This window comes from Candidatus Tectomicrobia bacterium (assembly GCA_016192135.1).
Classification (GTDB): domain Bacteria; phylum UBA8248; class UBA8248; order UBA8248; family UBA8248; genus 2-12-FULL-69-37.
Map to the genome: position 1 here is coordinate 114,174 of JACPUR010000038.1, position 83,983 is coordinate 198,156.

Consider the following 83,983-nt stretch of genomic DNA (forward strand, 5'->3'; position numbering starts at 1 on the left):
AGATCGACGCCGCCGGCCGCTATCTCATGCCTGGGATGGTGGACGAGCACGTCCACATGATGGACCCCGGCTTCACCGACCGGGAGGACTGGACCCAGGGCACCAAGTCCGCAGCCCGGGGGGGCATCACCACCGTCATCGACCACCACCGCAGCGAGCCCCTCGTCTACACCCGGAAGATCCTCGAGGAGAAGACCGAGTACATCCGCTCCCGCGCCGTGGTGGACTACGGCCAGCTCGGCGGCATCGACCTCGACAACCTCGAGCACCTGCGGCCCATGTGGGAGGGTGGCGCGCTCGGCTTCAAGGGCTTCATCTGCGAGCTCCACGGCGTGCCCGACCTCTCGGAGGGCGTGCTCCTCGACGTGATGCGCGAGGTCAAGAGCTTCGGCGGCGTGGTCATGCTCCATTGCGAGAGCGACTCCATCCTGAAGAAGGCCAAGGCCCGGATCGACGCCGAGGGCCGCACCGACTACATGTGCATCACCGAGTGGCGCAACCCCGAGGCGGAGACCGTGGCCACCCTGGACGCCATCTCCCTGGCCGAGCTGACGGGCTGCACGGTGCTCGTGGCCCATGTGAGCCAGCCCAAGCTGCTCCAGGCCATCCGGGACGCCCGGCGCCGGGGCGCGAACATCTACGCCGAGAGCTGCCCGCAGTACTTCTATCTCTCGACCGAGCACCTCAAGAAGTCGGGGCCCTTCGTGAAGTTCACCCCCGTCATCCGGGAGCCCGAGGTGGTGGAGGGCATGCGCGGCGCCCTCGGCCGGGGCATGGTGGACACCATCGGCACCGACCACTGCCCCTTCCCCCGCGCCAAGAAGGAGGCGGGCGTCAAGGACATCCACAAGGCCCCATTCGGCATCCCGGGCTGCGACACCACGGTACGGCTCATGCTGAACGCGGTGAGCGATGGCGTCCTGACCTTGAACCAACTCGTGCGCGTCTGCTGCGAGCAGCCCGCCCGGCTCTTCCGCCTGTATCCCCGCAAGGGCAGCATCCAGATCGGAGCGGACGCCGATCTCCTCCTCGTGGACATGGAGAAGGAGGAGGTCCTCCGCGACGAGGACATCGTCTCCAAGTGCAGATGGACGCCCTTCAACGGCTGGAAGGTGAAGGGCGCGCCCGTGATGACGCTGGTCCGCGGCCAGGTGGTAATGGAGGGCGGGAAGGTCATCGGCGAGGCCGGGTCAGGCCGCCCGGTCGAGCGCGTGGAAGCCTGAGACGGAGAACGGCAAACCCGCCGCCAATTGTGGCCGGGCGCGATGGAGAAGTTCAAGGAAATCCACGAGCGCTGGATCGACATCTGGAACGGGGACCTGGGGCTGATTGTGGAGGTGGTTTCGCCCCGCTTCGTGGGTCGCTGGCCGCCGGTGAGGCCCGATGTCCCCTACGACGTCGTCGGCCCGGCCCGCATGAGGCAGATGGTGGAGATGTCCCGGACGCTCATCCCGGACCTGCGGGTCTCGGTGGAGGCCGGGCCCATCGCCGAGGGCGCCGTCCTGGCGGCCCGCTGGGTGGGCCGGGGCCGCTACGCCGGGGGCATCCGGGGGGCGACGGCCCCGCCCGGCACCGAGGTGGCCTTCTGCGGGTGCGATTTCCTGCGCATCGAGTCGGACCGGATCGTGGAATACTGGGTCAGCTCGGACGGGCTTTCCCTTCTGGCCCAGGTGGGCGCCCTGCCCGGCCAGGAATAAAAATTCCCTCGAATTTTCCCTAAAGTCTCCCCCTCCGGCTGCCGATATAACGCATGGGTATCCTTGGCCCGACGCTGATCTTTTGCCTGATAACGATGAGGATTTCGCGATAGATTCCAGCCGCTTGAACGCCCCCTGGGGATATTTTACGTGAAGATCGCCCCCTATCTTGCGACGAGCATCCAGCGCAGCTACCTGCGTCAGCAGCGCATCGGGGAGCGCATCGCCGAGCTCAAGGGGGCGGACGAAGCGGCCGCTACGCCCCCCGCAGCCCAAGTCGACATCCCGGAGGCGCTCCTCAAGACCTCCCGGACGGGCCGCAAGGACCTCCAGCACGCCAGGGAGGAGCAGCTCGAGGAGCTGACCGGCCGCTTCGTGCAGCGCTTCCTGGAGACTTTCTCCCAGAAGCCCGGCGAGGCCCGGGGCGGGGAGGAGGGTCCGGGGCGCCCCTCCTTCGGGAGGATCCTGGAGAACCTGGATATCCACGTGTACGAGGAGACGGACGGCAAGGGCGGCCTCGTCGTCCAGCGGGAGAGCGGCCAAGTTCTCCTCCACCTGCCCCCCGAGACCCGGGAGGTGGCCACGGAGGAGCTCAAGAAGCTGGCCCGCGACATTCTGCAGGAGTTGATCTAAGCTGCACCGAGCCTGGACGCGCGCAGGGAGAGAAGCCGTGACGGACCTGGACCCCATCCGAAGGAAAATCAGCGGCGAGGCCTACACCGAGTCGCTCCGCAAGAAGGAAAAGGCCGAGCAGGCCCGGGGCGGGGGCCAGAAGGCCAGCGCCGGCGGGGCCGCCCAGGAGGGCGAGCGCGTCGAGGTCAGCGACAAGGCCCTGATGCTGAGCCGCATCCAGCGCGCCCTGGCCGAGATCGCCGACGTGCGCGCGGACCTCGTGGCCGAGATCCGGGCCCGCATCGAGCGCGACGAGTACCACGTCCAGGGCGAGGTCATCGCCGACAAGGTCATCCGCGACGCTCTCAAGGAGATGAAGTCCATCCGCCGGGGGTGATTGGAGAAACGTCCACTTTGACGGATGGGGTCATTTCTCCCTCTCCCGGAGGGAGAGGGGGGTCATGGCGTACGAGCTTTGCCCAATCTTTTACATTTCCCCGCCCTTTTGCTGAAGCGAACTCTTTCACCCTCCCTCGAAATCCGAGCGCCGCACCACGGCCGGCATGGGCCGCTCGTTGACGTGAAGCTGGAACACGTCCGGGCGCGCGTAGTGGCCCACCACGTCGAAGTCGTACTTCCCCCGCGGGATCTCGGCCAGATCGATCTCGGCCGTCAGGATGGCCGGCCCCTCGAAGTGGGGCCCCGCCAGCACCCGGCCGAGGGGCGACACGACGCAGCTCCCGCCCCGCATCAGCACGGTTTCGGGCGCGCAATCGGCGGGGTAGTCCGCCGGGCAGTCGGCGCGGGTGAGGTACTGGCAGGCCGAGAGGACGAAGCAGCGGCCCTCCAGGGCCACGTGGCGCATGGTGGAGAGCCAGGTGTCGCGGTCGTCGGCCGTGGGGGCGCAGTAGATTTGGACCCCCTTCGAATACATGGCCATGCGCAGGAGCGGCATGTAGTTCTCCCAGCAGATGACCGCCCCCAGGCGCCCGAGGGGGGTGTCCAGGGCGGCCAGGGTGGAGCCGTCCCCGAAGCCCCAGATGAGGCGCTCCATCGCCGTGGGCATGAGCTTACGGTGCTTGCCGAGGAGCGTCCCATCCGGCCCGTAGAAGAGGACCGTGCAGTAGAGGGTGCCCCCGTCGCGCTCCATGACCCCCACCACGAGATGCACCTTGTTCTCGCGGGCCGCCCGGCCGATGGCCGCCTCGTCCGGGCCGCCGAGCTCCAGGGCGCTCTCGAAGTAGCGCCGGAAGTCCTCCCTCCCCTCCGGGGTGCGCCGCCCGACCCGGGCTCCGAAGTCCAGCTCCTTGGGATAGCCCGAGACGAAGGCCTCCGGGAAGAGGACCAGGGAGGCTCCCTTGATGGCCGCCTCGGCGGTCAGCCGGCGGAGCTTCTCGATGGTGCGGGCGCGGTCGAAGACGGCCGCCCCGGCCTGGACCACGGCGGCGAGGAAGGTCTGGGCCATGCGGAGTTCTCCCCTTGGGAAGGATGGCCGGTGAGCCGGCAGCAGCTTATGGCGCATTGTAGGGCGCGGGGAGAGGCCCTCCAAGTGCGGGCGCGAAAAAAGCCGGCCTCCTGGGGGAGGCCGGCTTCTGCTTCCGCGAAAACGGGCGGGCGGCTCAGGTCACCGGGGCGTAGTACTGCTTGAACTCCTCCGGGATCTCCTCCTCGCGCACGTCCTTCATCGAGAGCCGGATGCGCCCGTTGCCCTCCACGTCGAGGCACTTGACCAGGACGCGATCGCCCTCCTTGAGGACTTCCGAAACCTGGCCGATGCGCCGCTTGGCGATGTTGCTGATGTGCACCAGGCCGTCCGTGCCCGGGAATATCTCCACGAAGGCGCCGAAGTCCATGAGCTTGCGGACCGTGCCGTAGTAGTACTTGCCCGGCTCGGCCTCCTGGGTGAGCTCGCGGATGATCTCGATGGCGCGGCGGGCGCTGGCCTCGTCGGCCGAGGCGACGAAGATGGTGCCGTCGTCCTCGATGTCGATCTGGGCGCCCGTCTCCTCGACGATCCCCCGGATGACCTTCCCGCCGGGTCCGATGACGTCCCGCACCTTGTCCTTGTTGATGTTGATGGTGAAGATGCGCGGCGCGTAGGGGGAGATCTCCGGCTTGGGGGCCGAGATGACGGCGTCCATCTGGTCCAGGATGAACAGCCGGGCCTCCTTCGCCTGCTGCAGGGCGTCGCGCACCAGGCTGAACTTGAGGCCCCTGATCTTGATGTCCATCTGGAGGGCGGTGATGCCCTCGCGGGTGCCGCCCACCTTGAAGTCCATGTCACCGAGATGATCCTCGATCCCCAGGATGTCGGTCAGGATGGCGGTGCGGCCCGTGCCCTCCTCGCTGATGAGGCCCATCGCCACGCCGGCCACGGCCGACTGGGTGGGCACGCCCGCCGCCATGAGGGAGAGGCTCGACCCGCAGATGGTGGCCATGGAGGAGCTGCCGTTGCTCTCGGTGATCTCCGAGACGATGCGGATGGTGTAGGGGAAGCTCTCGTGGTCGGGCAGGACGGCCTGCACCGCCCGCGCGGCCAGCGCCCCGTGGCCGACCTCGCGGCGGCCGGGGCCCCGGTTGGGTTTGGCCTCGCCCACGCTGTAGCCGGGGAAGTTGTAGTGGAGCAGGAAGTAGCGGTCGGACTTCCCGTCCAAGGTGTCGATGAGCTGGGCGTCGCTCCCGGTGCCCAGGGTGACGGTCACCAGCGCCTGCGTCTCGCCCCGGGTGAAGAGGACGCTCCCGTGGGGCCGGGCCAGGGGATTCATCCGGATGGTGATGGGCCGCACCGTCTTGAGGTCCCGCCCGTCCGCCCGCACGCCCTTGTCGAGGATGATGCCCCGGAAGACCTCCTTCTCGATCTTGGAGGCAATCTCGCCGACCGTCTTCTTATCCGGAGCCCCATCGCCCGTGCAAAGCGCCTCGACGGCGGCCTTCTTGGCCTCGCCGATGGCCTGGTACTGGGCCAGCTTCTCGTGGATCTGGGCCGCCTGCTGGAAGCGGGGGACGGCGATCTCGCGCACCCGGCGGACGAGGTCCTCATCGGTCTTGGGCTCTTCGATCGCGCGCTTGGGCTTGCCGACCTCCCGCCGGAGCTCCTCCTGGAGGGCGCAGAGCTGACGGATGACGGCGTGGCCCTTCTCGAACGCCTCCATGTAGGCGTCCTCGGAGACCTCGAAGCTCCCCGCCTCGACCATGACCAGGGCGTCGGCCGTGCCGGCCATGACGCAGTTCAGGTCGCTCTCCACCTGCTGGGGAATGGTCGGGTTGACGATGATCTCCCCGTTCACCCGCCCCACCCGCACGGCGCCGATGGGGCCGCCGAAGGGGATGTCCGAGATGTGGAGGGCGGCGGAGGTGCCGTTGATGGCCAGGATGTCCGCGTCGCAGGTGCGGTCGTAGGACATCACGAGGTCCTGGATCATCGTCTCGCAGCGGTAGCCCTTGGGGAAGAGCGGGCGGATGGGCCGGTCGATGAGCCGGCAGGTCAGGACCTCCCGCTCGCCGGGGCGGCCCTCCCGCCGGAAAAAGTTCCCCGGGATGATCCCGGCGGCGTAGAAGGCCTCGCGGTAGTCCACCGTGAGCGGGAAAAAGTCGATTCCCTCGCGGGGGCTGTCGGAGCCGCAGGCGGTGCAGATAACGGAGGTGTCCCCGTAGTGCATCATCACCGCGCCGCCGGCCTGCTTGGCGATCTCGCCCGTCTCGAAGGCGAGCGTATATCCGTTGATGGAGATCTCTTTTCTTATGGGTGGCATCAGGACTTCCCTCTGGAGGCGGGCGCGCCAGCTAGCGGCGGATGCCGAGGCGCTCGATGATGGCGCGGTAGCGGTTGATGTCCTTCTCCCGGAGGTAATCCAGGAGGCGCCGCCGCTGGCCCACGATCTTGAGGAGCCCCCTTCGGGAATGGTGGTCCTTCGTGTGGGTCTTGAAATGCTCGGTGAGGTAGGTGATTCGCTCGGTCAGGATGGCCACTTGGACCTCGGCCGAGCCGGTGTCTTTCTCGTGCGCTCTGTGCTGCCCGATGACTTCGGTCTTCCGCTCCTTGGCTAGAGGCATTTCCTTCGGTTCCTCCCACTTCTCTCTGTGGCTTGGGCCCTCCCAAGCCGTTCGCGAGCACCCGCTCAGGTTGGGCAAATCTTAGCCGAGATTGATCCCATTGTAAACAGGGGGGGTCCGGGGCGGGCGGAGCGAGAGGCAAACGCGATTCCGCCGTCTATTCGGCGAAAACCCGGTCGGGCGCCACCCAGCCCCGGGCCCGCTCCCGGGGCGGAAGCATCCGGCCCACGGCGAGGAGCTCCCCTCCCGGAGCCAGGAGACGCACCCGGCCTTCGGCCGGCGGGACCTCCCCCTCGGCCCAGTCGCGGGGCTTGAGCGCCGCCCCGTGGCGCACCCGCTCCCCGGCCTCGGGCCGCACCGTCAGGGCGGGCAGATGGCCGAGCGCCTGGGCGGGGCTCATGAGGGCCTCGGCCAGCTTCCCCTCCCCGGCCAGGCCGCGAATCTCCTCCAGGGTCCGGGCGGCCTCCAGCCGGAAAGGCCCGAGCGCCGTCCGGGTGAGGGCCGCGAGGCACCCTCCCGATCCTTGGCGGGCCCCCACGTCGTGGCACAGCACCCGGATGTAGGTGCCCCGGCTGCAGGTCACCTCGAAAGTGAGGAGCGGCCCTTCGGCCTCCAGGGCGCGGACGGCGTAGACGTGGATGGGGCGGCCCTTGCGCTCCACCTCGACTCCGGCCCGGGCCAGCTCGTGCAGCCGGGTGCCGCCCACCTTCAGGGCCGAGAACATGGGGGGCACCTGCTCCGACTCCCCGAGGAACGTGTCGAGGATGCGCTGGACGCCCTCCACCGCGATCTCCCCCGGATTCTTTTCGGCGAGGGTGCGGCCCGTCACGTCCAGGGTGTCCGTCACCCGGCCGAAGCGCATCACGGCGCGGTAGGTCTTCCGGCAGTCGAGGAGATAGGGGAAAAGCTTGGTCGCCGCGCCCAGGCAGATGGGGAGCACGCCCTCGGCCATGGGGTCAAGAGTGCCGGCGTGGCCCACCTTGGTGCGGGGCGGGACGAGGCGGCGCACCGCGTCCACCAGATCGTGCGAGGTGGGGCCGGCCGGCTTGCGGAGGTTGAGGGCGCCGCAGAGCTTCATTCCCGGCGCTCGCGCTTGCGGACCTCGGCCAGGAGGCGTTCGATCCGGTCGCTGTAGGCCACGCCGCGGTCGACCACGAAGCGCAGGTTGGGCACCACCCGGAGCTCCAGCCGCTCGCCCAGCTTGGCCCGCAGGAAGCCGACGGCCCGCTCCAGCCCCGCCTGGCCCTCGGCGATCTCCTCGTCGCTCCCCTTCCCCTCGCCGTAGCGGCTGAAGTGGGCCGTCGCCAAGCGCAGGTCCGGCGACACCTCGACGCGCGTGATGACGACGTTGCGCACGCGCGGGTCCTTCACCTCCTTGAGCAGGAGGACGGAGAGCTCGGCATGGACCAGTTCGGCCACCCGGGCGGTGCGGGGGTATTGCATCGGGGAGCTCCGATCGGAAACCTGCGCATCCGGGAGAGGCCTATATCAAGGCCCTGCCCCCTCCCTCCGGGAGGGGGTTGGGGGAGGGAAAGCCTTCCGGCCAAGGCGGGCTCCCCCCACCCTGCTCTCCTCCCGGAGGAGGGAGGAAGAAGCGTTATCATGGCTCGGGGGCGCCGCCCGCCCTTCCCTCACCCCGGCGCGCTATCTCTGGCGTATTGCAATACGCCCCTGCGGCACAATGCCTGCCGGCGAGGAAACCCGCCCTTCCGCCAGCTACACGATCTCGATGGTGAAGTCCGTGACGACGGCCAGCCCCATCCCCTCGATTGCGTCGAGGGCCTTGCGGAGCTGGCTGTCGAGGAACCTCCCGTCGTTGGCGACCGCGCCGACCCCGATGCGGCAGATCTGCCACTTGTCCTGGAAGTCCAGTTCGGCCACCGAGACGTTGAAGCGCTGGCGCAGGCGCGTGACGATGGACTGGACGATTTTCCGCTTGGCCTTGAGGGAGGCGCTTTCGTATATCTGCAGGTCCACGGTCAGGAGGCCCATGGTAGCCATGCTTGTCCGGCCTCCGGCGCCGGGCGGGCGGCGCTATAGGGTGCGGGCGACCTCCTCCGTCACGAACGGCTCGATGATGTCGCCTTCCTTGAGGTCGTTGAAGCGCTCGAGCCCGATGCCGCACTCGTAGCCCTGCTGCACCTCGGCGACGTCCTCCTTGAAGCGCCGCAGGGAGGAGAGGCGGCCGGTGTAGATGACCACGTTGTCGCGGATGAGGCGGACCTCCGAGTTCCGCCGGACGGTGCCGTCGGTCACGTACGAGCCGCCGATGGTCCCCGCGCCGGGGACGTGGAAGATCTTGCGCACCTCGGCGTGGCCGCGGATGACCTCGCGCTTGCCGGGCTCGAGGATGCCCTCCAGGGCGGACTTCACCTCCTCGATGGCGTCGTAGATGACCGAGTAGAGGCGGATGTCCACCTTCTCGCGCTTCGCCGTCTCGCCGGCGCCCGGCGTGGGCCGCACGTTGAAGCCCACGATGATGGCGGAGGAGGCGGCGGCGAGCATGACGTCGGTCTCGGTGATGCCGCCCGCCGAGCTGTGGAGGATGCGCACCCCCACCTCCTGGTTGCCGAGCTTCTGGAGGCTCTCGCGCAAGGCCTCGATGCTGCCCTGGACGTCGGCCTTGAGGATGATGTTGAGCTCCTTGAGCCGGCCTTCCTTCACGCTGTCGAGGAAGCTCTCGAGGCTCACCCGCGCGTTCGTGACCAGCGCGGCCAGGCGCTCGCGCTGCTGGCGCCTGGAGCTGATCTCGCGGGCGACGCGCTCGTCCTGCACGGCGAGGAAGGTGTCGCCCGCCTCGGGCACGCCCGCGAAGCCGAGCACTTCGACCGGAGTCGCCGGCCCCGCCAATTTCAGCTTGCGTCCCTGGTCGTCCAGGAGCGCGCGCGCCTTGCCGTGCCATTTCCCGGCCACGAAGGTGTCGCCCACCTTCAGGGTGCCCCGCTGGACGAGGACGGTGGCTACCGGGCCCCGGCCCTTGTCGAGCTTGGCCTCGACCACCACGCCCTCGGCGGCGCGATCGGGGTTGGCCTTGAGTTCCATCAGCTCGGCCTGGAGGATGGCCAGGTCGAGCAGATCGTCGATGCCGATCCCCTGGCGGGCCGAGACGGGGGCGTAGACGGTGTCGCCGCCCCAGTCCTCGGGGATGAGGCCCAGCTCCGAGAGCTGCTGCTTCACCCGGTCGGGATTGGCGTCCGGGAGGTCCATCTTGTTGACGGCCACCATGATGGGGACGCTCGCCGCCTTCGCGTGGGCGACGGCCTCCCGCGTCTGGGGCATGACGCCCTCGTTCGCCGCCACGACGAGGATGACGAGGTCCGTCACTTTGGCGCCGCGGGCGCGCATGGCCGTGAAGGCCTCGTGGCCCGGGGTATCGAGGAAGACGGCCGTGCCCTTCTCCGTCTTCACCCGGTAGGCGCCGATGTGCTGGGTGATGCCGCCGGCCTCATGCTCCATCACGTTGGCCTTGCGGATGGCGTCGAGGAGGCGCGTCTTGCCGTGGTCCACGTGGCCCATGATGGTGATGACCGGGGCGCGCGGCTTGAGGCTCTCCGGGGCGTCCGCCTCCTGATGCACGAGGACGTCCTCGATGTTCTCCTTGCTGATCTCGACCTCGTAGCCGAACTTCTCGCTCAGGCCGACGGCCGTGCTGTTGTCGATCATCTGGTTGATCGTGGTCATCTGGCCCATCTTCATGAGCTCTTTGATGATTTCGGCCGCCTTGATGCTGAGCTTGTCGGCGAGGTCCTTGACGGTGATGGCTTCGGGGATGCGCACCCGGCCGCGCCGCTGGCGGACCACCTCCGCCGGCTTGGGCGGAGCGGGGGCCTCGGGGGTCGGAGGCGCGGCCGTGCGGGCGGCGGGAGCGGGGGGCGCCGGTCTCGGAGCGGGAGGAGCGGCCTTGGGGGCCGCCGCCCGGGGAGGCGCGGGAGCCCTTTGGGGCGGAGCGGCCGGGGGCGCCGCCTCTTTTTTCGGGGCGGGCGCGGGGGCTTTCGCGGCCGGGGGGGCCGATTCTTTTCCCTTGGGCTTGGCGGCCTCGGGAGCGGGTGCCTTCTCAGCCGGCGGGGCCGCGGGGGCGGCCTTGGCCTTTTCGCCCCGGGAGCCGAACAGCGTGCGGACGAGATCAGCCGTCTCCTCGTCCACCGTGCTCATGTAGCTCTTGACCTGGATGCCTTCCCGGTGGAGTTCTTCGACAAACGCCTTGTTGTCGAAGCCCAGCTCCTTGGCCAGCTCATAGACCCGAATCTTCGCCATCCATCCTCCTCCGACCCCCGATGCTCCCCTCCAGCCGAAGGGATATATAATCCGTTAAATATAGATAATTAAGGCTGAGGCCTCAACCCTCGGCCAAGCTCTTGAGCTGGGCCAGCCGCAGGGCGACCGCCTCCTCCAGGGAGACATCCCGGAGGGCGAGAACCCCGGCCGGGGACCGGCCGAGCAGCCGGCCGATCTCCTCCATCCGGAGCGGCAGCTCTAGCGGAGGCCGGGCTTCTTTCGGAATCTCGCTCCGGCTGCCCGCCGAGAGGTCCCGGGCGAGAAGAAGCCGCCCTCCCTCCGCGAGCTCCCGGAAGGCCGCGTCCCGCCCCGGGGTGAGAACTCCCTTGCGCCAGGCGGCGGCCAGGAGCCCCTCCAGGCGCCGCCGGAGAAGCTCCTCCACCCGCTCCGCCAGCTCCCCCGGCCCGGGCGCCTGGATGCCCTCCCGCAGGGCCCGCGCCAGGTTCTTCGGCTTCAGCGCGGCCTGGATGCAGGAGGCCCGGAAGCAGCAGTGGGCGCCCCGCCCCGGGAGCCGGCTGTCGAGCTCCGCCGCCACTCCGCCCCCGGGATCGGCCACCATGCGGAAAAACGCGTCCGCCTCGCCCTTCGTCCGGCAACCGATGCAGGTCCGCACGGGCATCGCTCTCGTCCCGGGCGCGGCGGAAGCGGGCTATTCCCCCGGCGCCACGCTTTCGCCCGGCGTCCCCGTGAGGTATGCGTTGGCCGAGTCGATGAGGAGCTGGGCGCGCTTGGGGCCGATGCCGGGCACCTCGCACAGCGCCTCGGGGGTGCTCTGGGCCACCGACTCCACGGTGGGAAAGCCGTGCTCCGCGAGGAGGAGGGCCGTCTTCTCCCCCACCACCTCGAGGTTGACCAGGTCCACGCCCGGCTGGGCGGCTGGGGCCGCCGCCGGCTCGGCCTGGGGGGCGGCCTTCACCTCCACCGTCTCGCTATGGAACGCCTTCTCGGCGATCATGCGCCGGTACTCGCTCTCGCCCTTCAGATCGATCTTCCATCCCAGGAGCTTGGCCGCCAGGCGCACGTTCTGCCCGCCCTTGCCGATGGCGAGGGAGAGCTGGTCGTCGGGGACCAGCACCTCCATCCGCCCCTCCTGCTCGTGAAGGGTGATGTGCTGGATCTTGGCCGGGCTCAGGGCGTTGCCCGCGTAGGTGCGGATGTCGTCGTTCCAGGCGATGATGTCGATCTTCTCGCCGCGCAACTCCTGGACGATGGACTGCACGCGGCTCCCCCGCGTGCCCACGCAGGCGCCCACCGGGTCGATGTCGCGGTCGTGGCTGACGACCGCCACCTTGGAGCGCCCGCTCGGCTCGCGGACGCAGCCCTTGATCTCGACCACGCCGTCGTAGATCTCCGGCACCTCCATCTCGAAGAGGCGGATGAGCAGGCCCGGATGGGTGCGGCTCAGCACGACCTGCGGCCCCTTGGAGGCCTCCCGCACCTCCAGGATATAGGAGCGGATGCGGTCGCCCCGCTTGTAGACCTCGCGGAATATCTGCTCGCGGCGGGGCAGGATGGCCTCTCCGCGGCCGATGTCCACGAAGATGTTGCCCCGCTCCACCTGGGTGACGACCCCGGTGATCAGCTCCCCCTCGCGGCCCTTGAACTCGGAATAGATGTTGGCGCGCTCGGCCTCGCGCACCCGCTGGAGGATGACCTGCTTGGCCACCTGGGCGGCGATGCGCCCGAGCCCCTCGGTCTCGAGATCGAAGGTGACCTTGTCGCCCACCTGGATGGCGGTGTTCCGCGCGCGGGCCTCTTCGAGGGAAACCTCCGCCTCGGGGTTCTGGACGACGCGCACCACCTCCTTCGACGCCCTGAGCCCGATCTCGCCCGTGCCCGAATCGAGCGTGACCTCGACATTGTCCCCGAGGCCGAACTGCTTGCGGGCGGCCGAGGCGAGCGCCACCTTCAGGGAGTCGAGAAGGATGTCCTTCGACACCCCGCGCTCCCGCTCCAATTGAGTGAGCACCGCCAAAAGCTCCTGGCTCACTTGCCGTTTCCTCCCTTACGGGCCGGCCCCGGGCGATCCGCCTTCCGGAACTCGGCCTCCCAGTCCACTTCCAGGCGCGCCTTCGATATCTCGCCGAGGGAGACGCGCTGGGGCGCCCCCTCCCCCGTCTCCACGGCGACAACGTCGCCCTCGATGCCCAGCAGCGTGCCGGAAACGACACGCGGCTTTCCCCGGGGGTTCCGCACCCGGATGCGCACCCGCCGGCCCGCGTACCGCTGGAAATCGGCCGGCCTGCGCAGGGGGCGCTCGAGGCCCGGGCTCGACACCTCCAGCAGGTAGGACGAGGGCGGGAAGTCCTCCGCGTCGAAGCGGGCTTCCACCTCCCGGCTCATCCGCTTGCAGTCCTCGACGCTGAGGCCACCCTCGCGGTCCACGAACAGGCGCAGCACCGGGCGCCCGCCCCCACCGGAGAAGTCGACCTCCACCAGTTCCATGCCGAGGGATTGGGCCACGGGTTCCGCCAGAGCCCAGATCCGGCCCACGACGTCGTCGGCGGCCATGCCTTCGCTCCCGGGCGGCGAACGAAAAAAATGGGCCGAACAAGCTGGGCCCACGCCGGAAGGCATCAACTCGCCGGCATGGTAGTCCTTCCGGCGGGAAAGTTCAAGGCCCGGCGCCCCGGCGCGGGCGCGGGCGGGCGGGCCCCGCCGAGGCGCGGGTTTCTTGCCCCCCGCGTCCCGCCGTGCTAGCATCGGGCCTCCGATCTGCCCGGAAACGCGGGAGTTTTGCGCGAGGAAGTCATGGCGAAAGAAGACGCGGCCCAGCGGCGCAGCATGGTCCGGATGGATGATCAGCTCGAGATCAGCCACCGCCCGGTGCCCGACTACGAGCTGGAGAGCCTGAGCACCCAGATCATCACCCGCGGCGGGGGCGGAGGGGCCATGGGCTCCGTGAATTCCATCGTCCAGGCCGCCGGGCGCTCCATCGATCCCAACGCCCCCACCTGGAAGGCCATCGCGCTCCTCGACCAGAAGCTCGACCACCTGATCTCGATGCTCCAGTCCCAGATGCGCGCGAGGGTCGAGGCCACCGACTTCCACAAGGCCCAGGTGAACATCAGCGGCTCGGGCATCCGCTTCCCCAGCCAGCAGCTCTACAGCAAGGGGTCCCACCTGTGGATCGGCATGGTCTTCGTCGGCGCGGCCCCCTCGTTCCGGGTGGACGCCGTGGCCCGGGTGGAGCGGCTCTCCTCCTCGGTCAAGCGGGGCGCGGGCGACAAGGCGCCGAGCGTCGAGGTGGGCGCGCGATTCACGGCCATCAACGAGCAAGACAGCGAGCAGATCCTCCGGTACGTGTTCCAGAAGCAGCGCGAGATGCTCCGGGCGCGAAGCCGGGACGCCTGACGCCCCCCGCGCCCCGCCCCTCCGCCGCCCGCGGGGGCGACCTCGTTTTCCGAACCGCATAAGGATTCCCCATGCCCGAGCTGAGCAGGACGAAAGCCCTCTGGATCTACGAGACGATGGTGCGGATCCGCCGCTTCGAGGAGCGCTCGATCGAGCTCTTCCAGGCGGGCGAGCTGCCTGGCTTCCTCCACGCCTACATCGGAGAGGAGGCCGTGGCGGCGGGCGTCTGCGCCCACCTCACGGACAAGGATCAGATCACCTCCACCCACCGGGGCCACGGCCACATGGTGGCCAAGGGCCTCAAGTACGAGGGCATGTTCGCCGAGCTCTACGCCCGCCGCACCGGCTACTGCAAGGGCAAGGGCGGCTCGATGCACATCGCGGATCAGGACCTCGGGGTCCTCGGCGCGAACGGCATCGTGGGGGGCGGCATCCCCATCGCGGCGGGGGCGGCCCTGGGCATCAAGCTCAAGGGCGAGAGGCACGTCGTGGTGAGCTTCTTCGGGGACGGCGCGAGCAACGAGGGCGCCTTCCACGAGGGCATCAACCTCGCCTCCGTCTGGAAGCTCCCCGCCGTCTTCGTCTGCGAGAACAACGGCTTCGCCGAGAGCACCCCCCGGCCCACGCACCAGGCGGTGCGCGATGTGGCGGACCGCGCCAAGGCCTACGGCATCCCGGGCGTCACGGTGGACGGCATGGATCCCGCCGCGGTATACGAGACCGCGGGCGAGGCCATCGAGCGCGCCCGCCGGGGCGAGGGCCCCACCCTCATCGAGGCCAAGACGATGCGCTTCCTCGGCCACTACGTGGGCGACCCCGGCACCGCCTACGGGCACGACAAGGAAGTGGTGAAGTGGAAGAAGCGCGACCCCCTCCAGGCCTTCGGCGCCTTCCTCGAAAAGAAGAAGTGGATGACGCCCAAGACCCGCGAGGAGATTTGGGCCCGGGTCCACGCCGCCATCGAGCGCGGCGTCGAGTTCGGGCGCACGAGTCCCGAGCCCGAGCTCTCGGACGCCCTGACCGACATCTACGTTTCCCTCTGAGCCGAGGCCCTTCAGCGATGCGCGAGATTCTCTACCGGGAGGCCATCGTCGAGGCGATGGCCGAGGAGATGGAGCGGGACGAGACGGTCTTCGTCATGGGCGAGGACATCGCCGAGTTCGGCGGCTCCTACAAGACCACCGTCGGCCTGCTCGAGAAGTTCGGCAAGGAGCGGGTGCGCAACACCCCCATCGCCGAGCAGGGCATCGTGGGCGCGGCCCTGGGCGCGGCCCTCATGGGCATGCGCCCCGTCGCCGAGCTCATGTACATCGATTTCTCCGCCGTGGCGATGGACCAGATCGTCAACCAGGTGGCCAAGGTGCGCTACATGTTCGGGGGCAAGGCCAAGACCGCCCTCGTCATCCGCACCCAGGGAGGGGCGGGCCGCAGCTCCGCCGCCCAGCACGCCCAGAGCCTGGAGGCCTGGTTCGTCCACGTCCCGGGGCTGAAGGTCGTCATGCCCTCCACCCCCCGCGACGCCAAGGGGCTCCTCAAGAGCGCCATCCGGGACGACGATCCCGTCTTCTTCATCGAGCACAAGCTGCTCTACCTCCAGAAGGGCCCCGTGCCCGAGGGGGACTACACCATCCCCCTGGGAGTGGCCGAGGTGAAGCGCGAGGGGCGCGACGTGACCATCGTCGCCACCTCCTCCATGGTGGGCAGATCCCTCCAGGCGGCCGCCGAGCTGGAGAAAGAGGGCGTGAGCTGCGAGGTGGTGGACCCGCGCACCCTCTTCCCGCTCGACAAGGAGACCATCCTCGCCTCCGTGCGCAAGACCGGCCGCCTCCTCGTCACCCACGAGGCGGTGCAGCGCTGCGGGTGGGGGGCCGAGATCGCCGCCATCGCCGCGCGCGAGGCCTTCGACTACCTCGACGCCCCCATCGTGCGCGTCTGCGCGAAGGAGACCCCCGTGCCCTTCGCGCCCAAGCTCGAGGGCCACGTGATCCCGAACAAGGACGACGTCATCGCGGGCGTCCGCACCCTGCTGCAGACCGCCTGAGCGCGGCAGCGGCGACAGGAGCCGACACAGCCATGGCCACACCGCTTCCCATGCCGAAGCTCGGCCTCACGATGGAGCAGGGGACCATCCTCAAGTGGATGAAGCCCGAGGGCGCCCCCGTCGAGAAGGGCGAGATCATCCTCCAGATCCAGACCGACAAGGTGGAGTACGAGGTCGAGTCCCCGGACGGGGGCGTGCTCCTCAAGACCCTGGCCGGCGAGGGCGACGCCGTCCCCTGCGGGCAGAACGTAGCCGTCATCGGCCGGAAGGGCGAGGACGTGAGCGCCTTCACGGGCGGCGCGGCCCCCAAGGCGGAGAAGCCCGCCGCCCCCGCGCCCTCCCGGGCGGAGGCCCAGCCCGCCGCCCCCGCGCCCTCGGCCCCGGTGCCCCAGGCCCCCGCGGGAGCGCCCGCGGCCGGTGGAGAGTCGGCCCCGCCCCGGGACGGGAGGGTCTTCGCCAGCCCGGCCGCCCGGCGCGTGGCCCGCGAACTGGGGATGGACTACCGCACCCTCAAGGGCTCGGGCCCCGGCGGGAGGATCGTCCAGGCCGACGTCCGCGCGGCCGCCCAAAGCCCCGGCAGGACCGCGGGAGCGCCCCGCGTGGCCGCCCCCCCCGCCCCGCCCGCGGCCGCCACGGGCCCCGCCGCCGTCGCCGCGAAGAAGCCCGTCGCCGGGATGCGCAAGGTCATCGCCCAGCGCATGGCCGCGAGCTGGAGCGCCGTCCCCCGCGTCACCCTCCAGGCCGAGGTGGACCTCACGAACCTCCTCGCCGTCCGCGAGGCCAGCCGCAAGGCCTGGGAGCAGGACCTGGGGGTGAAGGTCTCGATCAACGACCTCATCCTCTTCTACACCGCGCGCGCGGTGCGCCGCTGCCCGGCGGTGAACGTGCGCCTGGCGGGGGAGGAAATCCACCAGATGGCCGACGTGAACCTGGGCATCGCCGTCGCCGTCGAGAACGGCCTCATGGTGCCCGTCATCCGGGGGGCGGACCAGAAGCCCATCGACGCTCTCGCCCGCGAGGCCCGCGCCCTGGCCGAGAGCGCCCGGGCGGGGAGCCTCCCCCTCTCCGCCCTGGAGGGCGGCACCTTCACCGTCTCGAACCTGGGCGCCTACGGCATCGACCACTTCTCGGCCATCGTGAACGCTCCCGAGAGCTGCATCCTCTCGGTGGGGGCGGCCCGCGAGCGCGCCGTGGTGCGCGAGGGCCAAGTCGTCCCCCGCACCACCGCCTGGCTCGGGATCAACGCCGACCACCGCATCGTGGACGGCGCCCCCGCGGCCGGGTTCCTCTCGACCCTCAAGGACATGCTGGAGAACCCCAAGGTCATGCCGGCGTAGGACCTGCACGAATCCACGCAGCCGGGGCGCGGTCCTCCGCGCCCCGGTTGTTTTTTTTAATTTGTTTCATTTTTTCTTGATTTGTCTTCTTATAGAAAAGCCGCCTTTGAGCGGTCCCATGCCCGACGTGAAAATCCTCACAGAAATCGTCGAAATCGGCACCCACCTCGTGAGCGCCCGCTACGGCGCCTTGGGAAAACTGAACGCGCGGGGAGACGCCCTCGAGCAAGTCCTCACGGCCGGCACCGCACCCGCCATTTCCTCCCCCGCGAGCCTCGGCCTCCTGAGCCCCATCATCCGGGAGCCCCGGCCCCTGCGGCTGAAAGATGTGTCCCTGGACCTCTCCCTGGCCGGTTTTTCCAGGATCCGCCTGAAGGCGCGCTCTTATCTGGCGGTGCCGCTCTTCCACCGCAGGGCGCTGAAGGGGGGGCTTTGCTTCCTGGAGAAGCAGGGAGCGCCGGAATTCAGGGTGGCGGACGAGCGCTTGGCCGAGAGCCTCGCGCGCCTCGCCATGAGGACGCTGGAGAGCGAGACGGACCAGACCGGCATCCGCCAGGCCCTGCGCTTCTTCCGAACCGCCGCCGAGGAGAAGGATGACGCCGTCATCATCATGAGCCCGTCCCGCGAAATACTTTCGTGGAACGACGGCGCGAGGAAGCTCTTCGGCTATTCGGCGGAGGAAGTTCTGGGCCTGTCGTTCCTGGATCTGCTTGTGCCTCCGGAAGGGCGCGCCAGGTGGAGCAGACACACCGAGCCCCGGCTGGCGCGGGAACTGCGGGAAGGAAAGACGGTCCACTATGACACCATGCGCCTCCGCAAGGACGGCACGAGGATTCAGGTTAGCGTGACTTTGTCTCCCGTCTATCACGAGATGGCGGGCGTCAACCTGGTGACGGGCATCCATCGATCCAAGAAGGCATGACGGGAAGCGTTTCCCCAAAGCCATTCCGGCTTGCGAAATGCTCTCCAGCCGCAAGTCCCTCGCCACCCTCAAGGACATGATCGAGAGTTCCAAGGTCATGCCGGCGCAGGAGACAGGTCTTTTTTCACCCTCCCGGCGCCTCCTCTCTTGAGTTAAACCCCGGGGAAAGCTCCGGAAAAGTGGACAATTTCGTTTATTTTTTTCTTTTTAGAAATAGAGTATATTGGTGGGGATCTGCATGAGTCTAATTTGAGTCTTTTGGTCCAATCCCCGTGAGGCTTGTGCGGCCTTGCCCCAGACGAAGGTCCTCCTGCAGGAGCTCGTGGATCTGGGCGTCCGCGTGGTGGAATCGCGCTACGGCGCCCTGGGGGTGCTGACCGGGCTGGGGGAGGCCTTCGCCGACTTCCTCACCGCGGGCATCGACCTCAAGTCCCGCCTGGCCATCGGGGCCAACCCCCTGGGGGTGGGCCTCATGGGCGTCATCCTCCGCGATCCCCGCCCCCTGCGCGTGCCGGACATCGGGCAAGACCCCCGCGCCGTGGGCTTTCCCCCTCACCATCCCCGGATGCGGTCCTTCCTCGGGGTCCCGATCCGGGCCGGCTGGAAGGTGCGCGGGGGCCTCTACTTCACCGGCAAGGAAAGCCTCCCGGAGTTCCGGCCGGAGGACGAGCGCCTGGCCGAATGCCTGGCCCGGCTGGCGGCGGAAATCCTCGACGGCAAGATGGGCCATACGGCGGTCCAGCGCTCCCTCAAATATCTCCGGGACGGCGTGGACGGAGAGGGCGAGGCCGTCGTCATCATGGGCCCGGGCCGCGAGATCATCCGGTGGAGCGGAGGAGCCCGGGCGCTCTTCGGCTTCACCGCCGACGAGGCCCTGGGACGGAGGTTCGTGGACCTCCTTGTGCCTCCCGAGGACCGGGAGCGGTGGCGGAGGCAGTTCGAGCCCCACCTCATGCGGGAACTGAGCGAAGGCAAGGTGTACCGGGCCAACGTCACCCGCCTCCACAAGAGCGGCCGGCGGCTCCCGGTCCGCATCACCCTCAGCCCCATCCTCCACGAGATGGCCGGGGTCAAGACCATCGTGGGCGTCTACAAGTTCAAGAAAGAGTGACCTTCGCCAGGCGTGCCCGCGGATTCTCAAGGATGTCATTCCGAGCGGAACGAAGGCGCGAAAGAATCCCGGTTTAAAACCGATATCCTTCGCGGAGCCTGGCCTGAGCGCAAGCGAAGGGCTCAGGATGACACCTTCGCGGAATCGTAGGGGCAGGCCCCCGTGCCTGCCCCGGGCGGCCACAGGGGGCCGCCCCAACGGACCCATGGCTGAATATCACACGCACGCAAGCCTCCCCTTTCCCCGCCTGAACTTTTCGCCGAAAAACAGGTCAACCACTCTTTCGGTTTCACCTTTCCCCGCCCCTGCGGTAAAATTCGGGCGTTTGGCCGCCGCAATCCTCAAGGAAACCTTTGGCCCCATGCCCGACACCCACATCCTGGAAGAGATCGTGGAACTGGGCACCCGGCTGGTGGGCGCCCGCTACGGCGCCCTCGCGGTGCTGAACGAGCGGGGCGGCGCGGTCCAGACGTTCGTCACGGCCGGGATGGAGGCGGAGACCCGCGCCGCCATCGGCGCCCCGCCCCGCGGCCTGGGCATCCTGGGCGCCCTCATCCGGGAGCCCCGCCCCCTGCGGCTCAAGGACCTGGGCCTCGACCCCCGCTCGGCGGGCTTCCCGCCGGGCCACCCGCCGATGCGCTCCTTCCTGGGCGTGCCGCTCCTGTCCGAGGGGAAGGCGTGCGGGAACTTCTACTTCACCGAGAAGGAGGGAGCGGAGGAGTTCAGCCCGGCGGACGAGCGCATGGCGGAGAACTTCGCCCGCCTCGCCGTCCGGGCCATCCAGCACCCGGCGGCCCACGCGGGCATCCGGCGGGACCTGGAAACCTTCCGGAGCGCGGCTGCGGATCCCGGGGCCGTCATCATCGTGAACCCGGGGCGCGAGATCATCGTGTGGAACGAGGGGGCGCGGGACCTCTACGGCTATACGCGAGAGGAGGCCCTGGGCCGGCGCCTCGAAGAGCTGCTCATTCCGCCGGAGCGGCGGGAAGCCTGGCTGAACCGGTATCTGAACGAGCACGTCCGGGACCTTCGGGCCGGGAAGACGGTTCAGTACAATGGGACGCCCCTCCACAAGAACGGCCGGGAAATCCACGTGAGCGTGACCTTCTCCCCCATCCGCCACGGCGAAGCGGGGATCATGGCGGTCACCGGGACGCTCAAGGTCACGAAGAAGGACGGGAACGAGGCGGCGTGACGCCGCCCCCCGGGTAAGAAATTCTTCCTCCGCCTCCCCGGCCGAAGGCCCTCGCGTTCCGGTCCGTCCTCCTATCCCGGGGCGCCGCGCGGCCCGCGGCCCGCCATGTCGGGCCGCGCCCTGGAGGCCCTTCCTTGCCAGAACCGCCCGGGTATCGGATACTGACATTCGAGGGAAATGCTGTGTCGACGCCTGTTCCGGCAACACCAATGCCTACTCCCGAGAAAACACCCCGTCCCAATTTCCGGGGCGCCGATTCCCTGCAAGAGCTGGTGGACGTGGGGACACGGCTGGCCGGGGCCCGCTACGGCGCCCTCGGCGTGCTGAACGAACGGGGCGACGCCTTCTCCCGCTTCCTCACCCGCGGCATCAGCAAGGAGATGCGGACCGCCGTCCCCTTCGTCCCCGCGGACCGGGGGCTGCTGGCCGCGCCCATCCTGGATTCCCGGCCCTTGCGGACCAGGGACATCCTGCGCAATCCGGGGGCCGGCGCGCTGCCCGAGAACCGCCTGCCGGTGAGCAATCTCCTCGCCCTCCCCGTCCTGGCGGAGAAACGGGTGCTCGGGGGCCTCTACTTCGCGGAGAAGATTGGCGCCGCCCAGTTCCGGGCGACGGACATCCCCCTGATGCAGAACTTCGCGAACCTGGCGGCCGAGCTGATCGAGGGGCTGGCGGGCCCGGAGGAGACGGGGCGCTTTCTCGATATATTCCGGGAAGCCCTGGAGACGGACCTGGCCTGCCTCATCACCGACCCGTCCCGGCGGATCGTCTTCTGGAACCCGGCGGCCCGCCGCCTCTTCGGCCATGCGGAGGAGGAGGCGCTGGGACGGCGTTTCGAGGAGGTGCTGGTCCCGCCGGAGGAGTTCGCGGTGTGGAGGAAAAGCTTCATCCCCCGCGTCCTGCGCGAGTTCATGGACGGCAAGGAGGTCCGCTACGAAGCCCCGCGCCTGCACAAGGACGGCCGGCGGGTCCGGGTCGGCGCCCTGCTTTCCCCCGTCATCCAGGTCCGGGGCGGGATCGCCGCCATCACGGTCATCGGGAAATATGAGGGAATCTCTCCATTTTGACCGCGCCGTCCCGCGAGCGCTCAGGTGTTTTCCTTACTTGACCGGGGGAGCCGGCAGGTCTCATCTTGACAGGCAATGTCCAACCCCTGGCCCGGGAGTCCGGATCCGCTCCGCCGCTTCCCCCGCCCGTTCATGCCTCACGGTTCCGTGCGTCGGCATAACTCATTTCACATTGCCGGAAGTCCGAATATGGTTTAAAGTTCCAGGTTAACTTTGGCACAGGCCGGATTCCGCCTGATAAGGAAGGCAAATGCCCGAGACGAAACTGCTGGAGGAAATTGTCGAGCTGGGCGCCCGGCTCGTGGGCGCCCGCTACGGCGCCCTGGGGGTGCTGAACCCGCGCGGGGACGGCCTGGAGCGCTTCATCACGGCGGGGATAGACGAGGAATCCCGAACCCGAATCGGCAGTCTCCCGACGGGCAAGGGCATCCTGGGGGCCCTCATCCGGGACCCCCGGCCCCTGCGCCTGGCCAACCTGCACGCCGACGCCCGCTCCGTGGGCTTTCCCGGCAACCACCCCCCGATGAACTCCTTCCTCGGGGTGCCCCTCTTCTTCCAGTCGCACGGGGGGGTGTACGGGAACTTCTACTTCACCGAGAAGGAGGGCGCCCCCGAGTTCAGCGCGGCCGACGAGCGCCTGGCGGAGAACTTCGCCCGCCTCGCCGTCCAGGCCATCGAGAACCCCATGTCCGTGGAAGAAGGCCTCCGGCGGGACCTGGACGCCTTCCGGACCGCGCTGACCGAAACCGGGGCCGTCATCATCACGAACCCCGCGCGCGAGATCATCCTGTGGAACGCGGGGGCCGAGGAGATGTTCGGCATCCCCAGGGAGGACGCCCTGGGCCGCCGCATTGAGGAGCTGCTCGTGCCCCCCGAGGAGCAGGTGGAGTGGCGGCGGCGCTACGTGCACGACCACACGCGCGACCTCCGCGCCGGGCGGACGGTGCGCTACGAGACCACCCGCTTCCACAAGGACGGCCACCGGCTCGCCGTCACCGTGACTCTCTCCCCCATCCGGCACGGCTCGGCCGGCATCATGGCGGTCACCGGCGTGTACAAGATCGCCAGGGTGGTCCATGATAACGGCGCGCCCCTGAAGAATTCGCCGCAGGCGATGTAGAGCGCGCCGGCCCGCCTCCCGCGCGGGGCCGCCGATGCGTCCGCGGGGCGCATGCCGCCGCCGGCCACGGCTGTAGGGGCGTATCGCGATACGCCCCTACAAAAGGGGAAGGCCGTGGGTTTTCCGCCCCCGCGATAGAATCTCGCCCGGGGTTCCGCTAGAATCATCCCGCCCGAGAACGCATCGAGAACGGCACATGCTCAGACCGCGCTCTCTCCTGGACCTCCTGCAGCAGGCGCTGGACCTCGGCATCCGCCTGCTGAGCGCCCGCTTCGCGTCCCTGGCGCTGCTGGACGAGCCGGGAACGGCCTTCGAGCACTTCCTCGCCGCGGGGACGGACGGCGCCCTCCCCTCCCCGCCCCCCGATCCCCGGGGCCGGGGCATCCTGAGCCTCCTCATCCGCGATCCGAGACCGCTGCGGCTCAATGACGCCGCCGAGGACCCCGCCTCGCTGGGATTGCCCGGCCGCCTGCCGCCGGTGGGCTCCTTCCTCGGGATGCCCATCACCTCCCGCGGCAAGGTGCGCGGGACCCTCTGCTTCGCCGAGAAGAAGGCCGGGCCGGGCTTCCGGCTGGCGGACGAGCGCGTGGCCGAGAGCCTCTCGCGCCTGGCCGCGGACATCCTGGAGGACGTGGCGCCCCGGACCGAGATCCTGCGCTCGCTCGAGCTCTTCCGGGGGGTCCTCGAGCCCGGGGCTTCCGTCATCACCACTCCGGCCCCCGTCCGGGAGGTCCTCTACTGGAACAAGGGAGCGGAGGAGCTTTTCGGCTTCACGGCGGAAGAGGCCCTGGGCCGGCGCCTCCCGGACCTCAACGTGCCCATGGAAGGGCGCGAATACTGGCGAAAGCACATCCAGCCGGGCCTTATGCTCCGGCTGCAGGAGGGCAGGGACGCCCCCTTCGAGGCCTTCCGCCTCCACAAGAGCGGCGAGCGCATCCGGGTGCGGGTGGTGATGTCCCCCATCCGCCACGAGGTGGCCGGGATCATGGCCGTCACCCGGGTCTACAAGTACCGCCGGGCCCGGCCGGAGGATATCCAGAACCCCGTCCCGGGGTCGGACCTCTTCTGAGGCCGCGCGGGGGGACACCCGGTAGTGGGTCAGTCGGGCGATTCTGCCGTCATCTCGAACGCGGCCATTCCCTCACCCCCCGCCCCTCTCCCCCCTCCCGAACCGGCAGGCCGGTTCGGGGACCCGAAAAGACGGGGAGAGGGGCGCAGAGGCCGCGAAAACCGGTGAATGGGCATCTCTCCCTCTCCCTCTGGGAGAGGGCCGGGGTGAGGGGTACTGGCGGCGGAGGCCCATTTATGCAAACCGGTTCGCTGCCAAACGCCCGCCTAGTGCCCCACCGAAAGGCCCCGGGTACGCCTGGGTAACGTTTCATTTACATTCAATGAGTTACCTCCTATTATTTAACATCTTCCTTTGAAAATCCTCTTGCAAAACACCCCATATCGCGGCTAAGGTATTTCCTGGATAAGCCGCCGTCGTGGAACCACCCGCGGTGGAAGTGCCTGGAATGCGCCATACGGGAACCGAACGACAGCAGATCACGAACGAGGAGCTCCTCCAGCAGATCATCGACCTGGGCCGAAGGCTGGTCGGCGCGCGCTACGGCGCCCTCGGCCTCCTGCGCCGCGACGGGCGCGGGTTCTCCCGGTTCATCACCTCCGGCATGAAAGAAACGGCCGCCGGGGCGGTCTACCCTATCCCGGACGGGCGCGGCCTCGCGGGCGTCCTCATCCGCGACCCCAGGCCCCTGCGGGCGGCGGCCACCGAAACCCTCGAAACCACCGGGATGACCGAGAGCCACCCCCGCCTCAACTCCTTCCTCGGCGTGCCGCTCGTCTGCCGGGGCAAGGTGTGCGGCAACCTCTACTTCACCGAAAAGATCGGCTGGCCGGAGTTCCCGCCCACGGACATCCGCCTGCTCCAGAGCTTCGCCCGCTGGGCCTCCGAGGCGGCGATGGGCATCTCGGCCCCCGAGGAGATCCAGAAGTGCCTGGCCCTCTTCCGCAGCGCCCTGGACGAGCGCACGGCCGCGGTGACCATCGTGGACCCGAGGCGGGAGTTCATCCTGTGGAACCGCAAGGCGCGGGCCCTCTTCGGCTACACCGAGAGGGAGGTCCTCGGCCGGCGGGTCGAGGAGGTCCTCATCCCCCCGGAGGAGGCCGGGGAATGGAAGCGGAACTTCCTCCGGCGCGTCGCGCAGGACCTCCTGGACGGAAAGCAGGTCCACTGCGAGGGGACGCGCCTGCACAAGGACGGCCGGCGCATCCACGTCCGGATGGTCCTCTCCCCCGTCATTCACGACGCCGCCGGGGTCCGGACCGCCACGACCATCACGAAAATGAGGCCGATCGGCTCCACGGCGTTCGGCCGCCCGGCACAGGGGTGAGCTCGCATTCACCCTATCCCGCCTCAGAGCCGAAATCTCGACCCCCCCCCATCCCCCCCTTGAATAAGGGGGGGATGGGGGGGGTTGCCGCGCAGGGGCGCATGGGCGATGCGCTCCCGCCCAATCAACTTCTTCTCCCCGCCCTATCCGGGGGCGCCCCTGTCGGCGCCTGCATGCTCCGCGCGGTAGAATTTTCCCCCGCGCTCGCTTACAATAAATTAACACCGGAAAATTTGGAGCGTCCCGTTCCGGGGACGCGATCCGCGCGAGAGAAGGACCCATGAAAGCGCCCGACGACGGCAACGGCAAGGGCCCGGAGGGGGGGCCGCTCCAGGATCTCATCCAGCTGGGCACCCGCCTCCTGAAGGCCCGCTACGGCGCCCTGGCCCTGCTGAGCGGGCGGGGGGAGGGTTTCGATCAGTTCATCACGGCCGGCATCCCCGAGGAGACCCGGAGGGCCATCGGCGCCTTGCCCCAGGGCCGGGGGCTGCTCGGAGTCCCCATCCGGGACCCGCGGCCCCTGCGGGTGAGGAACATCGCCCGGGACCCCCGCTCCGCCGGCCTTCCCAAGAACGCCCCTCCGATGCGCTCCTTCCTCGGCGTCCCGATCTTCTCGAACCGCAAGGTGCAGGGCGGCCTCTATTTCACGGAAAAGACGACGGCGCCCGAATTCCGGCCCGCGGACGAGCGCCTGGCCGAGAGCCTCGCGCGCGTGGCCGTCGAACCCCGGCCGAGGATGCGGCGCTCCCTCGACATCCTGCGCCAGGCGGCGGGCGGGACGGGCGCCGCCGTCATCACGAGCCAGGCGCGCGAGATCATCTTCTGGAGCGACGAGGCCCGGCAACTCTACGGCTACACCGAGGACGAAGTCCTGGGCCGGAGCTTCGTGGATATCATCGTGCCCCCGGAGGAGCGGGCCGCGTGGAGACGGGTGAACCAGCCCCGCCTGACGCGGGAGCTGCAGGAGGGCAAGGTCGTCAAGCTGGAGGCCCAGCGGCTCCGCAAGGACGACACCCGGATCACCGTGATCGTGACCGTGACCCCCATCCGCCACGACGTGGCCGGCATCACCGCCCTCACCAGCGTCCACATCATTCAAAAGATATGAGCGCCGGCGGACGGGGGGGGGCGAGCGGCGCGCGCCACCTCGCTCATTCGGACATCCGGACTGTCATCTTCCCGGGCGTTCCCGTCCCCGCCGTCCGTTTCAAGATGATTCGAAATTGGCATCCCCCGGCGGCGAGCGCTGATAAAATCGCGCGATCCCGCGAAAATATGAAACAAACCTGAATCGAGTGCGCTTATAATCATAATGGTAATCCCAGCGCTCCCAGCGCCTCAGGATTCTTCCTGCGGCCTTGGCCTCTCTCTCTTCAAGGGCAGCCTTGTCCGCACTGCGAAGCAAGCACCCCTCTTACGACCGCGATCTTCTCCAGGAGATCGTCAACCTGTCGACCCGCCTCCTCGGCGCCCGCTCCGGCGCCCTGGGCCTGCTGAACGAGCGGCGGGACGCCTTCGAGTGTTTCATCGCGGCCGGGAGCGGGCGGGAGGAATCCTCCGCCGTCGGCCCCCTCCCCCGGGGCTGGGGGCTGATGGACGCCCTCATCGATGACCCCCGCCCCATCCGGCTGGTCGCGCCGCGCGAGAGGGGCGCCGACGGCAAGAGAGCCCCCGCCCGCTCCTTCCTCGGGGTGCCGCTCCTCTCGGGGAAAAAGCACTGGGGAAACTTCTACTTCGCCGACAAGGAAGGAGAGCCGGAGTTCCGCCCCACGGACGAGCGCCTCGCCGAATGCCTCGCCCGGATCGCCGCGGATTACCTGCAAGGCGCCCTGCCGAGGGGAGAGGCCTCCCGCTACATCGGCCTCCTGGAGGGCGCGCTGGAGGAGGCCGGCGCCGTCTGCATCACGGATCCCTCCCGCGAGATCATCTTCTGGAACCGCGGGGCCCGGCGCCTCTTCGGCTTCACCGAGCGGGAGACCCTCGGCCGCCCGTTCGTCCACCTGCTGGTGCCTCCCGAGGAGAGGCAGAAGCGGCGGCGGGGCTTCGATCCCAGCGTCCAGCGGACGCTCTTGAACGGCATGACCGCCCAGGCCGACTGCATCCGCCTTCACAAGGACGGGCGGCGGCTTCCCATCCGTATGACCGTCTCCCCCATCCTCCACCGCGTGGCGGGCATCGTCGCCATCACCTGCGTCGGCCGGTACGAGCGCCTCTGAGAGAAGACGAGCCGGGCTCTCCTTTCTCCTTCCTTTCCTCCCCCGAAATGTAACTTCCGTTATCGCACCGGCTCGAAATCTCAATATGCAATATGCGGCAGGTGTTTTTTCCCACCATTTAGTGAAATGGATCGTGCGGCTGGGGAGCGCGCGCCGCTATACTACCTGTACGTAATTTTAGATTTCAGCCGCCTTCGTTCCGGCCCCCTCGCCTCATCCCTCCTTCATCTGGAGCCGTCCATGTCCTGCCCGTGCGAAACGCTCTCCCCGCCCCCGAGATCCAAAAGCAGCCATTCGCTCCTTCAGGAGATCGTCGACCTCGCCACCATCCTGCTCGGCGCCCGCTACGGCGCTCTCGGCTTGCTGAACGCCAGGCGCACGGCCTTCATCCGCTTCATCGCCGCCGGGGGCGGCGGCGAGGAGGAAATCATGGCCGCGATCCCGGAGGGATGGGAGCTGCTGGAGGACCTCATCCGCGACCCGCGGCCCCTGCGCGTCCGCGTGCCGGAGTCCGAGACGGAGGAACCGGTGCTGGCCTTCCTGGGCGTGCCGCTCGTCTCCGGCCGGAAGGTGTGGGGCAACTTCTATTTCGCGGAGAAAGAAGAGGGGGAGTTCCGCCCGACGGACACGCGCCTGGCCGAGTGCTTCGGCCGGCTCGCGATCGACCTCCTCGAAGGCTCGAAGACGAGCGAGGAGACGCGCCTGTGCCTCACCCGCTACCGGAGCGTGCTGGACCCCGAGGGCGGCGCCATGAGCATCACCGACCCGGCGCGGGAGATCATCTTCTGGAACGAGGGGGCGCGCCGCCTCTTCGGCTACGCCGAAAAGGAGGCCCTCGGGCGCGTCTTCCTGGACCTCCTCGGCGTGCCCGAGGAGCGCAGGCGCTGGATGCGGGGCCTCGAGCCCGAGGCCCTGCGCGTGCTGCTGAAGGGCGGCGTGGCCCAGCGGGACTGCCTGCGCCTCCACAAGAGCGGGCGGAAAATACCGATCCGCATGACCCTCACCCCCGTCTGCCACACGGTGGCGGGCATCGTCGCCATCACCCTCATCGGCCGCTACAAGCGGATCTGACGCCCCAAGCCAAGAGAACGCCCCCCGGCCCTCCCGGTCAGGCGCCGGGAGAAGCGGGGGCAATGATCTGGTCGTGAAACCCTCTCCCAGAGGGAGAGAGAGACGGGCGTTGCGCTCTGCCCTCCCTGTGCCGGATGCCTAAATGACGTTCTTGACTTCCACGCCCTTGCCCCCCACGCCTAGTCGAGCCCCCGGCCCCGGCGGCCGTCGGACTCGTCTTCCTCCTCCAACTCGCCTTCCTCGCCGCCCGGGATGAGGGCCAGCTTCGGCCCCTCCGGGGTCTCGGACACGTCGAGCGTCATGCCCGCGAGCTGGATGGCGACCTCCTGATCGAGCACGGCCACCGTGCGCTCGCCGTGCTGGTAGGTGGTGTCGCCGGGGCCCGGCCGGTCGATCTGGATCGAGACGGCTTGGTTCTCCAGGACGAACCGCGCGCCCATCTCCTCGGGGGCCTGCGCCTCGGAGAGCTTTTCCGAAAGATACGCGGCGGCCGATTCGGTGACGGTGAACATGGGAACCTCCCTGCGGGGCCGGAAGCGCGCGTGCGGGCGCGCTTTCCGAAAATTTCGCGAAGATGAGGGGGATTGGGCGGCAATAAAGGGAAGCGGCCCATCTCGGGCCAACACGGCGCCACTACTCAACCTAGGCGCCGGGGGCTTTGCTGTCTAGACTTTTGGGCGGGAACTTTTATACTGCCACGCATCCGCGGCACGAGCACCCGTTTATGCGCTCCAGCTCAAGTGATGGCTTGAACTAAATGGAGAATCCGCCGATGGCCCGCAGCGACGACATCATGCACGTTCCCCCCGGCCTCCCCATCCCCGTGGACGACGGCGCCTGCCGGCACGTACCGGGAATGTCCCTCCCTTCCCTCTATCTCCCCACGACCGGGGGCCGCGCCGTGAACCTCGCCGAGATGCCCGGCCGCACCGTCGTCTACGTCTATCCGCGCACCGGGCACCCGGACCGCGAGCCCCCCACGGGCTGGGACGAGATCCCCGGCGCGCGCGGCTGCACCCCCCAGTCGTGCGCCTTCCGCGACCATTACCAGGAGCTCAGGGAGCTGAACGCCGCCCTCTTCGGCCTCTCCACCCAGGACACCCTCTACCAGCGCGAGGCCGCCCGGCGCCTCCGCCTCCCCTTCGAGCTGCTGAGCGACAAGATGCTCGCCTTCCAGCGCGCGCTGAGGCTGCCCACCTTCGAGATCGAGGGCATGATCCTCTTGAAGCGCGCCACCCTCATCGCCCGGGAGGGCTGGATCGAGAAGGTCTTCTACCCCGTCTTCCCCCCCGACCGGAACGCCGAGGACGTCATCTCCTGGCTGAAGCCGAACCCGTAGGGGAAAAATATAGGGACGCCCCGTCGCCCCCCGAAAAACGCAAAAGATGTCATTCTGAGAGGAACGAAGTGAAGCGAAGAATATCGGTTTGGAAAGCAACGCCGATATCCTTCGCGGAGCCTGTCCTGAGCGCAAGCGCAGAGCTCAGGATGGCACCAATCTGCGAGACGCCGCCGCCGATTTCGGCATGAAGGCGAATTCCCAAACCCGTAGGGGCGAGGCACCCGGCTTCGTCGAAGGCCACGCCGGAGGCAGCTGCCTCGCCCCTACGAATGGAAACCGGCCTCACCCCTGCGGATGGCGCCCGATGCCGCGGCCACTCCCTCCCCCTCCGGGGGAGGGCCGGGGCGGGGGAGGCGCCTCCCCGGCATTCCCTCACCCCAGCCCTCTCCCAGAGGGAGAGGGGGAAAAATGCAGGGGCGGTTCGCGAACCGCCCCTACGGAATGGTCACCGGCGCGGGGCCTGTGTAGGGCGTCACATGCAACGCCCCTGCGGGATGCGCCAACGGTGGGGGGGCGCCCCCTACCCCACCCGCTTCCCCTCGATGCCCCAGGCCGTGTCCTTGGCCGTGATGAAGACGTAGTCCTCGCCCCCGAGGATTTTGGCCGAGTGCACCGCGTCCGCCGGGATGTGGATGATGTCCCCCGGCCCGCACTCGCGCGCGTCCCCCTCCACGTCCATCCGGCAGCGGCCCTGCATCACGTAGACGAACTGCTCGTTCGGGTGGGTGTGGGGCTCCGCCCCCGTGCCCTTGGGCATCATGATCTTGCCGAAGATGATGCGCTCCCCCGTCACCCAGGCCCCCCGCGCCGAGGAGTAGGACTCCCCGGCCATCCCCTCCCGCATCTCGGCGGTGCGGTAGAAGTACTTGGCCTTCTTCGCCCGCCCGGCCGGGGGCGCCTCCGACACCTTCTTGCCCTGGATGCCGTGCGAGGTGTCCTTCGCCACGATGAAGACGTACTCCTCCGGCCCGATGGTGGAGGAGTGGACCGCGTTGGGCGGCCGGTAGGCGATGTCGCCCGGGCTCACCACCCACTCCTCCCCCTCGATGTTCATCCGGCTCGAGCCGCGCACGCAGTAGCCGAACTGCTCGTTCGGGTGGCTGTGCGCGTCGGCGTGCGTGCCGGCCGGCATGTGGATCTCGCCGAAGATGATCTTCTGGCCCGTCACCCAGGCCCCCTCGGCCGAGGAGTAGCCCCGCCCGGCCAGGTTCTTCTCCATCTCCTTGGGGCTGAAGTAGTGCTGAACCATGCGTGAGTCCTCGCTGAATGGGTGAAAAAGTCAGGTCAAGTGATAAAAGGATAGCATCGGGAGAGGGATGAGGCGATCCAGAAGAAATGCCACGTAATAATTTTACGCAACTTTCGACAAATCAGACGCTTTGATCAAGGCAACAGGAATCGGATGCTTTGCGGATTGCATTGGAGTAATGCGCGACTCTAGTGAGTTGGTGTCATAACCTTCGGGCAAGAGAACAGTCATTGAAATGTATGAGAGGAGACGGGATACGAATTCTCGCTGAGGATGCTCGGGATTGTTTTCCAAGTTGTAGTAGGCTGTCTCAACGCCATTGAATACGTATTTCACTCGAAACGCCATTTCTTCCAGAGCCAGATCAACAAACCAGGCGAAGAAACAAATCTTTCCTGCCCCGTCAAAAATATGGAAATAGCCGCCACCCATCTTCAATAGTGCCTGAACATTAGCATCGTCCTTGTCAGACAAACGCATTCCCTTGAACGTAAAATACTTAAGTATTTTTGCGATGGTGTCGGCGTTTTCCTGTGTTGCAACACTTTCACCAGTTGCTTTCTTGGGCGACGCTTCAAGTGCTTTTTCTTGTTCTTTAGGTGTCGCTGGTGCCTGCAACAACTCTCTGAAGCCTCGTGCGGCATCTAAAGTTAAAGTCCCCCCAAACATACTATCCACTTGACGTTGAATGGAGGCAGATCTTTCCCTGATTTCTGCAAGTGCATCTGTGGCATTGGATTGCAGTTCGATCCCTTTGGCGAAGAAATAGATAGCCCCTACAAATGCAAGGATTGAAATGCCCAGTGATACAATCGAAAGAGCGTCTGACGCATTGGCCCCTCGCGATAACCAGAGCATAAAAATGATAAGGGTCAATATCCCGCATAGAACCCATGGCAACATTCTCGATTCAAGGATTCTCATTGCTTCCGTCCGAAATTGGGCTAAGCCTGGGCAGCGGCACCCCTCGCCGGGTCAGGCGGCATGGAGCAGCCGCCCCTCGCGCAGGATGGTGCCCGGCAGGGACGCCTTCAGATGGCGCCTCTCGTCGAACCATTTCCGGGTGCAGACGAGCACGTCCGCCGCGGTGCCCGTGCCGCGCAGGGCGGTGTAGGCCAGGCGGCTCTCCCGCCGCTCGGGCGGGGCGTCGTCGGGCACGACGAGGAGGAGGTCGTAGTCGCTGTCGGGCCCCTCCTCCCCCCGGGCCTTGGAGCCGAAGAGGTAGATGCGCTCGGGCCGGTAGGCCTCGGCGAGGCGGCGGACGGCCTCGGCCAGCTTCGGGTCCTGGGCCAGGATGCTGTCTTCGGCCATGCCGCCGCCTCCGCGCCCGGTGGGGAAATTCAGGATGATTCTAGACGGCCCCCCGGCTCCCTGTCGACGGGAGGAAACGGGAGCGGGACGCATCTGTAGGGGCGATCCTTGTGATCGCCCCCCGCCGCGACCCGGGCGAACACAGGGGTTCGCCCCTACAGGTACGGTCGTGGCCCCCTTGTCCGTAGGGGCGGGTTTGAAACCCGCCCCTACCGATGAAACCCGCCGCCGTTCTCTCCCCTCCCCTACGGCGTGATCATGACCCGCATCACGCCGTCCTCGCGGGCCTTGAACATGCGGACGGCCTCGTGGAAGTCGGCGAGGGGGAAGGTGTGGGTGAGCATCTTCTTGGCGTCCACGTGGCCGTCCATGATGAGCCGGATGGCGCGCGGGTAGCAGTTCGGCGATCCCCGGCTGCCGATGAGGGTGATCTCGTCGAGCACGATGCGGTCGGTCGGGAAGGGCACCTCCTTGCCCCCGTTGATGCCCTCGAGCACCACCCGGCCCCCGCGCCGGGCCAAGGCGACGGCCTGGCGCATGGACTCGGGCGGCCCCGCGCACTCGATGGCGAGGTCCACCCCCCGGCCTCCGGTGTCGGCCATGACGATCTTCACGGGGTCCTCCTTCGTGATGTCGATCACCACGTCCGCGCCCAGCTCCCGGGCCAGCGCCAGGCGGTAGCCCCGGCCGGTGACGTAGGTGCGCGACGCCCCGCAGGCCCGGGCGAGCTGGAGGACGGAGAGGCCCAGGAGCCCCGGGCCCAGGACGGCCACCCGGTCGGCGGGCTCGAGCCGCCCCCGGTCGAGGGCGTGCAGCGCGATGACCACCTGGTTGGTGATGACGGCCTGCTCCCAGGTCATCGCGTCCGGCATCTTGTGGAGCTGGATGGGGGGCGCGGCGCCGTACTCGCTGAAGGCGCCGTCCGCGGTGTGGCCGAGGAGCTTGTAGCCGCCCCCCTTCCTCCCGGTCTCGAGGCAGAGGTGGTAGCTGCCCTGGCGGCAGTTCTGGCAGCGGCCGCAGCCGATGGTGGGCTCCATGATGACGCGGTCGCCGGGCTTGAGATCCGTCTTGCAGGCGCTCCCCACGGCGGCGACGGTGCCGCACCACTCGTGGCCCTGGATGAAGGGGTAGTAGGGGGGCCACATGGGGGCCATGTGGCCGTCCAGGATGTGGAGGTCGGTGCCGCAGACCCCGCAGGCGGCCACCTTCACGAGCACCTGATCGGGTTCGTAGGCGGGGACGGGGATTTCCTCGATCTTCACGTCGCCGGCGCCGTGGGTGACCGCGGCGCGCATGGTCTTGGGGATGGCGGGCATGGGGCGCTCCTCCAGGTGGGGGCCGGGAATGGGCCATCCTCGCCCAGGCGGGCGGAGGGATCAAGGAGCGGGAAAGGAGGAGAGAGCGCCCGCGCCCGCTTCCCTCCCCCGGCCTCGAATCCGGCCGTGCCATGAAGGTGCGCGAAAATGGCGTCATTTGCGGTAGCTGGCTTTTCCCGCCCCGGGCCTACATTGGCCTCCGGGGCGGGGTGCGCCCGGCGTCATGAGGTCCGTAGGGGCGAATCTTGTATTCGCCCCCTGCGCCCGGGCGAACACGAGGTTCGCCCCTACGGATTCGGGAGGTGCGGAGGGTTTCCGGTGGTTTCAGGGATTTTCAGGCTTATTCAGGGATATTCAGGCTTATTCAGGCTTATTCAGGCATTTTTTTACGCGCGCGCGAGGGGGCAGGGGTGCGGGAGCTTCAACGCGATTCGGCGATGATGAACGCGAAAAGCGATCTTCCGGCTCAGGCGTGCCAGAGGGGCCGGGGGCCGGCGGCGTGCTCCTCGAGCTTGCGGGCGAGGCGGTGGCGGTCGCCCTCGGGGATGGCGATCTCGAGGCCGATGCCCCAGGTGCCGCCCCGGGTGGGCTGGACCCAGGCGATGCGGGCGGAGCACTTGTGAAAGGCCTCGCCGGCGACCTGGAAGCTGAGCTCGATGCGGGCGTCGGGCTGGGGCGGGGCGGGGAGGCCCCGGACGGTGAGGAAGATACCCCCGGCCGAGATGTCCCTGCCCTCGATGGGGGCGTGCTCCCAGGCGGGGGCCTCGACGTAGACGGGGAGCTGGCGGCGGGGGTGCCTGCGCTTGTCTTCCGGCTCGGCGGCCATGGGGTCCTCTGGACCGGGAAGGGGGGATTATAGACCAAGGGGCCGGGCGGCGGGAGTGGCTGAGGTTACATTTTGTTAACGTCCCGAAGATTCACCGCTTGCCCGGTTCCGCGGGGGCGGGTTTCGGACCCGCGCCTATAGGCGTGAGGCGGGCCGTAGGGGCAGGCCCCAGTGCCTGCCCCTTCTGAGGGGCGGCCACGGGGGGCCGCCCCTACGACGGTTTGGCGGGATCATGCTAGATTCGGCCCATCCGGGACTTTTCCAGCCATCCAAGGGAGGGGCCGTCCGTGCCGAGGGTGAAGGCGAACGGGATCAGCTTCAACTACGTGGTGAAGGGGAACGGGCCGCCGCTGGTGCTCTCCCACGGCTTCCAGAACTGCGGGGGGTTCGCCTTCAAGCCGGTCATAGGCCGGCTGGCGGAGAGGTTCACGGTCTACGCCTGGGACAAGCGCGGGCACGGGGACTCGGACAAGCCGGGGGGCCCCTACTCCATCCAGATGTTCTCGGACGACCTGCTGGCCTTCATCGACGCCTTGAAGCTCGACCGGATCGACCTCCTGGGTCACAGCATGGGGGGCCGGACGGCCACCCTCTTCGGCATCGGCCACAGCGACCGCCTGAAGCGGCTGATGCTCCTCTCCTCCTCGTGCGGGGCGCCGAAGGGGGCCTACCGGGAGCACTTCCGGGCGCTCCACGACCTGGCGCTGGCGAAGGGGATGGAGGCGGTGTTCGAGCACCCGGAGTTCCGCGGCCTCATCCCGGCGGCGATGATCACCGGGGAGAACGAGAAGGAGTACCGGAAGAGCTTCCTCCGCAACACGCCCCAGACCTACTCCGACACGGGAGCGGCCCTCTTCAACATGCCCGACCTGAGCGGGAGGCTCCACAAGATCTCGGCGCCGACCTGGGTGGGCTACGGGGAGAACGACCCCGGCCCCATGGCCTACGCCGAGGCCTACCGGAAGAACATCCCCGACTGCACCCTCTGCATCCTCAAGGGCTCGGGGCACTTCCCGGTGTGGGACAACACGGAGGGGCTGCTGCGGGAGGTGTTCGGGTTCCTGGACAGCCATCCGGCGGGATAGGGGGAAACGAACACACGACGCGTATAAAACGCAGGGGAGGAAGATTTTCCCCCTCCCTCCGGGAGGGGGTTGGGGGGAGGGAAGGCTGCCAGCGGGCATCTCCCCCACCCCAGCCCTCCCCCGGAGGGGGAGGGAGAAAAACGCAGGGGCGTATTGCAATACGCCCCTACAGGCGGCGCGCCCTGGCGGTCCGCCTTCCCCTATTTCGGCGCCAGCTGCCCGGGCTTGCGGTCGGGCCGCTGCATGAAGAAGACGTCCTGGGTGCGGCAGTAGTTGTTCCCGGCCAGCCGCCCCACGGGCTGGAGCCTGACCGGATCGATGTACTTCCCCTGCTCCACCAGGTCCTCCCTCACGTGCCAGCGCAGGATCTCCCCGATGACGAGGTGGGTGACGTGCTCGGGCTCCCCCAGGGAGAGCATGGTATGGAGCGTGCACTCCATGGCGAGGGGGGCCTCGGCGATGCGGGGGGCGGGCACGAGGTCGGCGGGGATGGGGGTGAGCCCCGCCTCGTCGAACTCGCTGACCTCGGGCGGGAAGTCGCCGGAGCAGACGTTCATTTGCTCCTCCAGGCCGTTGCTGACGGCGTGGACGACGTAGCCCCGGGTCTCGAGGATGTTGCGGGTGGTGTGCTTGTAGCCCCCGTCCCGCGCCCCCACCGAGATGGAAACCATGGGCGGATAATGGGAGACGCAGGTGAAGAAGCTGAAGGGGGCGAGGTTGGGGACGCCCTCCCTGCTGATGGAGCTCACCCAGGCGATGGGCCGGGGGACGATGGAACCGACCATGAGGCGGTACACCTGGCGCCTGTCCATTCCGGCCGCGTCGAGCTTGATGTAGTTCATCCGGTCCCTGTCTCCTCGGTGAGGCCCCCGCCCCTCCGGCGGGTGCCGATGGCTTGCTCCCCACCCCGGCGGCGCGCCGGAAGGGGAGCGGATGTCAGAACTCCTCCTCGTACTCGTAGCGCAGGCCGGCCGGGTCGTCCGGGTCGGCTTGCCTCACCCGCCCGGCTTCCCGGCCCTCCGGCGCGGGCGCCCCGCCCGCCCCCGAAGGCTCCTCCTCCAGCGACCAGCGCTCGTAGGCCCCCTCCGGGAGCTCGGCCACGTAGCGCGAGAGCCGGGAGAAGGACCGCATGCGGACGGTGTCGCTCTCGGTCATGGGCTGGCAGAGGTGGAGCTCGTCCTTGGCCCGGGTAACGGCCACGTAGAACAGCCGCCTCTCCTCCTCCTCCCCCTCCGGGTCCGAGAGCGCCCGGGGGTTCGGGAAGCGGCTGTCCGTCAGCCAGATGAGGAACACCACCTTCCACTCCAGTCCCTTCGCCTGGTGGACGGAGCTTAGCACAACCTTCTCCTCGGGCCCCTCGTCGCCCGGCCCCGCCGTCTCGGCCGCCACGGTGCCCATCAGGGCGAGCTCCGAGAGGAAGCGCTCGGCCGTGTCGTACTGCATGGCGAACTCGGCGAGCTGGCGGATATCCTCGGCGCGGGCCGGGGCATTGTCGAAGGTGGCCTCGGCGAAGCCTTCGTAGAAGCGGTCGAGGACCAGCATGATCATCTCGGTCGGCGGCACGGCCGCCGCCTCGGGCGGGCGGTTGAGTCCGGCCAAGTCGGCGATGAGGGCGCGGAAATCCTCGAAGGCGGGGCGGGCTCCCTTGGGGACGATGCCGGCCCCCTGCTCCCACAGCCAGCGGACGGGGTCCTTCTGGACCCGGAGGTGGTCCCAGATGCGGTCGGCGGTGGCGGCCCCCACCTTGGGCAGGAGGCGCAGGGCCCGCTTCCAGGCCAGCTCGTCCGCCGGGGAGCTGACCAGGCGGAGGAAGGCGGTGACGTCCTTGATATGGCGCTGCTCGAAGAAGCGCAGACCGCTGCGGATCTCGAACGGAATCCCCCGCCGGGTGAGCTCCATCTGGAGCTCCATCGAATGGTAGTGGGCCCGGTAGAGGACGGCCATCTCGGAGAGGGGGGTACCCTCGTCTTGCAGCGCGAGGATGCGCTGGGCCACGAAATCGGCCTGCTGGAGCACGTCCCGGGCGGGAATCAGGGCCGGAAGGGTGCCCGGGCCCCGGGTGGTCCGCAGGTGCTTCTCGAACTGGCGCTTGTTCCGGGCGATGGAGGCGTTGGCCAGGGCGAGGATGGACTCGGTGCTGCGGTAGTTCGTCTCCAGGCGGAAGAGCCGGGTGCCCGGGTGGCGCTCGGGGAAGCTGATAATGTTCTCGAAGTGCGCCCCCCGGAAGCTGTAGATGCTCTGGGCGTCGTCCCCCACCACGGCCAGGTTGCCGCGCGGCCCGGCGATGAGGTCCACGATCTCGGCCTGCACCTTGTTCGTGTCCTGGTATTCGTCCACCAGGATGTAGCGGAAGCGCTCCCGGTAGCTGCGCCTCACCTCCTCGCGCTCGGACAGAAGCCCCCGGGTGAAGGCCAGGAGGTCCGAGAAGTCCATGGCATTGACATCTCGCTTCCGCTGGGCGAAGCGCTCGGCCACGCGTTCGATGTCCCCGATCCGGTCGGCTAGGTATGGGGTTTTTTCCAGCACTGCGTCCGCCACCGTCCGGTCAGTGTCAGCGGCGAAGGCGAAGATGGACTCCAGGACGTTCCCCTTGGGAAAGTGCTTCTCCTTCGGGTCGATGCCCGCGAGCTTGATGCACTCGTGGGCCAAGTCGGCGGCGTCCTCGCGGTCGAGGATGGTGAAGTTCGGAGGGAAGCCGATGAAGCGCCCGTGCTCCCGGAGGATGAGGTTCCCCACGTGGTGAAAGGTGCCTCCCCAGACCCGCCGCACGTCGCTCTGGATGAGGGTGGCGGCCCGGTGGAGCATCTCCCGCGCCGCCTTGTTCGTGAAGGTGACGAGGAGGATGGCCTCCGGATGGACGCCTTCCTCGATCAGGCGGGCCAGCCGGTAGGTGACGGTGCGGGTTTTTCCGCTCCCCGCGCCCGCGATGACGAGCAGGGGACCCTCCCCGGCCAGGACCACCTCCAGCTGCTGGGGGTTGAGCTCGGCAGCGTAATCGATGCGCCCGGAAAGCGAGCGGGGGGGCCGCCTGAGCGTGTATTTTCGCGGTTCTGCCATGGTCCTTTCGGCCTCTTCGCCCGGCGGAAAAGGAGTTTATTGACACCCATCGGGGCCGGGAATACACTTTAATTCAGGAGTCTTGAGGAGCCCGCCCATGCGCAACTACCAGACACTCCTCGACGGCATGGCCCTCGGGTTCTTTCTGGGATTTCTTGCCTTCTATCTTCTCTACCGCTTCAAGGCCGCCCGGCCGAAAAAACCAAAGAGCGAGATCGACCGCCTGGTCGACGATATCCACCGCTACTACCGCCGGGTGTCGGAAGGCAAGCGCGAAGACGTCGAGTAAATCGGTCCATCCTTCGCCCGCCGATCGCCACGGCCGCGCGCTATGGCCTCAGAGGTACGGGCTCCCCTCCGTGTTCGTGATGCCCTTCAGATGCGCCAGCCCGTTCATGGTGACGACGTTCCAGCCGCGCGTGGGGGAATGCTCGACGAGATTGTGAGCGGCGTTGAACTGGCGGATGCGGCGGAAGGCGTTCAGATCGATCCCCAGTGCTCGGCACAGGATGGCCGTGATGGCCAGGTTGTGGCTGACGGCGGCGACAGTGTCGTGGGGATGGGCGAGGAGCATGTCTTCCAGAGCGGCCCAGGCGCGCTCCTGGAGTTCGGCCAGGGTTTCCCCTCCGGGCATCCGCAGGCGGGCCGGGTTGCTGCGCCAGTCGTCCATGAAGCCGTTGAACCGCGCGTCGATCTCCTCGGTGGTGAGCCCCTCCAGCTCGCCCTGATTCAGCTCCGCCAGGCGGGGTTCCAGCCGCACATCGAGGCCCAGGGAAGCGGCGATCACCTCGGCCGTCTGGCGGGCCCGGGTGAGATGGCTGCTGTAGACCGCCGTGATGAGCTTTCCGCGCACGAGCTCGGCCAGCGCCCTGGCCTGGAGGCGTCCTCTCTCGTTCAGCGGGGTTCCCGAGACGCCCTGGATGCGGCGCTGGACATTCCAATCCGTCTCGCCGTGGCGCAGAAGGTAGAGGAGCAAGGGCCTGAACTCCGCGCCCGGTGGCCGGGCGGGGGTGGGGGCGGGATCAGTTCTCGAACTTCATGAAGTCCTCGGGCTTGAGATTCTCGAGCCAGCGCTTCACGTCCTCGGGATTCTCCTGCATCTTTTCCTCGGCGCCTTCCTTCTCGCCTTCCTTCCCGCCGCCCTCCGCTTCCTTCGCCTCGGCCTCGTTGAACTCGATGCTCTTGGCCTCTTCCAGCACCTTTTCGACGACGAAGATGGGGGCCTTCGTCCGGAGGGCGATGGCGATGGCGTCCGACGGCCGGGAATCGATCACGATCTCCGAACCGTTGAGGGTGAGGTAGATCTCCGCATAGAACGTATTGTCCTTCAGATCGTTCACCACAATCCGGCTCACCTTGCCCTTGATCCCGCTGATGAGGTTGCGGATCAGATCGTGGGTCATGGGCCGGGGGGTCTGGAAGTTCTCGATCTCTCGCGCGATCGCGTGGGCCTCGAAAATCCCGACCCAGATGGGGAGGGCCCGCTCACCCTCCGTCTCCCGGAGGATGACGATCGGTACGTTGGTCAGAGGGTCGAGTGTGAGACCTTTGACCTTCATTTCGATCATGGGCCTGAATCCTCCATCAGTACCGAATCAGGCGGCCAAATTCCGCCCAGGGCGTGCAAACCGCCCCGCAGAACCTTCACGTCCACCAGGTCGCCCGGCCGGGGCGCCGGACCATCCACGATGAATTGTACCCTGTGATTGCCCCGGCTGCGACCCGAGAATCCCGCGACCCCCCTGTCCTCCTGGCAGCCCTGGCAGGGCGAGGCGCCCTCCCAGGCGCCCTCCACCATGACCTCGAGCACCTGGCCCTCGAGCTCCCGGTGAAGGTCCTCGGTCATCCGGCGCTGGAGGCGGAGGGCCTCCTCGAAGCGCTCGGCCATGGCCTCCTCGGGCACCCGGCCTGGCATGGCGGCGGCCGGCGTCCCGGGCCTCGGTGAGTATTTAAACATAAAAATGCTGTCAAAGCGCGCCCGGTGAAGAATTTCAAGCGTCTTTTCAAAATCCCGGTCCGTCTCCCCGGGAAATCCCACGATTACGTCCGAGGTAAGCACCCCACCCGGCACGTGCTTGCGGAATAAATCCACCTTCGCCAGGTATTCCTCCCCCGTATAGCCCCTCTCCATGCGGCGGAGCACCTCGTTCGAGCCCGCCTGGAAGGGCAGGTGAAGGTGCTCGCAGACTTTCGCGCACTCCCCCATGGCCGCCACCATGTCCAAGTCGCAGTCCTTGGGGTGGGAGGTCATGAAGCGGACGCGGAGGAGGCCCCCCACCTCGTCCAAGCGCCGCAGGAGGCCTCCGAAGGTCAGCCCGCCCGGCGTCTTCCGGCCATAGGAGTTGACGTTCTGGCCGAGCAGGGTGACCTCCCTGAAGCCCTCCGCGACGGCCTTCTCCACCTCCTCGACGATGAGCGGGCTCGGCTTGCTCCACTCCGGGCCGCGCGTGTAGGGAACCACGCAGAAGGTGCAGAAGTTGTCGCAGCCCCGGGCGATGCTCACCCAGGCGCTCAGATCCCCCTCCCTCCGGATGGGGGCGACTTCCGTGAAATCTGGCTCCACGGGGGCCACGTCCACGACGCGGCCTTCCGTCATCCGGCCGAGCAGGCGGGGGAGTTCCGCGATGTTCTGGGTGCCGAACACCAGGTCCACGGCCGGCTGGCGCTTCGCGATCCCCTCCCCTTCCCGGGTGGCGAAGCAGCCGCAGACGGCGATCTTGAGGCCCGGCTTCTCCTTCTTGAGACGGCTCAGGCGGCCGAGCTGGCTGAAAACCTTCTGCTCGGCCCGCTCCCGGATGGAGCACGTGTTGAGCAGGATGAGGTCGGCCGTCTCGAAATTCTCCGACCGCTCGTAGCCCTCCCGCTCCAGATGGCCGGTGATGGTTTCGGTGTCGTAGCGGTTCATCTGGCAGCCGTAGGTGAAAATCGAAAAGCGCTTGGCCAACGGAAGCTCCCTGGTTCAAGGGACAGGGTAAAAATCCATATTGCGAAAGGGTTCTAAACGTGTCAACTTGACGTTCCGCCCAAAGGTCTTTTTTTCCAAAACATTTGAATGGGTTGGAGGAAGCGCCATTCGCGCTATCTGCTTCCACGGGAGACGGGAGATGGATGGGGGCGGCGCCTTCCTCCGGGCCGCGCGGCTTCTCGGCCGGACGGCGGAGAGGGCCGGCTTCTTCGCCCAGGCGCTCACCCCGGCCTGGCCCCAGCCGCCCGGTTCCCCCGACCGCGCCTTCGCCCGCCTGAGCCCCGCGCCGATCCTGGACCTGAATGCGCCCTGGCGGTTCCACCTCGAAGTGGTGTCCGATCCTACCCTGGCCGTCATCCCGCCAATGGGGAACGCCCTCCTCCCCGGCGGCAGGCTCCTGGTGAATTCACCGTCCTCTCCCGCCTCTCCGGACGGGGGGCCCCGGGTGCACTGGGCCGATTTCTCCGCCCTCGCCGCCCTCCACCGGGGAGAGCTGGCGGCCGGCCTGGCGGCGGGCGCCTGCGCGATCCTCGGGACGATCGCCCCCGAGATGCCCCTGGGCATCCATCTCATCGAGGCCCTCCTGGCCGAGGGCGGCGAGGGGCTGGCCGGCCCCGCCTCCCTGGCCCTCGCCCGGGCCTCCTTCGTGGCCGCTCAATCCGCCCGCCCTGCCGCGCCGTCGGGCCCGGCCCGGGGAGGGATGGAGAATTGATGCGCTTTCTCTTCCTCGCCGCTTCTTTCTTTATCCTTTTCCAGGCGGGCGGGAGCGGCTGCCTTGCGGAAGCGGCTCCGGCGCCCCCCCGGGGGGAGGTGGGCCTCTGGGTGCCCGCGGAGGGCCAGAACGCCACCTTGGACGACCCGAAGAGGATCCTCGCCCTCGCCGAGCGGGCCCGCGCCTCGGGCGTGACCGACCTGTATGTCCAGGTGTACCGGAGCGGCCGCGCCTGGTTCCCGACGAGGCTGGCGGACGATTCGCCCTCGCGCCGGGCGGGCCGGGAGCCCCTGGCCTATCTCCTCGAGCTGGCCTCCGCGCCTGGGGGCGGGGGGCGTCCGATCCGGGTCCATGCCTGGATCAATGCTTTCGCGCTCGCCCGCAACCGGGAGGCCCCCCTCCTGCGCGAGCTGGGGCCGGAGGCCGTGCTCCGGGACCTGCACGGCCGCTCCCTGCTTGACTACCCGCCCGACGGCCGGCCCTCCTGGGCCTCCGGCTTCACGCTGGGAACGCCCGGCATCTATCTCGATCCGGGGCATCCCGGAGTGAGGCGCCGCCTGGCGGACATCGCCTCCGAGCTGGCCCGGCGCTACCCGGGGCTGGCGGGGGTCCACCTGGACTACATCCGCTACCCATACGCCCTGCCCATCTCGCCGGGCTCGCGCTTCGCGCCCCGCCTAGACTTCGGCTACGGGCGCGTCCCGGCGGAGCGCTTCCGGGCGGAGACAGGGTTCGCGGCCCCGGCGGGCGGCGTCCAGCGGAGCACGGCCGAGCACCAAGCCTGGGACGATTGGCGCCGGCGGCAGGTGACCGAGACGGTCCGGGAGGTGGACCGGGCGCTGCGGGCCCGGCACCCGGGCCTTCTGCTCTCGGCGGCCGTCCTCCCGTGGGGGGATCGCGCCTACCTCTCCGCCTTCCAGGACTGGCGCGGCTGGCTGGAGAAGGGGCTCCTGGACAAGGCCGTGCTGATGAACTACACGCGCGACGAGATTTTGGCTCACCGGATCAGCCGCAGCGCCTCGGCGTGGCGCCTTCCCGCGGAGGAGGAGAACGGCCGGCGGAAAGGCCGGGTGCTCATCGGCCTGGGAGCCTATCTTTTCGGGGAGGATCCGGAGCCACTCTGGCGCCAGTGGCGCGGGGCGCTACGGTCGGGGGCGGACGGGGTGGTGGTCTTCTCCTACGACGCGATGCTCCGGCGCGGGCGTTACTGGAGGTTCCCGCTGCCCTGATTCCCGCAATTTTATTGAGGATTCGGGCGATCAGGCTTGCAAATCCAGCGGATTCTCGTTAAGATTCCGCCCCGGAATTGACCCCCGCCCGCGATTCTCACCCCCGGCGCTGACCGGGCCTGACGAAAGCCGCCCTGTGTCGAGCCCGCATTTTCCGCCCATGGAACCGCATCTTGCGGACCAGGAGATGGAGAAATGAATAAAGGGGATCTGGTCGAAGCCATCGCCAAGCAGACGGATCTGAGCAAATCGGGGGCCGAGGCGGTCGTGAACGCCTTCGTCTCCACGGTCACAGGCGCGCTCAAGAAGGGGGACAAGGTCACCCTGACCGGGTTCGGGACCTTCAGCATCTCCAAGCGCGGCCCGCGCAAAGCGAGGAACCCAAGAACGGGCGAGACGATCCAGGTTAAGGCGTCCAAGGTTCCCCGGTTCAAGGCGGGAGCGGGGCTCAAGAGCGCCGTCAAGTAGCACGCTAGAGCAAGCGTACCTTAGCTGAAGCAGCGCGGGCGGGGAGCCGAGGCTCCCCTGCTTCGCTTTCGGCCGGGGCCAGGCGTCCTATTGATCTTCCGCCGCCAGGCTTCCTTCCCCCGCCCATGCCCCGCGGTCCGCGAGCGCCGCGACGGCCCCCTCCACGAACTCCTCGTAATCCCCCGCCCTCTCCGCCGCGGCGAGGATGAGCTCCCGCGCCCGGGCGGTGTTCTCCTCGCTGTAGGGCAGGCGGAGCTTCCGAAGGATGATCTTCGTCCGCCCGTCCAGGTAGAGGGAGTCGATGCCGTACATGCTCCCGTAGAACCGGGCCGGGGCGCCCTGGCTCCTCTCCACCTTCGCGGGCTCGCAGCCGTACAGGAGCGCGATGCCCTCGACGAACTCCCGCCGCTGCTCGTCCGTCATCCCGGTGCGCATGCCGCTCATGATCAGGGGCACGCTCCGGTCGTCCCGGTAGATGCAGTAGTCCACCGCGATTTCGACGAGGACGTGCGCCAGGTAGTGGGCCGACCGAAGGTCCAGGTCCTGGCCCATCTCGCGGGCGAAGTCCCGCACCAGGGGGATGAGGCCGGCGCCCCGGCGGTAGGTGTAGCCTTTCTTCTCGTGGGGATCGAGGCCGGAGGCCGCCTTTTCGCGCGTCCCGTAGTGGCAGAAGTTGTCCACCACGATGTGGCACTTGACCCAGACCAGCTTGGGGTAGCGCGTCAGCGCCCCCGCCGGCGGGGCGAAGACGTGGGTTTCGCGTGCGCGGAATTCCTGGGAAAGCGGCAGGCTGTCCGGCGAGACGTTGTAGACGTAGAGATCGAGCTCTTCCTCGGGAGGCGTCTCCCCGTGCCCCAGCAGGCGGCGCAGGATCAGCGTGTGGCAGTTCGTCAGCAAGAAGGCTTCCTCACGACGGCCTCATGGCCCGGCCAGGCGGTACCGGCCCTCCTCCTCCCGCACCTTCCCCTCTTCGGCCAGCTTCTGCAACTGCGCGCGGACCATCTGCGCGGCCATGCCGAGGCGCCGCTCCTCGAGGTCGGGATAGACCTGCCGGGCGATGAGCTCCGGGGCATCCAGCCCCCCGGCCAAGCATCCAAGTATCTGCGCCTCGCGCTGGGCCCGGTGCAGGAGCAGGTCCCGGATCCGCCGGGCCGGGTCCCGGACGATCGGCCCGTGCCCCGGGTAGATGGTCCGGGGGTTGAGCGCCAGGAGGCGCTCCAGGGTGCGCTGGTAGTCGAGCAGCCGGCCGAAGGGCGGCTGGATGGAGGTCGTCGTCGGGAGGAGCACGTTGTCCCCTCCGAAGAGGACGCGCTCCTCCTCCCACCAGAAGGAGAGATGCCCGGGCGAGTGCCCCGGGGTGAGGAGGGCCTCCAGCTCCATCTCCCCGAAGCGCAGCCGGGCGCCCTCCTCGATGGGCTCGATTTCCTTCAGGGAGGGCTGCCGGTCCTTCATCAGGGGAATCTCGATGGGGTGCGCCAGCATCCTGGCTCCCGTGGCTTCATGTACGGCGGCGGCACCGCCCATGTGGTCCCGGTGGAAGTGGGTGAGGATGAGCATGTCGAGCCCGTCCGGCGCGGCCTCCTTGAGCCAGGCCGCCAGCTCCCCCGCCGTCTCGGCATAGCCGGCGTCCAGGAGGGCGAGGGGCTTCCGGCCGACCAGGATCACGTTCACGTGATCCATGAAGAGGCCCGGCGGAGCGGGAATGCGGCGGACGCGGATCAGGTCGCCGTGCGGTCCGGATGACAATGCAGGGCTGTCCTAGATGTTTTTCTTGGCGACGTATTGGGAGACGACGGAGCGGGCTTCCTCCCCGATGTCGAGGAACTGCAGGTTGACCATGTAGCCCTTGCGGCCGCCCTCCTCGGTCCAGGTCGCCCGGACGACATGCCCCACGAGGTCCTTCACCTGCCCTCCCCCGCCGGCGATGGTGAAGTTCAGGCGGATGGAGTTGCCCGCGTCCGCCGGGAAGCTCGTCTGGAGGAGCGCCCCCCCGACGCTGATGTTGCGGATGATGCCCTGCCGGGTGCCGCTGACTCCCTCCTGCACGTAGATGGCGAAGAGCTCCACGTCCGCGCGCGGGGTGGTGCGCTTGACCTGGCCGGCCTCCCGCGAGGGGGGCTGGATGCTCTTGACGATGTAGACCGGCACTTCCTCGGACTTCCCCTTCACCTTCACCGGCCCCAGGGCCTCGCCTTGGGCGTAGTCCTTGATCCTCTCCCAGGTGGCGGCGCTGACGGCCACAGAGTTGTGCTTCGCGGCGCTCTCCATGCGGTTCGCGAGATTCACGGCGTCGCCGATGACGGTGTAGTCCATGCGCTGGGGGGAGCCCAGATTGCCCGCGACGACGGGGCCGGAGTTCACCCCCACCCGCATCTTGAAGGTGGGCTTCCCTTCGGCTTTCCACTTCTCCATCAGCCCGTCCGCCGCGGCGATCATGTCGAGCCCCGCCTTGACGGCCCAGGCGGCGTGGTCGGGCTCGTAGACGGGCGCCCCGAAGACCGCCATGGTGGCGTCTCCGATAAATTTGTCGAGGGTGCCGTAGTTCTTGAAGATCATCTCGGCCATCAGGGTGAAATACTCGTTCAGCAGCTCGACCAGCTCCTCGGGGCGGAGGGCCTCGCTGAAGGGAGTGAAGCCCACCACGTCCGAGAAAAGCACCGAGCACTCCACGGTCGAGCCGCCGAGGGCCAGGTCGCTCTCCTGCTTGAGGATGTCCTCCACGATGGCCGGGGAGAGGTAGCGCGAGAGGCTAGACCGTTTGCGCGTCTCCTCCTCGATGTTCTGGTAGAGGCGGGCGTTCTCGAGCGCCCCGGCCGCCGCGCCGGCGAACGACTGCGCCAGCCGGACCAGGTCCTGGGTGAAGCCGGGGGCGCCGGCCTGGTTGTCCACGTAGAGGGTGCCGAGGTTGCGCTCCTTGTAGTTCACCGGCACGCAAAGGATGGCGCGGGCGTCCGACCGCATGACGCTCGCGAAGCCCGCCGTCCGGGTGTCACCCTTCGAGTTCGCCGTGAAGAAGGGCGCCCCCTCCACCGCCACCCGGCTGGCCACGCCGGTGCTGAAGAGCCGGGCCTCGCCCTGCTCGAGGTCGCCGCCCATGCCCCGGGCCACGCTCACCTCCAGGGCGCCGGTGCCCTCGTTCCGGAGCATCAGGAAACCCCGCTTGGCGTTCAGGGTGGGGATGGCGTAGTCCATGATCCTCTCCAGGAGCTTGCTCAATTCGTGCTCCTGGTTCAGGGCCTGGCTGACCTCCAGCAGGGTCTCGAGGTCCTTCCCGCCCCGCTTCAGGACATTCTGCATCCGCTTGGCCTCGACCAGGGCCTCCCCGATGGCCTGGGCCTGGCCGACGACGGCCTCGGGGATCGCCGTCGGCGACGCCTGCCGGGCCGTGTAAAGGGCGCGATTCAGCTCCCCGATGTGGTCCTCCAGGCGCTCGAAGGGATCGGGGGCGCCAGCGCCGGCCGGAGGCCCGGAGGGAGCGGGCGCGCTCGCGGCAGGAGCCACCGGAGGAGAAGCCGGGGCCGTGGTGGGCGCCGGGGCCGCCGGGGGAGCGGCCGGAGCGGCGGCGCCGTCCGAGACGGCCGGGGTGAAAGTGCAGCCGCATTTCTTGCATTTCACGCGGGCCCGGGCCAGTTCGGCGGCGGGCCGGTTCACGCGGTAGACCGCCCCGCATTCGGGACATGCGATTCGCGTCGGTTCGACTGCCTGCTCCACGTGGGCTCCTTCCCGCTCGCGCGGGGCTAGGCCAGCGCCTTGAGCGCCTCGAGCAGCTCATCGACGCTCTGGTAGCGCTCCTCGGGCGTCTTCTTCAGGCACCGCAAGACGATGTCCTCGAGAGGCTTTGAGACCTCGGGGTTCTTGAGCGAGATGCGTGGAGGCTCCTCGTGCATGTGCAAGTAGGCGATGTCGCCCTCCTTGAAGGGGACCGCCCCCGTGAGGAGCTCGTAGAACATGATGCCGAGGGAATAGAGATCGCTGCGGCCGTCCACGGCGCCGCCCCGGATCTGCTCGGGCGACATGTAGTAGGGTGTCCCCATGACCTGGCCCACCTGGGTCATGCCGCTCCCCCCGCCCTTCCGGGCGAGGCCGAAGTCGGCCACCTTCACTCCGCCGTTCTTGGTGACCATGATGTTGTCCGGCTTGAGGTCGCGGTGGATGACCTGGGCCTGGTGGGCGAAGGCGAGCGGTTCGCAGATGCGGATGGCGAGCTTGGCGAACTGGGCCACCGGGAGTTTCCGGCCGGCGACGAGGCCGCCGAGGCTCTTCCCGTCCACGAACTCCATCACGATGAACATGGGGTCATCGGTGCGGATGTCGTAGATGGTGATGATGCCCGGATGCTCCAGGGCGGCGGCGCTCTGGGCCTCGGTGATGAAGCGGCCGAGCGCCTCGGGGTCTTTCCCGAGGTCCCCCAGGATCATCTTGATGGCCACCTGCCGGTCGAGGATCTTGTCCCGGGCCTTGTACACCACGCCCATCGCCCCCCGGCCGAGCTCGACGATGCCGTCGTAGCGCCGCGAGAGGAACTGGATCGGGTCCACCGGGCCGGCCGGCGCGGCGGGGGCGGTGGCCTGGGGGGCCGCCTGAAGGGCCTGGCCGAGCGCCTGCGCCTTGGCCGCGGCGTCGCGGAAGCCCGCGTCGGCGGCGGCCACCATGGCGTAGTACTTCTGGGCGGGCTTCCTCTGCCCCTTGCCCTCGAAGGCCTCGGCGGCGTCGTAGCCCCACTCGAGGCGGTTCTCCTCGACGAGCTTCAGGGAGAAGAGGATGTCGAGGACGCTCTCGGCCACGTCGAACGCCCCCTTCTCCAGGTGAATCCGGCTCATCTCGCGGAGCGCCTCGGCCCGCACGGGAGAGCGCTCCACCGCCGCCTTCTGGAGGTGGGAGAGGATGACGTCCTCGCCCGCCCCGAAATCGCGCTCCAGGCTGGCCAGCTCGAAATGAGCCTGGGCCGCCTTGCTCGGGACAATGCGCCCCGCGAGGAGCCTCTCCAGCTCCTCCTTGCGGCGGCTCCGGAGGACCTCGCGGATCTGCTGCGCCTGGGCGGCGGCCTCGGCGTCTTGAGGGAAGTACTGCGTCAGCTTGTCGGCCGCGCCGCCCGCCTTCTCCAGGTCGTTCGCGGCGAAGGCGTCGGCCATCATCGTCCGGAGCACCCGCCCCAGGGAAGTCCTGGCCTCGGCGTCGGCGGGAAGCGCGGCCACGATGGCCTCCAGGTGGCGGCAGGCGCGCTCCGCGTCGCCCCCCGCCTCCGAGAGCTTGGCCAGCTTGCTCCGGATGTCGGGGCCCGCGTCGGGCCGCCGGAGGAGATCCTCGAGGCGCTCGACGAGGGTGAGGTCCCCGGGAGGCAGCAGGGCCTCGGCCGCCTGGTAGTGCGGCATGGCGCCCGGCGCTCCCTTCTCGCCCAGGGCCCAATCCCCCCGGACGAGGGCCAGCCAGCCCTTTTCCCGGTTATCCTCGGGATTCAGGGAGGCGAGGATCTTCTCGGCGCCCGCCTTGTCTCCCTTGTGAAAGAGGAGGCTGGCCACCTTCAGGCCGGCCGGCAGCGCCCCCGGGGCCTCGGCCAGCTCCTTCTTGTAGCGGGAGAGGTACTCGTCCAGCTTCCCGCTCTGCTGGCAGGCCCGGTGAAGCTGGGCGTACACCTCGGCCTGGCCGGGGCAGGCCGCGATGAGCTCGCCCAGCCCCCGGATGGCGTCCCGGATGCGGTTGGGCACGTTGTCCACCATGCCCTTGAACTCGAAGAGGGCCATGCGGTAGTTGCCCTTCTTCGTGTGGATGCGGCCCGAGTAGTAGTACTTGTCCGAGAAGCGGGTGCCGACCACCTTGAGGCGGGTGAAGATGTCGAGGGCCCGGTCCATCTCCCCCTTGCGGTAGAGGACCTCGCCCATGATGGCGTGGTAGCGCATGTAGCGGGGAGTCAACTCCGTCTGCTGGCGGACCAGGTCGGGGTTCGGCTCCAGCTTGCCTATCTGCTCGCAGACGGCCAGTGCCTGGTCGAATTTCTGGAGCTGATGGTAGGCGACGGCCAGGTCGTTCAGGAGGCGGATGTCATCGTACTCCTCGGGGGGCTTGCGGCCCAGCAGCGCGATGATCTTGTTCCAATCGCTCTGCTGGTAGAGCGCGTCGACCTTCTTCGTGTCCTCTGCGGCGAACAGGCGCAAGCGCGGCTTCCTCCCCCTCCAGGTGGCGCAGATTCACCGACCGGGCGGTGCGCTACATCGGTGATGGCACCATTGTAGAAAAAATCGCCCGAGTTTCAAGGCGCCGCCGCCGGTCCGCTCCGAATACCGAAGGATGCACCGGCGGGACGCCCCCGCTTGCACCGGCCGCCTTCCCCAGGGCGCGCAGGCCTCCGGCGCCCCACCGCCTCCCCGGCATGTCCATCCGGCTTGGCGGGGCCAGGTTTGACAGAGGGACAAAATCTGCTATTTTTCGGCCTGAATTAACACGTGAGAATACCTCATCGCGGATGCCCGCCTCCGATAAAGGGAGGCTTGGGATCTTTGTTTTTGGCTCCGGCCGCTAGCACATCATAAAAAGGAGAATGACCGATGCAGGTTCGCCTGAGGCTTTTTGCGCTCCGCACATGCGCTTCCGTGGCCACGCTCGCCGTTCTCGCCCTCTCCGGGAGCCCCGCGGGCGCCCAGGTCATGCCCCACGAGGAAAAGCTGATCCGGGAGGCCAAGAAGGAAGGCTCGGTCACCATCATCAACCCCATCCTCGCGGACAGCACGGAGAGGGTCTTCGGCCCCGCGTTCATCAAGTATTACAATCTCGGGGACGGCTTCAAGTTCAACAACCTGCGGAAGGGCACTGGACCCGTCGTGGCCCAGGTGCGCCAGGAGATCCAGGCGAAGCGGTTCACGGTGGACGCCATGTTCGTGAACTCGCCGGCCTTCTTCGACGCCGCCGCCAAGCAGGGGGTATTCCTCAAGCTCGAAAGCGGCCGCTGGAAGGACCACGAGGAGGGCATGAAGAAGGCGGGCCAGTATTTCAAGCTTCCCTATGTCGTGACGCCCTTCGCCTACACCTTCGTCCCCGTCTGGAACTCCGGCTGCCCGGGCATGGAGAATTTCCAGCCCAAGTCCATCTTCGACACGGTCGCGCCCGCCCTCAAGGGGAAGACCATCGCGTCCGACCTGACCCGGAGCCTGACCTACACGAACACGACGATCGGCCTGAAGGAAACCGGCGTCGACATGGACAAGTTCTTCAAGATGCTGAAGGCGACGAACCCGGTCATCGAGTTCCGCACCGAGCCCAAGATGCAGATGGTGCTGACGTGCGAGCGCCCCATCGACACCTGGAACCTGGCCGCCCGCGTCCCCCAGGCCATCGCCGGGAAGCCCGAGCTCAAGGACAAGATCAAGCTCGGCACCTACTCCGAGGGCCATGTCATGCTGGGCAATCAGATGGCGGCCTTCGAGGGCGCTTCCCATCCGAACGCGGCCAAGCTCTTGATCGAATTTTTCCTCACCAAGGAAAGCGCGGACCTCATGGCCAAGCACGAGGGGATGTACTCCTTCATGAAGGGCTGGACGATTCCCAAGGATATCTGGTTCATGAAGGAAGTGAAGGCCATCGGCCTGAAGGACTGGCTCAAGGCCGGCGCGCAGCACAAGACGGTCCGGGGCGAATGGCAGAAGATGTTCCGGTAGTCTGTCGCGGGTCACTTCGGCGGGGCCCCGAACCGGGGCCCCGCCTGTCTTGAATTTGGCACCGCATGCACGGGAAGAAAAATGGCGACCGAGACGATTACCCGATACGCCGAGATGGAAAAGCCGGGCCGGTGGAGATCCCTCCTCACACAGGAGACCCTCGTCACCACGATTGCGAGCCTGGTCGTCGGCGCCGCCGTCATCCTCCCGCTGGGCGCGCTCGTTCTGAACAGCTTCCGCGTGCTGGACGACTCCGGCTTCGGGACGGCCTGGGGGCTGGACAACTACCAGGCTCTCTTCCATGACCGGATTATCTTCAAGGCCTTTCTCAACACCATCTACATTTGCGTCGGGACCACCATCCTCGCCACGTTCCTCGGCGTCTCGCTCGCCTGGATCAACGCCCGCACCAACTGCCCCTGGCGGGAAAAATTCGAGCCCTTCAACCTCATTCCCTTCTTCTTGAGCCCCTTCGTGGGCGCGATTGCCTGGCACAACCTCGCCTCGCCCAGGGTGGGCCTGCTCAACGCCTGGGCGCGCGAGTACCTGGGCGTCCAGGGATACCTCCTCAACGTGAACAACCTGTACGGCATCATGTGGGTGACGGGCATTTTCTTCACCCCCCTCGTCTATCTTTTCGTCGTCGGCTCCCTGCGGCGGATGGACCCCTCCCTCGAGGACAGCGCCCGCACCACCGGCGCCGGTCTGCTCCGCACCAGCCTCACCGTCACCCTTCCCCTCGTGACGCCCGGCATCCTGTCCGGAGCCATCATCGTCTTCGTGACCACCGCGGGCGAGTTCGGGGTGCCTTTCAAGCTGGGCGCCCCCTTCGGATGGGAAACCCTCACCACCCAGATATTCACCCGGGCCGTGGGTGACGACGCCAATCACTACCTGGGCGCCTCGATGAGCATGATGCTCGGCGCCATCACGGCCTTCTTCATCTGGGTCCAGCGGCGGATCATCGCCCCCCGCGAGTACACCACCGTCACCGGCAAGGGCTTCCGCCCCAACACCATCGACCTGGGGAAATGGAAGTGGGCGGCTTTCGGCTACAACTTCCTCTACATCCTCATCGCGGTGCTCCTCCCGCTCGCCTGCCTGTTCGCCGTCAGCCTCCACGGGGTGTGGGAAGGGCGGATCATCTGGGACGAATTCAACCTCAACAACTACCGGCGCGTGCTCTTCTTCTGGTCGCCGGACCGCATCGTCGCGGCCACGAACGGCGTGTTCAACAGCCTCTTCCTCGCCTTGCTCGGGGCGACCATCGCCATGATCCTCTCCCTCGTCGTGAGCTACGCGGTCCACCGCACGAAGGGGCGGGGAACCTCCCTCCTCGATTTCCTGTGCGTCATCCCCATCGGCTTCCCCGGGATCGTCCTGGCCATGGGCGTGCTGGTCACCTACATCCGCACGCCCATCTACGCCACGATCTGGATTCTCCTGCTGGCCTATATCACCCGGTACTTTCCTTACGGCCAGCGGAACATCTCCGCCGTGATGCTGGCGGTCTCGGAGGAGCTCGACCAGAGCTCCCGCATGGCCGGGGCCTCCTGGCTGACCACGCTCAAGCGAATCACGATTCCCCTTTTGAAACCGGGCATTTTCGCGGGGTGGATTCTCCTCTTCGTCATCTTTTTGCGCGAGCTTCCTATTTCGATTATCCTGTACACACGAGGAACCGAGACGCTTTCGGTGGGGGTCTATTACCTCACCACGTACGAGAACGAGCCGCTGACCACGGCCCTGTCGGTGGCCCAAAGCGTTGTGCTGCTCTTGTGCATTTATCTTTTCCGCAGATTGGCGGGCAAGGAAGCGCTCGCCGCTTGAGAGCCGGGGATTCCAGGGGAAATGGGCGAGAATGGAGTGAAGGGCGGCAACTATCTCGAAGTGCAAGGGCTGGTTAAGTACTTCGGCAACGATCGGGCGGTCGACGGCATCTCCTTCGGCGTCCCCAAGGGAAAGTTCCTGACCCTCCTGGGGCCCTCCGGCTGCGGGAAGACCACCACCCTCATGTGCATCGCCGGGCTCCACAAGCCCGACGCCGGCGAGATCGAGGTCGGCGGCACGATCTTCACCTCCGTCTCCCGGCGCGCCTATCTCCCCCCCGAGAAGCGCGACATCGGCATGGTCTTCCAGAGCTACGCCATCTGGCCCCACATGACCGTGAACCAGAACGTGGCCTACCCCCTCGAAATCCGGAAGATGAACCGCTCCGAGATCGACGACCGTGTGGCCGATGCCCTCCGCCTGGTCGGCCTCTCGGACATGGCCTCGAAGCTCGCGACGAACCTCTCCGGCGGGCAGCAGCAGCGCGCCGCCCTGGCCCGGGCCATCGTCTTCCGGCCCCGCCTCCTGCTCTTCGACGAGCCCCTGAGCAACCTCGACCTCAAGCTCCGCGAGCAGATGCGGATCGAGCTCAAGCGCATCCAGAGCGAGGTCGGGATCACCTCGGTCTACGTGACCCACGACCAGTCCGAGGCCCTGGTCATGAGCGACGAGATCATCGTCATGAGCAAGGGCGTCATCCAGCAGACGGGGGGCCCCCACGCCATCTACGCCCGTCCCCTCAACCGCTTCGTCAGCAACTTCATCGGCGTGGCCAACCTCCTGGAGGGCCGCATCGTCCGCGCCTTCGGCTCCGGCCGCGGGGAGATCGAGGTGGCCCAGGGGAGCGAGAAGGTCCGCCTCCCGTGCCTGCTCGCGGACGGCGTCGGCGAGGGCGCCGAGGCCGTCCTCTCCGTCCGCCCCGAGAACGTGGACGCGCTCCGCGACGCCGAGGGCAAGGGCGGCGGCATCCGCGGCGAGGTCATCCAGACCATCTTCCTCGGCAACTGCCAGGACTGCCGGGTGCGGTGGGGGGATTTCGAGTGGAAGGTCCTCGCGCACTCACGGGAGCTCCTCCGCCCCGGCGACCGCGTGTATCTCCGCCTGGACCCCGAGCACACCCTAGCCGTCAGGCCCTGACCGAGGTTCTTCATGTCCTTCGTGGAGCTCCAGCAGCTCACCAAGCGCTTCGGCGAGGAAGTCGCGGTCAACTCCATCGACCTGCGGGTCGAGCAGGGCGAGTTCGTCACCCTCCTGGGTCCCTCCGGCTGCGGGAAGACCACCACGCTGCGCTGCATCGCCGGCCTCGAGCGCCCCGACGGGGGGGACATCCGCATCGAGGGGGAGCTCGTCGCCTCGGTGGACAAGAACGTCTATCTCTCCCCGGAGCAGCGCAACCTCGGGATGGTGTTCCAGAGCTACGCCGTCTGGCCGCATATGACGGTGTTCGACAACGTGGCCTACGGCCTCCGGGTGCGCCGGCGGGGCCGGGCCGAGATCAAGGAGAAGACCACCCGGGCGCTCGAGCTCGTGGGGCTGGGCCACGTGGCCGACCGCTACGCCACCAAGCTCTCGGGCGGCCAGCGCCAGCGCGTCGCCCTCGCCCGAGCCATCGTCTACAACCCCAGGGTGGTCCTCTTCGACGAGCCCCTGAGCAACCTCGACGCCAAGCTGCGCGAGCAGATGCGGGTCGAGCTTTCCCGCCTCCAGCACGAGGTGGGAATCACCTCGGTCTACGTGACCCACGATCAGGCCGAGGCCCTCGTCATGAGCGACCGGGTGGTGGTGATGAACAAGGGCGTCATCCAGCAGATCGGCGACCCCCACACCATCTACGCCCGGCCCGCCAACGCCTTCGTCGCCAACTTCATCGGGGTGGCGAACCTCCTCGAGGGCAAGCTGCTGGGCCGCTCCGGCGAGATGGCCGACATCGAGATCCCCCTCGACGGCTCCTCCCCCCTGCGCCTGAAGGCCGCGGGGGGCGACGGCGCCAAGGCCGGCGGCCGCGTCATCCTGAGCGTCCGGCCCGAGGACATCACCCTCCAGACCTCTCCGCCCCAGGGCGGCGGCAATCTGATCGAGGGCCGGGTCATCGAGACCGTCTACCTCGGGAACTTCCTGGACTGCCAGGTCCAGGTGGGGCAATATGAGATGGGCATCCAGATCGACCACTTCGAGCAGCTTTCGAAAGGACAGAAGGTGTACCTGACCTTCCAGCCCGATCACGCTCTCTGCCTCACCGAGTGATGGCGGCCACCTGCACCTTCCTCGCGGGAGGGGACGTCGCCCTCAACCGGGCGAAGGGCAAGGGCGCCTTCGGGGAAATCGGACCCATCTTCCGCCGGGCCGGAGCCGCCTTCGCCAACCTCGAATGCCCCCTCTCCCGCCGGGGGCGCGGCGCTCCCGACAAGATCCTGCTCCGGGGGGCGCCCGAGATGGACGAAGCCCTCCTCGATGCCGGCTTCTCCCTCCTCTCCTTCGCCAACAACCACGCCATGGACTACGGCGAGGACGCCTTTTTCGACACCCTCGACCTCCTGAAGCGGCGCGGCCTCCCCTTCGCCGGGGCCGGGAAGAATCTTGCCCAGGCTCGAAGGCCCGCCCTCATCGAGCGCAAGGGGCTGCGCATCGGCTTCCTGGCCTTCTCCTCGATCCTCCCTTACGGATGCGCCGCCGGGCCCTCGAAGCCCGGCGTGAACCGCCTGCGGGCCCTCACCGCCTACCGCCCCCGCATGAACCCCGCCGAGTACCCCGGCGCCCCGGCCGAGATTCACACCTGGACGGTGCCGGAGGACCTCCGGGAGATGGAGCGGGCGGTCTCGGCCCTGCGCCGGAAGGTGGACGTCCTCATCGTCAACCACCACTGGGGGACGAGCATGACCCACGAGACGCGGGCCTTTCAGCGCGAGATCGCCCACGCGACCGTCGAGGCCGGGGCGGACCTCGTCCTGGGCGGGCATCCCCACGTCCTCCAGGGGATCGAGCTCTACAAGCGGAAGCCCATCGTGTACAGCATGGGGAACCTCCTCTTCGACTTCAAGGTTCCCTTCTTCACCGCCGCCACCCGCCAGACCTTCCTCTTCGGCTGCACCCTCGGCCGGCGGGAGGTGCGCGACCCCCATCTCATCCCCTGCCAGGCGGGCGTCTTCGCCCCGCCCCGCCTGCTTCCCCCCTCGGGCCCGAAGGGCCGGGAGATCGTCCGGCTCGTGGAGCGCCTGTGCGAGCCCCTCGGCACCCGGCTCGAGGTCCGGGGCGGCCGGGCGAGGGTCCGCCCGGCCTGAACGGAAATTTTCCGCCTCGAATATCGGGGAATATCGGGAAAAGCGGGAATATTGGCTTGCCTCCGAGAACGTCCGCGGATTTTTTGGGCTGGAATATCGTGAAATATCGTGAACAGCCGGTGGAGCCACCCCCGGCCCCAGGGGCTCCGCCCCTCCTCGCGCGCGCGTAAAAAATAAGCCTGAATATCCCTGAATAAGCCTGAACATCCCTGAATATCCCTGAAACCTCCCGTCTCATCCCCGCGTCTCAAATTCAACGGCAAACGCCCCCGCCCCTGCATGGAGGCGCGGCCCGCCCGGAGGCCAATGTAATGCCGGGGAGAGAAAAGCCGGTTACAGCAATTTCCGCCAATTTCGCGCACGTTCGTGATCGGGAAGGTTTTTTTCCGCAAGCGCGATTCGGCGGGAGGGCGGCGCTGATTCCAAGATAGGGCATCCCGGCGCCGACGGCCAATCGGAAAGTATGGAACGGTTCGACGATGCTGCTGTCATTCCGAGCGAAGCGAGGAATCTTCGTCAGTGGCAATACAAGTAGATTCCTCGCGCCTCCGGCGCTCGGAATGACATCCCCTCACCGACTACAAAGATGACCCACCACGACAATCAGCTCGCCTTCCCCTCGGCGTCCCGGACCGGCCCCTTGATGATGATGGCGGTCATCTTGCCGCCCACGGCGGCCGTCTTGTGCTCGACACCTCCGGGGATGTAGGCCACCTTGCCGGGCTCGAGGGGAATCCGCTCCCCCTTCGTCTCGGTGTAGCCCTTGCCCGAGAGCACCCAGATGACCTCCTCCTGCCCCGGGTGGCTGTGGGGCTCGTGGGGGGTCGAGGGGTCGTACTCGGTCACGCCCACGCGCACGTGCTCGGCGCCGTTCGAGCTGGGGCCGACCAGAATCTTGCTCCGGCCCCACCCCACCGCCTTGAAGGGGATTTTCTCGACCTCGAAGACTTCCTTCCTGGGCATTTGGATCTCCGTAAGGCAATGGGACGCCGATCCATCATCTGAACTGATTTTGCACATGCTCCACGACCGAGGTCTTCGCATTGGAATTTCCCCCTCCCTCCGGGAGGGGGCAGGGGGAGGGAGAACTTGCAGGGCCGTGCCCCCCCACCCTACCCTCCCCCGGAGGGGGAGGGAAAAGCAGGCGTCCCAAACCCTCCCTCACCCCGGCCTTCTCCCAAAGAGAGAGGGCGAATCTGCCGCTATCACCCATTGACCGAACAGGGACGAACACGAGGTTCGCCCCTACAGCGGCCATTCCGCTGCCCTCCGGCCGCCGCCGATTCCCCCCCCTACACCCTCACCTTCTTCCGCACCGCCTCCCCGACAGCCCGGGTGTTGAGCTTCCCGCCCAGGTCCCCGGTGCGCTCGCCCGCCGCGATGGCCTCCTCGACGGCCCGGCGGATGGCCTCGCCTCCCTTCAGGCAGCCCAGGTGGTCCAGCATGAGGGCCCCGGTCAGGATGGCCGCCATGGGGTTGGCGATGCCCCGCCCGGCGATGTCGGGGGCGGTGCCGTGGACGGGCTCGAAGAAGCAGGTGGTTTCCAGGTTCAGGTTGGCCGAGGGGGCGAGGCCGAGCCCCCCCACCAGGCCCGAGGTGATGTCGCTCAGGATGTCGCCGTACATGTTGTTCGTCACCATCACGTCGAAGTGCCCGGGGTGCTGGATAAGCTCCATGGCCACGGCGTCGATGTGCTTGGCCTCGGACTCCACTCCGGGGAAATCCGCCCGCACCTCCTCGAACACCCGGCGCCAGATGCCCCCGGCGTAGCGCAGGCCGCTGGCTTTATCCGCCATGGTCACTTTCTTCCGGTTGTGGCGCTGGGCGAAGACGAAGGCCGAGCGGATGACCCGCTCCACCCCCTTGTAGGTGTGGATCTCCTCCTGGAGGGCCACCTCGTCCTTGGTGCCCTGCTTGAAGAAGCCGCCCACGTTCACGAAGAGGCCCTCGGTGTTCTCCCGGAAAACGACGTGGTCGATGTCCCCCGCCTTCTTGCCCTTCAGCGGGCTCAGGTCCTCGTGGTAGAGGCGGCAGGGGCGGATGTTGGCGTAGAGGTCGAGCCCGAAGCGGATTCCCAGGAGGATGTGCTCCTGCACGACGGGCCCCTTGACCTTGGGGTGCCCTCCGACCGCGCCGTGCAGGATGGCGTCGAACTTCTTGAGGGTCTCGCAGCCGTCCTCGGGCATGGCCCGCCCCTCGCGGAGGTAGCGCTCGCTCCCCCAGTCGAGCTGGGTGAACTCGACCGGGAAGCCCGCGGCCTCCGCCGCCGCCTGGATGGTCTGCTCCGCCTCGGGGACCACCTCCTGCCCGATGCCGTCCCCCCGGATCACCGCGACCTTGGCCATGCGGGAACGCTCCTCCCCCGTGCTGCCCCGGCGGGCCGCCCGCGCGCGGGAGGCGCCGTCCTCCGATTCGATGCCTCACCATATACCGGGACGCGCGCCCTCCGCCACGCGCGGGGGGGCTGCCGGATATTCTTCGCAGCGACAATTAAAACGTAGGGGCGGCCCCCCCTCCCGAACCGGCAGGCCGGTTCGGGGACCCAAGGGATCGGCCGCCCAGGGCAGGCACGGGGGCCTGCCCCTACGGGTTGTCATTCCGAACGGAGCTTCGCCCCTTTTCAGCGGTCCGGAATTCGCCTATCTTTCCGGGATTCCGTCACCAGGCGGCAGGCAACCCCCTTTCATGCGGCACCCGCGCGAGGAGGCGATCCGCGATGGTCGAAACCGGCCCTCTCCCCCCCGGCACCCTGCGCTTCCCCCCGGACGTGATCCACTCCTTCATCACCTCGGCCTTCCGGACGGTGGGGGTGCCCGAGGCGGACGCGCGCCTGGTGGCCGACGTCCTCGTCAGCGCCGACCTCCGGGGCATCCGCAGCCACGGGGCGGCCCGCATCAACTTCTTCCTCGTGCGGCTGGAGCGCGGCCTCATCAACAAGAACCCGCGGATGAAGCTTGAGTCCCACTCCGACACCACGGCCGTCCTCGACGCGGACAACGCCATCGGCATCATCGCCTCGAACCGGGCGATGGAGGAGGCCATGGCGCGCGCCGAGCGGCACGGCTCGGGCTTCGTCGCCGTGCGGAGCAGCAGCCACTTCGGCTTCGCGGGCCATTGGGCGAAGAAGGCGATGGACCGGGGCTACATCGGCATCAGCATGAGCAACGGCGGCCGCCGCACCACCCCCACCTTCGGGGACGAGCCCCTCTTCGGCACCAACCCCATGAGCGTCGCCATCCCCGGCGGGCCGGGCGGCACGCCCTTCTACCTGGACATGGCCACCGCCGTGGTCGCCGCCGGGAAGGTGGAGACCGCCCTGCGCGAGGGCCGCCCCATCCCCAAGGGCTGGGTGCCCAGCTCCTACGGCCCCCCACGCCTGGACGAGCGGAGCATCCTCCTGCACGACGTGCCCTTCCTCCCCCTGGGCGGGGAGGACCCCGAGCTCGGCGGCCACAAGGGCTACGGCCTCTCGCTCATGGTGGAGCTCCTGTGCAGCCTCCTCTCCGGCTCGGACCTCGACGCCCGCATCGCCGGGGCCTCGGGCGAGGGCACGCCCTCCACGGGCCACTTCATGGGGGCCATCAAGATCTCGGGCTTCCGGGACCCCAAGGTCGTCTTCGCCCAGATGCAGAAGACCTTCGAGCGCATCCGCGCGTCCAAGAAGGCGGCCGGCCGCGACCGCATCTACATCCACGGCGAGCCCGAGGCCATCGCCGAGGAGGAGAACCGCCGCACCGGCGTCCCCATCACCCCGGCCATCATGGAGCAGCTGCGCAGGCTGAACGGCCGGCTGCGGCTGGGGTTCGAGCTGTAGGGGGAGAGGCGGATTCAGTTGCCGTTTAGCCGAATGAAGCCATGATAGGTTTGGATGTCATCCTGAGCAAAGCGAAGGATCTCGGTGTGCAGGTTCGATCGGACAAACCGAGATTCTTCGCGCCTTCGGCGCTCAGAATGACAGGCGGGGGCGCCTCTCCCCAAGGGCCGTGGAAGACATCGTCGCGGCGGGACTTCAAGCACGGCAAAACCTGTGGGGTCTGCTATTTCAGGGCTTTGCCTGCGAGGCCTTCGGCGCGGCCTGGGCCGGGCCGCCCGCCGGGGCGTTGCGGAGCATCTGCTCGACGAAGGAGATGACCTCGGGGCTGTCCCACTTGCGGGCCCCGATGATCTTCTCCACGAGCCGCCCCTGGGGGTCCACGAAGAAGCTCTCGGGCACCCCGGTGGTGCGGTAGAGCTTCTTGATCTGGCCCCGGGGATCGAGGGGGATCGGGAAGGTCAGCTTGAAGCGCTCCACGAACTTCTGCACGGCGTCGGCCCCGAGGGCGTCGATGCTCACCCCGAGGATCTCGAAGGGCTGGCCCTTCTCCTTCATCCGGAGGTAGAGGTTCTGGAGCGAGGGCAGCTCGTCGATGCAGGGCGGGCACCAGGTGGCCCAGATGTTCACCAGCACCACCTTCCCCCTGTAGTCGGCCAGGGAGATGGCGCCGCCGCCGAGGGCGGGGAAGGTGAACTCCGGGGCGGGCGCCCCGAGGGCGACGATGGGCCCCTCGTCCTTCTTCTCGGGGGGCTTGTTGAGCCACCCGTACAGGCCCCAGAGGAAGGTCGCCAGGATGGGCGCCAGGATGAAGGCCAGGGCCATCCGCTTGGCGCGCCGCTCGCCGGCGGCGCTTCCCGCCTTCTCCCGGCCCTCCGTCTCCCCGGGCTTTTCCGCCGTCTTCAGCCGCTCCATCGCTACCCTCTCCTGCCATCTTTCCGGGGGGGGGCGGCGGCCGTGCCGCTCCGTTTCGGCGCTTTTCCGCCCAGCAGATGCTCGATCAGGGCGCGCGCGGCGGGGCTGTCCCATTCCCGCGAGCCCATTCCCCAGGCGATGATCCGGCCCTCGCGGTCCACCACGTAGGTCGTGGGAAGGGCCCGGATCTGATACGTGTTCTTCACGTCATGGGCCGGGTCGAGGACGATGGGGAACGTCAGCTTCAGCTTCTCCGCGAAGCCCCGCACCTCGTCGATCTTCCCCTGGTCCACCGAGATGGCCACGATATCGAGCCCCCGGTCCTTGAACTCCGCGTAGAGGCGCTCCATGGCGGGCATCTCGCGGACGCAGGGCGGGCACCAGGTGGCCCAGAAATTCAGGAGCACCACCCTTCCGCGGTGCTGGGAGAGGGTGTGGTTCTGGCCCTCGGGGGTGCGGAGGAAGAAGTCCGGCGCCGCCGCCCGCTGGGGCTGGGAGAGCATGGACATCTTCGAGAAGACGTCGAGGGTCTCGGGCGGGAGGGCCGACCCCTTCTGGAACTTGAGGAGAAGGGAGCCGACGCGGTCGAGATTGGCGTAGCCCCATGCCAGGAGCGGGAGGAGCGCCAGCAGGAGGACGAGGGCCACCCATCCCCGCGCGCGCCGGCGCCTCGACCTGCGGCGGCCCAGGCCCTCCACGTTGTCCGCCAGGATCAGCTTCGGCGTGAATCCCATCTTCCTCGGCCTCATTCGGGGGCCCCGCTAGTTCCCGAAATCCTTCAACTCGCGCCGCAGGCGGTCCTCGAGAGGGTCTTCTCCCCCTCCCGCGCCCGCCTCTTCCTTTTCCGCCGGACGCTCCCGGCGCGCCCGGCCCCGCGCCGTCCACGCCCGCACCATCACGATCACCACGCCGAAGCCGGCGATGAGCCCCGCCAGCGGCAGGAGCCAGGCCGTGAGCAGGAAGCCCTCGGCCGGCGGCTGGGGCAGGACCGAGATCCCATATACATCAACAAAGTAGCGGACGATTTGTTCCTTCGTCTCGCCCGCCACCACCTTGCGGCGGACCAGCTCGCGGAGCTGGGCCCCCTCGGCGCTCGGGCAGTCGTGCAGGAGCTTGCCCGGGCACACGGGGCTCATGATGGCCCCCGTCACCTCGTCCACCGTGGTCTTGGGCTCCACGAAGGCCTTGGGCTCGGCGGCCCAGGCCCCCGGGGCGGCGAGGAGGAGCATTCCGCCCAGAAAGGGCGCCAGGAGGAGCCGGCCCGGAAACCTCATCCCCTGTCCTCTCGCGGCGGCCGGGACCGCCCGAGCTCGCGGCTCAGGCGGGCGCTGCGCTCCCACAGCGTCCACCAATAGTACCCGATGCCGATGATCGTGACCGCGTAGGCCGCGGCGACGTATCCCATGTCAGCCTCCCGCGCCGGCGTGCGCGGCCTCGGCCCGCGCCTGCAGGCGCTCGATGGCCGTCCGCTTCCGGACGAAGTAGATGAAGAGCAGCGTGAAAGCCAGCAGGCAGCTCCACAGCGCCACGTGCATGGTGGCCGGGAGCTCGCCCATCCCCCCCCTGCGCAGCACCACCGGGCCCGGGTGCAGCGTCCGCCACCACACCACCGAGAGATGGGTGATGGGGACGTTGATGAACCCCGCGATGCCCAGCACGGCGGCGAAGCGCGCCCGCTGGTCCGGGTCGGTCATGTAGGCCCGCAGCATCAGGTAGCCCACGTAGATGAGCCAGAGGATGAGGGAGGTCGTCAGGCGCGGGTCCCAGGTCCACCACACCCCCCAGATGGGCCGCGCCCAGATGGGCCCGGTGATGAGGACCAGGGTGGCGAAGAGCACCCCCACCTCGGCGCAGGCGTGCGCCCGGATGTCGTCGTTCTCCCCCCGCCAGGCGAGGTAGCGCACCGAGAAGATGAAGACCAGGAAGAACGCGAAGAAGGCGATCCAGGCGGCCGGCACATGCACGTAGAAGATGCGCTGGGGCGGCCCCTGGAAGCGGTCCGTCCCGGCGATGAAGAGCCCGGCGTAGATGCCGAAGACGAGGAGAGCCGCCGCCGCCAGGCCCAGCCAGCGATCCCTGCCCTCGTCCTTGGCGGCGAGGATCAGCAGCAGGGCCGCCGCTCCGGTGACGCCGAGGAACAGACCCGCGTCGCTTCCCACCCCTCATCCTCCCCCGGAACCGATCTGATGCAAAAACTTAAGTTTCACCGGAAAAAACATTGAAATCAATCGGCTATAACGAACTCGAAAGCCAGCGCCGATGCTATCACGAACATCACGTCGTACACAACGAGGAGGCGCACCCAGTCTCCCGCGTCCGCCCATCCCCGCCCCCCCAGGAAGGCCGCCGTCCCCTTCACGGCCGCGATCAGCACGGGGACCAGGAGGGGGAACATGAGCACCGGGAGAAGCACCTCCCGCGTCCGGGTGCGCACGCTCATGGCCGCGAAGAGCGTGCCCACCGCCGCGATCCCCACCGTGGCCGCCCCGGCGACCAGGGCCAGCTCGAGGGCCGCCTGGCCCACCGGCGCCCGGTAGAGGACCGCCAGGGCCGCGAACCCGGCCGCCTCCATCCCCGCCATCAGGATAAGGATCGAGGCCATCTTCCCCAGGAAGAGCGCCGCGGGCTCGGCCGGGCTCAGCCGCATCATGGTGAAGCCCTCGCTCTCCCGCTCCACCCCCATGGACCGCGAGAGGCCCACCACCGAGGCGAAGAGGAAGGCCACCCACAGGATGCCCGCCTGCACCGCGCCCGGCTCGCCGCTGGGGCCGCCCTCGGGGCCGAAGGCGAAGCTGAAGAGGGCCAGGACAAGCAGGGAGAAGACGAGCATGATGACGAAGCTCTCCTTCGCCCGCCGCTCCAGCCGGAGGTCCTTCTCCACGACCGCCCACACCACTTCCAGGAACCGGCTCAGGCCGCCCCCTCCCGCGCCGCGGCGCCCTGAAGGACGCTCCGGAACGCCCCCGCCTCCCCGGCGGGCACCCGCATGGCCACCCGCCCCCCGGCCAGCAGGGCCGCCTCCTTGGCGATGGCGCCGGCCCGCTCCGGATCGTGGGTCGTGAAGACGAGGAGGCGCTTCCCGCCGCCCATGTAGCCGTTCACGAGGCGCTCGAGGCGGTCCGCCGCCCGCACGTCCAGGCCCGAGAAGGGCTCGTCCAGGAGGAGGACGTCCGGGGCGTGGAGGAGGGCCCGGCAGAGGGAGGCCCGCTGGCGGAGCCCCTGGCTCAGGTAGCGGACGGGCTCGTCCAGGCGCTCGGCCAGGCCGAGCCATTCGCCCACCTCCTCGATCCGCTCGGCGCGGCCCTGGCGCGGCAGGCCGAAGAGCTTGGCCGCGAACTCGAGGTTCTCCCGGAGGGTCAGGGAGGGGTACAGGAGCGGGTCGTGGCCCACGAGGCCGATCCGGCCGCGGTCCGGGGCGGCGCCGTCGAGCCTCACCTGCCCCGCCGTGGGCCGGAGCAAGCCGGCCAGCATCTTGAGGAGGGTGGACTTGCCCGCTCCGTTCGATCCGAGGAGGGCCAGGGAGCAGCCCCAGGGCATGGCCAGGTTGACTTCTCTCAGGGCCCAGCGCCAGCCGTAGCGCCGGCTCAGGCCCGCGGCCTCGAGCATCGGGGTCACCCGCCCGAGAGTTCGCGCAGGCGGGCGAAGCGCGGGCGGCGCTCCCGGCCGTGCTCGCCGGGCGAGATATTGCCCTGGGCCAGGCGGTCGTCCAGGGCGGCGATCTGGCGCAGCAGCGCCTCCCGCTCCACCCGAAGGGAGAGCGACTGGTTCCGCCGCCCTCTCACCCAGAGGGCCACCCCCCCACCCACGAGCAGGAAAGCGCCTCCCGCCGCGTAGAACATCCAAAGCTCCCCGCCCGAGGCGGGCGCCTGGATGTGGAAGCGGACGGTGGAGCCGGCCTTGGCGGGGCCCAGGAAACGTTCGTACTGCCGCTCCTGGAAGGTGACGGGGTCCTGGGGGGTGAATCCCGTGGCCGAGGCCTGGACGCGGTCCTTCTCGTAGAGGAGGACGAAGTTCTCGGTCCCGTAGAGGAGGGGTTTCTCGACAGTGATGCCGCCGTACTCATCCGCCAGCTTGTAGAGGTAGACCACCATCTTCCGCCCGGGCGGGATGGGCTCCGTGGTGCTGATCTCGGAGCCCATGGCCTTGAGCAGGCTCGGGTCCAGGCCGTGCGGCGCGGCCTCCATCCGGGCGTCCGGATTGCGCACGTTGCTGCTCCGCGCGAGGGCGAGGCGCATGGTGGGCGACCCGTCCTTCGAGACGACGGTGGCCTTCCCCTTGTTCTCGAAGTCGAGAAGCTCCATGACCTCGTAGAAACCCTTGTCCAGCCGCACGAAGATCAGGTGCCGGAACAAGACGATGGAGGACGTGTCGAAGCTGGTCGGGCCCTCGATTTTCTTGCCGGCTTCGGGCGCCGGGGGAGCTCCCTGCGTCTGGGTGGAGCCGCCGGGGGCGGCGCCGGGAAAAGCGGCGGCGGGCGGAAGGGAGGCCGCGAGAAGCACCCCCAGGAGAAGGGCCGCCGCCATGGCGGGAAGGAAACCGGGCGGCACGCGGCGCATGAGGGCGCGGGAGAACGGGGTCATTTGAGCTTGAACCCGCAGGCGGCGCAGAAGTTGTGGCTCTCCCCGGCCTTCGCCCCGCAGGAGGGGCAGAACCGGGCGGCCGACGCGGCCCTCGGCTTGGCCGCTGGCCGCGGGGCGGGCTTGGGGGCGCCCTCGGCGGGCTTCACCTTGCGGTAGGCGAGGATCTCCTCCTCCAGCCGGGCGTCGAGCGAATCTTCCGCGCTTTCCTCTTCTTCATCTTCCTCCCCGGCCGCCTCGGCGCCCGCCGCGAACTGTTCGGCCGCGAGGCCGGCCTCGCGCTCATCGATCCGAACCGGGACGGCGCCTTCCTCCACCCCTCGCGCCTCGAGCTTGCGGAGCACCTCCAGCGCCCGGGCGCGGGCTCCCTCCATCATCTGGGCGAAGTCCTCGTCCGAGAGCTTCCCCATCTGCCGGTCGAACTCGATGTCCATGATGCTCTTGTAGGCCTGATCGCGCTCCAGGAGCAGGCGCGTGATCTCGTGCTCGCGCGTCTCGCGGCCGTTCGCATCGGGCAGGACGCTCCCGGCGTCCTCGGGAGGCCGGACCAGCGGCCAGACCGCGTACAGGAACGAGGACGCCACGGTGAGGCCCACGATGCCGGTGGTCAGGATTTCCACGGGCTACTCCGCCGCCGCGGGCGTGGGGGACTTGTCCGGGGCACGGTAGTCCCCCTCGCTTCCGTAGGCGGAAGGGAGAGCCCGCCGCCTCCGGCCCCAGCGCTCGGGGAAGAAGCATATCAGGGAGCCCAGCGTGAAGATGATGCCTCCCATCCAGACCCAGTTGAGCAGGGGATTGATCATGAAGCGGAAGGTGGCCCCGTCCTCGCCGGCCTCGGCGAAGACGGCATAGATGTCCGAGGCGAAGCCGCGCCGGATGCCCGCCTCGGTGGTGGGCTGGGGCGGGGTGAAGTAGAGCCGCTTCTCGGGCTCGATCTCGCCCATCCGGCGGCCCCCCTGGTAGACGGCCAGCTTGGCGAAGGCCGAGGTGTACTGGGAATTCCGCGTCTCCCGCAGGCCCTCGAAGCGGAGCCGGATGCCGTTCATGGAGAAGCTCTCGCCGGGACGCAGGCGCACTTCGCCCACCTGCTGGTAGGCCGAGGAGGCCGCTATCCCGATGAAGAGGATGGCCATCCCCAGGTGGACGATGTAGCCCCCGAAGCGGCGCTTGTTGCGCATGGTGAGCTCCCAGAAGGCCGTCCAGGCGTTCTCCCCCTGATGCCGCACCCGCGCGGAGACGCCGCGGTAGTACTCGAGCCAGATGGTGGCGACCGAGAAGATGGAGAGGGCGATGGCGAGAACGGCGAAGACGTGCGTCACCCCGAAGAGGAGCAGGGTGGCCAGCCCCCCCGCCGCGACCACCGAGGGGTAGACGAAGCTCTTCTGGAACTGCTTGCCGGAGGTCCGGCGCCAGGCGAGGAGCGGGGACGCCCCCGCCAGGAAGATGAGGAGGATGGCGATGGGCACGTTCACCTGGTTGAAGAAGGGCGGGCCCACCGTCACCTTGATGCCCTTCACCGCCTCGGACACCACGGGGAAGATGGTCCCCCAGAAGACGGCGAAGGTCATCCCCACCAGGACCACGTTGTTGAGCAGGAAGCTCGCCTCGCGCGAGAAGAAGCTCTCCATCTCGTGCTCGCTCCTAAGGAGGGGGAGGCGCCAGATGACGAGCCCGAACGAGACGGCCAGGGCGATGGCGAGGTAGGCGAGGAACGCCCAGCCGAAGCTGCTGCTGGCGAAGGCGTGCACGCTCGAGATGATGCCGCTGCGGGTCAGGAAGGTGCCGAAGATGGTGAGGGCGTAGGTCATGATGATGAGGGAGACGTTCCACACCTTCAGCATCCCCCGCTTCTCCTGGATCATGACGGAGTGGAGGAAGGCGGTGCCGGTGAGCCAGGGCATCAGGCTCGCGTTCTCGACGGGATCCCACGCCCAGTAGCCGCCCCACCCGAGCTCCTTGTAGGCCCAGGCCCCGCCCAGCAGGATCCCGATCCCCAGGAAAAACCAGGCGAAGAGCGTCCAGCGGCGGGTGGAGGTGATCCAGTCGGTGTCGAGCTTGCCGCTCACCAGGGCGCCGATGCAGAAGGCGAACGGCACGGCGAAGCCCACGAAGCCCAGGTAGAGGTTGGGCGGATGGATCACCATCCCCCAGTCCTGGAGGAGCGGGTTGAGCCCCTTGCCGTCCGGGGGAGGCGTGGGCAGGGTCGCGAAGGGCGGGGTGATGAAGGCGAGGATGGTCAGGAAGAACAGCGCCGTCACCATGAGGGTGGCGGTCACGTAGGGCATCAGGACCTGGTTGCGGCCGCGGTTCTGGACGATGACGGTGAAGGAGAAGATGCAGAGCAGGAGCACCCAGAGGAGGAGGCTCCCCTCCTGCCCGCCCCAGAAGGCGCTGAAGCGGTAGAAGGCGTTCAGCTGGTTGTCGACGTGGCCGGCCACGTACTCGACGCGGTAGTCGCGAGCCAGGAGGAGCCACAAGAGGGCGATGCTCGCCGCCGTGACCAGGCCGAAGACGGCCATCGCGGCGTTGCGGCCCGCGAGGATGAAGTCGGCCCTCCGGCTGAGGCCCCCCCATACGGAGGCGATGACGCTGAAGATGGCCAGCACGAAGGCGGCCGTGATGCCGTAGCTGCCGAGCTCGATGAAGAGCAAGGGGCTCTCCTGAAAGCGCGGAATTGGTAGGCGGGACCACGCCGCGCGCGAAAATAGTTACTTTTACTTGTGCGGGGAGCCCCTTATTCTTTCGTGGCCCGCTCGACCATCTTCTGGTGTTCCTGGGGGATGGCCTCGCCCTTCGCCTTCATCTCCTCGAATTTGGAGGGGCAGGCCACCATCAGGTTCTTGGCCACCAGGGTGCCGGACTCGTCCAGCTTGCCCTCGGCGATGACCGGGAAGCCGTTCTCCAGGAGGTCGGGAGGGACGCCCCGGTAGCTCACCGCCAGGGTCTGCTTCTCGCCCTGGAGGCGGAAAGCCAGTCCCATGGCCTGGGGATTTCGGGTGATCGTCTTGGGCACCACCTTCCCCTGGACGCGGATCCCCTGCCCGTTCAGCGAGGCCGCCTTCGTGGCCGCCTCGTCCACTGTCATGAAATAAACGAAATTGTCGCTGCGGAAGCCTGAAACGGCGAGATACAGGAACGCGCTGACGACCACGATACCTGCAATGATGAACTTGGCCCGCTGAGGGGTCATTCTCGTCTCCATCCTGCTGCCGGGGGGTTAAGGCCGACCCACCTTGGAATTTAAGATTATACCCTCCGAGAGAATCTTTCAAGACCGCGAAACCCGATTTGAGACATTTTCTTCCGATTTCTCACAACTGCTGATAAAACAGCGCCCCCGGGGGATCGGTTCCCGCCGGGGGCACCGCTTGAGGCTACTTCACCTCCCGCTCCTGGATCCAGGGCATCATGCCCCGCAGGCGGGCACCCACGATCTCGATGGGATGCTCCTTCTCCTTGCGGACGATGGTATTGAAGGTGGGCCGCCCCACCATGTTCTCGTTGATCCACTCGGAGGCGAACTTGCCCGTCTGGATGTCCTTGAGAATCTTCTTCATCCGCTCGCGGGTGCCCTGATCGATGATCACCTTGCCGCGCGTGATGTCGCCGTACTCGGCCGTGTCCGAGACCGAGTAGCGCATCATCGTGATCCCGCCCTGGTAGATCAGGTCGGTGATGAGCTTGACCTCGTGCAGGCACTCGAAATAGGCGCAGGCCGGCTGGTAGCCCGCCTCGACCAGGGTCTCGAAAGCCGCCCGGATGAGCTCGGTGATGCCGCCGCAGAGCACCACCTGCTCGCCGAAGAGGTCGGTCTCGGTCTCCTCCTCGATCGTCGTCTCGATGATCCCCGCGCGGGCGCAGCCCACCCCCTTGCCGTAGGCCAGGGCGTAGTCCTTCGCCTTGCCCGTGAAGTTCTGGAACACGGCCACCAGGCCCGGCACCCCGCGCCCGTCCTCGAACTGGAAGCGCATGGTGTGGCCCGGGCTCTTCGGGGCGATCATGAACACGTCGATGTTCTTGGGGGGGATGATCTGCCCGTAGTTCAGGTTGAAGCCGTGGGCCACGACGAAGGCGTCGCCGTCCTTCATGTGGGGCAGGATGTCGTTGCGCCAGATGGCGGGCTGGAGGTGGTCCTGGGTCAGCATGACCACCAGGTCGCCCGCCTTGGCCGCCTCGGCCGTCTCCATGACCTCGAGGCCGTCCTCCTCGACCTGTTTCCAGCGCGGCGACGTCTTTCGCAGCCCCACCACCACCTTCACGCCGCTGTCCTGGAGGTTCATCGCGTGCGCCCGGCCCTGGCTCCCGTAGCCGATGACCGCCACCGTGCGGCCCTTGAGCAGGTTCAGGTCCGCGTCGGCGTCGTAGTAGATTTTCAGGCCCTTCAGAAGCTCCTCCGCGTTCATTGCTTTCGTCCTCCTGGTTTGATCGGCTGTCCGCGCGGACCGGCGTGATCGAAAAGGCGCAGGGACCGCTTTGATTTTCCCGACATTCCCCGCCGTGAAAGGCTCCATACTCTAGGAGCGGCGGCGCGGGGCGTCAAGGCGGCGGCGCGGGGAACCGCCCGGCCCCGGAACGCCGCCTTGACACGCGCCCGGCGATGAAAGTCTTATTATTCGAGCGGCGCGCGCCCTCCCCGCCCGTCTTCCCGCACAGGAGGCCTTCATGCCCCCTCTCCCGCTCCTCCGGCGCCCGGCGGCGAGCCGCGCTCTCCGGCTGGCCGCCGTTTCCTTCCTCGTCCTGGCCGCCGCGGCCCCGGCCGCCGCCCAGGCGCCCAGGCCCGTCGCCCTTGCGCTGAACTGGCTGCCCGGGGGCGCCCACGTTCCCCTCTACTTCGGCCAGAGCGAGGGAATCTTTCGAAAGGCGGGACTGGACGTGACCCTCCGCCCCTCGCGGGGCAGCGCGGAGGCGCTCCGCGCCCTCGGCCAGGGGGCACAGTTCGCCCTCGCGGAGGCGGCCGAGGTATACGCCCAGCGGGCCGGGGAGGCCGGCGGCCTGGTGGGCATCCTGGCCTATTTCCCGCAGGGCGGGAGCGCGATCATCTCGCTCAGGCGCCCGGACCTCCAGCGCCTCCCCGATTTGGCGGGGAAGGTCATCGGCGCCCCCCACGCGTCCTATCCCCGGCTCCTCTTCCCCGAATTGCGCCTCGGCCCCGCGTTCGACCTGGGCCAGGTCCGCTGGCGGAACCTGTCACCGGACGAGCTGCTCCCGGCCCTGCTGGAGGGCAAGGTGGACGCCGTGGCCGCCTCGGCCCTCGTGGCGTCCCAATACCGGGCGGCGGCGGAGCTCGTGAAAAAGGACATCTCGGTGTTCCCCTACGCCGGGGCCGGCGTGAATCCCTACGGGCTCGTGCTGGTGACGACCGAAGATCAGATCAAGCGGGATTCCGCGCGGGTCCGCGCCATGGCCGCGGCCGTGGCCCACGCGGCGGCGGCCGCCCTGTCTCGTCCGGGGGATGCCCTGCGGGCCTTCCAGAAAGAGAACCCCGCCTCGCCCCCCGCCCGCAGCGCGTCGGAATGGGAGGAGGCGGCGAAGCTCATCCGGCCCTCCGCGCGCCCCGCGGGCCTGGGCCGCTTCGACGGCGCCCGCCTGGAGGAGTTCCAGGCCCTGATGGCGAAGCTCCTCGACCGGCGGCTCGACGTGCCCATCGGAAGCGTGTTCACGAACCGCTTCCTCCCGGGCCCGGCCCCCACTCCCCCCAAGTCCTAGCCTTCGCCCGAAACGCGAAAGCAAAAGGGGCCGGCGGCTCCCGCCGCCGGCCCCTCCATTCTTCCCGGGCGAAAGCCCGCCTCTCCGTCAGAGGGCGGAACTGATGATGGGCCGGCTGATCCCCTTGAAGGCGACCGCGATCTGCTCGGCCGCCTGGGTCGCGGCCTCGGCCGCCTCCTGGGCGAGGATGCGGCTTTGCTCGGCCGCGTGGCGGGCGGAATCGGCCGCGCGGTCCTTCGCGGCGGAGGCGTAGGCGCTGGCCTGGGAGGCGAATTCGCCCGCCTCGGCGGCGGCGTACTTGGCCTTCTCGACGGCCGCCATGGCCAGGTCCTTCGCCGTCTCCAGCATCTGACGGACCTGCTGGTCCATCTTCTCCACCGCCTCCTGGCGCCGGTGGCGGAGGGCCTCGCCTGCGTGCCGGAGGGCGTCCTCGACCGCCTCCCTGGCCTCCTGCGCGGACCGCATGGCCCGCTCGTAAGCCTCCGCGGCGGACGCCATGACGGGCACGTTCACCGGGAGGGTCGGATCCGTCTGGGTATGGAGGACGGATTCACGCTCCCTCGCCCGCTCGTCGGCCAGCCGGAGGGCCTCGGCATCCACCATGATGTCCACCCGGCGGGCGACGACGCTCCTGCGCGGCTCCATGATCTGCCACGCGAGGCCCAGCCGGCCCAGGAGGCAGATGGCCCAGTAGGTCACGTCGATCTCGAACCAGCGCTGCCCGTGCCGGGCCGAGCGCTGATCGGCGTGGTGGTTGTTATGCCAGCCCTCGCCGAAGGAGATGAGGGCCACCCACCAGTTGTTCGTGCTGTCCTCGTCGGTCTTGTAGTTGCGGTAGCCCCACAAATGGGTGGCCGAGTTCACCAGCCAGGTGCCGTGCCACAAGGCGACCGTGCGGAGAAAAACGCCCCAAACCAGCCAGGAAAGGCCCAGCCCCCCGTAAAGCTCCCCCGCCGCGTACACGAGGACGGCGGTCAGGAGGTACAGGAGGAAAAAGTAACGATCCAGGAAGCGCTGGACCGGGTCGCGGTCCAGGTCCTTGGCGAAGCGGCTGTACTCCTCGTAGGTGGTCGCCCCCGGCGTGTCCACGAACAGCCAGCCCATGTGGGCCCAGAGGAAGCTCACCAGGGGGCTGTGGGGATCGGGCTCGTCGTCCGCCTCCTTGTGATGGATGCGGTGCAGCGCCGTCCACGAGATGGGGCCGCTCTGCAGGGCCTGGGAGGCGCAGAAGGTGAGGAAGTATTCCATCCACTTATAGGTCTGGAAGCTGCGGTGGGTGAGCAGCCGGTGGTAGCACAGGGTGACCCCGAACATCCCCGTCATGATGTAGAAAACGCCGAAAATCGCCAGGCCCGAGGTGCTGTAAAGGTCCGGCCGCAGGGCCAGCAGGGCGCCGGCATGGATGAGGGCGATGACGGTCACCGTCCCCCACTGGATGTGACGCTCTTCCTTGCGGTGGATGGCCAGCTTCCGCCGCCCCGATTCCATGGTCGAACTCAAGAGCCGGTTCCTCCAAACAATATTGTTCGAATGCGCAAATACGCGAGAATCCCCCTCACTCGCTTCTCCTGACAACTTTGGCGGCTCGCGCCATCAAGAAAATTGAGGGGCGGATATCCTTTGCCTGTATCCGGGGGGTTACCACTTCCCTCGGTGAGGAATTTATCTTGAGTCACTTGAGGAAAATAATCAAGTCTTTTATTTTCGGACACTTTTATCCGCTTGATGCCGGCGGTCCGCGCCCCCGGTGGGGGCCCGCGTTGTCATTTCCGCCGAACTGACATAAGAAACCGTGAACGATCCACCTTCCGGAGGCTCGCATGCCCGACATCCAGGTGAATGGGGTCCGCCTCAACTACGAGAGCCACGGGGCGGGAACGCCGCTGGTCTTCGTCCACGAGTTCGCGGGCGGCCAGAAGAGTTGGCTCGACCAGGTGCGCTTCTTCGGCCGCCGGTACAAAGTGGTGACCTACAACGCCCGCGGCTACCCCCCCTCCGAGGTCCCGCCCGACCCCGCCCAGTACAGCCAGGACATCGCCGTGGACGACCTGGCCAGCGTCATCCAGGGCCTGGGGCTCGCCCCCGCCCACGTCGTGGGGCTCTCCATGGGGGGCTACGCCACCCTGCACCTGGGGCTGCGCTACCCCGAACTCGCCCGCTCCCTCGTGGTGGCCGGCTGCGGCTACGGCTCGGTGCCGGACCGGCAGGAGGCCTTCCGCCGGGAGGCGCTCGAGGCCGCCCGCCGCTTCGACGAGGACTTCGCCGGCTTCGCCGCCGCCTACACGGCGGGCCCCACCCGCCTCCAGCTCGAGCGCAAGGACCCCATCGCCTACAGGCGGTTCGTCGAAGGCTTCCGGGAGCACTCCCCCAAGGGCTCGGCCAACACCATGCGCGGGGTCCAGAGCCGCCGCCCCTCGGTCTACTCGCTGGAGGAGGGCCTCCGGAGGATGAACGTTCCCACCCTCATCCTCAGCGGGGACGAGGACGAGCCCTGCCTCGACCCGGGGCTCTTCCTCAAGCGGACCCTCCCGATGGCGGCCCTCATCACCTTCCCGAACGCGGGCCACCTCATCAACCTGGAGGAGCCGGCCCTGTTCAACCGGACGGTGCTGGACTTCATCACCGAGGTAGACGCGGGGCGCTGGCCCGCCCGCGACCCCCGCACCAAGACCCAGGCGGCGCTGTTCCAGGAAAAGAAAGGCTGATTGTGGCATCCAAACACGTTGTTGACTTGGCTTTCCCCTCTCCCCTCGGGAGAGGGTGGAGCATCCAAGCGGTGGCCGCTTGGATGCTCCGGGCGAGGGAGGCCCGGCACCGCTGTCCCTCACCCCCGCCCCTCTCCCGGAGGGAGAGGGGAGAAAAGCTGGCGGGAACGCACTGAGGACCAGGCGCATGAGTGGACAACCAGTTTAGGCTTCACACCTTAATTCCCGGGGAGAGACGAGATGCCGGGCAGGATGCTGGAAGGCGTGCGGGCCGTCGTGACCGGGGGCTCCTCCGGCATCGGCGCGGCCATCGCGCGCCGGTTCGCTTGCGAGGGGGCCTCCCTTTGGGTGGCCGGGGGAGCGAACGCCGAGGGCATGAAGGCCGCCGTCGAAGCCTGCAGGAAAGAGGGCGCGAAGGCCGGCGGGAAGAGCTACGACTTCGGCCGGGCGGCGCAGGCCGGGGAGGCGGTGCGCGAGGGGGCGGCCTTCCTCGGCGGGCTCGACGTGCTGGTGAACTGCCACGCCACCCGCTGCCACAAGCCCCTCGTCGAGTTCACCGACGAGGACATCGACCGCCTCTACGAGGTGAACGCCAAGTCCGTCTTCATCGCCTCCCGGGAGGCGGCCAAGATCATGCTCCCGCAGGGCAAGGGCCGCATCCTCATGATCGGCTCCATCGACGGCATCCGGGGCGTGCCCGGCAACGCCCTCTACGGCGCCACCAAGACCTCGATGCACAACATGGCCAAGGCCTTCGCCGTGGAATTGGGGCCCAAGGGCATCCGCGTCAACTGCCTGGCCCCGGGGACGACCGAGAGCGAGCGCGTCAAGATCACCCACGCGAACCGGCCCGAGTACGCCGCCTCGAAGCTCCCCAACATCCCCGCCCGGCGCTTCGCCCAGCCCGAGGAGATGGCCGCCCTGGCCGCCTTCATGGTGTGCGGGGAGAACGATTTCATGAACGGCACGGTGGTGGTGAGCGACGGGGGCGTGCTGGCGGTGTGAGGGCCGTCAGGGGGTGATCGCCAGCTCCTTGAGCTCGTTGTCGCCGCCCAGGGGCTTGCCCTCGAAGTCGAGCACCCGGGCGAGGATCTTGCCCGCGCAGTTCATCTCGCGCTCGCCGAAGGCGTAGATGTCCTGGAAGCTGTCCTGGGGGACCTTCGGGCCCAGCGGGGCGGCGATGCCCACCGCGAGGAACCCCTGGCCCTGGGGAGAAAGCGAGAAGTCCGCGAGCCGCTTCGAGACCTCCCCCCAAAAGGAGGCCCAGCCCTGCGTCCTGAGCCGGGGGCTCACGTAGAGCTTGGGGCTCCCCTTCCCGTAGCAGCTCCCCACCCGCTCGATGACCACGAAGGCCACCCGCCCCGTCTCCAGCCGGAGCCGGCTGAAGAAGTAGATTACCCGCCTGCCGTTCCCGTCCTGGGGAAGCTGGGCGAGGGTGACGGAAGAGCGGTCTCCCACCGGCTCGGCGCAGGCCGCGCCGGGGCGCTTCAGGCAGAAGGTGGTCTCGAGAACGGAGGTCGCGGCCTGGGCGCCGGGGGCGGCGAGGAGGCCCATCAGGAGCGCCCCCAGGCCCGCGAGGGCCGCCGCGCGAAGCCGCCGAGCCCTCATTCCCGCCCCCGTCCTTTCAATGGGCCCGGTGGTACGGGTCCGGGACGTAGGCCCATTCCTTGTGCCCCAGCGACGCCGCCGCCCGCTGCGGCCAGTAGGGGTCGCGCAGCATCTCGCGCGCGATGAAGACCACATCCGCCTCCCCGTTCCGCACGATCTGGTCCGCCTGCCAGGGCTGGGTGATCATGCCGACGGTGCCCGTGAGGACGCCGGCGGCCCGCCTCACCTCGCGCGAGAACTCCACCATGTAGCCCGGGCCGGCGGGGATCTTGGCCTTGGGCGTCCCCCCGCCGCCGCTGCAGTCGATGAGATCCACGCCCTCGTCCTTGAGGGTCCTAGCGAGCTCGATGGTCTCGGGGAGGGTCCAGCCTCCCTCCATGAAGTCGGTGCAGGAGAGCCGGATGCCCAGGGGCCGGTCGTCCGGCCAGGCGGCGCGCACCTCGCGGACCGTCTCCACGGTGAAGCGTATGCGGTTCTCGAAGCTCCCGCCGTAGGCGTCGGCCCGCTGGTTCGACAGGGGGGAGTGGAAGCTGTGGATCAGGTAGCCGTGCCCCCCGTGGATCTCCAGCCACTCGAAGCCCGCCTCCTTGGCCCGCCGGGCGGCCTCGCCGAAGGCCTTCTGGACGGAGCGGATTTCCTCCACCGAAAGCGGCTTGGGCACGGGGGCGTTCTCGCCGAAGGGGATGGGGCTCGGCCCCACGATCTCCCAGGCGCCCTCCTCCTTGGAGAGGAAGTGCCCGCCCTCCCAGGTCCGGGCCTGGCTGGCCTTGCGGCCCGCGTGGGCGAGCTGAATGGCCGCCACAGCCTTGTGCTCCTTCACGAAGCGCGCGATGCGGGCCAGGGGCTCGACGTGCTCCTCGGACCAGATGCCCATGCAGCCGTGGGTGATCCGGCCCCGGCGCTCGACGCCCGTCGCCTCCACCATGACCAGGCCCGCCCCGCCCACGGCGCGGGAGCCCAGGTGGACGAGGTGCCAGTCCGTCGCCTTCCCTTCGACCGAGCTGTACTGGCACATGGGGGAGACGGCGATGCGGTTGCGCAGGGTCGCCCCGCGCACCGGGAGCTTATCGAACAGATGAGGCATTTCTTTTAACCCCTTGATTTTCCGCGTTCCCCTGGGCAGGGGAGTTCAATGGCCCCCCCGCACGGCGCCGCCCATGTTTTCCGCCCGGCTTGCCTCAGGGCGTGCCGCGGCGGCCGCCCCCGTCCATGTAGATGGAGCTCCCGAAGACGTAGGTGCAGACGTCCGAGGCGAGGAAGGCCGCCACGTTCGCCACCTCCTCGGGCTCGCAGATGCGCCCCGCGGGGGTCCGCTTGCCCACCGCCGCCAGGATCTCCTCGACGTTCTTCCCCTCCTTCTTGGCCTGGGCCTGCAGGAGGTCGCGCGCCCGCTGGGTGTTGGTCATGCCCGGGCAGATGGTGTTGACCATGATGCCGTCCGGGGCGGCGGCGTCCGAGAGGGCGCGGGTCATGTTGAGGACGGCGATGTTGGCGAGGCTCGTGGGGATGTTCCCGCGCGCGGGGCTCGCCCCGGCGCCCCCGGCGATGTTCACGATGCGGCCCCACCTCTGCTTCTTCATGTGGGGGATGGCGAGCTGGGAGAGGCGCAGGTAGCCGAAAGACTTGAGCAGCAGGGCCTCCTCGATGATGTCCACCGGAAGATCGAGGATGTCGCCCCCGCGCGCGGCGCCGGCCGAGTTGATGAGGATGTCCACCCCGCCGAACTTCGAGACGGCCGAGTCCACCACCTTCTTGCAGCCGTCGAGGGAGGTCAGGTCCGCCGGGACCGGCATCCCCTCCCCGCCCGCCGCGTTCACTTCCTTCGCCACGTCTCCCAGGAGCTTCTCGTCCCGGGCCGTGACGCAGACGCGCGCGCCTTCCTTGGCCAGCGCCAGCGCGCAGCACCGGCCGATGCCCCGGCTCGCCCCGGTCACGATCGCCCGCTTCCCCTTCAAGCCCAAATCCATGGATGGCTCCTCATGGAAGGGCCGCGCATCTCCGCGCGGCCGGATAGGCATCCCCCCCGGCGCGGAAGAAAGAGCCCCGCTTGCGGGCCTCCTCCTCCGGGGGCAGCTTGCCCATACGCACATCTATCCCCTCAGAGAGGGGGTAAAGATTATTTCTCCATGAAAACTCGATCGGTGGTCAAGGTTCCGGCGCGGAATTCCGCGGACGGGCACTCCCGATCATCGCACCTTCACGTCCTTCGCGCCCAGGGGGTCCACCACCGGGGCGTCGACGGGGATCAGGTCCGCGTACTTGAGGCCGGTGGCCGTGTTGAAGACCACGACGCGATCCTGGCGCCCGAGGTCGCCGCGCTCCCGAAGGAGCCGGAGAGCGGCGACGCAGGCCCCGCCCTCGGGGCAGAGGAGGAGCCCCTCGGCCGCTCCAGCCTCCCGCTGTGCCGCGAACATGGCCTCGTCCGGGACGGCCACCGCCGTCCCCCCGCTCTGCCGGATGGCCCGCAGGCACAGGAAATCGGCCAGCACCCGTGGAACCCGCAGCCCCGAGGCGTGGGTGCTCGGATGCTCCCAGAGCGAGGCCGCCTCCGCCCCCGCCTCGAAGGCGCGGACCAGCGGGGCGCACCCCTCGGCCTGGACCGAGATCATGCGCGGCCGGCGCGGGCCGATCCAGCCCAGCGCCTCCAGCTCGGCGAAGGCCCGCCACATGGCCACCAGGCCCGTCCCGCCGCCTGTAGGGTAGACGATGGCGTCGGGGACTTCCCCTCCCAGCTGTTCGACCAGCTCGTAGGCCATGGTCTTCTTTCCCTCGACGCGGTAGGGCTCCTTGAAGGTGGAGAGGTCGAACCATCCCTTCTCGGGCGCCCGCCGGGCCACGATCTCCCCGCACTGGTGGATGAAGCCCCGCACCACAGTGACCTCCGCCCCGGCCAGGGTGCACTCCACCTTGTGGACGGCGGGCGCATCCACGGGCATGTAGATGTGGGCCCGCAGGCCCGCCCGGGAGGCGTAGGCCGCGGTCGCCCCCCCGGCGTTCCCCGCCGTGGGGATGGCCACCTCCCGCGCCCCCAGCAGGCGCGCCATGGTGAGGGCGGCGGAGAGGCCGCGCGCCTTGAAGCTCCCCGTCGGGAGCTGGCCCTCGTCCTTGACGAGCAGGCGCGGCAGCCCGACCCGGGCGCCCAGGCGCGGCACCTCGAGGAGCGGGGTCATTCCCTCGCCCAGGCTCACGATGGCTTCCGGCGAGGGGGCGGGCAGGACCTCGTGGTAGCGCCACATCCCGGGGGCCCGCCGGGCGGCGGCCTCGGGCCTCAGGGTGCGCGCCGCGGCCTCCAGGTCGTAGCGGGCGAGGAGGGGCGCTCCCGCCGGGCTCAGGTTCCGCAGCCGGTCCGCCGCGAACCGTTCCCCCGTGCGGGCGCACTCGAGGTCCAGGAAGGCGGAGTAGCCTTTCACGACGCCGCTCTCGTGATTCATGCTTGCCCTCTGGCGGAGGAACGACTTGAATTCTCATCCGGTCATGGCGCACGGGTCTTGCGAATAGCCCTTTGAAGGACCCGACTTTATCACAAACCTTGATCCACCGCTCGCCGAGCTCCGCCAGGCGCGCGAGCAGCCAGGCTTCTCCTGGCGCCGCGGGCAGGAGGATGGGCAGACGGAACTCCCCCCCGCCAAGGTCCCGCGCCGTCCCTCCTTCCCGCCTGATCGCGGCGCATCTCCTTGAAGCGCCCCCGCGGTTGCGCTAGCTTGGGCCGGACATGATCCTTCCGTTCCATTTCGCCCGGCCGCCCGCCCTGCGCCGGAGCCGGGCTTGACCGGCGGCAAGGGGAGGGCCACGCCAGTCACCGCCATCACCGTGACACGCCGGACAAAGCAGCCGGCTTCCCGCCGGGAGGTGGACCGCGGCGCGCACGAGCGCCGGAGATTGGCCTTTCCCTCTCGCACTTCATATACGCGCTTCCGGAGGATCCGATGAGCCGCCGCATGCACCCCGAGGCCCTGGAGGGCTTCCTCGCCGCCGTTTTCCAGAAGCTCGGCCTCCCCGGGGGCGACGCCGCCTGGGTGGCCTCCACCCTGGTCCAGGCCGAGCTGCGAGGGGTATCGAGCCACGGCGTCATCCGCCTGCCGAACTACACCCGCCGCCTCGAGGCGGGCGCCGCCAACACCCGGCCCAACATCCGCGTCGAGAAGGACTGCGGCGCCCTCGCCCTCATGGACGGGGACAACGGGATTGGGCAGGTGGTCTCGCGCCGGGCGATGGAGGAGAGCATCGCCCGGGCCGATCGGCACAACGTGGGGCTCGTGCTCGTCAAGGAGAGCAACCACTTCGGGGCCGCCGCCACCTACGCCCTGATGGCCGCCGGGCGGGGGATGGCGGGCATCGTGACCACCACCACCATGAAGAACGTCGCCCCCCACGGCGCCCGGGCCCCCCTCATCGGGAACAACCCCATCGCCATCGCCCTGCCGGGAAATCCCCCTCTGTGCCTGGACATGGCGCTCAGCGTGGTGGCCCGGGGCTACGTGCTCCAGGCGGCCCGGGCCGGGAAGAAGATCCCCGAGGGCTGGGGCCTGGACTCGGAGGGGAAGCCCACCACCGACCCCAACGAGGTGCTGAAGAGCGCCCTCCTCTCCCCCATCGCCGGGCACAAGGGGAGCGGCCTCTCCATCCTCATCGACGCCCTGCTGGCCGGGCTCGCCGGCTCGAACTTCAGCCACCAGGTGAGGGAGGTGGGCGATTACTCGGGCCCGAGCGGGGTGACCCACCTCTTCCTCTCCATCAAGATCGAGGCGCTGGTCCCCCTGGCCGCCTTCCGCGCCTCGATGGACGCCTTCTGCGGCGTCCTCCGGGCCGCCCCCAGGGCCATGGGCGTCGAGCGCATCTGGATGCCGGGCGAGATGGAGCTCGAGAAGGAGCGCGAGCGCCGGGAGAAGGGCGTCCCCCTCCCGCCCGAGCGCCTGCAGGAGATGGCCGAGATCGCCGGGAGGCTGGGCGTCCCCATGCCGGAGGCGGTGGGATGAGCGATGCCCCCCGCCCCGAGGAGCTCGCCGCCTCCGCCGCCGAGTTCGCCCGGGGGGCGGGCGAGCTCCTCCTCGGCCTTTTCGGCAAGCGGGTCGAGGTCGAGTACAAGGACGCCGCCAAGACCGACCCCGTGAGCGAGGCCGACCTCGCCAGCCAGAACTTCCTCCAGCAGCGCATCCTCGGCCGCTACATCGGCCACGCCGTCCTCGGCGAGGAGAAACCCAAGGACGTGGAGGCGGCCCAGGCCGAGGGCGCCCAGATCGTCCCCGAGTACCTCTGGGTGCTCGACCCCCTGGACGGCACCAAGAACTTCCTGAACGGGCTCGCCGTCTGGGGATGCTCGGTGGGGGTCCTGCGCCGGGGCCGGCCCGTCGCCGGGGCCGTCTTCACCCCCGAGCCCCCGACCGTGGACTCGGCCGCCGGGGCCGGCGGCACCGTCTACCGCGCCTGGGAGGGCGGGGGCGCCTGGCGGGAGGAGCGCCCCATCCGGGTGGCCCCGGACGAGAAGCCCACCGGCCAGCGCATCTCGAGCCTCCCGGGCTCCTACCTCACCCAGTACCGCCCGACCGGGCCCCTCAAGCAGAGCGGCCTGGGCGAGGTGCGGGCGCCCGGCTCCATCGCCTACGAGCTCGCCCTCGTGGCGCGGGGCGGGCTCCACTTCGCCCTCTTCGGGGCCCCGAGTATCTGGGACGTGGCGGCGGGGGTGCTCTTGGTGAAGGAGGCGGGCGGGCTCCCCCTCATCCGCCGCGGCGGGTCCGACTATTGGGACCCCCTCGTCAACTTCTTCCCGGAGGAGGACGAGTCCCCCCGGACCCTCGACCTCGCCCGCAAGTGGCGGCGCGCCATCCTGGTGGGCAACCCCGGCGTGAGCCGCTTCCTCGCCCAGAATCTGAGGAAGGTGAACCGCCCCGGCCTCTGGTTCAGGCGGCGGCGGTAAAAAGGGGAATTACCCGGTATTATCGGCAACTAACCGCAATTACTTGCAACTTTTGGAACCTCCCCCCCTCATCGTCCCGCCGCGCCATTCGCTGAAAAAAGCCGTAATTCCCCGGGATTCCCCGGAAACTGCCGGAAAGACCCTTCTTCCCATCTCTAATCCCTACCTCGAAACCGGATTCCGTAGGGGCGGGTTTCAAACCCGCCCCTCCGGATGCGCGCGGCGCCCCGGCGCGGGTCCGCCCGAAGGGGAATATAGGAGGGAATGGGGAAAAGCCATTTACCGCAAATCGCAGCAAATGACGCCATTTTCGTGTGGGAATGTGAACACCATATGTTGTATGAAAACCCAATTTTGCACATCTTATCCACCATATTTTGTGCGATTTCCTCGCATTTCGCTTGATCTTCACCTACCAAAGGAATACATTTTCGAACAGATTAACTCGCCCAATGATAGAAGGAGACCATAGCGATGTCGAAGTCCTTTAAACCAGGACAGAAAGTTCCGTATTCAGGCCAAGCTGAAATTCTTGGACCTCGCGGTGGACGGACCGGTGAGGAGAGGACGGTCGTCAAGAACGAGCCTTTTCCTCCTACTCCCGAACCTGGCCAGACTTATCGAATCGTGGATCGAACAAGACATAACCCCAAGTAAGCTGGGTGATAAAAACCATTCCAGAAAGGACGACTCGAGGAGATGGCCAAGCCGAGGGTATTCATAAGTTCAACATTCTACGATCTGAGGCAGATCAGAGAAGACCTAGAAAGATTCATTAAAGAAATTGGGTTTGAATCCATCAGAAACGAAACAGGCACAATACCTTATGGTTCAGAAAAGGCTCCCGAAGAATATGCGTACCGTGAAATCGATCTCTGCGACATTGTAGTTTCAATAATCGGCGGGAGATTCGGAAGTGAATCTGCTGCCGATCAGCAATATTCGATATCACAGAAAGAATTGCAGCGGGCATTGGACAAAGGGATTCAGGTTTACATTTTTATAGAGAAAAATGTAAACGCTGAATTTCAAACCTATCAACTCAACAAGCGCAACTCTAGAATTAAGTACAGACACGTAGATAATCCTCAAATCTATGAATTCATCGAACAAGTACACAAATTACCCAAGAACAACCCTATTGCATCGTTTGAGGTTTCTCTCGATATAGTTGACTATCTAAGGAACCAATGGGCTGGACTATTTCAAGGATTACTGCAAGAAAGAAAAAGATTAGCTGAAGCCCAGATACTTTCCGACATGAAAGCAGTTTCAGGAACATTAAAACAACTCGTCACGTACCTTACCGAAGAACGAAAAAATAAAGATGGAGCGATCCAACAAATTCTAATTTCTAACCATCCCGCTTTTCAAAGATTCAGGGAGTTAACAAATACACCTTACCGTGTATTTTTTTCTAGCCTGGACGATCTGAATGCTTGGCTCAAGGCTCGTGGGTGGAAAGAGGTGTCCGGGGATGAATTAGATGTCGACAGTAAAATTGAGTGGATCCATGAGGATCGTGATGACTATCTCAAGCTAACTGAAAACATCTTCGATGAACACGGCAATCTCAAGATATACACGCAAAGTTCTTGGAAAGACGAATGGCTTTTCCTCCAGGCCCGAAGTCCCAAGAAGGTTGAAGACGATGACATCCCGTTCTGATGTTAAATAATTAACGTAGCCGATTTATATTCTTTGACGAAGCAACTCCATTTCCGCCCCCTTACGCCCCCGCCCTCCCCCTCAGCAGATCCCGGATCTCGGCGGGCAGCTCCTGATCCTCGCTCCGTGCGGGCGGAGGGGGGTCTCCGCCTATCGGGCGCACGTGCGGAACCCCGCGAAGATGTCGTTGCGGTAGGGCTGGAAAAAATTGCGGTACTGGTTGTTCGCCAGGCGGTAGCGGGTGGCCCAGGCCCCTCCCTTCAATACTTTCCGGTACCCGAACCAGGGGGCCGAA

The 83,983-nt window shown here is 68.0% G+C and carries 82 protein-coding genes (1 of these 82 running past the window's edge); 36 read left to right on the forward strand and 46 right to left on the reverse strand.

Features of this window, described 5'->3' with window-relative positions; genetic code table 11:
- From HYZ11_16200 to flgM, 4 genes are all read left to right on the forward strand, one after another.
- A protein-coding gene (locus HYZ11_16200) for an amidohydrolase family protein (protein ID MBI3129149.1) crosses the window boundary here: on the forward strand, positions 1 to 1,223 show its 3' portion. 130 nt of this gene lie to the left of the window's left edge; the window shows 1,223 of its 1,353 coding nt (coding positions 131-1,353); its start codon lies beyond the left edge, outside the window; the stop codon is at positions 1,221 to 1,223.
- Between the two features lie 42 nt (positions 1,224 to 1,265).
- Positions 1,266 to 1,697, forward strand: a complete 432-nt coding sequence (locus HYZ11_16205) for an ester cyclase (GenBank protein ID MBI3129150.1) — start codon at positions 1,266 to 1,268, stop codon at positions 1,695 to 1,697.
- A 150-nt stretch (positions 1,698 to 1,847) separates the two neighbouring features.
- A complete protein-coding gene (locus HYZ11_16210) occupies positions 1,848 to 2,330 on the forward strand; it encodes a hypothetical protein (GenBank protein MBI3129151.1) in 483 nt (160 codons plus the stop codon).
- 37 nt (positions 2,331 to 2,367) lie between these two features.
- Positions 2,368 to 2,706, forward strand: a complete 339-nt coding sequence (flgM, locus tag HYZ11_16215) for a flagellar biosynthesis anti-sigma factor FlgM (GenBank protein MBI3129152.1) — start codon at positions 2,368 to 2,370, stop codon at positions 2,704 to 2,706.
- A 126-nt stretch (positions 2,707 to 2,832) separates the two neighbouring features.
- Here the strand turns inward: flgM and HYZ11_16220 are convergent, their stop codons facing one another.
- The 10 genes from HYZ11_16220 to HYZ11_16265 form a co-directional block, all read right to left on the reverse strand.
- On the reverse strand, positions 2,833 to 3,774 hold the full coding sequence (locus HYZ11_16220; protein ID MBI3129153.1) for a carbon-nitrogen hydrolase family protein: 942 nt from the start codon (positions 3,772 to 3,774) through the stop codon (positions 2,833 to 2,835).
- Between the two features lie 154 nt (positions 3,775 to 3,928).
- Positions 3,929 to 6,061, reverse strand: coding sequence for a polyribonucleotide nucleotidyltransferase (gene pnp, locus HYZ11_16225; protein MBI3129154.1), 2,133 nt, complete (start codon positions 6,059 to 6,061; stop codon positions 3,929 to 3,931).
- Positions 6,062 to 6,092: 31 nt separating this feature from the next.
- Entirely contained in the window at positions 6,093 to 6,362 is a 270-nt protein-coding gene (gene rpsO / locus HYZ11_16230; protein MBI3129155.1) for a 30S ribosomal protein S15, read from the reverse strand.
- A 157-nt stretch (positions 6,363 to 6,519) separates the two neighbouring features.
- On the reverse strand, positions 6,520 to 7,440 hold the full coding sequence (gene truB, locus HYZ11_16235; protein MBI3129156.1) for a tRNA pseudouridine(55) synthase TruB: 921 nt from the start codon (positions 7,438 to 7,440) through the stop codon (positions 6,520 to 6,522).
- Entirely contained in the window at positions 7,437 to 7,805 is a 369-nt protein-coding gene (gene rbfA, locus HYZ11_16240) for a 30S ribosome-binding factor RbfA (protein MBI3129157.1), read from the reverse strand. The genes truB and rbfA overlap by 4 nt, the downstream gene beginning before the upstream one ends.
- 273 nt (positions 7,806 to 8,078) lie before the next feature.
- The gene (locus tag HYZ11_16245) at positions 8,079 to 8,363 is read right to left on the reverse strand and encodes a DUF503 domain-containing protein (GenBank protein MBI3129158.1); all 285 of its coding nucleotides are present in this window, start codon (positions 8,361 to 8,363) and stop codon (positions 8,079 to 8,081) included.
- A gap of 33 nt (positions 8,364 to 8,396) precedes the next feature.
- Positions 8,397 to 10,616 (reverse strand): translation initiation factor IF-2, encoded by a 2,220-nt coding sequence (gene infB / locus HYZ11_16250; GenBank protein MBI3129159.1) that lies wholly within the window; start codon positions 10,614 to 10,616, stop codon positions 8,397 to 8,399.
- Between the two features lie 82 nt (positions 10,617 to 10,698).
- Positions 10,699 to 11,256 carry a YlxR family protein gene (locus HYZ11_16255; protein ID MBI3129160.1) on the reverse strand — a complete coding sequence of 186 codons (558 nt, stop codon included), beginning with the start codon at positions 11,254 to 11,256 and terminating at the stop codon, positions 10,699 to 10,701.
- A 30-nt stretch (positions 11,257 to 11,286) separates the two neighbouring features.
- The gene (gene nusA, locus HYZ11_16260) at positions 11,287 to 12,627 is read right to left on the reverse strand and encodes a transcription termination/antitermination protein NusA (GenBank protein MBI3129161.1); all 1,341 of its coding nucleotides are present in this window, start codon (positions 12,625 to 12,627) and stop codon (positions 11,287 to 11,289) included.
- Positions 12,624 to 13,148 (reverse strand): ribosome maturation factor RimP, encoded by a 525-nt coding sequence (locus HYZ11_16265; protein MBI3129162.1) that lies wholly within the window; start codon positions 13,146 to 13,148, stop codon positions 12,624 to 12,626. The genes nusA and HYZ11_16265 overlap by 4 nt, the downstream gene beginning before the upstream one ends.
- Positions 13,149 to 13,388: 240 nt before the next feature.
- Between HYZ11_16265 and HYZ11_16270 the strand changes: the two genes are divergently transcribed.
- The 14 genes from HYZ11_16270 (at position 13,389) to HYZ11_16335 (ending at position 28,467) form a co-directional block, all read left to right on the forward strand.
- The gene (locus HYZ11_16270) at positions 13,389 to 13,991 is read left to right on the forward strand and encodes a PilZ domain-containing protein (protein MBI3129163.1); all 603 of its coding nucleotides are present in this window, start codon (positions 13,389 to 13,391) and stop codon (positions 13,989 to 13,991) included.
- Positions 13,992 to 14,062: 71 nt separating this feature from the next.
- The gene (locus HYZ11_16275) at positions 14,063 to 15,034 is read left to right on the forward strand and encodes a thiamine pyrophosphate-dependent dehydrogenase E1 component subunit alpha (protein ID MBI3129164.1); all 972 of its coding nucleotides are present in this window, start codon (positions 14,063 to 14,065) and stop codon (positions 15,032 to 15,034) included.
- A 17-nt stretch (positions 15,035 to 15,051) separates the two neighbouring features.
- The gene (locus HYZ11_16280; protein ID MBI3129165.1) at positions 15,052 to 16,032 is read left to right on the forward strand and encodes an alpha-ketoacid dehydrogenase subunit beta; all 981 of its coding nucleotides are present in this window, start codon (positions 15,052 to 15,054) and stop codon (positions 16,030 to 16,032) included.
- A gap of 32 nt (positions 16,033 to 16,064) precedes the next feature.
- A complete protein-coding gene (locus tag HYZ11_16285; GenBank protein ID MBI3129166.1) occupies positions 16,065 to 17,369 on the forward strand; it encodes a 2-oxo acid dehydrogenase subunit E2 in 1,305 nt (434 codons plus the stop codon).
- Positions 17,370 to 17,487: 118 nt separating this feature from the next.
- A complete protein-coding gene (locus HYZ11_16290) occupies positions 17,488 to 18,291 on the forward strand; it encodes a PAS domain S-box protein (protein ID MBI3129167.1) in 804 nt (267 codons plus the stop codon).
- 289 nt (positions 18,292 to 18,580) lie between these two features.
- On the forward strand, positions 18,581 to 19,402 hold the full coding sequence (locus HYZ11_16295) for a GAF domain-containing protein (protein ID MBI3129168.1): 822 nt from the start codon (positions 18,581 to 18,583) through the stop codon (positions 19,400 to 19,402).
- Positions 19,403 to 19,763: 361 nt separating this feature from the next.
- Positions 19,764 to 20,597: a GAF domain-containing protein gene (locus tag HYZ11_16300; protein MBI3129169.1), complete on the forward strand. Its 834-nt coding sequence runs from the start codon at positions 19,764 to 19,766 to the stop codon at positions 20,595 to 20,597.
- A 209-nt stretch (positions 20,598 to 20,806) separates the two neighbouring features.
- Entirely contained in the window at positions 20,807 to 21,664 is an 858-nt protein-coding gene (locus HYZ11_16305) for a PAS domain S-box protein (GenBank protein MBI3129170.1), read from the forward strand.
- Positions 21,665 to 21,914: 250 nt separating this feature from the next.
- Positions 21,915 to 22,784 (forward strand): GAF domain-containing protein, encoded by an 870-nt coding sequence (locus tag HYZ11_16310; GenBank protein ID MBI3129171.1) that lies wholly within the window; start codon positions 21,915 to 21,917, stop codon positions 22,782 to 22,784.
- Positions 22,785 to 22,980: 196 nt separating this feature from the next.
- Positions 22,981 to 23,853, forward strand: coding sequence for a GAF domain-containing protein (locus tag HYZ11_16315; GenBank protein ID MBI3129172.1), 873 nt, complete (start codon positions 22,981 to 22,983; stop codon positions 23,851 to 23,853).
- A 448-nt stretch (positions 23,854 to 24,301) separates the two neighbouring features.
- Positions 24,302 to 25,180 carry a PAS domain S-box protein gene (locus HYZ11_16320; protein ID MBI3129173.1) on the forward strand — a complete coding sequence of 293 codons (879 nt, stop codon included), beginning with the start codon at positions 24,302 to 24,304 and terminating at the stop codon, positions 25,178 to 25,180.
- A gap of 280 nt (positions 25,181 to 25,460) precedes the next feature.
- Positions 25,461 to 26,288: a GAF domain-containing protein gene (locus HYZ11_16325; protein MBI3129174.1), complete on the forward strand. Its 828-nt coding sequence runs from the start codon at positions 25,461 to 25,463 to the stop codon at positions 26,286 to 26,288.
- Between the two features lie 277 nt (positions 26,289 to 26,565).
- The gene (locus HYZ11_16330; protein ID MBI3129175.1) at positions 26,566 to 27,396 is read left to right on the forward strand and encodes a PAS domain-containing protein; all 831 of its coding nucleotides are present in this window, start codon (positions 26,566 to 26,568) and stop codon (positions 27,394 to 27,396) included.
- Between the two features lie 240 nt (positions 27,397 to 27,636).
- The gene (locus HYZ11_16335; GenBank protein MBI3129176.1) at positions 27,637 to 28,467 is read left to right on the forward strand and encodes a PAS domain S-box protein; all 831 of its coding nucleotides are present in this window, start codon (positions 27,637 to 27,639) and stop codon (positions 28,465 to 28,467) included.
- Between the two features lie 179 nt (positions 28,468 to 28,646).
- Here the strand turns inward: HYZ11_16335 and HYZ11_16340 are convergent, their stop codons facing one another.
- Positions 28,647 to 28,979 carry a hypothetical protein gene (locus HYZ11_16340; protein MBI3129177.1) on the reverse strand — a complete coding sequence of 111 codons (333 nt, stop codon included), beginning with the start codon at positions 28,977 to 28,979 and terminating at the stop codon, positions 28,647 to 28,649.
- A gap of 260 nt (positions 28,980 to 29,239) precedes the next feature.
- Here HYZ11_16340 and HYZ11_16345 point away from each other — a divergent pair, with 260 nt between their 5' ends.
- Positions 29,240 to 29,806, forward strand: coding sequence for a peroxiredoxin (locus HYZ11_16345; GenBank protein ID MBI3129178.1), 567 nt, complete (start codon positions 29,240 to 29,242; stop codon positions 29,804 to 29,806).
- A gap of 49 nt (positions 29,807 to 29,855) precedes the next feature.
- On the opposite strand, the gene HYZ11_16350 is transcribed toward HYZ11_16345, so the two are convergent.
- The 6 genes from HYZ11_16350 to HYZ11_16375 form a co-directional block, all read right to left on the reverse strand.
- Positions 29,856 to 30,050, reverse strand: a complete 195-nt coding sequence (locus tag HYZ11_16350; protein ID MBI3129179.1) for a hypothetical protein — start codon at positions 30,048 to 30,050, stop codon at positions 29,856 to 29,858.
- 279 nt (positions 30,051 to 30,329) lie between these two features.
- On the reverse strand, positions 30,330 to 31,058 hold the full coding sequence (locus HYZ11_16355; GenBank protein ID MBI3129180.1) for a cupin domain-containing protein: 729 nt from the start codon (positions 31,056 to 31,058) through the stop codon (positions 30,330 to 30,332).
- A gap of 102 nt (positions 31,059 to 31,160) precedes the next feature.
- Positions 31,161 to 31,982 carry a hypothetical protein gene (locus HYZ11_16360; GenBank protein ID MBI3129181.1) on the reverse strand — a complete coding sequence of 274 codons (822 nt, stop codon included), beginning with the start codon at positions 31,980 to 31,982 and terminating at the stop codon, positions 31,161 to 31,163.
- 51 nt (positions 31,983 to 32,033) lie between these two features.
- Positions 32,034 to 32,369 carry a nucleotidyltransferase domain-containing protein gene (locus tag HYZ11_16365; protein ID MBI3129182.1) on the reverse strand — a complete coding sequence of 112 codons (336 nt, stop codon included), beginning with the start codon at positions 32,367 to 32,369 and terminating at the stop codon, positions 32,034 to 32,036.
- Between the two features lie 245 nt (positions 32,370 to 32,614).
- On the reverse strand, positions 32,615 to 33,685 hold the full coding sequence (locus HYZ11_16370) for an alcohol dehydrogenase catalytic domain-containing protein (GenBank protein ID MBI3129183.1): 1,071 nt from the start codon (positions 33,683 to 33,685) through the stop codon (positions 32,615 to 32,617).
- 466 nt (positions 33,686 to 34,151) lie between these two features.
- Complete coding sequence (locus tag HYZ11_16375) at positions 34,152 to 34,511, reverse strand: PilZ domain-containing protein (protein MBI3129184.1); 360 nt, start codon at positions 34,509 to 34,511, stop codon at positions 34,152 to 34,154.
- A 287-nt stretch (positions 34,512 to 34,798) separates the two neighbouring features.
- On the opposite strand from HYZ11_16375, the gene HYZ11_16380 reads away from it, so the two are divergent.
- On the forward strand, positions 34,799 to 35,596 hold the full coding sequence (locus tag HYZ11_16380; GenBank protein MBI3129185.1) for an alpha/beta fold hydrolase: 798 nt from the start codon (positions 34,799 to 34,801) through the stop codon (positions 35,594 to 35,596).
- A gap of 200 nt (positions 35,597 to 35,796) precedes the next feature.
- On the opposite strand, the gene HYZ11_16385 is transcribed toward HYZ11_16380, so the two are convergent.
- Both HYZ11_16385 and HYZ11_16390 read right to left on the reverse strand, forming a co-directional pair.
- Positions 35,797 to 36,438, reverse strand: coding sequence for a flavin reductase family protein (locus HYZ11_16385; GenBank protein MBI3129186.1), 642 nt, complete (start codon positions 36,436 to 36,438; stop codon positions 35,797 to 35,799).
- A 94-nt stretch (positions 36,439 to 36,532) separates the two neighbouring features.
- A complete protein-coding gene (locus tag HYZ11_16390; GenBank protein ID MBI3129187.1) occupies positions 36,533 to 38,653 on the reverse strand; it encodes an ATP-dependent helicase in 2,121 nt (706 codons plus the stop codon).
- A gap of 97 nt (positions 38,654 to 38,750) precedes the next feature.
- On the opposite strand from HYZ11_16390, the gene HYZ11_16395 reads away from it, so the two are divergent.
- On the forward strand, positions 38,751 to 38,942 hold the full coding sequence (locus tag HYZ11_16395; GenBank protein MBI3129188.1) for a hypothetical protein: 192 nt from the start codon (positions 38,751 to 38,753) through the stop codon (positions 38,940 to 38,942).
- A gap of 48 nt (positions 38,943 to 38,990) precedes the next feature.
- Here the strand turns inward: HYZ11_16395 and HYZ11_16400 are convergent, their stop codons facing one another.
- From HYZ11_16400 to miaB, 3 genes are read right to left on the reverse strand one after another with little or no spacing between them, the layout of a single operon-like run.
- On the reverse strand, positions 38,991 to 39,629 hold the full coding sequence (locus tag HYZ11_16400; protein ID MBI3129189.1) for a histidine phosphatase family protein: 639 nt from the start codon (positions 39,627 to 39,629) through the stop codon (positions 38,991 to 38,993).
- 46 nt (positions 39,630 to 39,675) lie between these two features.
- Positions 39,676 to 40,221 (reverse strand): bifunctional nuclease family protein, encoded by a 546-nt coding sequence (locus HYZ11_16405; protein ID MBI3129190.1) that lies wholly within the window; start codon positions 40,219 to 40,221, stop codon positions 39,676 to 39,678.
- Complete coding sequence (gene miaB / locus HYZ11_16410) at positions 40,218 to 41,597, reverse strand: tRNA (N6-isopentenyl adenosine(37)-C2)-methylthiotransferase MiaB (GenBank protein MBI3129191.1); 1,380 nt, start codon at positions 41,595 to 41,597, stop codon at positions 40,218 to 40,220. The genes HYZ11_16405 and miaB overlap by 4 nt, the downstream gene beginning before the upstream one ends.
- Positions 41,598 to 41,757: 160 nt before the next feature.
- On the opposite strand from miaB, the gene HYZ11_16415 reads away from it, so the two are divergent.
- From HYZ11_16415 to HYZ11_16425, 3 genes are all read left to right on the forward strand, one after another.
- Positions 41,758 to 42,330, forward strand: a complete 573-nt coding sequence (locus HYZ11_16415) for a hypothetical protein (GenBank protein MBI3129192.1) — start codon at positions 41,758 to 41,760, stop codon at positions 42,328 to 42,330.
- Positions 42,330 to 43,559 (forward strand): family 10 glycosylhydrolase, encoded by a 1,230-nt coding sequence (locus tag HYZ11_16420; protein ID MBI3129193.1) that lies wholly within the window; start codon positions 42,330 to 42,332, stop codon positions 43,557 to 43,559. Before HYZ11_16415 ends, HYZ11_16420 begins: the two co-directional genes overlap by 1 nt.
- Positions 43,560 to 43,754: 195 nt before the next feature.
- Complete coding sequence (locus HYZ11_16425; protein MBI3129194.1) at positions 43,755 to 44,027, forward strand: HU family DNA-binding protein; 273 nt, start codon at positions 43,755 to 43,757, stop codon at positions 44,025 to 44,027.
- An 87-nt stretch (positions 44,028 to 44,114) separates the two neighbouring features.
- Here HYZ11_16425 and HYZ11_16430 read toward each other — a convergent pair whose 3' ends face one another.
- The 4 genes from HYZ11_16430 to HYZ11_16445 form a co-directional block, all read right to left on the reverse strand.
- Complete coding sequence (locus HYZ11_16430) at positions 44,115 to 44,924, reverse strand: hypothetical protein (protein MBI3129195.1); 810 nt, start codon at positions 44,922 to 44,924, stop codon at positions 44,115 to 44,117.
- Between the two features lie 21 nt (positions 44,925 to 44,945).
- Positions 44,946 to 45,773 carry an MBL fold metallo-hydrolase gene (locus HYZ11_16435; GenBank protein ID MBI3129196.1) on the reverse strand — a complete coding sequence of 276 codons (828 nt, stop codon included), beginning with the start codon at positions 45,771 to 45,773 and terminating at the stop codon, positions 44,946 to 44,948.
- A 12-nt stretch (positions 45,774 to 45,785) separates the two neighbouring features.
- Complete coding sequence (locus tag HYZ11_16440; protein MBI3129197.1) at positions 45,786 to 47,678, reverse strand: GAF domain-containing protein; 1,893 nt, start codon at positions 47,676 to 47,678, stop codon at positions 45,786 to 45,788.
- An 86-nt stretch (positions 47,679 to 47,764) separates the two neighbouring features.
- Complete coding sequence (locus tag HYZ11_16445) at positions 47,765 to 50,179, reverse strand: protein kinase (protein ID MBI3129198.1); 2,415 nt, start codon at positions 50,177 to 50,179, stop codon at positions 47,765 to 47,767.
- Between the two features lie 390 nt (positions 50,180 to 50,569).
- Here HYZ11_16445 and HYZ11_16450 point away from each other — a divergent pair, with 390 nt between their 5' ends.
- The 5 genes from HYZ11_16450 to HYZ11_16470 all read left to right on the forward strand — a co-directional run bounded on the left by HYZ11_16450 (position 50,570) and on the right by HYZ11_16470 (position 56,784).
- Entirely contained in the window at positions 50,570 to 51,676 is a 1,107-nt protein-coding gene (locus HYZ11_16450) for a hypothetical protein (GenBank protein MBI3129199.1), read from the forward strand.
- Positions 51,677 to 51,757: 81 nt separating this feature from the next.
- The gene (locus HYZ11_16455) at positions 51,758 to 53,506 is read left to right on the forward strand and encodes an iron ABC transporter permease (GenBank protein MBI3129200.1); all 1,749 of its coding nucleotides are present in this window, start codon (positions 51,758 to 51,760) and stop codon (positions 53,504 to 53,506) included.
- Positions 53,507 to 53,527: 21 nt separating this feature from the next.
- Positions 53,528 to 54,643: an ABC transporter ATP-binding protein gene (locus tag HYZ11_16460; protein MBI3129201.1), complete on the forward strand. Its 1,116-nt coding sequence runs from the start codon at positions 53,528 to 53,530 to the stop codon at positions 54,641 to 54,643.
- A 12-nt stretch (positions 54,644 to 54,655) separates the two neighbouring features.
- A complete protein-coding gene (locus tag HYZ11_16465; protein ID MBI3129202.1) occupies positions 54,656 to 55,750 on the forward strand; it encodes an ABC transporter ATP-binding protein in 1,095 nt (364 codons plus the stop codon).
- Positions 55,750 to 56,784 (forward strand): CapA family protein, encoded by a 1,035-nt coding sequence (locus HYZ11_16470; GenBank protein MBI3129203.1) that lies wholly within the window; start codon positions 55,750 to 55,752, stop codon positions 56,782 to 56,784. Before HYZ11_16465 ends, HYZ11_16470 begins: the two co-directional genes overlap by 1 nt.
- 603 nt (positions 56,785 to 57,387) lie before the next feature.
- On the opposite strand, the gene HYZ11_16475 is transcribed toward HYZ11_16470, so the two are convergent.
- Both HYZ11_16475 and HYZ11_16480 read right to left on the reverse strand, forming a co-directional pair.
- Complete coding sequence (locus HYZ11_16475; GenBank protein ID MBI3129204.1) at positions 57,388 to 57,747, reverse strand: cupin domain-containing protein; 360 nt, start codon at positions 57,745 to 57,747, stop codon at positions 57,388 to 57,390.
- Between the two features lie 329 nt (positions 57,748 to 58,076).
- Complete coding sequence (locus tag HYZ11_16480) at positions 58,077 to 59,129, reverse strand: isocitrate/isopropylmalate dehydrogenase family protein (GenBank protein ID MBI3129205.1); 1,053 nt, start codon at positions 59,127 to 59,129, stop codon at positions 58,077 to 58,079.
- 371 nt (positions 59,130 to 59,500) lie between these two features.
- Here HYZ11_16480 and HYZ11_16485 point away from each other — a divergent pair, with 371 nt between their 5' ends.
- The gene (locus HYZ11_16485) at positions 59,501 to 60,598 is read left to right on the forward strand and encodes an Ldh family oxidoreductase (protein ID MBI3129206.1); all 1,098 of its coding nucleotides are present in this window, start codon (positions 59,501 to 59,503) and stop codon (positions 60,596 to 60,598) included.
- 228 nt (positions 60,599 to 60,826) lie between these two features.
- On the opposite strand, the gene HYZ11_16490 is transcribed toward HYZ11_16485, so the two are convergent.
- The 12 genes from HYZ11_16490 to ilvC all read right to left on the reverse strand — a co-directional run bounded on the left by HYZ11_16490 (position 60,827) and on the right by ilvC (position 70,490).
- Complete coding sequence (locus tag HYZ11_16490; GenBank protein MBI3129207.1) at positions 60,827 to 61,510, reverse strand: TlpA family protein disulfide reductase; 684 nt, start codon at positions 61,508 to 61,510, stop codon at positions 60,827 to 60,829.
- Between the two features lie 2 nt (positions 61,511 to 61,512).
- Positions 61,513 to 62,244 carry a TlpA family protein disulfide reductase gene (locus tag HYZ11_16495; protein ID MBI3129208.1) on the reverse strand — a complete coding sequence of 244 codons (732 nt, stop codon included), beginning with the start codon at positions 62,242 to 62,244 and terminating at the stop codon, positions 61,513 to 61,515.
- 27 nt (positions 62,245 to 62,271) lie between these two features.
- Complete coding sequence (locus HYZ11_16500) at positions 62,272 to 62,784, reverse strand: cytochrome c-type biogenesis protein CcmH (GenBank protein MBI3129209.1); 513 nt, start codon at positions 62,782 to 62,784, stop codon at positions 62,272 to 62,274.
- The gene (locus tag HYZ11_16505; protein ID MBI3129210.1) at positions 62,781 to 62,915 is read right to left on the reverse strand and encodes a CcmD family protein; all 135 of its coding nucleotides are present in this window, start codon (positions 62,913 to 62,915) and stop codon (positions 62,781 to 62,783) included. Before HYZ11_16505 ends, HYZ11_16500 begins: the two co-directional genes overlap by 4 nt.
- 1 nt (position 62,916) lies before the next feature.
- Entirely contained in the window at positions 62,917 to 63,615 is a 699-nt protein-coding gene (gene ccsA / locus HYZ11_16510; GenBank protein MBI3129211.1) for a cytochrome c biogenesis protein CcsA, read from the reverse strand.
- Between the two features lie 119 nt (positions 63,616 to 63,734).
- Entirely contained in the window at positions 63,735 to 64,391 is a 657-nt protein-coding gene (locus HYZ11_16515) for a heme exporter protein CcmB (protein ID MBI3129212.1), read from the reverse strand.
- Positions 64,392 to 64,420: 29 nt separating this feature from the next.
- The gene (locus HYZ11_16520; protein ID MBI3129213.1) at positions 64,421 to 65,116 is read right to left on the reverse strand and encodes an ABC transporter ATP-binding protein; all 696 of its coding nucleotides are present in this window, start codon (positions 65,114 to 65,116) and stop codon (positions 64,421 to 64,423) included.
- 5 nt (positions 65,117 to 65,121) lie between these two features.
- Positions 65,122 to 66,090 (reverse strand): hypothetical protein, encoded by a 969-nt coding sequence (locus tag HYZ11_16525; protein MBI3129214.1) that lies wholly within the window; start codon positions 66,088 to 66,090, stop codon positions 65,122 to 65,124.
- A complete protein-coding gene (locus HYZ11_16530) occupies positions 66,087 to 66,707 on the reverse strand; it encodes a zinc ribbon domain-containing protein (protein ID MBI3129215.1) in 621 nt (206 codons plus the stop codon). Before HYZ11_16530 ends, HYZ11_16525 begins: the two co-directional genes overlap by 4 nt.
- A gap of 3 nt (positions 66,708 to 66,710) precedes the next feature.
- On the reverse strand, positions 66,711 to 68,738 hold the full coding sequence (locus tag HYZ11_16535) for a heme lyase CcmF/NrfE family subunit (protein MBI3129216.1): 2,028 nt from the start codon (positions 68,736 to 68,738) through the stop codon (positions 66,711 to 66,713).
- Between the two features lie 83 nt (positions 68,739 to 68,821).
- Positions 68,822 to 69,277: a cytochrome c maturation protein CcmE gene (locus HYZ11_16540; protein MBI3129217.1), complete on the reverse strand. Its 456-nt coding sequence runs from the start codon at positions 69,275 to 69,277 to the stop codon at positions 68,822 to 68,824.
- Positions 69,278 to 69,461: 184 nt separating this feature from the next.
- Positions 69,462 to 70,490: a ketol-acid reductoisomerase gene (gene ilvC / locus HYZ11_16545; GenBank protein MBI3129218.1), complete on the reverse strand. Its 1,029-nt coding sequence runs from the start codon at positions 70,488 to 70,490 to the stop codon at positions 69,462 to 69,464.
- 259 nt (positions 70,491 to 70,749) lie between these two features.
- On the opposite strand from ilvC, the gene HYZ11_16550 reads away from it, so the two are divergent.
- A complete protein-coding gene (locus tag HYZ11_16550; protein ID MBI3129219.1) occupies positions 70,750 to 71,793 on the forward strand; it encodes an ABC transporter substrate-binding protein in 1,044 nt (347 codons plus the stop codon).
- Between the two features lie 87 nt (positions 71,794 to 71,880).
- Here HYZ11_16550 and HYZ11_16555 read toward each other — a convergent pair whose 3' ends face one another.
- Complete coding sequence (locus HYZ11_16555) at positions 71,881 to 73,281, reverse strand: fatty acid desaturase (GenBank protein ID MBI3129220.1); 1,401 nt, start codon at positions 73,279 to 73,281, stop codon at positions 71,881 to 71,883.
- A gap of 332 nt (positions 73,282 to 73,613) precedes the next feature.
- Between HYZ11_16555 and HYZ11_16560 the strand changes: the two genes are divergently transcribed.
- Together HYZ11_16560 and HYZ11_16565 are read left to right on the forward strand one after the other, a co-directional pair.
- Entirely contained in the window at positions 73,614 to 74,498 is an 885-nt protein-coding gene (locus HYZ11_16560) for an alpha/beta hydrolase (protein MBI3129221.1), read from the forward strand.
- 240 nt (positions 74,499 to 74,738) lie between these two features.
- On the forward strand, positions 74,739 to 75,503 hold the full coding sequence (locus tag HYZ11_16565; protein ID MBI3129222.1) for an SDR family oxidoreductase: 765 nt from the start codon (positions 74,739 to 74,741) through the stop codon (positions 75,501 to 75,503).
- A 6-nt stretch (positions 75,504 to 75,509) separates the two neighbouring features.
- On the opposite strand, the gene HYZ11_16570 is transcribed toward HYZ11_16565, so the two are convergent.
- From HYZ11_16570 to HYZ11_16585, 4 genes are all read right to left on the reverse strand, one after another.
- A complete protein-coding gene (locus tag HYZ11_16570) occupies positions 75,510 to 76,106 on the reverse strand; it encodes a hypothetical protein (protein ID MBI3129223.1) in 597 nt (198 codons plus the stop codon).
- 16 nt (positions 76,107 to 76,122) lie between these two features.
- A complete protein-coding gene (locus tag HYZ11_16575; GenBank protein ID MBI3129224.1) occupies positions 76,123 to 77,190 on the reverse strand; it encodes an NADH:flavin oxidoreductase/NADH oxidase in 1,068 nt (355 codons plus the stop codon).
- A gap of 94 nt (positions 77,191 to 77,284) precedes the next feature.
- Entirely contained in the window at positions 77,285 to 78,073 is a 789-nt protein-coding gene (locus tag HYZ11_16580; protein MBI3129225.1) for an SDR family oxidoreductase, read from the reverse strand.
- 219 nt (positions 78,074 to 78,292) lie between these two features.
- The gene (locus HYZ11_16585; GenBank protein ID MBI3129226.1) at positions 78,293 to 79,537 is read right to left on the reverse strand and encodes a threonine synthase; all 1,245 of its coding nucleotides are present in this window, start codon (positions 79,535 to 79,537) and stop codon (positions 78,293 to 78,295) included.
- A gap of 495 nt (positions 79,538 to 80,032) precedes the next feature.
- Here HYZ11_16585 and HYZ11_16590 point away from each other — a divergent pair, with 495 nt between their 5' ends.
- The 3 genes from HYZ11_16590 (at position 80,033) to HYZ11_16600 (ending at position 83,688) form a co-directional block, all read left to right on the forward strand.
- A complete protein-coding gene (locus tag HYZ11_16590) occupies positions 80,033 to 81,082 on the forward strand; it encodes an Ldh family oxidoreductase (protein ID MBI3129227.1) in 1,050 nt (349 codons plus the stop codon).
- Entirely contained in the window at positions 81,079 to 82,020 is a 942-nt protein-coding gene (locus tag HYZ11_16595; protein MBI3129228.1) for an inositol monophosphatase, read from the forward strand. The genes HYZ11_16590 and HYZ11_16595 overlap by 4 nt, the downstream gene beginning before the upstream one ends.
- 699 nt (positions 82,021 to 82,719) lie before the next feature.
- Positions 82,720 to 83,688 (forward strand): DUF4062 domain-containing protein, encoded by a 969-nt coding sequence (locus tag HYZ11_16600; protein ID MBI3129229.1) that lies wholly within the window; start codon positions 82,720 to 82,722, stop codon positions 83,686 to 83,688.
- A 150-nt stretch (positions 83,689 to 83,838) separates the two neighbouring features.
- On the opposite strand, the gene HYZ11_16605 is transcribed toward HYZ11_16600, so the two are convergent.
- The coding region (locus HYZ11_16605; protein ID MBI3129230.1) for an ergothioneine biosynthesis protein EgtB at positions 83,839 to 83,983 on the reverse strand (145 nt) is incomplete at its 5' end.

What these genes read in the sequence shown, in the direction of transcription:
- HYZ11_16205 (MBI3129150.1), top strand. Translation starts at nt 1,266, where the DNA reads ATGGAGAAGTTCAAGGAAATCCACGAGCGCTGGATCGACATCTGGAAC.
- HYZ11_16220 (MBI3129153.1), bottom strand. Translation starts at nt 3,774, where the DNA reads ATGGCCCAGACCTTCCTCGCCGCCGTGGTCCAGGCCGGGGCGGCCGTC.
- pnp (MBI3129154.1), bottom strand. Translation starts at nt 6,061, where the DNA reads ATGCCACCCATAAGAAAAGAGATCTCCATCAACGGATATACGCTCGCC.
- rpsO (MBI3129155.1), bottom strand. Translation starts at nt 6,362, where the DNA reads ATGCCTCTAGCCAAGGAGCGGAAGACCGAAGTCATCGGGCAGCACAGA.
- truB (MBI3129156.1), bottom strand. Translation starts at nt 7,440, where the DNA reads ATGAAGCTCTGCGGCGCCCTCAACCTCCGCAAGCCGGCCGGCCCCACC.
- rbfA (MBI3129157.1), bottom strand. Translation starts at nt 7,805, where the DNA reads ATGCAATACCCCCGCACCGCCCGGGTGGCCGAACTGGTCCATGCCGAG.
- HYZ11_16245 (MBI3129158.1), bottom strand. Translation starts at nt 8,363, where the DNA reads ATGGCTACCATGGGCCTCCTGACCGTGGACCTGCAGATATACGAAAGC.
- infB (MBI3129159.1), bottom strand. Translation starts at nt 10,616, where the DNA reads ATGGCGAAGATTCGGGTCTATGAGCTGGCCAAGGAGCTGGGCTTCGAC.
- HYZ11_16255 (MBI3129160.1), bottom strand. Translation starts at nt 11,256, where the DNA reads ATGCCCGTGCGGACCTGCATCGGTTGCCGGACGAAGGGCGAGGCGGAC.
- HYZ11_16265 (MBI3129162.1), bottom strand. Translation starts at nt 13,148, where the DNA reads ATGGCCGCCGACGACGTCGTGGGCCGGATCTGGGCTCTGGCGGAACCC.
- HYZ11_16270 (MBI3129163.1), top strand. Translation starts at nt 13,389, where the DNA reads ATGGCGAAAGAAGACGCGGCCCAGCGGCGCAGCATGGTCCGGATGGAT.
- HYZ11_16275 (MBI3129164.1), top strand. Translation starts at nt 14,063, where the DNA reads ATGCCCGAGCTGAGCAGGACGAAAGCCCTCTGGATCTACGAGACGATG.
- HYZ11_16280 (MBI3129165.1), top strand. Translation starts at nt 15,052, where the DNA reads ATGCGCGAGATTCTCTACCGGGAGGCCATCGTCGAGGCGATGGCCGAG.
- HYZ11_16285 (MBI3129166.1), top strand. Translation starts at nt 16,065, where the DNA reads ATGGCCACACCGCTTCCCATGCCGAAGCTCGGCCTCACGATGGAGCAG.
- HYZ11_16290 (MBI3129167.1), top strand. Translation starts at nt 17,488, where the DNA reads ATGCCCGACGTGAAAATCCTCACAGAAATCGTCGAAATCGGCACCCAC.
- HYZ11_16300 (MBI3129169.1), top strand. Translation starts at nt 19,764, where the DNA reads ATGCCCGACACCCACATCCTGGAAGAGATCGTGGAACTGGGCACCCGG.
- HYZ11_16305 (MBI3129170.1), top strand. Translation starts at nt 20,807, where the DNA reads ATGCCTACTCCCGAGAAAACACCCCGTCCCAATTTCCGGGGCGCCGAT.
- HYZ11_16310 (MBI3129171.1), top strand. Translation starts at nt 21,915, where the DNA reads ATGCCCGAGACGAAACTGCTGGAGGAAATTGTCGAGCTGGGCGCCCGG.
- HYZ11_16315 (MBI3129172.1), top strand. Translation starts at nt 22,981, where the DNA reads ATGCTCAGACCGCGCTCTCTCCTGGACCTCCTGCAGCAGGCGCTGGAC.
- HYZ11_16320 (MBI3129173.1), top strand. Translation starts at nt 24,302, where the DNA reads ATGCGCCATACGGGAACCGAACGACAGCAGATCACGAACGAGGAGCTC.
- HYZ11_16325 (MBI3129174.1), top strand. Translation starts at nt 25,461, where the DNA reads ATGAAAGCGCCCGACGACGGCAACGGCAAGGGCCCGGAGGGGGGGCCG.
- HYZ11_16335 (MBI3129176.1), top strand. Translation starts at nt 27,637, where the DNA reads ATGTCCTGCCCGTGCGAAACGCTCTCCCCGCCCCCGAGATCCAAAAGC.
- HYZ11_16340 (MBI3129177.1), bottom strand. Translation starts at nt 28,979, where the DNA reads ATGTTCACCGTCACCGAATCGGCCGCCGCGTATCTTTCGGAAAAGCTC.
- HYZ11_16345 (MBI3129178.1), top strand. Translation starts at nt 29,240, where the DNA reads ATGGCCCGCAGCGACGACATCATGCACGTTCCCCCCGGCCTCCCCATC.
- HYZ11_16355 (MBI3129180.1), bottom strand. Translation starts at nt 31,058, where the DNA reads ATGGTTCAGCACTACTTCAGCCCCAAGGAGATGGAGAAGAACCTGGCC.
- HYZ11_16360 (MBI3129181.1), bottom strand. Translation starts at nt 31,982, where the DNA reads ATGAGAATCCTTGAATCGAGAATGTTGCCATGGGTTCTATGCGGGATA.
- HYZ11_16365 (MBI3129182.1), bottom strand. Translation starts at nt 32,369, where the DNA reads ATGGCCGAAGACAGCATCCTGGCCCAGGACCCGAAGCTGGCCGAGGCC.
- HYZ11_16370 (MBI3129183.1), bottom strand. Translation starts at nt 33,685, where the DNA reads ATGCCCGCCATCCCCAAGACCATGCGCGCCGCGGTCACCCACGGCGCC.
- HYZ11_16375 (MBI3129184.1), bottom strand. Translation starts at nt 34,511, where the DNA reads ATGGCCGCCGAGCCGGAAGACAAGCGCAGGCACCCCCGCCGCCAGCTC.
- HYZ11_16385 (MBI3129186.1), bottom strand. Translation starts at nt 36,438, where the DNA reads ATGAACTACATCAAGCTCGACGCGGCCGGAATGGACAGGCGCCAGGTG.
- HYZ11_16390 (MBI3129187.1), bottom strand. Translation starts at nt 38,653, where the DNA reads ATGGCAGAACCGCGAAAATACACGCTCAGGCGGCCCCCCCGCTCGCTT.
- HYZ11_16395 (MBI3129188.1), top strand. Translation starts at nt 38,751, where the DNA reads ATGCGCAACTACCAGACACTCCTCGACGGCATGGCCCTCGGGTTCTTT.
- HYZ11_16405 (MBI3129190.1), bottom strand. Translation starts at nt 40,221, where the DNA reads ATGATCGAAATGAAGGTCAAAGGTCTCACACTCGACCCTCTGACCAAC.
- HYZ11_16415 (MBI3129192.1), top strand. Translation starts at nt 41,758, where the DNA reads ATGGATGGGGGCGGCGCCTTCCTCCGGGCCGCGCGGCTTCTCGGCCGG.
- HYZ11_16420 (MBI3129193.1), top strand. Translation starts at nt 42,330, where the DNA reads ATGCGCTTTCTCTTCCTCGCCGCTTCTTTCTTTATCCTTTTCCAGGCG.
- HYZ11_16425 (MBI3129194.1), top strand. Translation starts at nt 43,755, where the DNA reads ATGAATAAAGGGGATCTGGTCGAAGCCATCGCCAAGCAGACGGATCTG.
- HYZ11_16450 (MBI3129199.1), top strand. Translation starts at nt 50,570, where the DNA reads ATGCAGGTTCGCCTGAGGCTTTTTGCGCTCCGCACATGCGCTTCCGTG.
- HYZ11_16455 (MBI3129200.1), top strand. Translation starts at nt 51,758, where the DNA reads ATGGCGACCGAGACGATTACCCGATACGCCGAGATGGAAAAGCCGGGC.
- HYZ11_16460 (MBI3129201.1), top strand. Translation starts at nt 53,528, where the DNA reads ATGGGCGAGAATGGAGTGAAGGGCGGCAACTATCTCGAAGTGCAAGGG.
- HYZ11_16465 (MBI3129202.1), top strand. Translation starts at nt 54,656, where the DNA reads ATGTCCTTCGTGGAGCTCCAGCAGCTCACCAAGCGCTTCGGCGAGGAA.
- HYZ11_16470 (MBI3129203.1), top strand. Translation starts at nt 55,750, where the DNA reads ATGGCGGCCACCTGCACCTTCCTCGCGGGAGGGGACGTCGCCCTCAAC.
- HYZ11_16475 (MBI3129204.1), bottom strand. Translation starts at nt 57,747, where the DNA reads ATGCCCAGGAAGGAAGTCTTCGAGGTCGAGAAAATCCCCTTCAAGGCG.
- HYZ11_16480 (MBI3129205.1), bottom strand. Translation starts at nt 59,129, where the DNA reads ATGGCCAAGGTCGCGGTGATCCGGGGGGACGGCATCGGGCAGGAGGTG.
- HYZ11_16485 (MBI3129206.1), top strand. Translation starts at nt 59,501, where the DNA reads ATGGTCGAAACCGGCCCTCTCCCCCCCGGCACCCTGCGCTTCCCCCCG.
- HYZ11_16490 (MBI3129207.1), bottom strand. Translation starts at nt 61,510, where the DNA reads ATGGAGCGGCTGAAGACGGCGGAAAAGCCCGGGGAGACGGAGGGCCGG.
- HYZ11_16495 (MBI3129208.1), bottom strand. Translation starts at nt 62,244, where the DNA reads ATGGGATTCACGCCGAAGCTGATCCTGGCGGACAACGTGGAGGGCCTG.
- HYZ11_16500 (MBI3129209.1), bottom strand. Translation starts at nt 62,784, where the DNA reads ATGAGGTTTCCGGGCCGGCTCCTCCTGGCGCCCTTTCTGGGCGGAATG.
- HYZ11_16505 (MBI3129210.1), bottom strand. Translation starts at nt 62,915, where the DNA reads ATGGGATACGTCGCCGCGGCCTACGCGGTCACGATCATCGGCATCGGG.
- HYZ11_16520 (MBI3129213.1), bottom strand. Translation starts at nt 65,116, where the DNA reads ATGCTCGAGGCCGCGGGCCTGAGCCGGCGCTACGGCTGGCGCTGGGCC.
- HYZ11_16525 (MBI3129214.1), bottom strand. Translation starts at nt 66,090, where the DNA reads ATGACCCCGTTCTCCCGCGCCCTCATGCGCCGCGTGCCGCCCGGTTTC.
- HYZ11_16540 (MBI3129217.1), bottom strand. Translation starts at nt 69,277, where the DNA reads ATGACCCCTCAGCGGGCCAAGTTCATCATTGCAGGTATCGTGGTCGTC.
- ilvC (MBI3129218.1), bottom strand. Translation starts at nt 70,490, where the DNA reads ATGAACGCGGAGGAGCTTCTGAAGGGCCTGAAAATCTACTACGACGCC.
- HYZ11_16550 (MBI3129219.1), top strand. Translation starts at nt 70,750, where the DNA reads ATGCCCCCTCTCCCGCTCCTCCGGCGCCCGGCGGCGAGCCGCGCTCTC.
- HYZ11_16555 (MBI3129220.1), bottom strand. Translation starts at nt 73,281, where the DNA reads ATGGAATCGGGGCGGCGGAAGCTGGCCATCCACCGCAAGGAAGAGCGT.
- HYZ11_16560 (MBI3129221.1), top strand. Translation starts at nt 73,614, where the DNA reads ATGCCCGACATCCAGGTGAATGGGGTCCGCCTCAACTACGAGAGCCAC.
- HYZ11_16565 (MBI3129222.1), top strand. Translation starts at nt 74,739, where the DNA reads ATGCCGGGCAGGATGCTGGAAGGCGTGCGGGCCGTCGTGACCGGGGGC.
- HYZ11_16570 (MBI3129223.1), bottom strand. Translation starts at nt 76,106, where the DNA reads ATGAGGGCTCGGCGGCTTCGCGCGGCGGCCCTCGCGGGCCTGGGGGCG.
- HYZ11_16575 (MBI3129224.1), bottom strand. Translation starts at nt 77,190, where the DNA reads ATGCCTCATCTGTTCGATAAGCTCCCGGTGCGCGGGGCGACCCTGCGC.
- HYZ11_16580 (MBI3129225.1), bottom strand. Translation starts at nt 78,073, where the DNA reads ATGGATTTGGGCTTGAAGGGGAAGCGGGCGATCGTGACCGGGGCGAGC.
- HYZ11_16585 (MBI3129226.1), bottom strand. Translation starts at nt 79,537, where the DNA reads ATGAATCACGAGAGCGGCGTCGTGAAAGGCTACTCCGCCTTCCTGGAC.
- HYZ11_16590 (MBI3129227.1), top strand. Translation starts at nt 80,033, where the DNA reads ATGAGCCGCCGCATGCACCCCGAGGCCCTGGAGGGCTTCCTCGCCGCC.
- HYZ11_16595 (MBI3129228.1), top strand. Translation starts at nt 81,079, where the DNA reads ATGAGCGATGCCCCCCGCCCCGAGGAGCTCGCCGCCTCCGCCGCCGAG.
- HYZ11_16600 (MBI3129229.1), top strand. Translation starts at nt 82,720, where the DNA reads ATGGCCAAGCCGAGGGTATTCATAAGTTCAACATTCTACGATCTGAGG.